The organism is Oceanicaulis alexandrii DSM 11625, from assembly GCF_000420265.1.
In the GTDB taxonomy this organism is placed as follows: Bacteria; Pseudomonadota; Alphaproteobacteria; order Caulobacterales; family Maricaulaceae; genus Oceanicaulis; species Oceanicaulis alexandrii.
In genome coordinates this window covers 395,672-506,836 of sequence record NZ_ATUP01000001.1, presented here as the reverse complement: position 1 = coordinate 506,836, position 111,165 = coordinate 395,672, and the positions used below count along the sequence as shown (strand labels likewise).

General features: G+C 60.6%; 114 protein-coding genes and 2 tRNA genes (2 of these 116 only partly in view). 65 read left to right on the top strand and 51 right to left on the bottom strand.

All coding sequences use genetic code 11. The annotated features are described in order from the left end of the window. A protein-coding gene (gene gor / locus G405_RS0102540) for a glutathione-disulfide reductase (protein WP_022699927.1) crosses the window boundary here: on the top strand, positions 1-1,145 show its 3' portion. Its footprint begins 259 nt before the window's first position; the window shows 1,145 of its 1,404 coding nt (coding positions 260-1,404); its start codon lies beyond the left edge, outside the window; the stop codon is at positions 1,143-1,145. 23 nt (positions 1,146-1,168) lie between these two features. Here the strand turns inward: gor and G405_RS0102535 are convergent, their stop codons facing one another. Further along, positions 1,169-1,354 (bottom strand): hypothetical protein, encoded by a 186-nt coding sequence (locus G405_RS0102535; RefSeq protein WP_022699926.1) that lies wholly within the window; start codon positions 1,352-1,354, stop codon positions 1,169-1,171. A 184-nt stretch (positions 1,355-1,538) separates the two neighbouring features. On the opposite strand from G405_RS0102535, the gene G405_RS0102530 reads away from it, so the two are divergent. Together G405_RS0102530 and G405_RS0102525 are read left to right on the top strand one after the other, a co-directional pair. Further along, a complete protein-coding gene (locus G405_RS0102530) occupies positions 1,539-2,912 on the top strand; it encodes a class II 3-deoxy-7-phosphoheptulonate synthase (protein WP_022699925.1) in 1,374 nt (457 codons plus the stop codon). Positions 2,913-2,934: 22 nt separating this feature from the next. Then, positions 2,935-3,981, top strand: a complete 1,047-nt coding sequence (locus G405_RS0102525) for a flavin monoamine oxidase family protein (protein ID WP_022699924.1) — start codon at positions 2,935-2,937, stop codon at positions 3,979-3,981. Between the two features lie 93 nt (positions 3,982-4,074). Here the strand turns inward: G405_RS0102525 and G405_RS0102520 are convergent, their stop codons facing one another. Next, positions 4,075-4,341: an HU family DNA-binding protein gene (locus G405_RS0102520; protein WP_028284481.1), complete on the bottom strand. Its 267-nt coding sequence runs from the start codon at positions 4,339-4,341 to the stop codon at positions 4,075-4,077. Between the two features lie 208 nt (positions 4,342-4,549). On the opposite strand from G405_RS0102520, the gene G405_RS0102515 reads away from it, so the two are divergent. Continuing rightward, on the top strand, positions 4,550-4,741 hold the full coding sequence (locus G405_RS0102515; protein ID WP_022699922.1) for a hypothetical protein: 192 nt from the start codon (positions 4,550-4,552) through the stop codon (positions 4,739-4,741). On the opposite strand, the gene G405_RS0102510 is transcribed toward G405_RS0102515, so the two are convergent. The 5 genes from G405_RS0102510 to G405_RS0102490 all read right to left on the bottom strand — a co-directional run bounded on the left by G405_RS0102510 (position 4,726) and on the right by G405_RS0102490 (position 7,938). Further along, a complete protein-coding gene (locus G405_RS0102510; RefSeq protein ID WP_022699921.1) occupies positions 4,726-5,037 on the bottom strand; it encodes a hypothetical protein in 312 nt (103 codons plus the stop codon). The two genes, G405_RS0102515 and G405_RS0102510, sit on opposite strands and share 16 nt — an antisense overlap. Positions 5,038-5,081: 44 nt before the next feature. After that, positions 5,082-5,456: a hypothetical protein gene (locus G405_RS0102505; RefSeq protein WP_022699920.1), complete on the bottom strand. Its 375-nt coding sequence runs from the start codon at positions 5,454-5,456 to the stop codon at positions 5,082-5,084. 57 nt (positions 5,457-5,513) lie between these two features. Next, positions 5,514-5,945: a PaaI family thioesterase gene (locus G405_RS0102500; protein WP_022699919.1), complete on the bottom strand. Its 432-nt coding sequence runs from the start codon at positions 5,943-5,945 to the stop codon at positions 5,514-5,516. 203 nt (positions 5,946-6,148) lie between these two features. Then, positions 6,149-7,150, bottom strand: coding sequence for an NADP-dependent oxidoreductase (locus tag G405_RS0102495; RefSeq protein WP_022699918.1), 1,002 nt, complete (start codon positions 7,148-7,150; stop codon positions 6,149-6,151). After that, a complete protein-coding gene (locus G405_RS0102490; protein WP_156861330.1) occupies positions 7,147-7,938 on the bottom strand; it encodes a DUF3667 domain-containing protein in 792 nt (263 codons plus the stop codon). Before G405_RS0102490 ends, G405_RS0102495 begins: the two co-directional genes overlap by 4 nt. A gap of 162 nt (positions 7,939-8,100) precedes the next feature. Here G405_RS0102490 and gltX point away from each other — a divergent pair, with 162 nt between their 5' ends. Further along, positions 8,101-9,453: a glutamate--tRNA ligase gene (gene gltX, locus G405_RS0102485; protein WP_022699916.1), complete on the top strand. Its 1,353-nt coding sequence runs from the start codon at positions 8,101-8,103 to the stop codon at positions 9,451-9,453. A gap of 719 nt (positions 9,454-10,172) precedes the next feature. On the opposite strand, the gene map is transcribed toward gltX, so the two are convergent. The 4 genes from map to sfsA form a co-directional block, all read right to left on the bottom strand. Continuing rightward, positions 10,173-10,997, bottom strand: a complete 825-nt coding sequence (map, locus tag G405_RS0102480; protein WP_022699915.1) for a type I methionyl aminopeptidase — start codon at positions 10,995-10,997, stop codon at positions 10,173-10,175. Between the two features lie 102 nt (positions 10,998-11,099). Beyond that, positions 11,100-12,704, bottom strand: a complete 1,605-nt coding sequence (locus tag G405_RS0102475; RefSeq protein WP_022699914.1) for a M28 family metallopeptidase — start codon at positions 12,702-12,704, stop codon at positions 11,100-11,102. A 93-nt stretch (positions 12,705-12,797) separates the two neighbouring features. Next, positions 12,798-13,292 carry an acyl-CoA thioesterase gene (locus G405_RS0102470; protein ID WP_028284480.1) on the bottom strand — a complete coding sequence of 165 codons (495 nt, stop codon included), beginning with the start codon at positions 13,290-13,292 and terminating at the stop codon, positions 12,798-12,800. A gap of 11 nt (positions 13,293-13,303) precedes the next feature. Then, positions 13,304-14,005 carry a DNA/RNA nuclease SfsA gene (sfsA, locus tag G405_RS0102465; protein WP_022699912.1) on the bottom strand — a complete coding sequence of 234 codons (702 nt, stop codon included), beginning with the start codon at positions 14,003-14,005 and terminating at the stop codon, positions 13,304-13,306. A gap of 71 nt (positions 14,006-14,076) precedes the next feature. Between sfsA and G405_RS0102460 the strand changes: the two genes are divergently transcribed. The 4 genes from G405_RS0102460 (at position 14,077) to G405_RS0102445 (ending at position 18,733) form a co-directional block, all read left to right on the top strand. Then, positions 14,077-14,838 carry a competence/damage-inducible protein A gene (locus G405_RS0102460; RefSeq protein WP_022699911.1) on the top strand — a complete coding sequence of 254 codons (762 nt, stop codon included), beginning with the start codon at positions 14,077-14,079 and terminating at the stop codon, positions 14,836-14,838. Between the two features lie 129 nt (positions 14,839-14,967). Further along, positions 14,968-15,588 (top strand): ATP-dependent Clp protease proteolytic subunit, encoded by a 621-nt coding sequence (locus G405_RS0102455; RefSeq protein ID WP_022699910.1) that lies wholly within the window; start codon positions 14,968-14,970, stop codon positions 15,586-15,588. Positions 15,589-15,870: 282 nt separating this feature from the next. Continuing rightward, positions 15,871-17,058 carry a tyrosine-type recombinase/integrase gene (locus G405_RS0102450; protein ID WP_022699909.1) on the top strand — a complete coding sequence of 396 codons (1,188 nt, stop codon included), beginning with the start codon at positions 15,871-15,873 and terminating at the stop codon, positions 17,056-17,058. Positions 17,059-17,503: 445 nt separating this feature from the next. After that, positions 17,504-18,733 carry a hypothetical protein gene (locus tag G405_RS0102445; RefSeq protein ID WP_156861328.1) on the top strand — a complete coding sequence of 410 codons (1,230 nt, stop codon included), beginning with the start codon at positions 17,504-17,506 and terminating at the stop codon, positions 18,731-18,733. Here G405_RS0102445 and G405_RS14775 read toward each other — a convergent pair. Continuing rightward, positions 18,730-19,932: a DUF3775 domain-containing protein gene (locus G405_RS14775; RefSeq protein ID WP_022699907.1), complete on the bottom strand. Its 1,203-nt coding sequence runs from the start codon at positions 19,930-19,932 to the stop codon at positions 18,730-18,732. The genes G405_RS0102445 and G405_RS14775 overlap by 4 nt on opposite strands. Positions 19,933-20,286: 354 nt before the next feature. Here G405_RS14775 and G405_RS0102435 point away from each other — a divergent pair, with 354 nt between their 5' ends. Together G405_RS0102435 and G405_RS0102430 are read left to right on the top strand one after the other, a co-directional pair. After that, a complete protein-coding gene (locus tag G405_RS0102435) occupies positions 20,287-20,808 on the top strand; it encodes an antirestriction protein ArdA (protein WP_028284479.1) in 522 nt (173 codons plus the stop codon). 1 nt (position 20,809) lies between these two features. Beyond that, entirely contained in the window at positions 20,810-21,115 is a 306-nt protein-coding gene (locus G405_RS0102430) for a hypothetical protein (RefSeq protein ID WP_022699905.1), read from the top strand. Between the two features lie 8 nt (positions 21,116-21,123). On the opposite strand, the gene G405_RS0102425 is transcribed toward G405_RS0102430, so the two are convergent. Beyond that, on the bottom strand, positions 21,124-21,708 hold the full coding sequence (locus tag G405_RS0102425) for a recombinase family protein (protein ID WP_028284478.1): 585 nt from the start codon (positions 21,706-21,708) through the stop codon (positions 21,124-21,126). A 164-nt stretch (positions 21,709-21,872) separates the two neighbouring features. On the opposite strand from G405_RS0102425, the gene G405_RS16885 reads away from it, so the two are divergent. After that, complete coding sequence (locus G405_RS16885; RefSeq protein WP_156861326.1) at positions 21,873-22,445, top strand: hypothetical protein; 573 nt, start codon at positions 21,873-21,875, stop codon at positions 22,443-22,445. Here G405_RS16885 and G405_RS0102415 read toward each other — a convergent pair. The 8 genes from G405_RS0102415 to G405_RS0102380 form a co-directional block, all read right to left on the bottom strand. Continuing rightward, complete coding sequence (locus G405_RS0102415; RefSeq protein ID WP_022699902.1) at positions 22,442-23,455, bottom strand: hypothetical protein; 1,014 nt, start codon at positions 23,453-23,455, stop codon at positions 22,442-22,444. The two genes, G405_RS16885 and G405_RS0102415, sit on opposite strands and share 4 nt — an antisense overlap. A gap of 136 nt (positions 23,456-23,591) precedes the next feature. After that, positions 23,592-24,314, bottom strand: coding sequence for a hypothetical protein (locus G405_RS0102410; protein ID WP_022699901.1), 723 nt, complete (start codon positions 24,312-24,314; stop codon positions 23,592-23,594). A 105-nt stretch (positions 24,315-24,419) separates the two neighbouring features. Next, positions 24,420-25,502: a trypsin-like serine peptidase gene (locus tag G405_RS0102405; RefSeq protein ID WP_022699900.1), complete on the bottom strand. Its 1,083-nt coding sequence runs from the start codon at positions 25,500-25,502 to the stop codon at positions 24,420-24,422. Further along, the gene (locus G405_RS0102400) at positions 25,502-26,863 is read right to left on the bottom strand and encodes a hypothetical protein (protein WP_022699899.1); all 1,362 of its coding nucleotides are present in this window, start codon (positions 26,861-26,863) and stop codon (positions 25,502-25,504) included. Before G405_RS0102400 ends, G405_RS0102405 begins: the two co-directional genes overlap by 1 nt. Before the next feature lie 29 nt (positions 26,864-26,892). Then, positions 26,893-28,557: a type IV secretory system conjugative DNA transfer family protein gene (locus G405_RS0102395; RefSeq protein ID WP_084683388.1), complete on the bottom strand. Its 1,665-nt coding sequence runs from the start codon at positions 28,555-28,557 to the stop codon at positions 26,893-26,895. Then, on the bottom strand, positions 28,554-29,012 hold the full coding sequence (locus G405_RS16315; RefSeq protein ID WP_022699897.1) for a hypothetical protein: 459 nt from the start codon (positions 29,010-29,012) through the stop codon (positions 28,554-28,556). The genes G405_RS0102395 and G405_RS16315 overlap by 4 nt, the downstream gene beginning before the upstream one ends. Positions 29,013-29,202: 190 nt before the next feature. Then, entirely contained in the window at positions 29,203-29,832 is a 630-nt protein-coding gene (locus G405_RS16735) for a ribbon-helix-helix domain-containing protein (protein WP_084683387.1), read from the bottom strand. Further along, positions 29,829-30,506 carry a uracil phosphoribosyltransferase gene (locus tag G405_RS0102380; protein ID WP_022699895.1) on the bottom strand — a complete coding sequence of 226 codons (678 nt, stop codon included), beginning with the start codon at positions 30,504-30,506 and terminating at the stop codon, positions 29,829-29,831. Before G405_RS0102380 ends, G405_RS16735 begins: the two co-directional genes overlap by 4 nt. Before the next feature lie 196 nt (positions 30,507-30,702). On the opposite strand from G405_RS0102380, the gene G405_RS0102375 reads away from it, so the two are divergent. The 4 genes from G405_RS0102375 (at position 30,703) to G405_RS16310 (ending at position 35,386) form a co-directional block, all read left to right on the top strand. Next, on the top strand, positions 30,703-31,041 hold the full coding sequence (locus G405_RS0102375; RefSeq protein ID WP_022699894.1) for a hypothetical protein: 339 nt from the start codon (positions 30,703-30,705) through the stop codon (positions 31,039-31,041). Positions 31,042-31,648: 607 nt separating this feature from the next. Then, entirely contained in the window at positions 31,649-31,909 is a 261-nt protein-coding gene (locus G405_RS0102365) for a hypothetical protein (RefSeq protein WP_022699892.1), read from the top strand. A gap of 374 nt (positions 31,910-32,283) precedes the next feature. Continuing rightward, entirely contained in the window at positions 32,284-33,369 is a 1,086-nt protein-coding gene (locus tag G405_RS0102355) for a DUF4238 domain-containing protein (RefSeq protein ID WP_022699890.1), read from the top strand. 463 nt (positions 33,370-33,832) lie between these two features. Continuing rightward, the gene (locus tag G405_RS16310; protein WP_022699889.1) at positions 33,833-35,386 is read left to right on the top strand and encodes a MobA/MobL family protein; all 1,554 of its coding nucleotides are present in this window, start codon (positions 33,833-33,835) and stop codon (positions 35,384-35,386) included. Between the two features lie 174 nt (positions 35,387-35,560). On the opposite strand, the gene G405_RS0102345 is transcribed toward G405_RS16310, so the two are convergent. From G405_RS0102345 to G405_RS0102330, 4 genes are all read right to left on the bottom strand, one after another. Further along, complete coding sequence (locus G405_RS0102345) at positions 35,561-37,366, bottom strand: DUF2326 domain-containing protein (protein ID WP_169447484.1); 1,806 nt, start codon at positions 37,364-37,366, stop codon at positions 35,561-35,563. Further along, the gene (locus G405_RS17290; RefSeq protein ID WP_407667902.1) at positions 37,356-37,616 is read right to left on the bottom strand and encodes an ABC-three component system middle component 8; all 261 of its coding nucleotides are present in this window, start codon (positions 37,614-37,616) and stop codon (positions 37,356-37,358) included. Before G405_RS17290 ends, G405_RS0102345 begins: the two co-directional genes overlap by 11 nt. After that, positions 37,609-38,535 (bottom strand): ABC-three component system protein, encoded by a 927-nt coding sequence (locus G405_RS0102335; protein WP_156861324.1) that lies wholly within the window; start codon positions 38,533-38,535, stop codon positions 37,609-37,611. The genes G405_RS17290 and G405_RS0102335 overlap by 8 nt, the downstream gene beginning before the upstream one ends. Before the next feature lie 600 nt (positions 38,536-39,135). Beyond that, positions 39,136-40,485, bottom strand: a complete 1,350-nt coding sequence (locus tag G405_RS0102330; RefSeq protein ID WP_022699885.1) for a DUF1330 domain-containing protein — start codon at positions 40,483-40,485, stop codon at positions 39,136-39,138. A gap of 107 nt (positions 40,486-40,592) precedes the next feature. Between G405_RS0102330 and G405_RS0102325 the strand changes: the two genes are divergently transcribed. Both G405_RS0102325 and G405_RS0102320 read left to right on the top strand, forming a co-directional pair. After that, the gene (locus G405_RS0102325) at positions 40,593-41,471 is read left to right on the top strand and encodes a LysR family transcriptional regulator (protein WP_022699884.1); all 879 of its coding nucleotides are present in this window, start codon (positions 40,593-40,595) and stop codon (positions 41,469-41,471) included. Between the two features lie 77 nt (positions 41,472-41,548). After that, positions 41,549-41,977: a hypothetical protein gene (locus tag G405_RS0102320; protein ID WP_022699883.1), complete on the top strand. Its 429-nt coding sequence runs from the start codon at positions 41,549-41,551 to the stop codon at positions 41,975-41,977. Here the strand turns inward: G405_RS0102320 and G405_RS14760 are convergent. From G405_RS14760 to G405_RS14755, 3 genes are read right to left on the bottom strand one after another with little or no spacing between them, the layout of a single operon-like run. Next, the gene (locus G405_RS14760) at positions 41,974-43,506 is read right to left on the bottom strand and encodes a PepSY-associated TM helix domain-containing protein (RefSeq protein WP_022699882.1); all 1,533 of its coding nucleotides are present in this window, start codon (positions 43,504-43,506) and stop codon (positions 41,974-41,976) included. The genes G405_RS0102320 and G405_RS14760 overlap by 4 nt on opposite strands. A gap of 11 nt (positions 43,507-43,517) precedes the next feature. Beyond that, positions 43,518-44,108, bottom strand: a complete 591-nt coding sequence (locus tag G405_RS0102310) for a hypothetical protein (protein ID WP_022699881.1) — start codon at positions 44,106-44,108, stop codon at positions 43,518-43,520. Positions 44,109-44,125: 17 nt separating this feature from the next. Next, positions 44,126-46,189: a TonB-dependent siderophore receptor gene (locus G405_RS14755; RefSeq protein WP_022699880.1), complete on the bottom strand. Its 2,064-nt coding sequence runs from the start codon at positions 46,187-46,189 to the stop codon at positions 44,126-44,128. Between the two features lie 127 nt (positions 46,190-46,316). Between G405_RS14755 and G405_RS0102300 the strand changes: the two genes are divergently transcribed. Then, positions 46,317-46,928, top strand: a complete 612-nt coding sequence (locus G405_RS0102300; protein WP_022699879.1) for a DNA-3-methyladenine glycosylase family protein — start codon at positions 46,317-46,319, stop codon at positions 46,926-46,928. Positions 46,929-47,121: 193 nt separating this feature from the next. Here the strand turns inward: G405_RS0102300 and G405_RS0102295 are convergent, their stop codons facing one another. Next, positions 47,122-48,168, bottom strand: a complete 1,047-nt coding sequence (locus G405_RS0102295; RefSeq protein ID WP_022699878.1) for a serine hydrolase domain-containing protein — start codon at positions 48,166-48,168, stop codon at positions 47,122-47,124. Between the two features lie 108 nt (positions 48,169-48,276). On the opposite strand from G405_RS0102295, the gene G405_RS0102290 reads away from it, so the two are divergent. From G405_RS0102290 to G405_RS0102280, 3 genes are read left to right on the top strand one after another with little or no spacing between them, the layout of a single operon-like run. Beyond that, complete coding sequence (locus G405_RS0102290) at positions 48,277-49,764, top strand: LytTR family DNA-binding domain-containing protein (RefSeq protein WP_022699877.1); 1,488 nt, start codon at positions 48,277-48,279, stop codon at positions 49,762-49,764. A 59-nt stretch (positions 49,765-49,823) separates the two neighbouring features. After that, entirely contained in the window at positions 49,824-50,597 is a 774-nt protein-coding gene (locus G405_RS0102285) for a putative hydro-lyase (protein WP_022699876.1), read from the top strand. A gap of 50 nt (positions 50,598-50,647) precedes the next feature. After that, positions 50,648-51,991 (top strand): hypothetical protein, encoded by a 1,344-nt coding sequence (locus G405_RS0102280; protein WP_022699875.1) that lies wholly within the window; start codon positions 50,648-50,650, stop codon positions 51,989-51,991. Between the two features lie 61 nt (positions 51,992-52,052). Here the strand turns inward: G405_RS0102280 and murD are convergent, their stop codons facing one another. From murD to G405_RS0102260, 4 genes are all read right to left on the bottom strand, one after another. Next, positions 52,053-53,372, bottom strand: coding sequence for a UDP-N-acetylmuramoyl-L-alanine--D-glutamate ligase (gene murD, locus G405_RS0102275; RefSeq protein ID WP_022699874.1), 1,320 nt, complete (start codon positions 53,370-53,372; stop codon positions 52,053-52,055). A 3-nt stretch (positions 53,373-53,375) separates the two neighbouring features. Continuing rightward, on the bottom strand, positions 53,376-54,665 hold the full coding sequence (gene tyrS, locus G405_RS0102270; RefSeq protein ID WP_022699873.1) for a tyrosine--tRNA ligase: 1,290 nt from the start codon (positions 54,663-54,665) through the stop codon (positions 53,376-53,378). Positions 54,666-54,752: 87 nt separating this feature from the next. After that, entirely contained in the window at positions 54,753-55,625 is an 873-nt protein-coding gene (locus G405_RS0102265; protein ID WP_022699872.1) for a crotonase/enoyl-CoA hydratase family protein, read from the bottom strand. Position 55,626: 1 nt separating this feature from the next. Next, on the bottom strand, positions 55,627-56,796 hold the full coding sequence (locus G405_RS0102260) for a CaiB/BaiF CoA transferase family protein (RefSeq protein WP_022699871.1): 1,170 nt from the start codon (positions 56,794-56,796) through the stop codon (positions 55,627-55,629). A gap of 118 nt (positions 56,797-56,914) precedes the next feature. On the opposite strand from G405_RS0102260, the gene G405_RS0102255 reads away from it, so the two are divergent. The 4 genes from G405_RS0102255 (at position 56,915) to G405_RS0102240 (ending at position 59,954) form a co-directional block, all read left to right on the top strand. Further along, positions 56,915-57,748, top strand: coding sequence for a sulfurtransferase (locus G405_RS0102255; RefSeq protein ID WP_022699870.1), 834 nt, complete (start codon positions 56,915-56,917; stop codon positions 57,746-57,748). Continuing rightward, complete coding sequence (locus G405_RS0102250) at positions 57,745-58,290, top strand: GNAT family N-acetyltransferase (RefSeq protein WP_022699869.1); 546 nt, start codon at positions 57,745-57,747, stop codon at positions 58,288-58,290. The genes G405_RS0102255 and G405_RS0102250 overlap by 4 nt, the downstream gene beginning before the upstream one ends. A gap of 78 nt (positions 58,291-58,368) precedes the next feature. Beyond that, positions 58,369-59,334: an NAD(P)H-dependent flavin oxidoreductase gene (locus G405_RS0102245; RefSeq protein ID WP_022699868.1), complete on the top strand. Its 966-nt coding sequence runs from the start codon at positions 58,369-58,371 to the stop codon at positions 59,332-59,334. Between the two features lie 17 nt (positions 59,335-59,351). Next, on the top strand, positions 59,352-59,954 hold the full coding sequence (locus G405_RS0102240) for a hypothetical protein (RefSeq protein WP_022699867.1): 603 nt from the start codon (positions 59,352-59,354) through the stop codon (positions 59,952-59,954). 12 nt (positions 59,955-59,966) lie between these two features. Here the strand turns inward: G405_RS0102240 and G405_RS0102235 are convergent, their stop codons facing one another. Then, a complete protein-coding gene (locus tag G405_RS0102235; protein WP_022699866.1) occupies positions 59,967-60,587 on the bottom strand; it encodes a TetR/AcrR family transcriptional regulator in 621 nt (206 codons plus the stop codon). A 109-nt stretch (positions 60,588-60,696) separates the two neighbouring features. Here G405_RS0102235 and G405_RS14750 point away from each other — a divergent pair, with 109 nt between their 5' ends. Next, positions 60,697-62,232, top strand: a complete 1,536-nt coding sequence (locus G405_RS14750) for an amidohydrolase family protein (protein WP_022699865.1) — start codon at positions 60,697-60,699, stop codon at positions 62,230-62,232. A 76-nt stretch (positions 62,233-62,308) separates the two neighbouring features. Here the strand turns inward: G405_RS14750 and ald are convergent, their stop codons facing one another. After that, complete coding sequence (gene ald, locus G405_RS0102225) at positions 62,309-63,427, bottom strand: alanine dehydrogenase (protein ID WP_022699864.1); 1,119 nt, start codon at positions 63,425-63,427, stop codon at positions 62,309-62,311. A 211-nt stretch (positions 63,428-63,638) separates the two neighbouring features. On the opposite strand from ald, the gene G405_RS0102220 reads away from it, so the two are divergent. The 7 genes from G405_RS0102220 to G405_RS0102190 all read left to right on the top strand — a co-directional run bounded on the left by G405_RS0102220 (position 63,639) and on the right by G405_RS0102190 (position 67,589). After that, entirely contained in the window at positions 63,639-64,100 is a 462-nt protein-coding gene (locus tag G405_RS0102220; protein WP_022699863.1) for an Lrp/AsnC family transcriptional regulator, read from the top strand. A gap of 45 nt (positions 64,101-64,145) precedes the next feature. Then, entirely contained in the window at positions 64,146-64,610 is a 465-nt protein-coding gene (gene queF, locus G405_RS0102215) for a preQ(1) synthase (RefSeq protein WP_022699862.1), read from the top strand. 197 nt (positions 64,611-64,807) lie between these two features. Continuing rightward, entirely contained in the window at positions 64,808-65,713 is a 906-nt protein-coding gene (locus G405_RS0102210; RefSeq protein WP_022699861.1) for an alpha/beta fold hydrolase, read from the top strand. A gap of 2 nt (positions 65,714-65,715) precedes the next feature. Further along, positions 65,716-66,108: a hypothetical protein gene (locus G405_RS0102205; RefSeq protein WP_022699860.1), complete on the top strand. Its 393-nt coding sequence runs from the start codon at positions 65,716-65,718 to the stop codon at positions 66,106-66,108. Next, positions 66,105-66,308, top strand: coding sequence for a helix-turn-helix transcriptional regulator (locus G405_RS0102200; RefSeq protein WP_022699859.1), 204 nt, complete (start codon positions 66,105-66,107; stop codon positions 66,306-66,308). The genes G405_RS0102205 and G405_RS0102200 overlap by 4 nt, the downstream gene beginning before the upstream one ends. Before the next feature lie 253 nt (positions 66,309-66,561). Next, entirely contained in the window at positions 66,562-67,071 is a 510-nt protein-coding gene (locus G405_RS0102195) for a curlin (protein ID WP_022699858.1), read from the top strand. A gap of 77 nt (positions 67,072-67,148) precedes the next feature. Further along, positions 67,149-67,589 (top strand): hypothetical protein, encoded by a 441-nt coding sequence (locus tag G405_RS0102190; RefSeq protein WP_022699857.1) that lies wholly within the window; start codon positions 67,149-67,151, stop codon positions 67,587-67,589. Position 67,590: 1 nt separating this feature from the next. On the opposite strand, the gene G405_RS14745 is transcribed toward G405_RS0102190, so the two are convergent. Further along, positions 67,591-68,163, bottom strand: a complete 573-nt coding sequence (locus G405_RS14745; protein ID WP_040704896.1) for an LOG family protein — start codon at positions 68,161-68,163, stop codon at positions 67,591-67,593. Positions 68,164-68,302: 139 nt separating this feature from the next. Here G405_RS14745 and G405_RS0102180 point away from each other — a divergent pair, with 139 nt between their 5' ends. The 4 genes from G405_RS0102180 to G405_RS0102165 all read left to right on the top strand — a co-directional run bounded on the left by G405_RS0102180 (position 68,303) and on the right by G405_RS0102165 (position 74,922). Beyond that, positions 68,303-69,310 (top strand): LysM peptidoglycan-binding domain-containing protein, encoded by a 1,008-nt coding sequence (locus G405_RS0102180; protein ID WP_022699855.1) that lies wholly within the window; start codon positions 68,303-68,305, stop codon positions 69,308-69,310. 54 nt (positions 69,311-69,364) lie between these two features. Next, positions 69,365-71,197: an ABCB family ABC transporter ATP-binding protein/permease gene (locus G405_RS0102175; protein ID WP_022699854.1), complete on the top strand. Its 1,833-nt coding sequence runs from the start codon at positions 69,365-69,367 to the stop codon at positions 71,195-71,197. Positions 71,198-71,291: 94 nt separating this feature from the next. Continuing rightward, positions 71,292-73,496, top strand: coding sequence for a patatin-like phospholipase family protein (locus G405_RS0102170; RefSeq protein WP_022699853.1), 2,205 nt, complete (start codon positions 71,292-71,294; stop codon positions 73,494-73,496). A 142-nt stretch (positions 73,497-73,638) separates the two neighbouring features. Beyond that, entirely contained in the window at positions 73,639-74,922 is a 1,284-nt protein-coding gene (locus tag G405_RS0102165) for an NAD(P)/FAD-dependent oxidoreductase (protein ID WP_022699852.1), read from the top strand. Between the two features lie 81 nt (positions 74,923-75,003). On the opposite strand, the gene G405_RS0102160 is transcribed toward G405_RS0102165, so the two are convergent. From G405_RS0102160 to G405_RS0102145, 4 genes are all read right to left on the bottom strand, one after another. Beyond that, complete coding sequence (locus tag G405_RS0102160; RefSeq protein WP_022699851.1) at positions 75,004-75,207, bottom strand: YgaP family membrane protein; 204 nt, start codon at positions 75,205-75,207, stop codon at positions 75,004-75,006. 167 nt (positions 75,208-75,374) lie between these two features. Then, a complete protein-coding gene (putP, locus tag G405_RS0102155) occupies positions 75,375-76,910 on the bottom strand; it encodes a sodium/proline symporter PutP (RefSeq protein ID WP_022699850.1) in 1,536 nt (511 codons plus the stop codon). Between the two features lie 52 nt (positions 76,911-76,962). Further along, positions 76,963-78,255, bottom strand: coding sequence for a glutamate-5-semialdehyde dehydrogenase (locus G405_RS0102150; protein WP_022699849.1), 1,293 nt, complete (start codon positions 78,253-78,255; stop codon positions 76,963-76,965). Between the two features lie 53 nt (positions 78,256-78,308). After that, positions 78,309-79,082, bottom strand: coding sequence for a pyrroline-5-carboxylate reductase family protein (locus G405_RS0102145; protein ID WP_040704894.1), 774 nt, complete (start codon positions 79,080-79,082; stop codon positions 78,309-78,311). Positions 79,083-79,353: 271 nt separating this feature from the next. Between G405_RS0102145 and proB the strand changes: the two genes are divergently transcribed. Beyond that, positions 79,354-80,508 (top strand): glutamate 5-kinase, encoded by a 1,155-nt coding sequence (gene proB / locus G405_RS0102140; RefSeq protein WP_022699847.1) that lies wholly within the window; start codon positions 79,354-79,356, stop codon positions 80,506-80,508. A 176-nt stretch (positions 80,509-80,684) separates the two neighbouring features. Here proB and G405_RS0102135 read toward each other — a convergent pair. Then, a tRNA-Asn gene (locus G405_RS0102135) sits at positions 80,685-80,760 on the bottom strand. Between the two features lie 320 nt (positions 80,761-81,080). Between G405_RS0102135 and G405_RS0102130 the strand changes: the two genes are divergently transcribed. After that, positions 81,081-81,437: a DUF962 domain-containing protein gene (locus G405_RS0102130; protein WP_022699846.1), complete on the top strand. Its 357-nt coding sequence runs from the start codon at positions 81,081-81,083 to the stop codon at positions 81,435-81,437. Positions 81,438-81,541: 104 nt separating this feature from the next. Here the strand turns inward: G405_RS0102130 and G405_RS0102125 are convergent. Next, a tRNA-Cys gene (locus G405_RS0102125) sits at positions 81,542-81,615 on the bottom strand. 191 nt (positions 81,616-81,806) lie between these two features. Between G405_RS0102125 and G405_RS0102120 the strand changes: the two genes are divergently transcribed. From G405_RS0102120 to G405_RS0102105, 4 genes are all read left to right on the top strand, one after another. Next, complete coding sequence (locus tag G405_RS0102120; protein ID WP_022699845.1) at positions 81,807-82,463, top strand: protein-L-isoaspartate O-methyltransferase family protein; 657 nt, start codon at positions 81,807-81,809, stop codon at positions 82,461-82,463. Between the two features lie 126 nt (positions 82,464-82,589). Next, on the top strand, positions 82,590-83,939 hold the full coding sequence (locus tag G405_RS0102115) for a TolC family outer membrane protein (protein ID WP_022699844.1): 1,350 nt from the start codon (positions 82,590-82,592) through the stop codon (positions 83,937-83,939). A gap of 95 nt (positions 83,940-84,034) precedes the next feature. After that, positions 84,035-84,661: a DUF2497 domain-containing protein gene (locus tag G405_RS0102110; RefSeq protein ID WP_022699843.1), complete on the top strand. Its 627-nt coding sequence runs from the start codon at positions 84,035-84,037 to the stop codon at positions 84,659-84,661. Positions 84,662-84,754: 93 nt separating this feature from the next. Beyond that, entirely contained in the window at positions 84,755-85,723 is a 969-nt protein-coding gene (locus G405_RS0102105) for a DUF3137 domain-containing protein (protein WP_022699842.1), read from the top strand. On the opposite strand, the gene G405_RS0102100 is transcribed toward G405_RS0102105, so the two are convergent. Both G405_RS0102100 and xth read right to left on the bottom strand, forming a co-directional pair. Continuing rightward, on the bottom strand, positions 85,720-86,112 hold the full coding sequence (locus G405_RS0102100) for a VOC family protein (RefSeq protein ID WP_040704890.1): 393 nt from the start codon (positions 86,110-86,112) through the stop codon (positions 85,720-85,722). The two genes, G405_RS0102105 and G405_RS0102100, sit on opposite strands and share 4 nt — an antisense overlap. A 2-nt stretch (positions 86,113-86,114) precedes the next feature. Next, entirely contained in the window at positions 86,115-86,906 is a 792-nt protein-coding gene (gene xth / locus G405_RS0102095) for an exodeoxyribonuclease III (RefSeq protein WP_022699840.1), read from the bottom strand. Positions 86,907-86,936: 30 nt separating this feature from the next. On the opposite strand from xth, the gene G405_RS0102090 reads away from it, so the two are divergent. Further along, on the top strand, positions 86,937-87,323 hold the full coding sequence (locus tag G405_RS0102090; RefSeq protein ID WP_022699839.1) for a hypothetical protein: 387 nt from the start codon (positions 86,937-86,939) through the stop codon (positions 87,321-87,323). A 134-nt stretch (positions 87,324-87,457) separates the two neighbouring features. Next, entirely contained in the window at positions 87,458-87,808 is a 351-nt protein-coding gene (locus tag G405_RS0102085; RefSeq protein ID WP_022699838.1) for a hypothetical protein, read from the top strand. 73 nt (positions 87,809-87,881) lie between these two features. Here G405_RS0102085 and G405_RS16305 read toward each other — a convergent pair whose 3' ends face one another. From G405_RS16305 to erpA, 4 genes are all read right to left on the bottom strand, one after another. Continuing rightward, positions 87,882-89,594, bottom strand: coding sequence for a serine hydrolase domain-containing protein (locus G405_RS16305; RefSeq protein WP_022699837.1), 1,713 nt, complete (start codon positions 89,592-89,594; stop codon positions 87,882-87,884). Between the two features lie 112 nt (positions 89,595-89,706). Beyond that, complete coding sequence (locus G405_RS0102075) at positions 89,707-90,789, bottom strand: helix-turn-helix domain-containing protein (protein ID WP_022699836.1); 1,083 nt, start codon at positions 90,787-90,789, stop codon at positions 89,707-89,709. Positions 90,790-90,886: 97 nt separating this feature from the next. Continuing rightward, positions 90,887-91,564, bottom strand: a complete 678-nt coding sequence (locus G405_RS0102070) for a nitroreductase (RefSeq protein WP_022699835.1) — start codon at positions 91,562-91,564, stop codon at positions 90,887-90,889. Between the two features lie 73 nt (positions 91,565-91,637). Further along, positions 91,638-91,982 (bottom strand): iron-sulfur cluster insertion protein ErpA, encoded by a 345-nt coding sequence (erpA, locus tag G405_RS0102065; protein ID WP_022699834.1) that lies wholly within the window; start codon positions 91,980-91,982, stop codon positions 91,638-91,640. A gap of 99 nt (positions 91,983-92,081) precedes the next feature. Here erpA and G405_RS0102060 point away from each other — a divergent pair, with 99 nt between their 5' ends. The 18 genes from G405_RS0102060 to G405_RS0101975 all read left to right on the top strand — a co-directional run bounded on the left by G405_RS0102060 (position 92,082) and on the right by G405_RS0101975 (position 106,827). Further along, a complete protein-coding gene (locus G405_RS0102060; RefSeq protein ID WP_028284473.1) occupies positions 92,082-93,257 on the top strand; it encodes a deoxyguanosinetriphosphate triphosphohydrolase in 1,176 nt (391 codons plus the stop codon). A 119-nt stretch (positions 93,258-93,376) separates the two neighbouring features. Continuing rightward, on the top strand, positions 93,377-94,192 hold the full coding sequence (locus tag G405_RS0102055; RefSeq protein WP_156861322.1) for an SPOR domain-containing protein: 816 nt from the start codon (positions 93,377-93,379) through the stop codon (positions 94,190-94,192). Then, the gene (nagZ, locus tag G405_RS0102050; protein ID WP_022699831.1) at positions 94,189-95,217 is read left to right on the top strand and encodes a beta-N-acetylhexosaminidase; all 1,029 of its coding nucleotides are present in this window, start codon (positions 94,189-94,191) and stop codon (positions 95,215-95,217) included. The genes G405_RS0102055 and nagZ overlap by 4 nt, the downstream gene beginning before the upstream one ends. Continuing rightward, positions 95,214-96,062: a segregation and condensation protein A gene (locus tag G405_RS0102045; protein WP_022699830.1), complete on the top strand. Its 849-nt coding sequence runs from the start codon at positions 95,214-95,216 to the stop codon at positions 96,060-96,062. The genes nagZ and G405_RS0102045 overlap by 4 nt, the downstream gene beginning before the upstream one ends. Then, positions 96,055-96,819 carry an SMC-Scp complex subunit ScpB gene (gene scpB, locus G405_RS14735; protein ID WP_022699829.1) on the top strand — a complete coding sequence of 255 codons (765 nt, stop codon included), beginning with the start codon at positions 96,055-96,057 and terminating at the stop codon, positions 96,817-96,819. Before G405_RS0102045 ends, scpB begins: the two co-directional genes overlap by 8 nt. 145 nt (positions 96,820-96,964) lie before the next feature. Beyond that, a complete protein-coding gene (locus G405_RS0102035; protein ID WP_022699828.1) occupies positions 96,965-97,213 on the top strand; it encodes a Sec-independent protein translocase family protein in 249 nt (82 codons plus the stop codon). A 3-nt stretch (positions 97,214-97,216) separates the two neighbouring features. Next, a complete protein-coding gene (gene tatB / locus G405_RS16300) occupies positions 97,217-97,648 on the top strand; it encodes a Sec-independent protein translocase protein TatB (RefSeq protein WP_022699827.1) in 432 nt (143 codons plus the stop codon). After that, on the top strand, positions 97,648-98,451 hold the full coding sequence (gene tatC, locus G405_RS0102025) for a twin-arginine translocase subunit TatC (protein ID WP_022699826.1): 804 nt from the start codon (positions 97,648-97,650) through the stop codon (positions 98,449-98,451). Before tatB ends, tatC begins: the two co-directional genes overlap by 1 nt. Positions 98,452-98,567: 116 nt before the next feature. Beyond that, a complete protein-coding gene (serS, locus tag G405_RS0102020) occupies positions 98,568-99,842 on the top strand; it encodes a serine--tRNA ligase (RefSeq protein ID WP_022699825.1) in 1,275 nt (424 codons plus the stop codon). Beyond that, positions 99,839-100,624: a 5'/3'-nucleotidase SurE gene (gene surE, locus G405_RS0102015; protein ID WP_022699824.1), complete on the top strand. Its 786-nt coding sequence runs from the start codon at positions 99,839-99,841 to the stop codon at positions 100,622-100,624. Before serS ends, surE begins: the two co-directional genes overlap by 4 nt. Continuing rightward, positions 100,621-101,268, top strand: a complete 648-nt coding sequence (locus G405_RS0102010; RefSeq protein ID WP_022699823.1) for a protein-L-isoaspartate(D-aspartate) O-methyltransferase — start codon at positions 100,621-100,623, stop codon at positions 101,266-101,268. Before surE ends, G405_RS0102010 begins: the two co-directional genes overlap by 4 nt. 103 nt (positions 101,269-101,371) lie before the next feature. Then, on the top strand, positions 101,372-101,782 hold the full coding sequence (locus tag G405_RS0102005) for a hypothetical protein (protein WP_156861320.1): 411 nt from the start codon (positions 101,372-101,374) through the stop codon (positions 101,780-101,782). A 75-nt stretch (positions 101,783-101,857) separates the two neighbouring features. Further along, positions 101,858-102,763, top strand: a complete 906-nt coding sequence (locus G405_RS0102000) for a LysM peptidoglycan-binding domain-containing protein (protein WP_169447483.1) — start codon at positions 101,858-101,860, stop codon at positions 102,761-102,763. A 109-nt stretch (positions 102,764-102,872) separates the two neighbouring features. After that, positions 102,873-103,241: a preprotein translocase subunit YajC gene (gene yajC / locus G405_RS0101995; RefSeq protein ID WP_022699820.1), complete on the top strand. Its 369-nt coding sequence runs from the start codon at positions 102,873-102,875 to the stop codon at positions 103,239-103,241. A 62-nt stretch (positions 103,242-103,303) separates the two neighbouring features. Then, a complete protein-coding gene (gene secD / locus G405_RS0101990) occupies positions 103,304-104,938 on the top strand; it encodes a protein translocase subunit SecD (RefSeq protein WP_022699819.1) in 1,635 nt (544 codons plus the stop codon). Positions 104,939-104,950: 12 nt separating this feature from the next. Further along, positions 104,951-105,934, top strand: coding sequence for a protein translocase subunit SecF (gene secF / locus G405_RS0101985; RefSeq protein ID WP_022699818.1), 984 nt, complete (start codon positions 104,951-104,953; stop codon positions 105,932-105,934). Then, positions 105,924-106,292: an Mth938-like domain-containing protein gene (locus tag G405_RS0101980; protein ID WP_028284471.1), complete on the top strand. Its 369-nt coding sequence runs from the start codon at positions 105,924-105,926 to the stop codon at positions 106,290-106,292. The genes secF and G405_RS0101980 overlap by 11 nt, the downstream gene beginning before the upstream one ends. A gap of 88 nt (positions 106,293-106,380) precedes the next feature. Then, on the top strand, positions 106,381-106,827 hold the full coding sequence (locus G405_RS0101975) for a hypothetical protein (protein WP_022699816.1): 447 nt from the start codon (positions 106,381-106,383) through the stop codon (positions 106,825-106,827). Here the strand turns inward: G405_RS0101975 and G405_RS14725 are convergent. Both G405_RS14725 and G405_RS0101965 read right to left on the bottom strand, forming a co-directional pair. Beyond that, positions 106,800-108,143 carry a serine hydrolase domain-containing protein gene (locus G405_RS14725; RefSeq protein ID WP_022699815.1) on the bottom strand — a complete coding sequence of 448 codons (1,344 nt, stop codon included), beginning with the start codon at positions 108,141-108,143 and terminating at the stop codon, positions 106,800-106,802. The genes G405_RS0101975 and G405_RS14725 overlap by 28 nt on opposite strands. A 78-nt stretch (positions 108,144-108,221) precedes the next feature. After that, positions 108,222-108,818 (bottom strand): superoxide dismutase, encoded by a 597-nt coding sequence (locus tag G405_RS0101965; RefSeq protein ID WP_022699814.1) that lies wholly within the window; start codon positions 108,816-108,818, stop codon positions 108,222-108,224. 139 nt (positions 108,819-108,957) lie between these two features. On the opposite strand from G405_RS0101965, the gene G405_RS0101960 reads away from it, so the two are divergent. Next, positions 108,958-109,803, top strand: coding sequence for a squalene/phytoene synthase family protein (locus G405_RS0101960; RefSeq protein ID WP_022699813.1), 846 nt, complete (start codon positions 108,958-108,960; stop codon positions 109,801-109,803). Here G405_RS0101960 and G405_RS16295 read toward each other — a convergent pair. Further along, positions 109,800-111,165, bottom strand: the 3' portion of a protein-coding gene (locus G405_RS16295; protein WP_022699812.1) for an alpha/beta hydrolase family protein. 569 nt of this gene lie beyond the right edge of the window; the window shows 1,366 of its 1,935 coding nt (coding positions 570-1,935); its start codon lies off the right edge, out of view; its stop codon occupies positions 109,800-109,802. The genes G405_RS0101960 and G405_RS16295 overlap by 4 nt on opposite strands.

Here is a 111,165-nt window from a genome sequence, read left to right as displayed (position 1 = left end):
GCGACACCATGAACGCTGAAGTGGATCGCCTGTCAGGCATCTATTCGCGCAATCTCGCAAACGCTGGCGTGGAGCTGATCGAAGACCGGGCCGAGCTTGAAGGCCCCAACACCATCCGCCTGGTCAAACAGGATCGGACCGTGACGGCGAAACACATCCTGATCGCTGTGGGCGGCGCGCCCAACAAGGATGAGAGTCTGCCGGGCGTCGAGCATACGATCACCTCCAACGAGCTGTTCCATCTGCCCAAGCTGCCCAAGCATATCGTCATCGCAGGCGGCGGTTATATCGCGGTGGAGTTCGCCCAGGTGTTTGCAGGTTTGGGCGTCGAGACTTGCCTGGTTTATCGCGGCGAGACTGTGCTGCGCGGGTTTGATGATGATGTGCGCACCGCCGTCCATGAAGGCCTGAAAGAGGCTGGCGTGCGCGTGATCACCCATGCTGTGTTCGAGAAGATCGAACTGACCGACGAGGACACGAAGACCAAACGCATCACGCTCGATAATGGCGATGTGATCGAGGATGTGGATCAGGTCGTCTTCGCCATTGGCCGCGACCCCTACACCAAGGGATTAGGGCTTGAGAGCGCCGGCGTCGAAGTGAACGAGAAGGGCGCGATCAAGGTCGACAAGTTTTCCCAGACCAGCGTCGAGAACATTTACGCCGTGGGTGATGTGACCGACCGGGTGAACCTGACCCCGGTTGCGATCCGCGAAGGCGCGGCGTTTGTGGATACGGTCTATGGCGACACGCCCAACGCCTATGATCACTCAACCATCGCCAGCGCCGTCTTCACCCAGCCGCCCGTTGGCACGGTGGGGCTGACCGAAGCCGAGGCGCGCCACGAATTCGGCGAAGTGGATATCTACAAATCCCAGTTCCGGCCCATGAAGGGCATCATCACCGATCATCCTGACCGGATGATGATGAAGATGATCGTGCGCGCCTCCGATCAGGTGGTCGTCGGCGTGCATCTGGTGGGTGATGACAGCCCTGAAATCATTCAGGCGGTCGGCATTGCGGTGAAGGCGGGACTGACCAAAGCCCAGTTTGACGAAACCTGCGCCGTCCATCCCAGCGTGGCCGAGGAACTGGTCACCATGAAGGAAAAATGGATTCCGCCTGAATTGCGCGCAGCGGAGTAGCCGCGCGCAATTCGAGACACGGTCTAGCCCTGCAAGGCGGAAGTGGCGGCGCTCAAGGCGTCAGCCTGGACGTCTGCAAAGCTCTTGCTGGCGTCCGACTGGAATTCGACCGCCAGGTCTGAATGCGTGATGCTGCTGCCGCTGACCGTGAACTGTGCGGTGAAAATGGCGCCGGATTGATGAGAAATGCCTGTGATGGTGATGGTCATGAGATCGCCTCTTGCCCTGTTGGAAGTTGAATTCCCCAATAGAGGGCGCCCGAGTAAAAAATTCAACTGAGACGATAATTGTGGTGTTTACGATACAGTATGCCCCGCGAGCTTACACTCGGGGCTTACTGCGTTGCACAATCGCCGCTAATATGTCCGGCCAAATTCTAGAAAGGCGAAGGCCATGACTGTGTGGAGCCCTGAGAGCTGGAGATCCAAACCCGGTAAGCAATTACCGACTTATCCCGATATGGATAAGCTTTACTGGGTGGAATCCGAGCTCGCCAAGCGCCCGCCGCTGGTCTTTGCGGGTGAAGTGCGCCGGCTGAAAAGCCAGCTCGCCAATGTGTCCGCAGGGCAGGCCTTTTTGCTGCAGGGCGGCGATTGCGCCGAGAGCTTCAAGGAGTTCTCCGCCGAGACTGTACGCGACACCTTCCGCGTGCTGCTGCAAATGGCGGTGGTGATGACCTTCGCCAGCGCCAAGCCGGTGGTGAAAGTGGGCCGGATCGCAGGCCAGTTCGCCAAGCCCCGCTCGTCGGATAGCGAGACCATCGACGGCGTGACCCTGCCCAGCTATCGCGGCGATTCCATCAATGACATGGCGTTCACCGAAGAGGCGCGTGTGCCCGACCCTGAGCGCCTGATCCGCGCCTATGACCAGTCGGCCGCGACGTTGAACCTGCTGCGTGCGCTGGCGTCGGGCGGTTATGCCGACCTTCACAACGTCCACCAGTGGACGCTCGATTTCCTGGCGGGCAGCCCGGCGGGTGAACGCTATCAGGAATATGCCGACCGCATTGGCGAGGCGCTGGCCTTCATGCGCGCCTGCGGCGTGACGCCCGATGGCGCGCCGTCGCTGGAAGGGGTGGATTTCTTCACCTCTCACGAAGCGCTGCACCTGCCGTTCGAGCAGGCGATGACCCGGATGGAGAGCAATTCCGGCCGCTGGTATGACACCAGCGCCCATTTGCTGTGGATCGGCGACCGGACGCGTCAGCCTGACCATGCCCATGTGGAGTTCATGCGCGGCCTGGAAAACCCGGTCGGACTCAAATGCGGCCCGACGCTTGATCCTGACGAGCTGATCCGCCTGATCGACGTGCTCAACCCGCGCGATGAGGCGGGGCGCCTGATCCTGTATGTGCGCATGGGCGCGGACAAGGTGGCCGACGGCCTGCTTCCGCTGGTGCGCAAGGTGCAGTCTGAAGGGCGCAATGTGATTTGGTCGTGTGATCCGATGCACGGCAACACCCACAAGGCGGCCAATGGCTACAAGACCCGCGATTTCGACAAGGTGCTGTCTGAGCTGCGCACCTTCATCGAAGTCTTGCGCGCTGAGGACGCCGAGCCGGGCGGGGTGCATTTCGAGATGACGGGTCAGGACGTGACCGAATGCGTCGGCGGCGCAGGACATCTGTCCGAAGCGGATCTGTCGAGCCGGTATCACACCCATTGCGATCCGCGCCTGAACGCCGACCAGGCGTTGGAAATGGCGTTCCAGATTTCGGATGCGCTGAAACCCGCTCAAGGTCTCAAGCGCAGCGTCGCGGCGGAGTAGGCGCGCGCCAGAGTTCAACGCCATGCTCGACCTGATTATCGTCGGCGCCGGGATAAGCGGCCTGCGCGCTGCTGCGCGTGCGCAGGCGTGCGAGCTGGATTATGCGGTTCTCGAAGCGCGCGACCGGGTTGGAGGGCGCGCCTATGCGCAAGCGGGTCTCGACCTGGGTCCGTCCTGGGTCTGGCCCGCGCATCAGCCGCGAGTGCGTGCGCTCTTAAACGCGCTAGGCCTTCGTGACTTCCCTCAGCCTGAAAGCGGCGCCCTGCGCTATGAAACGGCGGCCGGGACCCAGACACTGGATTTTCCCAAACGCTACGCTGACGCCGCACGCCTGGAGGGCGGCCCCTTTCACCTGGCCCTCGCCATGGCGGCACAGCTGCCAGCGGCGCGGCTGATCCTGAGTGCTGAAGTCAATGCGCTGTCTATCGATGATGGGGTCGAGCTCGGCCTTGTGACCGGCGACACATACCGCGCCCGCCAGGTGATTATCGCTGTTCCGCCGCCGCTCGTGGCGGGCTGGTCGTTCACGCCGGGGCCGCCTCAGACACTCAGCGCCGCCCTGAAGCGCTGGCCGACCTGGATGGCCGCCCACGCCAAGATTTCTCTGAGCTATGACACCCCCTTCTGGCGCGAGGCGGGCTTGTCCGGCTCGGCGGTGAGTCAGGTCGGGCCGCTCATGGAGGTGGTGGATCATAGCGATGATGAAGCGGGCTGTTTCGCGCTGTTCGGATTTTATGGCTGGCCGGCGGGCGTGCGTCGACGCCGGTCAGAGACGCTTCAGGCTGAGACCCTCGCTCAGCTCGAACGTCTGTTCGGCGCCCAGGCCGCCAAGCCGTCTGAGATTGTTTTCAAGGACTGGTCGGCAGACCGCCTGACCGCGACGCCAGCGGACAGTCCAGGGCCGCGTGAGCATCCGCCTTATGGCGAGCCGGCGTTGTCGCAGGTTTGGTTTGAGGGGCGCCTGGCGTTCGCAGGCGCTGAGGCTGCGCGCAGTCATGGCGGCTTGATCGAAGGGGCGCTGGAGGCGGCTGACGCGGCTGTGGAGCGCCTGCTGGGTCCAGGTTCCTGAACGTCGATGGCGGCCATCAGCTCCCAAAACAAAACCGCCGCCTGTTAGGGCGGCGGTCTCGCTCAGCCTGATCCGCCCGAAGGCGGAAAACACTTAGATGTCTTTCAGAGCCGAAGCCGGACGGAAGGCCAGCTGGGTCTTGGCTTTGGACATCATTTTCTCGCCAGTCCGCGGGTTGCGCACTTCGCGCGCTTCACGGTGTTTGGCGTGGAAGGTGCCGAAGCCCGCCAGTTGCACGGAGTCATCAGACTTCGCAGCGCCGACGATGGCGTCAGCGAACGCGTCGATGGCGTCGCCGGCTTGGGCTTTGGTGATGCCAGCTTTGTCGGCGATGGCTTTGGCGAGTTCAGATTTATTCATCAGGGTTCCCCCCACTGGTTGGATAAGGCGGCAGCGTGAGAATCGTTCGCCGCCAACATTGGACAGCGCCATGAAGCGCGATTCTGAGCCCTGATTGCAAGGCTATACAGGCGTATGAGCTGAATTGGTTTGCAGTCCTAACGCGAAATTGCGCGTTATGGTAAACAAAGGCCTTCGAAAACGGCCCGTTGTTTGCTTTTAGGAAACCATGACCCAAGCACCTGTTTCATGGCTGAACAGAATCAGCGCGACCGGGCTGGCCGTGGCGACGGCCTGCCTGTCCTATGCAGGTTTCCTGCATATGTTCGGAAATGACACGCTGGCGGCCTTTGTGGCGGCGTGTGTTGGCGGCGGCGTTCTGGGACGCCTATACCGCATTGGGCGTCAGGGCCAGACGTAAGCGCCCAGCATAGCCGTGATCTGCATCACGATGCCGCCAGCAAATATCAGGACCATCAGCAAGACCGTCATCAACAGGCTGTAGCCCCAGCGCTTGGCGCCTGTTCCGATGACGCTGTCGGGCATGCCTCTGAAGAACGCCTGGAAATAACCTAGCATGACAAGGCACAGAGAGATCACAAACGGCAGGCCGAACTGTGTTTGAGGGATCATCAACGCCAGGCCGATGGTGCTGCCGGCGTTCAGAATCGCGAACATCAGGTTGAGATTGACGCTGAGTGACCGTTTTTCACCCATTAATCGAAGGGCCAGCACAGAGAACGCTGTGAACAGTCCAACGATCAGGGCTGAAGGAAGCCGGCGATCCGCCCGAATAGCACGTAGAACTCTTCGAGAGGCCGACCGATGAGTGTCTGCAGGTCTTGAAGTTGCTCTTCGGGAAGCTGTGTAAGCGATTGCTCCAGGATGCCGGCATGCCCGCCCCAGATCACGGACAGGGCGATCTGGGCGCCCATCAGCCCGAGAAACAAGCGGATCATAGGGGTGTACTGTTCGCGGTCACGCTCAACGATGGCTTGCATGACCGCGCGAGGCGTCGCGAACAGGGCGTACAGCGTTTTAAGGCTTCTCAAATTGAAGCCCAGAGTATCCTCGATCAGGTCTTCGTGGTCCTTGCGACCCTTGTGATCCTGCCCGCCCGGCTCTGAAACGCTCATCCACGCCCCCTGTTCTCTACGGGCGGCAATGTGGCCTGAAACGGGACCCTGATAAAGCTACTCTTCCTTGGGTTCACCGCGGCGCGGGGGATAGAGCACCATCTGGGTGCAGCGGAACACCGCGATTTCCTTGTTGTCGCTTTCGCGCCAGCAATTGGCCGACCAGATCTGGGTCGTGCTGCCCCGGTGGATGGGGACGGCCTCGCCGATGACGCGGCCTTCGCGGGCGGCGCCGAAGAAGCTGGAGCTGACTTCAATCGTGGTGAAGCCGATCGAGCGATCCGGGATGTTCATACTGGCGCCATAGCCCGCCAACGTATCGAGCATGGCGATGATGGTGGCGGTATGCAGGAAGCCTGTGGGCGCTTGCAGTTCAGGACGAACCGTCAGGGCGCCGCGAATGCGGGTCGAGCTGGCTTCAATGACATCCAGTCCAACCAAGCCGGCGAGACGGCCTTCAGCACGCGCGTTCAATTGTTCTACGTTCATGGGAACCCTCGGACGCCTGAAAGACGACCGTCCTGTCTCAAATAACGGTACAGGAAACCAATAGGGCCAAATTCTTCACAAGACGTATAACAGGCGGACCGGATGGCGAATAAATCGATACTATAAATCTGTAGTTGAGGGCGCGACGATCTTGGGTCGCGCAGAGGGCCGGATGCGCCATCAGCGCATCCGGCCCTTTGAGCTTAGAGTTTGACCAGCATTTTACCGATATTGGCGCCGGTGAAGAGGCCCATGAAGGCGTCGGGCGTCTGTTCGATCCCGTCATAGACCGTGTCGCGGGTTTTCACTTTTCCCGCCATCATCCAATCGGACAGGTCTTTGATGAATTCGCCCTGCAGATCAAAATGGTCTGACAGGATGAAGCCCTGAACCTTCAGCTTTTTGGCGATGATCTGGGTCAGGTTGGTGGGGCCGGGCAGGGGCGTGTCGTCGTTATAGCGGGCGATCATGCCGCACACGGCCATGCGGCCATGGGGCTTGATCACATCCAGCGCCGCCTGGAGATGGTCGCCGCCCACATTTTCGAAATAGGCGTCGACGCCGCCAAAGGGCTCCGCCGCGGCGCGCACGGCGCCCGCCAGATCGTCCGTCGCCTTATAATCCACCACAGCGTCGGCGCCGATCTCAGTGCAGAAATCGGTCTTCTCTTTTCCGCCAGCCGTAGCGATGACGTTCGCGCCCATGGCTTTGGCGAATTGAACGCCGGCCGAGCCCACCGCCCCGGCGGCGGCGCTCATCCACAAGGTTTCGCCCTCTTTCAGCTCGATAATGCGCTTGAGGCCGATATAGGCGGTCATGCCCGTCAGGCCCGCCACGCCCAGATAGGCTTCAGGCGGCAGCACGCTGGCGTCGATCTTGGTCAGGCCGTCGGCGGCGGCCACATAGCCTTCGCGCCAGCCTTTCATGCTCATCACCCAGTCGCCTTCTTTAAAGCCGTCGGCCTTGGACTGGACAACCTGGCCCACGGCGCCGCCTTCCAGAGGCGCGCCGACTTCAAATGGGTCGATATAGGTTTTCACCCCGATCATCCGGCCGCGCATATAGGGGTCGACCGACAGCCAGGCGTTGCGCACAACAACCTCGCCCTCAGCGGGTTCGGGCAGCTCCGTTTCCGCCATCTCGAAATAGTCCGATTTCACCGGCCCGGTGAAATGTTGCGTCAACCGGATTTCGCGTGATTTCATGGCGCTGTGTCTCCCCTTAATTCAATCATGTCCCTGACATTCAGATCAAAGCGATGCTCCATCACCTGATCAAATGCAAGGAATTGCAGAGCAACCGTGATCACTAGTGTGACCGGGGTCAACAGCATGAAGGAAAAGACCTTCAGTATCGTCCCGATCAGGCTGCTCGAATAATGCGCCGAGACGACCCGCGCAGTGACGTAAAAATAGATCACAGTGGAGAGGAAAAGACTCAGCATCATGGTCGTCTGGCTGTCTGAAACCAGAACCAGGCCCAGCATCAAGATGATCAGCGCCGCCGTCATGGTGTTGATCGTGGTCAGATAGACCAGCACCGCGCCGTACAGCGTTCGCTTGGGCGCAAATGCCTTGAACAGCAGCGCGAATGGGAAGGAAGAGATCACCATGATCGGCCAGACGAGGATGTTGAGCCAGAAGCTCCAGACCGCGTTCACCGTCGCGAGATCCGTCCCTTGCTCAACAAGCCAGGCGTCCAGAACTTCAGCGGATGCAGGCGTGACGGTTTCAATGGACTGCAGGTCTCCCCCGACGATGAAGACGGTCAGGGCGGTGTAGATGCCGAACAGAAAGATCAGAAGTCGAAGCGGCGAGGCGTACGTGTCGCGCTCCTGTATCAGAACCGCGTGGGCGACCCGTTCGGGCGCGAGCAAGCCATCAGAGAGAGTCCTCAGAAAGGACCGGTTCCAGCCCATCAGCCCGTCTAGCAATTCATCAAGCTGAGGGCCTTTCGGCCCTTGTTCCATCGGCGGCTTGGATTGTGACGTCATGGCCGTTCCCCACGGTTTAGGCGCCAGCATCGTCCTGTCCGGACAGATCATCAAGTCAGCCTGCGCACTCTGGTGTTTGACGCGCCGTTGGCGGCGGTCTAAAGCCGCGCTTTAGGTCGCGCACCAGTGCGGCGCCTCTTTATAGAAACAGAGCCGATATCCATGACCGTGAAAGTCCGTTTCGCCCCCAGTCCCACAGGCCGCCTGCATGTGGGCAATGTGCGCACCGCCTTGCTGAACGTGTTGTTCGCGCGGAGCCAGGGCGGCACGGTCTTGCTGCGGATCGACGACACGGACCTTGAGCGCTCCACCCAGGATAATGAAGACGCCATCAAGGCGGATCTCACCTGGCTGGGACTGAGCTGGGACGAAACGTTCAAGCAGTCCGAGCGCTTTGACAAATATGAAGCGGCCAAACAGAGCCTGATCGATCAGGGCCTTCTGTATCCGTGCTATGAGACCGAGGATGAGCTGGACCGCAAACGCAAGATCCAGCGCGCCCAGAGCAAGCCGCCGGTCTATGACCGCGCCGCGCTCAGCCTGACCGATGAGGACAAGGCCAAGCTCGACGCCGAAGGCCGCAAGCCGCACTGGCGTTTCAAGCTGTCAGGCGGCCGCATCGAATGGACTGATCTCGTGCGCGGGCCGAGCCATATCGAAACCAGCTCGGTCTCCGATCCTATCCTGATCCGCGCTGACGGCAGCTATCTTTATACGCTGCCGAGCGTTGTGGATGACCTGGACTCAAACGTCACTCACATCATTCGCGGCGAAGACCATGTGACCAACTCGGCCGCGCAGATCGAGATTTTCGAAGCGCTGGGCGGCAAGGGCTCGGCGCCCGCCATGGGCCATACTGCGCTTTTGGTCGGCGCGGACGGCGACAAGCTGTCCAAGCGTCTGGGCTCATTGTCCATTGAAGACCTGCGCGAGATTGACGGCTATGAGCCAATGGCGGTGTGTTCCTTGCTGGCCAAGATCGGCACGTCTGACGCCGTGGATGCGCGCGATGATCTGCAGCAGCTCGCTGACGAGTTCGAGTTCGGAAAGCTGTCGCGCACCCCGGCGCGTTTTGACCCTGAAGAGCTCAAGCGTTTGAACGCCAAGCTGGTGCACGCCATGAGCTATGCCGAGGCGCAGCCCAAGCTAGCGGCGCTGGACGCGGATGGCGGCGAGGCGGTCTGGCTGACCGTGCGCCCGAACCTGACCTTTGTGAAAGACGTTATCGAATGGGTGCGCCTGATCGAAGGCCCGGTCACGCCCGCCATCGCCGATGAGGACGCGGACTTTGTCTCCCAGGCCGGCGACATGCTGCCTGAGGGCGAGTTGACCGGCGAAAGCTGGGGCGTGTGGACCGGAGCGCTGAAAGAGGCGACGGGGCGTAAGGGTAAAGCGCTGTTCAAGCCGCTGCGCATGGCTCTGACCGGTCAGGAGCGCGGCCCGGAAATGGCCGAGATCCTGCCCCTTATCGGCGCCGAGAAAGCCAAGGCGCGCTTGAAAGGCGTCACGGTCTAAGCCTCGTCAGGATCTGACGATTTTAAACCCCGGCCTCGCGCCGGGGTTTTTTGTTTGCGTGAAGCATCTCCCCTGAACCCTCAAGTCGATACCCAGTATCTCTTTCCCGGCGAAGGCCGGGATCCAGAGATCATCAAGTGCCACGCATCCGGCTCTGGATCCCGGCCTTCGCCGGGAAAGAGGAGAAAGGCGAAACACCTTCAGCCCCGCGCTTGGACGCAGGGGAAGAGCTAAATGACGGGTCGCGCGGGAGCGGGCCGTTAGAGGTGAACGATAAGTCTTGGAAGCCATACCCGGCTCCCGCGCTGGAGATGTTTTGTCGGGATCACCGCGCGGAGACTTCTGCGCTGTCGCGCCGCCGGTGCAGTCGCCGCCTCATCAGACGCCGCTGTCCTGGACCGCTCGGTGATGATCCGCCTTTTCGCACAGAGCGTGCGTTAAACGCTCTGTCCTTGGGACATCTCGCCCCTCCCAGCCTGAACGCGCCGGCCGCCCGCCCTGGAAGGAACGGATGAGAGTATGGCTCAGCTATGAGAGGGGGCGGATAAGTTTGCGGCTGTCCCCAAACTGAAACCCCGGCCAAGCGTAGCGCAGAGCCGGGGCCTCCATCAGGATAGGGCGCTTGTCGCGGACAGAGGTCCCGGGTCTTCGCTGACGCTCGCCCGGGTAAACAATCTCTATCGTCACTGACCGGATAAACCCGCGTCGCAGCAGGGCGTCTAGCCGCAGGGCGGCTGATCGAGCCCGGCGGGGGATTTGGTGAACAGCTCGGCCCCGTCCTTGGTCACGCCGATGGAATGCTCGAACTGGGCGGACAGGGATTTGTCGCGGGTCACCGCCGTCCAGCCGTCATTGAGGATTTTGACGCCCGGCTTGCCGATATTGAGCATGGGTTCGATGGTGAAGAACATGCCTTCTTCGATCACCGGGCCTGTGCCGTATTCGCCAAAATGCAGAACATTCGGCGCGTCATGAAACAGTCGACCTAGGCCATGGCCGCAGAAATCGCGCACGACGGAATAGCGCTGGGCTTCGGCGTATTCCTGAATGGCGGCGCCGATATCACCGAAATGATTGCCGGGTTTCACCTGCTCGATGCCGCGCATCATCGCTTCATAGGTCACTTCCACAAGACGGGCCGCCTTGCGCTTGACCTCGCCGACGCCAAACATGCGCGAGGTGTCGCCATGCCAGCCGTCGAGCATGCAGGTGACGTCGATATTGACGATATCGCCGTCGCGCAGCGGTTTGTTATTGGGGATGCCGTGACAGACCACATGATTGATCGAGGTGCAGCTCGATTTGGTGTAACCGCGATAAAAGATCGTCGCGGGGGCCGCGCCATGGTCGAGATAGAACTCGCGCACCAGATCATCGAGTTGCTGCGTGGTGACGCCGGGTTTTACATACTCCACCAGCATGTCCAGCGCCCGGGCCGATAACTGGCCCGCCTTGCGCATGCCCTCAAAGTCCTCGGGCGTGTGGCGTTTGATGTGCCCATCGCGTGTTGGTGCGACGTCGAGGTCCAAGCCGGTGTCAGTCACGTCTTATCCTGTCTTTACCTGACCCCTATATAACCACGCCCGGACCGTGATGGAACATGTCCTTGGGTCCGGGCGCGCATTCAGTCGCAGTTCGTGATCGCCTTACTGGGCGAAGAAGCTGTCTTCGTTCCAGTGCGGGGTCTCATCGCTGTTGGCGATCGCCTCGATGATGGCGAGATTGATGTTGGCGAATTTGGCGCCCTGATCAAACATCACGCCGTTATCGGTCTCATCGCCGGGCGCGTGATAATCACCGCCCAGGAAGTTCAGGAAGCCCTGACCTTCGTCATCATCCGGATTGGGGCTTGAGAAGCCCGTCATCAGGAACAGCGACGGCACGCCCTGGCGGACGAAGTTATAGTGATCCGAACGGACAAAGAGCGCCTGCTGGGGCAGGGGATCTTCGGAAATGCTGGCGCCCACGGTGCGAGCGGCGGCGTCCGCGACCGGACCCAGGCTGGAATGCTCCGCGCCAAAGCCGATCAGGTCGTTGAACTCATACCGGATCACCGGCATGTCCAGATTGATGTTGGCCACCATGCCGTCCATGGCCGGGGTGATGTTGGCGGCGATATGGGCTGAGCCCAGAAGGCCTTTTTCCTCAGCCGTCAGGCCGATGAAGACCACCGGGCGGCGCTGACGCTCGCCTTCGGCCAGAGCGCGGGCGGTCTCGATCATGATCGCCGAGCCCGAAGCGTTGTCGAGCGCGCCGTTACAGATGCGGTCCACATCCTCTTCCAGACGGCAGATGCCGATATGGTCCAGGTGCGCGGTCACGATCACCGGCTCATCCGCCAGCATCGGGTCCGAGCCCGGCAGCACGCCCACCACATTGTCGGAATAGACCATTTCGCGTTCGGTCACAGCGGACAGGCTGAGCGTCTGGTTCATTGCGAAACCGACCGGCGCTTCGCCATTGCCGGCGCTTTCAAGCATGGCGGCGAAGTCCTGGCCGGCCAGCTCGAACAAGCGCGCGGCGACGGCGTCGGAAATCGTTGCGCGGACCTGCAGCTCTGACGCGGCGGACGCCGCTTCCGTGGTCATGCTTTCTCCGGCGGCATAGGGCGCCATGCGGGCAAAGGTCCGTCGGGTGAGGCCCTCAGGCGCGATCTGGACCATGCCGATGGCGCCATTGTCGGCGGCGAAGCGCGCCTTGGTGCGCGACGAGTTCAGGTGTGCGCTGACGTCAGAGGCCAGCTCGCCGGGCGTGCCGGCCAGAACCACGACGATCTTGCCGGTCACATCCAGACCTTCGTAATCGTCATAGCCCAATTGCGGCGTGTCGAGACCAAAGCCGACAAACACCGCTTCCGCTTCAATGGCGGCGTCGTCCAGCACTGCGTGCGGGGAGACGAAGAAGTCTTGGCCGGGGGCAAGCGCTTCGCCATCGAGAATGAAGCTGGCTTCGTCCTGATTGGCGGACATCACCTGCAGCGGCACTTCGGCGCGATAGCCCTCCATGCCGCCTGGCTCCAGACCGATCAGGCGAAACTGGCTTTCCATATAGGCGGCGGCGATGTCATAGCCGCGCTCTCCGGCCTCGCGGCCTTCCAGAAGGTCATCGGCCAGAAACCGGATATGCGCTTCAATCGAAGACGCATTGACAGCGGGCGCCATCGTTTCAGGTTGGGCGGTTTCGGGCGCCGGAACGCTGGCGCAGGCGGTCAGCACCAGGGCGCTGGCCGCAGCAGCGAGTGTCAATCGCATGATAGTCTCCCCTTAATCACATTGGGGCGGACTATAGGCGCGTGTGACGGCTTGAAAAACTTTCCGGTCTGTAATGCGCAGCCGGGAGCCGCCTCAGCTGCGTTTCAGCCGGGCGTCCAGCGCATCTGCGGCGGCGCTGAGATCCGCGGCCGGTTTGGCGTAATGGCGCGCGAAAGACGGGCTCATACGGGCCGGGCGACCGGTTGAAAGCTGAAAGCAGACCAGCCGCGTCACAGCGCGAAACACCGTCTCTCCGTCTGATACGCGGCGATACTGATACCAGCGTTCCGCCCGTAATTTGCCGTCAGATCGGGCGATCCAGACCGCGCAGGCGATGTCGTCGCCCAGCCGGCAATGGCCCAGATAATCGGCTTCGGTGCGCATGATCGCCATGCCGCGATCCTCAGCCCGGCAGTCTTCGGGCTGAAACCCGTCCGACGCCCAGTGCGCCCAGGCGTTCTGATCGGCCCAGCGCAGATAGACCGAGTTGTTGGCGTGATCGAAGGCGTCGATATCCTCCGCCCGGACCGTGACCGGCAGGATGAAGGGGCGGGGCAGGTCCCAGCCTGCGTCTGCTGGGTTCAACACGCTCTGCTCGCTCACAGCTTCACCTCGATTTCACGCACGATTTCGATAGCCTCCAGCGTGATCTCGCACGCCCAGGCGATGACTTCCACGCCCGCAGCCGAGGCGTCACGCAAGGCTTGCGCATAGACCGGATCGAGATCTCCCGCCGGCGCCAACACATCACAATCATTGCGCTGGACGACAAAGAGCTGCACGGCGCGATGGCCCTGACGCACCATCTCGCTCAACTCGCCCAGATGCTTGGCGCCGCGGCTGGTGACGCTGTCTGGAAATTCAGTCAGGCCGGGCGTGCGCCGCAGATGGCAGTTCTTTACTTCCACATAACAGGTCGGTCGGTCTGCACTTTCCAGCAGCAGGTCGATGCGTGAATTGGCGCCGTATTTCACTTCGCGCCGCACAGCGTCATAGCCGGACAGCGCGGGAATGGCGCCCGTGCGGATCGCGTCTTCGGCCAGCCGGTTGGGGCGATTGGTGTTGATGCCGACCAGCGTATTGTCCGCCTCCAGCACTTCCAGCGTGTATTTGAGTTTGCGCTTGGGATCATCGGTATGGCTGAGCCAGCATCGGCTGCCCGGATCCTTCAGGCCCAGCATCGATCCGGGATTGGGGCAGTGCGCGGTCACGGTCTCGCCGGTCACAAGCTCCACATCGGCCAGGAAGCGCTTATAGCGTTTGAGCAGGACGCCGGGATGGAGCGGGGCGGGAAATCGCATCACAAGACCTTGGAGAGCGGGAAGGGCGGGACCATAGTCTCCCCCATCAGCGACGCAAGAGAGGGGCGGTCATGACTGAAGCGAACCCGGACGCCGTCAGCGCCGGTATTGTGGTGATCGGCGATGAAATCCTGTCAGGCCGCACCCGCGACATCAATGTGCAGCAGATCGCCGAGTTTCTGGCGCCGCTCGGCATCGGCTTGAAAGAAGTGCGGATCGTGTCCGATGATCAGGACGCCATCGTGGAGGCGGTGAAGGCTCTGTCTGCACGCTGCACCTATGTCTTCACCACGGGCGGCATCGGCCCGACCCATGACGACATCACTGCAGACGCTGTCGCCGCTGCGTTTGGTCGCTCGATTGATGTGCGCGACGATGCGCGCGAGATCCTCGAGCACTGGTACGCCAAGACGAAAACCGAGATCACGCCCGCGCGCCTTCGCATGGCGCGCATCCCCGAGGGCGCGGTTCTGGTGGAGAACCCTGTCACAGGCGCGCCGGGCTTTCAGATCGAGAATGTCTTTGTGCTGGCCGGCGTGCCGAAAATCGCCCGCGGCATGCTCGAAGACATCGCCCCGCGCCTGACGCGCGGCAAGGTGACCCATTCGGTGACCGTCAGGCTGGAAAACGCTCGCGAAGGCGATCTCGCTGAAGCTTTGGGCCAGATGCAGGCGGACTATCCGTCTGTGTCGCTGGGCTCTTACCCCTGGTTCAAGGAAGCCGAGGACGGCTCTATCACCCGCGGGGTGGCGCTGGTCGCGCGCGGCACGGATGAGGCCGTGCTCAAGACCGTTGAAAGCGCGCTGCAGGCGCTTTGGAAACGCGCCTCTTAAAGCAACCGCGCCTTAACGTGCTGGAGGCCATGCTTGCCGTCCCGCGCAGGCCATCTTACGTTTTGGCCTGAACCCGCCTTACCGGCCCTGAGTGTTCAGGGCCTCAAGCCTTTTTGAGGACCGCCGCCGATGTCTTACGGCTATACCGACCCGATCATCCGCAATGACGACGAAGACGGCGAAGACAAGGACGCGCCGAAAACCCCTGATTATGTGGGCAAGGCGCTTTTTGAAAGCCGCACCATCCTGATCACCGGGGGAATCTCCGACAAGACCGCGCGTGAGGTTTGCGCCCAGCTCTTCGCGCTGGCGGCCAAGTCTGACGACCCGATCCTGATGGTCATCTCCTCGCCGGGCGGCCATGTGGAATCAGGCGACATGATCCACGACACGATGAAATTCATCAAACCGCGCGTGATCGTGCTCGGCTCGGGCTGGGTCGCCAGCGCCGGCGCGCTGATCTTTGTCGGCGCCGCCAAAGAAGACCGGTATGCGCTGCCCAACACCCGCTTCTTGCTGCACCAACCGTCCGGCGGCGCCGGCGGCATGGCGTCCGATATCGAGATCCAGGTCCGCGAGATGCGCTCCATGCGCGAGCGTTTGAACCAGATCTTCGCCGACGCCACGGGACAGTCGCTCGCCCAGATCGAGAAAGACACCGATCGTGATTTCTGGCTGTCGGCCAAGGAAGCGGTGGATTACGGCCTGTGCGGCAAGATCATCACCAGCCAGGACGAGATCAAACGCTAGGGATTTCATCCTTCTGCGCAATGACAGCGGGCCGGACTTGGAAAAGTCCGGCCCGTTTCGTATTCAGAAGACACAGTGTCTGATTAAGGCGCGCATGCGGGCGTGGCGGAATTGGTAGACGCACCGGACTTAAAATCTTTAAAGCCCATCTCCGACTAAATAATAAATCATTATATATCAATTAGTTAAATCATTTTCGGGCGCATCAGGCGCCCGAAAATATCTTACACATACCTTACACACTTCTTGCGCTTTGCGGAAAAGTGTTCTATTATTGTTCTCATGGCAGAACATCACACCCTCTTTGGCGGAAAGCTCCACGTCTATAAGCGGCCTAATAGCCGCTATTGGCAGTGCTCGGCTTATCTGAAGGGGAAAAACCGCCGGATGAGCACGAAGGAAGAGAGCCTTCAGCTGGCCAAGGAGTTCGCCGAAGATTGGTATCTTGATCTCCGCGGGCGGGCACGAGATGGAAATCTGAAAAACGAGAAGACCTTTAAACAGGCCGCCGAGCAATTCCGGCGCGAGTATGAGGTGATCACCGAGGGTCAGCGCTCAGAGCGCTACGTCCAAGGAATGATGAAGAAGTTAGATAACTACCTCATCCCCTTTTTTGGCGAAAAAGGTCTATCGGAAATCACGCCGGGCTTGGTGCAGGAATACCGGATTTATCGCCAGACCAACCACGTACTGAAGCCATTTCATAAGCCCGATCCTAACCAACGCCCCAATCGCAATACAATCCATCAGGAAATCGTCGCACTTCGGCAGACTTTGAAGACGGCCGTGCGTCATGGCTGGCTTGATCGCCTGCCGGATCTTTCGACGCCTTATCGGGCGAGTTCTAAAATCACGCGCAGGGCGTGGTTCTCGCCTGACGAATACAGGCAGCTGTATGAGGCTACGCGCCGCCGAGCGAAGGCGACAAGGCGGGCGCATCACCGCTGGTCATGCGAGCAGTTGCATGACTACGTGCTTCTAATGGCAAACACGGGCCTGCGGCCTGACGAAATCAAACGGCTTGAATACCGGGATGTGGAGGTCGTCGAAGATGAGGCGACCGATGAAACGATCTTGCTGATCTCCGTACGCGGCAAGCGCGGCGTGGGGTATTGCAAAAGCATGCCGGGGGCCGTGCGCCCCTTCGAGCGGCTGGTTGAACGCAATAACCCGGAGCCAGATGATCTGCTTTTCCCGAAAAGTCATGCGGAGCTGCTAAACCGTATCCTTGAGGAAGAAGGCCTCAAATTTGATCGCGAGGGACAGCGCAGGACCGCCTATTCGTTGCGCCATACTTATATCTGTATGCGACTGTCAGAAGGTGCGGACATCTACCAGATCGCCAAAAACTGCCGCACCAGCGTTGAGATGATTCAAAAATACTATGCGGCCCACATTGCCGACAGCATCGATACTGCAGCGGTAAATGTCCGAAAGCCAAAAAGAAAACGTGTAAAAGATACTGACTAGAGCAATTTCCTCTTTAAAAACAACTCGTGTTCCCGCTATACCAGTGTGGCATTCGGTTTGATCTCTCCGTGCGGACGTGGCGGAATTGGTAGACGCACCGGACTTAAGCAATTTGAGTGCGCCGGAGGAAACTCCGGACGTAGAACCGCTCAAATTCGGGGAAGGCTAAAGGGCTCGCGCTCCATGCTAATCCCGAGCCAAGCCATCGGCACCTTTGTGCCGGCGGAAGGTGTAGAGACTAGACGGGCGGCGTCTAAGCTCCGGCTTGCCGGGGTATGATGAAGGGATAGTCCAGACCCCAAACACCCGATTTCCGGGTGGCGTCGAAAGGCGTGGCAGGTAAGAAAATCCGTTGGGCATTGCGCCCGTGGGGGTTCGAGTCCCCCCGTCCGCACCACTAATTTCGAGCATCAGTGTAAATACGTATATTGTACGGAGGTTTATGATGCCCATTTTTGAAAATGAAAGCAAAATGCAAGACTGGCTGCAAGGGCAGTTCGACAACGGTGTAGGGCTAGGCGATCTGATCGACCGCCAGCAAGATATTGAAGATGCGAATTGGAAAACGGAAGACGAACGCGCCATCGGCGAGTCGTTTAATTATGTTCTGGAATACTCTTACTGTACCAGTGTCCTGTCGGCCAATAAGAACATTTCTGACACCAAGGGCGAGATCCTGAAGCCTGATTTTGTTCTGTACGAAGCAGAATCCGAGGGCATTTTAGTTGTTGAACTAAAAAACTTCTCTCAGGCAACGCGTGAGGCTGGGACTGAAATCGGTGCTTACAGCGGCGAAATAAAGTCGCAACTGCCCTTCATGGCAGATGCGGACATCATGGGTGTAGTTATTTCCCCGGATTGGCCGACCCTAATTCGACGCTACGTTATGCAAGAGATCCTGTGGCGAAAGCGGAAAATGCTGTGTTTGGAGCCGGTAGAAACGTGCGATGGTATCCGGCTACGCACGTTAAACGTCAATACTTTGGTGCCGAATGGATCGACTCCAAAAATCTCAGCACACTACTTGGGTGGCCATCATATCTGCCTCTACGATCATGACTTGCAGGCAGGCTCTGATGACCGCGAACGGTTTGTCCCGCTCGAAAATCAAATGAAATCATCCCTTCGGATGCTGGCCGCAGAAGGTGAAAGTCATGGGCTGACTGGCTTCGCTTTTCTTTGGAAAGATGGGTGGGAGCTGTCCCTCGCGCCCTACATGTTGACGCTGGTCAATTTTGCACCATTCCAGCAGCTCGACTCGCTTTTGTTCGAGCTGGGTAGTGTAAAGAAGGCCACCCGCTTTCAAGAAGCGCTATTCCGCATTAATTCCGAGTTCGGCCCTGATGGTAACTCTGCAGCATGCTTCGCGCAGACACGGGTAGCTAGGTCCCTTCTCGAACCGTTCTGTAACCCTCACATCGAGGGGCTCCATGGTTGGAGCGTTTTGCGCGAAGAAATTTCTAAACGAAATCAAAAGCTGATTGGATTCGAAGCTTGGGGCGCATTTGCTGCGAGACACTTAGAAGTGCTCAAGAACTCTTATGCAGCAGGCCAAACGGTTGAGTACAACGATGGCCAGATCGGTTGGAGCTTTGTCGAGAGTCTAGTTGACCTAGAGGCCGACAATTTTGACTGGGATTACTTGTTCTATGATCCTGCTGAAGATCAAGCTTAGGACGGCTCCGCAAATTTCCGAAGGTGCTCAGCGAGATCTGATCTGCCCACACGATCAAGCCCTTTTGCTAACTCATGGGCAAAACTCGTCTTGGACAGAACGTGGCTCAGGCTGACCATGCGATCGTTGGTGATGTCGTGTTCACGCTTATTTGCCTCTAGCATTGCCTCGTAGTGCTCGCCATAGCGAACATCGCGCCCCATGTAGAACAGTGTGTCAATATCTGCGATTTCGTCGTTCGAGAGTGCTTCAAGGAGGTTTGCATAGACCTCCCTTTCTTCTTCGCGTCTGGCCACCATCTCTTCGTGTGAGCGCTGCAGATAGTCGATACCGACTATGTCGCCTTTTGACTCTCGATTTGGGTGGAGGCGGCACCACTGCTTGATGACAAGTTCGGCATGCTCATCGGTGAGGTGGAAAAGTTGACGGGGCTCGCCGATCAGCTGATTGAGTTCACGGGACTCTTGAAGCTTAGTCAGGGCATCCGAGAACTTCCGTCCGCTGAGATCGAAACGGTTCATCATCGCGGCGCGAGCCTCGGTGTATTTATCAGAATTCCAGTTTGCGCGATCCGGCATGGCCTCGGCGATGACCTTGAGATCAAGCCGGGAGCACTCGGCTGTGAATGTTCCGGTCTTGCGTTCTTCCTCGATATCCCAAAGACGATATTTCAACCCTTCAAGGATGTTACGGAGTTCGCGAAGGCTGTCCCTGATCACCTCAACGCTGGCCAGAGAGCGCTCCCCCATGCTCATTTGTCCGTCTCTCGTCTCGGAGTAGCGGAAAGACTGACCATCATCGTCGATATTCGACAGGCTCAGTATAAACGGTTCGAGCGAGGCAAGGAGCTGCCTCAATGTTTCATCCCCGAGCGGTTGTCCCATCAGGAACTGCCAGTGGGCCAGAATGTCGTGATCCACTCTGGGGGCACCCCTTATTACATCGGCATCACTAAGGCGCTTGATCAGGTATTTGAGGGTGAGCTCGATCCCGTGGCGAGCATTGTACAGGATCGGAAAAACGATGGTGTCACGACTTCCGAACATCCCTTCTTTGATCACCGTCTCGGCAAGCAGCAAGGCCGCATCCGTAAAGCCGTCGACATAGTTTTCATCGTAAGCTTGGACTCCAATGCAAGCATTCCAAGTGCTGTCATCGGTTAGCGAGAAAAAGGGATCGTCATCTATCGCTTCTGGCATGTGGTTGATCTCAATACATAATGTTATTCAGCTAGTTGTATCTGAAATGGGTCAGTGATGAAAGGCTTGGCATCCGGGCGGGCTCTATGGCCTCTGGCCACCAAGCCAGCCGCCGGCAGAACCGGCGCCGGGTCTTGGCCCATGCGGGTGACGATCCCTGATGCAAGGGCTTAGGGCTTCGCCCTCAGCGCACTTCGGCAAAAATAGGCAGGGCCGAGGCTCCGCGCCCCAGATCAAAACTGTGGCTTGTGCGCCCGCACCAAGTCCCTGCCGATTTCTCCCTCCGTTTGCACACCCATCCTCGACCGGAAGCAGGGTTGTATGCGCAACCCTTATCCAAAGGAGGACTTCAAAATGGGAGAGCAAAACACCGAAATCCGTATCTATGTGGCATGTCTGGCCGCGTACAATAATGGGCGTTTGCACGGGCGCTGGATCGACGCCGCACAGGACGCTGACGACATCCGCGCCGAGATCTCGGACATGCTGGCCGCCTCACCAATTCCCAAGGCCGAAGAATGGGCCATTCATGACCATGAGGGCTTCGAGGGCGCTCCAATCAGTGAGTGCCACGGCATCGACAGCGTAGCGGACTTGGCGGCGTTTATCGCCGAACATGGCGCGCTGGGCGGCAAGCTGATCGAACACTATGGCGGCGATCTGGACGAGGCTCGCACGGCCATTGAGGACCATTACGCGGGTGAGTACGCGTCGCTGGCGGAGTTCGCCCAAGAGCTCACCGAGCAAAGCACGACCGTCCCGAAATGTCTGGATTTCTATATCGATTACGAGCGAATGGGCCGCGATATGGCGCTATGCGATGTGTTCGCCGTCGAAACCGCCTTCAATGAACTCCACATCTTCTGGAGTCACTAAGATGGCCTATGAGATCTATCGCTTTACATGGCGTGGCATCGAGATCGAGGCTCGCTATAACCCCCATCATTATGACGTGATCGCCCATCTGGAAATCGAGACGCTCTCACCGGAGAAAGAGCCGCTGCCGATCACCGGCACAGGTTATCGCTCGCACTTCCATCCGCGCGGTGTGATCGAGTTGCACGACGCAGAAAATCGCGGAGATACGCTGATCCAGCATGTCATCGATTGGCTGGACGCCGAGGCCGCTAAACCCGCATGGAAGACATTCGTGCAAGAGCGTCAGCAACTCGAATTGTTCTAGCCCCACACCTATCCGGTCACCGCCCGCCACACGGTGGAGGGCGCGACGCCATAGCGCGCTGCGGCAATCGCATAGCTCTCGCCCTTAAGGTGGATCGCGCGGCGGGCTTCGCGCACCTGCTGTGCGCTCAGCCGTTTGGGCCGCCCTGGGCGCTTGCCGCGCTGCGCCGCCGCTTGCAGTCCGGCCAAGGTGTTCTCGCGGATCAAGTCCCGCTGGAACTCCGCCACGGCGCTGAACACATGAAAGACCAGCTTGCCGCCAATGGTCTGGGTGTTGATGCCCTCGCTTAGCGAGCACAGATGTATGCCGCGCGCGTGAAACTCCCGCAGCAAAGCCGCCAGATGCTCCACCGAGCGGCCCAAGCGGTCGAGCTTATAGATCACCAGAACATCACCCGCCCGCAGGCAGTATAGCGCTTGATCAAGGCCAGGGCGGCGCGCCTTTGCGCCAGACACACCGTGATCATCAAAAACCCGCTCGCACCCCGCACGGCGCAGCGCGTCATGCTGAAGGTCCAGCTTCTGCGCCTTGGTCGAAACCCGCGCATAGCCGATCACACGGCCCGTAGGCGAGGGGACAATTCCGATGCTCATAATGTGTTTCCCGAGGGCAACGCGACCCGTTCAAAAACGATGGGTTTTGAAATCCGGCCATTTCCGCCTCCCTCGGCTGAGTGCATTAGCACAATGCGCTGAGAACGCGTGATTTTCAATATTGAAGCAAGCATATGTGATCACTATTTCATAAATGATCGTTTTTGCAAGCTCTAGAATTGCGAACATTGAATCTAGATTGCAATTTTCTTGCGTATTTGCGCAATCAATGCTATGGTTTGCACAAATTAAATTACGTTTTTGCTTTTGACATGAGTGCATTTGGAAGACTAACAGCAGGATTTAGCGGAGCAGTAGCGGCTTTAGGGCTCGCAACTTCGCCTTCGCTTGCCAACGAAGGGCCTTCAGATTCTGCTGACGCTACCGCTAACCTTTGTCAGGCCACGGAAGACACACTATCTCCACCAGACGCGCTGGAGCTTTCGCATAATTGCGACGCAGTGATCTACTTTAATGAAAATGTATCCGCGTTTCAGGCTGAAGCCGAAGCGGATTCTTTGCGTCACGTTAGGGGCTACAACGTGGTCGCAGTCGCTGGATTTCCTGCCGACGATCAAATCGTGGTTTTGAGAAATGGCGCGATTGCTGGCAATGCCCAATCCTTTACACAGTCTCAAATGATGCGCGGTCAGGTCGGCTCGTTGATTATGCGCGAAATGGGCCATCCATCGACCATTCAGACGGCCAGCTTCACGGAAGCTTCACTCAACAATTAGAGATTTGATCCTGGAGTTATTCCGGGACTTTGATCAGGCCGATGATCTTCAATCGGCGCTGTTGGGTCCTGCGCCGGTACAGCGGGTTGAACTTCATTCTGTTCGAACAGGAACGCCGTTTCTTCAGTCGCTTCCAGCTGTTCACGCGCCTCGTCGGACAATCCGTCGATCTGGCCACGCATCGCATCATGCAGCGCGGAACCTTCCAGCATCATTTGCTGATTGTTCGCCAATGCTCGCATGAAGGTCTCAACCTCATCGTCAAGCGAAGGTTGATCTTCGGTTACAGCGCTATCCGCCGCTTCCATCGCGGGCTGCCGATCCTGACGCTCCGCATCCAAATCTTGCCCTCGAGAGACGATTTCGCGTCGAACCTGTAGTTCGTCGGTCGGGTCAACTTCAATATGGATGCCTTCGTTAGCCAAGTCGCTTAGAACGGCATCGGGATCTTCGCCATTTTCAATACGCTCACGCGCGGCCTCCACCAATGGCAACTGACGCTCAATCTCCGCGTGGCGGGCTGCGAGGGCGTCGTATTCCTCACCAGCCTGTGCCGCATCGCGGTCAATCGTATTACGAAGTTCATCGTCGTTATGATCGGGGTCGAGACCTGCGCGATCAATTAGAGCTAGATGTTCAGCGTTGTCTCGATCCAGCGCACCGGTAGCGATCAACTCGCTGATCGTATCGCGCGCCTCGCCACGCTCACGCAGCTCAGCCATGCGGCGCTCGATGCGGCGCTGTTCGTCACGCAGCCTGTCACCATAGTCGCCTAACGCATCATAGACCGCCTGCGCCCGTTCGCTCAGCTGTATGCGTTGGATAGCATCGCGGAAGCGGTCTTCGTTTCGTTTGCGCTCTTGATATTCGGCCTCACGCGCCTGTCCGGCGGCGGTAACACGAATGCCCGCTGTACGGGCGTTGTCTTCCCCACCAAGATTGAGATTGAATGCAGTCGTGGCTTCTCGCTCGGACTGGCTCTTGCCTTCCCAAGCGATATTGCGCTGCATTTCCGAGAGTTGCCCTCGTTCCATTTCCTCACACACCCTGTTTTTATTTGTTTAGGTCTTGCGCCTAATTCTGGGTATATGATACAACACTAAGTCTTTGTTACTGCTTAATTTTAGATAAAACTTTAATAAAAATTTATCTATCTTTATCGGCATCTGGAAGCGCTCTCCATGCAGCAACCGTCCACTCATAGAGCTCTGCTGGAACGGTTTGAGGATCATTGTTGATCCAGGCTGATATCATCCCCGCATTCAGCCCCTTTGGGACTTTGCCTCGGTAAAAGTATTTGAGCATCTCAGACGCCTGAATGCCTGTCCGCTCTCGTTCGACCTCCAAAGCGATGCGCAAGGCGTCATCAAATTCCAACCGCCGTTGAAACTTGTCTCGTCCGATATAGGCGCGTTTCTCTCGCGGGCGTGCATCAGGGGCGACCCGAAGCGCATCCAGCACAGCATCCAGATGATCCTGGCGTGCCGTTTTTGTCGTCCCCTTGACCCAGCGCGTAACCAACTCCGGGCGCAACTTGTCCAGTGGCGGATCAATGCGGGCAATGAGTGCGCGTGGTGTGATGCCCGTTCGCCTCAGTTGAGCCTCGATCTCTTTGATCAGCTCTGGCGTCACAGATACAACGGGCGTTACTTCGCGCCAGCGCTTTAGAACCCATTCCAGTTGATCCCGTCTGGCCGTTTTGACGGTTTGTCGTTTCCAACCGAAAATCGTACCTGAGTTTAAGCCCTTTGGGACGTCCTTCTGACCGCGCAGCAAGGCACCGGGACCAACGCCACTCTCCATCTGTAGGCGTTTAAGCTCTTCTACAATGTCCTTCGTGATTGAAACTCGCTCCATGGAGATGAGCATTGCATCGGCGCTATTATCACTTCAAAATAATGCGGACATTAGTCGCCTAATTTCTGTGAGTATTTTCGAGAAATGTTAGGATTAAATAGTTCGACTTATAGAGCCCTAAGCCCAACTTTCGTAATACCTCTCTAGGTCCGCTGCAAAAGGCCCTTTGATCCGCGGAAAGCAATCGACGCTGCCGCAGCCGAACAGAGTTGCGATCACGCGGTAATTACGTCCGCCGTCGAGGCTGACGAGAAGAGGGCCGCCCGAATTTCCCGGAAATGTGTCGCAGCCTTCCGTGCGGTACAGCACGGCCTCTTGATCGGTCCCCGTGAGGTCATTCCGTACAGCAAAGCGGCAGAACACCCCGAAGCCAGTCAGCCTTTGCCAGCGAAGAAGTGATTGGCGCCGAGCCTGCGGAAACTCCTCGTGTCGAGCTGTCTCATCGAACGAGAAGACGCTCAACGATAGCAATGGATACTGTTGTTGCTGAAGCTGGCGGACCGCGTCATCTGTGAGCGTGATCGCTTGGAATGGCTCGACCATATCGCAGACGGGTTCAGCCAAATCGATAAACGCATAGTCGAAAGCGATCCTGCTTAAGCTATAGCGTGGCGACACGTATATCCGGTCCACCGTATATGAGGCATTGCAAGCCACACTGAAGAAGTGAACCTCCTCCGCTGATACACCCTCTAGGCAGTGGGCAGCGGTGATGACGAAGTCCGAGCGGCCAAGAACTGACCCCGTGCATCGACCGGAAGTGGTGTGAACGCTCCCCAGTGCTGCAAGCCGATGTTCCAGCGTGCCATCATCCAGATTGTACACGCTGGCCAGCGCCGAGAGCGGAACCCGGTCATCGCCCCCCCCAAGACTTTGCAAGCCTTGTTCATAGAGGATCGGCTGGTCACTTTCGACAGTAGGTGGCTGAGCAGGTGGTTGTTCTGCGGCCTGCTCTTCAGCCTCACGAGCCTGCAAGTTGAGCATGGAGAACACCTGCCAAGCGAAAAGCAAAGCGAAAGCAAACGGGCTCCATCGAAAGCCGGTGACCAACGATTTTCGGCCATCTGCGCTGGTAAATAGCCATCTGATGGATCGGAATATCCCTTCCAGCACGAGGCCGGGAATGGCAAGGATGGCCAGCCTTCGGCGTGACGGACGTTTCCGATGGTCATCGTCATTGCGGTTGTAGTATCCTGACATCACCCTGCCTCCCGTTCGCTGTTGTTGTCGTCGTCGCTACGGGCGGTCCGCTGGGCTTCGTTTGACGCAGAAATGAACTTCGAAAGCTGAGGCCCAAGGAGGTCGTAAAGCCGCTTGTCCATTGGGTCGTGGTTTTCCATGAGCGTCTCAATGGTTCGCGCGCTAGCGAAGACTGAGAGAAACGCCCGTTCAACTTCTCTGATGGTGATTGACCCATCCGGAGCGCCGGCATTGGCCAGAGCCATTTCCTGTTCTTTCTTCCTGCGGATTTCGTCCTGAATGGCGAGCATCGCCGGCAACCGGAACAGGAAAATCAGGAAAGGCAGCATGTCGAGACCAATGGCCATTGCGACTAGTTGCTTGTAGTGAGGCGCAGCGGAAAACACTCGGTCTACCGGGCTTCTTACTGCTAGCTCGGGTAACTCGATACCTTCGAAACTGTCTGCCAAGCTGTCGAGTTCTCTGGCAATTGCGGGCAGGCGTTCTTGCGTGGCAGCGACAAGCGGACCACCATAAGCTGGCAGGTCTACAGGAGTCTGAACATTCGTTCTAATGCGCATTGCTGAACTCCGAGCAATAGCGTCAGGCTCAAGAGCGGCCATCCGACGGATGGTACCCCGCAAGTCTTGAACCACTGCGGCATAGGCTGCTTGGTTCGTCGTCTCATCGCGAGTGGTTTCGATGAGACGGTCCACGAGTTCTTCCGCCTCGGCGTCCAACTCGTCAAATTGGCGCCGAGCCTGCTGCACCGACTCGAGCCCCGGGGTGAAAAGCGCCGCTGCTATCCCATAGTGATTTGAAATCGGTCCCTCGTCTCCACCCCGACTATTGGTGCCAGCTACCTCTCGAAGCTGTAAGTCGAGGAAGTAGTCTTGATTTTGCTCAAGCGTTCGGTGGATGGAGTCGAGCTGGCTGCCGATGGCGGCAGATTGCTCCAACAAAAGCATACCGCCTTGGCTTATCTGCTCTCGCTCCATCGTTCTCGATGGCGTGTCGAGCAGGAACACCATGTTCGTGGTGGTGCTGATCGCAAGAGTTATCGCGAGAGTTATTAAAATCGCTATCCCGAGAACGATCTTGCCAAGCCCCGTCAGCGCGAACTCGGCCATGCTCAGGAACGACGTCGCCGCGGTCGACACGATGAGGGCCACAACCCCACCAAGCCCAATGCCCATCAAGATTATGAATGGGGTAAGCTGCTCTTGCATGTAGATGACGCCGACGCCTGAAAAGACACCTGAAATGACTGCCAGTCCGACAATGATGGGTGCCGTCCATTTGAGAAGCTTGTATTGGGCTTTCTCTCCTTTGGAGATCGGGTCTTCTTGCCATGTGGTTCCGCTAATTGCCTTGTCAGTCATCTTGCTCTCCGTCGTTGTGCGATACGCTCCTAGCGCTGCTGCGTTGATTGGATAAGAAGGTCGGTAGCGCGCGCGATAAGGTCGGCCGAAAAGCGGCCCTGAAGCAGCGCAGCGCGGTCATAAACGTCCTGTCGGGTGAACTCAGGGCTCAAGCCAAACATCGCCAGAGCCTCGCTCTGATCCATCAGGAGGCCCGGGTCGAACTGAAAGTGATCATCCCGATACGCGTCTGAAATTTCGACATTGAGGGGGCTGATGTTCCACCACGGCGTCCTGTCGGCCACGATAAGCCCCGGCAGGCCCCTCACTTCGAGGATGGCTTGGTCGGCTGGCATGTTCGACACCACCGCGAACGGCAAGTTACTGACTTGGTGTTCAGGTAATGCGTTCGAGGCGCGCTCTCCGGTTTGCACGCCATGGCCGAGCGCCGTTTTGGTGCCGGACTTACGCTCCAATTCCCCGGCGACTTGATGCTCTGGGTCCATCCAAACGTTGATGCCGGCATTCGCCTCAAGCTCGCTAGCGGCTCCTTCGCCCCATTTCTGATCCAGCGTTTTCCGGGACTGGGCCACGGTCACACACTTCATCCGGCGTTTCCGGTAGACCCGAACCGTCTTCATCACGGTCTCGGTTCGCGGCAATTGCGCGAGTTCATCCAGAACGCACAGAACGGGGCGATCCCCTTCCGCTTCTGCAAGCTCTTCCAATAGCAAGCTGATCATGATGGAGATGATCGGGCCAGCCGCCTCCATTTCCGCGCCGGTCAGGGCAAGGAAGATCGCGACGGGTTGCTTTCCGGATTTCGCCTCAGACGGACGGAAGTCATCGCGCGAGGTAATGGAGGCGAAAACGCTTTCCGGCTCTAGCAGGTTGAGCGCATCTGCAGCAGTTTCGAATTTCCAGAACAACTGCTTGTGGGCTTCGACATTGTACTCGTTCACGAACTTCAGGGCGCGACGCAGCACAATCGGGCGCCGTGCGTTGTCGCCTGCCATTTCCAGCACCTTCTTCGGTGCGGTGGTCAGGAGAATCCAAAGGTTGGACAGCGTGCATTCTTCAGGGTCATTGTCGGCGAGATGAAACAAGCACATGATGATGAGCTCGACGCCACCCAGTCGGATCCACTCATTCCGATCTCCCGGCAAATGCGGAAGAATGATATTTGCGATGCGTCGTGCCAGCCCGAGGGCGCGATCCTCTCGGTTTTCCTGCACAGCTTCGACAAATGGTCTCAGGAGATCCCAACCCATAGCGGGGAAACCATGCTTGCCGCTCGGCGCGATCGAGATGACACGTGTGCCCCGCTTGAGAAGCATGGGAGTCAGCGCGCGAATGGCCTCACACCCGACATCAATCGCAAACAGGGAGTGTGGCCAGCTTGCCATCATGGGAAACAGCAGCGCCATGCCCTTCATGCTTCCCGGCGGAGCAGTGATGTGAATTGGCCAGTCGGTACTGTCCCAGATCGGCTGGTTTTGAAACGCAAGAACAGGCACCGCGTCTCTCGTCCGGGTCAGTAAGCCTGCCTTGAAAAGGTCATCCTCACACGCCAGTCGTCCGTGATCGTGAACGCCTGATGTTTCGACTCGTTTCAGTGCCCGATTGGCCTTCTTCGAGTCTCGGTGGACTCGCGTGGCTGTCCGGTTTGCACCCATCTGGTGCCCGAGCCGACGACTGAAGTTGCGCAAAATCATGCCGCACCTCCGTCCAGATCGTTGTCATCGTCAAACAGCGAGTAGCGGACGTTGTTTCGGCCATGATCGTTTCGCCAGCATTGTGAATTGTGACGACGCCGAAACTGTCGCTTGAGGTAGGGAAAGAGGGTCTCGTTCCAAAAACGCCCGAGGAGGTACAGCGTGTCATCGTGACCGCAGATGGCGGCGAACATGAATGTCAGTGTCCAGCCAATTCCAAAAAACCATGCGACACCAAAGAGCCCCCAGTTTGGCGCAATGGCGGACGCGAGCACGCTTCCGAGCAGCAGCCCGAATACCGGGGCCAGCAGCCAAGCGGAAATTTTCGGAACAATATTAATGTGCTCGTTTGCGGTAATGCTCAGGGCAAACCCGGTGCCTACAAACACCGCGAGCGGGCCAGCGATTGTCAGGCCCCACGAAAAAGCCTGTGCGACGGTGATGGTGGTATCCAATGCCCAGCACTCCCCACGTTGTGGGTTGGGCCTTGAACGCTATCTGCCAACAGTTTGGCTTATCTTCCAAGCGCCAATGCGACCCATTCCCTTCGTCGAACAGGCGCGCAAAATCCGTCAACCTGTATAAGGTTAACATGGAGCATAAACTTACATTTGCAAAGATGCTTTTTGTCTCTTCGCAAAAGGTTCACTTAACTCCGTGAGCTAGGCTGGGGCGGTGATGTATTCCGGAGAGCTCGGCTTCGACTTTCTCGATGGCCCTTTCCATGGCGTGGAAGAAGCACTTGGTTTTCATGGTGCCGGCCTGTTTTGCTGCCTGTTCCAATCGCTCGAGGTCGCTCTTCAAGAGGGCTACGGACTGGCTCCTTTGAGATTTCTTGCCGCTAGAGGCTGGGACGATATCGTCGTTCGCGACAGCGTCGTGCACCGCAACCCTCATAAAGACGGCTCGAGACATTCCGCAGGCCTCTGCGGCACGGTCGATGCGCTCTAGCAGTTCGGGTTTCTTTCTAAAGCCGAATAGCTCTCGGTCTTCATTTGAAAATTCACACGAAACATCAAATATATCTGTTACTCTTAATCCGCTTGCATTCATTGAAAAATAGTTTTCTCTGTAATTAACTCTTCCAAATATAATATTATCTGGAATTGCACGATTAACATAACCTCGTGTACTTAGTCTACTTATTTCTGAGCATTTGTTCTTATCAAAATAATATAAAACGGCTTGGCCATATTGATCGCGGTTCATGTCTTCTTCGCTAAGGCTTCTAACTCCGCGAATTTTGGCCTGCTTTATTGTATTGTCCTTGCTCATAAAATGTACCCTTCGCGATATCTATTTCCGTATAGCCGGGATTGAAAGTCGCCTAGTCCAGCGCTGGGTTTGCCGCCTTCGTAGGTTTCTTTTCGAGTTGTGGCTGTGATTATGGGAAGGTCGGGAGCTTCTTGTGCCAGTAGCTCCAGTGCTTCTTCTTGGGCGCTAAGGGTGATGACTGCCATTTGGTTGTAGTTCCCGTCGTAGCTGCCCTTTAGCAGTCGGGCGACATTCAACGCGGTCTGGCCTGTTGCAAGCGCTGGATCGAAGATGAATGCGAATTTCCCAATCAGCTTGGGGGAGGCCTCGAAGAAAATTGGATTTTCCACGTGTGTGGCATTGTAGCCAACAGTGCCGAGCTCGGCGTCGGGAAGTATTGAGTGTGCAGCCGCAGCCATGGGCATGCCTGACCTGACTACGCCGATAAGGACAAAATCTGACGTGTCGAGAAAAAGGCCTTCATAATCTGTGCCGCGAGTATCCGTGGCGGAAACGAAGTGGGCTGGAATCGTAATTGTGTCCAACGCCTCATAAATCAGGAGGCGCGTGATCTCAGTCGTTAGTTGTCGGAATTGCGCATTCGGACAGCGAGCGTCCTTCATCAGGGTCAGATAGTGCTGAATCAGCACGCTGTCACAAACGAAGACATTGGAACGCAGTTCTTTGACGGCCATCGTGTCGCTATTGCGCCTCACATGATGTTCTTCCGCACACCGCTCGGCCGATTCTTTCAAGCATATACAAAATGCATGTGCCGCGGCGTCTGCACCAGCGTATACACGACGCCGTCGAAGATGCCTAGTGCGTCACCTTGTGCAGTAGAGGGATCTGCGCAAAATGAGGGCCAAAGCGGCTTTCAGAGGTGCGGCCATGTGTGACGATGGAAATGACGGTCTTGATGGCGTGGGGCCCATCACGCCCGAGTTTAATCGGGTGGCCGATGAGCCCGTTCCAAAAGAAGTTCATGAGCGCGACTATCGGCAAGAGCTTGATAGAACCAATCCGCATTTGACCTTGGACTATACTCCGGGCGGCCAGCTTGAGCAGGATGTTCATCGGGAAGTGCGCGAGGAAATCGAGGAAGGATTTGCTGAGCAGCAGCGGCGCGAGCTGCAGCGCTTGAAGGAAGAATGGGACATTCAAAAAGATGCCGGCGGTGAACCCGAAAAAGGTGGCCGCGACAAAGGGGCGGATCGAGATAAGTCCTAAAAATTGAATTGCTTACAAGGGTTGTGGTATCCTTTCCCGATGAAGCAACCGTTTCAGGACCTGCAATTTGGCGATCAGTTCGAGTTATTTGATCGATTGATCGTGCTCGAAGAGGGTGAACGCGTTCGGTTTCGGCAACATGCCTATACATGGGCCAGATTTGACTGGCTCACTCAAAACAGCCCCCTAACTGCAGACAAGTTGATTTCCCTGAGCGCAAAAAATCAGGTTCTGATGCAGTGTGATCTCGACACGAGTTTGCAAAGCGTGGTGCACCTCGCTTTCGATGTTTGGACAAAGTCGACGGCTTGAGTCGGGCACGCTGGGTGAGCCGGTTCGGTGCTCGGTCGGGGCTAGCTAAGGCTGGCTTCTATCGGTGCGCCACTCTGTTATTCGGTATTCGCTACCCTTTCCAAGTCGGAATGCCCGCTTCAACACATCCATCTGTCTAAGTCTGGCGAACCACAGCGGCGCAGACCCTTCGGGCGCGCAATGCCCGGCCCGCTCCATGCCCGTGTGGGGCATGCGCGGCTCCGCTGTGGCTCGCCGGCCGCCTTTCCATCGGATCGCGTGAAGCGGTCCACCAACAACTGGAAAGGAAACGACCATGACTACCGAAACCAAAAAGAACTATCCCGCCTATCGCCTGTGCTTTGCGCCATATACCGGCACTGAGCGAAACGGTCGCCAAGAAATTGGCTTCCCTGTCGAAATCGGAGCCGCTTGGCCCCGAGATGACGAAAGCAAAGGGCTCATCCTGCGGCTCAACCTCGTCCCAGACGACCTGCGGTCCGGCTTGATCTTGCTGAAGCCCGTCGAAGCCGAGATCTCCGAGCAGTCAGGACTGCCTCTTGAAGAGGTGGCGTAATGGCTGTCGATGCAATCGGCGAAAATGCCGAGATTGAGTGGCAGGGCCGGACTATCCGGCTCTGCTACAAGCCCAGATACGCTTACGATTGAAATCAAAGCTTTCGATAAAGAGGCCTTGTCGATCACTGAAACGGGATATCGATCCCACTTCTTGGACTCAGCGACCCGTTCACGACGTTTCACCAAGTGACACAGATGGTGATCTGCTGGCTCGACATAGAAGCTGCCATAAGACATTGGCGAGCTATACAAAAAACCAAGCGTAGCTTTCTTTATTAAAGCTCGACAAAGCGGTTTGCGCGCAAGCGCAAACCGCAAATTTTCGTTTTCAGAAATTGCACTTTCAATCGCACGCTGATCTAAGATTCATCCATGGCGTGCAAACTTCAACACTACATTTCTCAGCATCTTCAACGCGGCTTTACCGACGGTGAGGGCGCTAAGGCCCCGGTCTGGGTCTATCGTGCTGACGGCAAGAACTTCAAAACAGGAACTGCCGGCTACGGCGCATCGAATTACTTCTACTCCGATTTGCCCCAGCATCCGGAGGATGAAACCGTCGATCAGAAAGTCACTCAGTTCGAAGCTATCATCCATCCATGGCTGACGGAGCTCCGCGAAGCGGAAATCGGCTCCTTCGTCGATGGCGAGCGTGCTGGAACGCTCGTGACCCATCTCTCGGTTCGAACAGCATTTGTCCGAGACTCGTTTGGCGGTGCAGCCACTGAAATGTTCGATGCTATGGGCGAAATGGTGGGAAGCGGGCAGCTAACAACCATGCTGGGAATTGGCACCGATAAAGCGACCGAACTCATCATGGACGCGGCACGCGAGCAGGTTGAGAAAATGATCGCCACGACTGAGCTGCGGGATATGCCCCAACCTGTTCAAGACATGGTGAGAGCGCTAGCCCAGCAAATGGCGCTCAAAATGGCGAGCGGAGGCATGAATGCTCAAATCAACGATGAGGGGCGTGAGTTTGCGAAGGCATTCGAGGATATCCCATCCAAGATCAAACCTACTATGCGTGACCGGATAGGTAAGATCTTATCCACCCAACCTGCCCCACCAAAACACGTCGAGCGACTAGCAGAGCTGGATTGGGCGCTAGAGCCGCCTGATGACGATGCAGGTGCAATCCTTCCCGATTGCGTGGCCGTTGCCCGTGAAGCTAGCGGGCGCGTCAGCGCTTATATGGGCACAGACTACAAACAGATGGTATCGGTGGCTCTTCCGGTTTCATCCGACCGAGTTTTGATCGGCCGGGAAACTGGCGCGCCCAGCTTCACGAATGCGGAATTTGCTTCAGCCAGCCATACGGCGTTCATTGCAAGTCGAAGCACGGACGAGCTCAAAGAGCTCATACCGAGCATCGGATCCTCGCCTGCAGTACATCTTGGCGATGAACAGTCCGGCCTTATAGCCGACATGCGTTCTGGACGCCTCTATGGCGCTTAGCGCTATACCTGCAACACACCGCACTCAAAACGGTCCGTCGCGTTTAAAATTCAAGCGGGTCATCTGGCGTTAAAACGGTCCATGCCGTAGCGTTAACCTACTCTTAAAATGTGGAGGGCGCACTTTTGGGTTTGCAAGCAAACCCGTGCGCTAGGCGATCCGTGTACGGATCGCCGTGAACCGGCTCATGGCCGGTGCTCGCAGGCCTCAGCCGTTTCTTTGAAACGAACTCGGCCCTGCAAGCGAACGCCGCTTTATGCGGCGTGCGTGCTGTTACCCTTGTCCTGAGTCTCTGTAGCAGGCCAGCACGCGTAAGTGTTCGACTGACACGGGAGACGCGATGGTGACCGCTTCAATTCTCCATATGTCTGACATCACACATTGGTATGCGCTCGCATTTATTTGTTCACTATATGTTCTTTTTCTCTTAACCTCTTCAGCCCTAAAATTGCTGGAGAGCTGAATGGCCATCTATTCACTCAATATCTCCAGCATCGGGAAAACTACGCACCGCTCCGGAACCGCTGGGGCTTACATCAAATATATTGCGCGAGAGAGCGCCGAGCCCGAGCTATTTGCCGGTGGTGGCATTCCGTACGATCCGACAGATGCGCGGAACTTCGTGGATCGTGGTGAGCGCGCTGATCGCGCAAACGCCCGCGTTGCGGACAAATTGCGCGGCGCGCTGCCCGTGGAATTATCGCATGAGGAGAGGGCGGCTCTGGTGCAGGCCTTTGGCAAGCGTCTCAGCGAAGGTCGCGTGCCGTGGTACGCCGCTATCCACCAGTGCGGGGAAGATGAGCATAACCCTCACTTCCACATGCTCGTGCGTGATCGCGACCGCGAAACTGGCAAGCGCGTTGTCCGGCTTTCGGACTCGGCGCGGGACTGGAAAGCCGCCGGCCGCCCCGGCGATGCGCCCTGTGCCTATGTGCGCGAGCTCTGGGAGGAGATCGCCAATGAAGCCCTTGAGCGGGCTGGGCACGAAGAACGCATCGACCGGCGCTCTTTGGAAGATCAGGGCATCGACCGCACCCCGCAGATCCATCTCGGACCTGCTGGTCAGTATGTCGAAACAAACAAATACCGCCCCCACTCCAAGCCCGTGAAAGAGCGGTCGTGGCGGCGCACGCAGTATCGTGAGGATACGCCCTACGAAGATATTGACCGGGGCCGCACGCGCCGAGAGCGCAATGCTGAAATCATTGATCTCAATCTGGAGCGCGCAGCTCGCTCCAAGGTTGACAAGACCCGTCTCACTGCCCTTCTCGAAAAGGACCAGCGCAAAAAGGATCTGGCGCTTGCCGCCCACTATCAAAACCAGTTCCGGCGCCAGAGCTATGAGCGCGACGAAGCTGCGGCCAAGTTCCGCGCCCGCCGGGAGGATGTGAAATCGCGCCACAGCTCCGAGGCAGACTTCGTGCAGGAAAGTCTGCGGGTCGCTGAGCGCAGGCGAACCGCCGAACTGGCCCAGCGCCATCAGCTAGAGATGAACGCAGCTCGAGCAGAACAAAAGCGCTGGTCGGCGCGGCTCATGCGCTACATCGACCTGACTGGCAAAACGCGCCGCATACAAGAAGCTGAGCTCAAGGCTATCGGTGATCGGCACACCGCAGAGCGACAGGCCAATGACGCCAAGCTGCGAGCGGAGGCACAGCTTCAAACCGAGCTCGTCAATAAGCGGTATGCGGCCGAGCTGCTGGATGTTCGGCGTGAGCGTGCGGATGCCCTTAAGGCTATCGAGTTGCGTCACGCATCTGAAAATGAGCCCTATCAAGCCGCACTACAGGGACGGGAGGCGGAGCGCGAGAAGGCTCGCAATTCACTCACACGCTATCTGCAAGACAACAAAGCGCCCGACAGGCAGCCATCACCGCCCGAGGGCGGGCGTGAACGGCCTGCCGACGATAGCCGGTCTGCGTTGCAGCGCGGTTGGTCAGAAGCGCGAGTACAACTCAATGAGCCCAAGCCAGGGCGAGATCGCCCGCGAGATGATGGGTTTGATCGGGAGCGTTAGTGGGCCGGAGACCTGATACGGAGGGTAATTTCGGCCTTACTTCGGCAATCCTGCCGCCTCTGGCGACATCGCTATGCGATCAAGGGGAGGCCCCTCGCGCTACGGACCGATGCTTCAGTGAGGCTGTGTCGGCTCCGGGGGAGTAGCGGCTTTTCTCTCCATGGGAATGGTTGCCTAGAACGGTGGCATTTTGAAAAGCAGACCGGCGTTGCCGCTGTCATTGAGGCTTAGAATGACTTCGTCATCAGAGAAAGTGATTTTGTGCTCATTCTCATCCCGAGGCAGATCGGAATCGATAACGCTCAAAATGTACTGAATTTTTCCAGACTGAATTAGTTCGCGCGCGAGTTCGAGAACGGCGATTTTTTTCCTATTATCCAGCCCCTCTAGGAGACCATCGTGATAAACAAAATGAAAGAACGGTAGATCTTCCAGAACCTTTAGTACGGCCATATCAAACAAAGCGCAGATGAGCTGACCATATGTCTTCCCGTCGGCTTGGCTTGTGTCCTGCCCCAACCGGTCTAACGTTTGGATATTAAACTCAAAATTACCTTCTTTGTTCTGTCGGATCACAAACTTGCCATTGATATTCAATACTCGGCGAACATACCTATTGAATAATCTGATGACCTCATTCTTGCGTGAATTCTCAGACCGAAGGCTCATCTCCATACGATGGACAAGTTCGTCGCGTTGCTTGCGGAGCTCGCGAATTTCCAAATCAATTTCTTGCAATTCGTCCAGCCGTGAAAGCTGACCTTCCAGAATTGCGATATTGGCGCGTTGTTTCGCCAACTGCTTTTGTAGTTCTTTGTATTTTTTAAAAGAGTCGGCGGTTTTGATTATCGCATGATATTCGCTGCGCTGCGCGCTCAGCTCATCCTGTCGATTTTCTAATTCATCCCTGAGGGACAACAGGTCGCGCTTCCTTGAGCGCAACGAAGTATTTCGGTCGTTTGTGAGTTTCTTGTTGAACTCGACGAGATCCTCGTAGCTTCGAGATAGAGCGTCGGGAAAGTGGACTTCGCTCTCCGAGAAAATACCCTTAATCTTTCCGAGGTCAAACTTCACACCATTCGAAAGCGAGTGGTCGATCTGCTCTATATCAACTTCGACCGTATACAGCTTGCGGGCGATGTCGGCGAGCTCTCGCTCAACCTGATCTACCAAGTCCCGATTAATCCGGCGCTCTTCGTGGGAAAAGTCGAAATCGTCAAGTTGCGTTTCGACATCCGATAGCTCATCGCGCTTGATCTCAATCTCAGAAGCTAGAGAATCTCGATCATTGTATTCTGGCAGGATTTCGGCTTCTTTGCGTTTGCGGCGCCCCGAGGCCTCCTCTATGAGCTGATCTATCTCATACTTTTTTCCAGCAGCCTCATGGTCTAGTTCGAAGATGCTAGCCAGATATGGCTTCCATTCTCGATCTTTGCCCTGCACGAATTTCTGGATCTGAAAAACGTCGCGATAATCATTCTGTGTGCGCAGGAAGTAAGATACACCTTTGCGGTAGCCCCAAGGTTCCACAAGACGCAGATCTAAATATGAGTCTAGCAACGTGACGGCTGTCGCTAGAGGAATTTCATGATGGTCCCATTCATCCTCGTGAAGCGAAGTGAAGTCCTGACCGCACTGATCATGTTTTTTAAGAGACACATTCGTATTGTTTGCGACGGACCTCGATACCGTTACGAACCCACCATCATGGAGCGCGAGTTCAAGGTAGAAGACAAACGATTTAAATCGATCACTACGCTTTTCCAGAAAGTGTTGTGTTCCGGTGATATATTTCAATAGGCAGAATTCAATAAGATGAATTAACGTTGTCTTGCCTAGGTTGTGAGAATCTTTTTTATCATCTTTTGGATTTTTTACTTCTGCGAACACGACATTAAGCGTTCCTGAATTTTCCGCGCAGTGGAAATCAATTGGCGTAAATACGTTCGGTTTATTCGAATAGAGGCGACTAATCTGCATCCGCATTGCCTCCGTTGGATATGTATTCAAATGAGTCTGTCTTCGGGTGATAATCTACCCGACCAATGAGGTATAAGAAGTTGAGCGCTGGCATCAGCACGAAATCGCTATCATCCTTGATACGGTTTGCCACGAGCTTCCTAACAGCATCGAATGATACAACCCGGCGACGTTTCAATTCAGACAGGATTACGCTCGAAACACGCAGTGCCGAGCGGTCTAAATCAAGGTGTTTGGCGGGACTAAGCATGCTGGCCGATATCGCAGTCGTGGTACATGTAATGAAGGAAGACGCGGACGAACCGCTTTCTTGTTCGTAGCTTCGGATTGTTGTTCGTGATCGCGTCATGGATGTAAGTTAGGACCTTATCGAAGGTCGTGAATTGGCTCCTAGTCACCATGATCTTCTGTTTCAGGTCGTCAGCCGCATCGTGGTAAAGGTCTCGAAATTCTGAGTTCCGTGGATCGCTCAGAAAGGCCTTGATGTCCGAAAAGTATGGCATCGACTCGCTTCTAATATAGTCGGCGTACTCATCGGTTAGAATGTTGATTTTGTTCTTTTCCTTGAATTTGACATGAGTGAAGTTTGTTGCGCTGCTGAACGTGTGTTCAGCGTCGTCAACGGCCTCCTTAAAGGCCACAACAACATCGCTCAAGTCTGTAGGGTCAACCCGAAAAGGCTGGCTACTGTCGGCAAAACCGAGGCTCGTCCAGATCGCCGGGTTCATTTCTAGCCAACGGTCGATCTCCTCTGTGCCGAAAAAATCCACAGACGTAAGGCCGATTTCGGCGAATTTTTCCGCAAGAACCAGAGTGGATTTTGCGGGCTTTCTCCTATTTGTGAAAACGATGTAGTGGTCAATCTCACCATTCTCAAAGAGCGCCTGTACCTTGGGGAATTCCTTGTCCATAAGCCGTGCAAAATCGTTATCGGCGCAGGAAGCTGCAGGATTAGAAGTCCATTTGGATTGAATAATGAATTTCCCACTATGAGGCGCGACCGCACTCGGGTAATGCGTTGCCGTGCCTGTGAATTTTCCATCTCGCCCGCCATCCTTGCCGGGCGCAAATGAAATAGTTCCGATGCCAAGGAGCTGTGTGCAAAGACGGTTCGCAAGCTCTTCGAACTCATCGTCGCTTAGGTCTTCATATCGGTATTGCCGGATCATTCAATTATCAAGTGTTGCATAGCTATGTAGTTCTATCTAAGCGTACAGAGCTTGGCGAGGCAACAGTTTATCTTATTGAAAGTTAACATAAAAACTGACCCTTTGCGCTGGCTCGAATCTCGTGGCTCAATAATAGCACGAGCTTTGGTGAAATTCTGTTATGCGCTATCGATCTGATTGATCGTCAAATGACATTTTAACCGACACAGTTTCTTACACATACACACAGAAACCTCTTAAAAAGCGTTTTGTTTTAGAGGCTTGCAATAAGTTAATAAATACTTAAAATCCGTTGGGCGGCAACGCCCGTGCCGGTTCAAGTCCGGCCGCCCGCACCATTTTTTCTGTTCTCCTTCACTCCGTTCGGTCGATCCTCGCTTCGCTGCGGGCGCGCTTTCGCGCTTGCGAGCCTGCGGCTCGGTTTGACTGATGCTCAAGCCCGTTCGGGCTTTCACTCCTCGCCTCGCTTCGGGCGGGCGTTCGCCCTTGCGGACCTGCGGTCCGGTTTTCTTGTTCTCCTTCGCTCCGCTCAGTCGATCCTCGCTTCGCTGCGGGCGGGCGTTCGCCCTTGCGAGCCTGCGGCTCGGGTGTGGGGAGGCGCTAGGGCGCGGTGACGCCTTGTGAGGGCGAGGTGAGGGTGAGGCTGTAGAACTCGAAATATCGCGTTCCGCTGTCGAGATACGGGGCGGCGGCTTGATATTGGGGCAGGCTGCGCAAGGCGCGCAGGCTTTCAATGCTGTCCCATTCGGCCAGGGTGATCTGGTCGGGCGCGTCCAGCGTCTCACCGGTCAGATGGGCGTCGGGATTGTACATCTTGTACACAAACCGCCCGCCGACGGCGGCGAGGTCCCCGGCGACCATATCGAGATAGCGCGCATAATCGGTTGGATTTTCCGGGTCAAACCAGGCCAGCGCCAGCGTGTAAAACTTGTCGGGGTCGAGCGTCAGATCGAGGTCATCTTCCAGAACGGCGCTGTAAATCCGACGCCCCGTCCAGCCTTGAGATGCAAAGCTCTCCAGCAGGGGGCGGCGTTCATAGGTCTCATACGCGTCGGCCGCTTGTTGAGAGGGCCAGACATGCATCTGCACGCTCTCCGGTTCAAAATCCCCCAAAATGGTGCTGCGCACATCAAAGCGCGGCCAGGAAGCCCGCTGTGCGGCGGCCATGGCGTCAAACTGGGCGAAGCCGTTGCGCGCCTGCACGCCTGTTTCTGAAGGCGCGGCGAGCGTGTAGCTGAGCACCGAGCCGGCCTCCAGCCGGGTTTGTGGCGCGCGCGCGTCGGGCGTCAGACCGGCGAAATACACATATGCGTCGAAATGGGCGGCGTTAAACGCATCGGACGCTGTGATGATGTCGTCATTCCCTGTGACGAAGGCGCGGCTTTCGGCATAGTCGCGATAGTAAAACACCTCCACCGTGTCCGGCGTGGGCATGCCCGTCGCCCAGTCCACATCGATCGTCGCCGCAATGGAGAAGGCATGGGGGCGCTCGGCTGCGGTCGCCATGAAGGCGGCATGTTCGGCCTGACGCGCACCCACATCGGTATTGTTGAAGCGGCTGATTTTCAGGACGTAATACCGCTCTGCTGTTTCGGTCATGGAGGCGGGGTGCACCTCCTTGTTCCGATATGCGCCTTCAATAAGAACGGCGCTCTCGGGCAGGCCGAGACTGAAGCGCAGCGCAGCGCGCCCTTCGGCGGTCGTGGTCTGATCGGTCTCACAACTCGTGAGAGCAAAATGGGTGGCGTCGCCAAGCGACAGCTCACCGCGGGATGCGCCCACCCGGCCATGACGCCAGACCGAGCACCCAAGGGCATCCAGGGCCGCCGGGGTCTCAAGGGGTAGGGTGATGGGCTGTGGGCTGAGGATCAGCAGTCCGGTTTCGGCCAGGGCCGGGGGTGTCGCTAGGCCAAGCAGAGCGCTGGAGGTCAAGTGGAGTAAGAAACGCATGGGAGCTCTCAATGGTTGATTTTCGCACCATCTATCACTGACAGGCCGGTCTTCTGTGGATTGTCTCTCGCCCTTTCTGGTGCGTTAATGCACCAGAAGGGGCGAAGATGACGAACTGGGATGATTTCAGGCTGGTGCTGGCTCTGGCGCGTACCGGGGCGATAAGACAGGCCGGCGCGGCGTTGGGCGTGAACCATGCCACTGTGTCGCGGCGTCTGGCGGACCTGACCCGGCGCATGGGCGGAGCGGTCTTTGAACGGATATCCGGTCGCTATCAGGTGACAGCAGTGGGGGCGCCTGTGCTGGAAGCGGCGATCCGGATGGAGGCGGCCTGTCTGGAGGGCGAGCGACGCCTTCGCGCAGTGTCGCCAGACATGGCGGGGCCGGTGACGGTGTCCTTGCCAGACGCCATCGCACGGGTGGTCTTGCTTGAAGAGCTGACCGCGTTTGCACAAGCCAATCCTGATATTTCGCTGACATTGAAATGCTCGTACGCCTATGCGGATCTGGACCGGTCTGATGCGGACATCGTCATTCGCGGCGCATCTGCGCCGGATGAGCATCTGGTGGGGCGACGGTTGTTTCCCTATGCGCTGGCCCATTACTGCGCCCGGGATTATTTCGACCAGGTGGCCCTGCCTGACCGGCGCTGGCTGGTGCGGCGCACGCCGGCGCAATGGATCGAGCGCTCCCCATGCCCAGAAGCGCCGGTCGGCTATGTGATTGATGATATCGATATGCTGCACGAGGCGGCCGCGCGCGGGCAGGGCATGATCCGGGGGGCTTGTTATATCGCAGAGTCAGATGAGCGATTGATCCGCATTCCGGGCTCAAAAGTGGAGCCTTGGGAAGATTTGTGGGTGCTCACACATCCCGATCTTCGCGATGCGCCGCGGATCAAGGCGGTGATGGGGCTTGTCACAGAGGCTCTGATGCGTTCCAGAGCCTTGATCGAGCGAGGGGAAACAGACCGCTGTCGGGGCTGATGGCGGCCCGGCGCCCGTGGATTCAGACGCGCGACACGATCATAAGTTATTAAAATATGCGCCGCAGAATTCTTGGCATGAGCCGTTTGATTTACGCCAGTGAATTGATCTGTGAGCGTCCGAGGATCTGGTATCTGGCGGTTGGCGCCAACATGACGATTGACCAGTCCGTGCCCGGCATACGCCGCTTGGGCGAGCGCTTCCGGGAGATACCTGTTCAGGGCCTGATCGTGGATTATCGCGCCGCGACGATCCGCCAGCATCCGTTTGAGTACAGCGAGCTGGCCTTGAGCGTCAGCTTGCACATCCCGCTCACAACCCAGATCGCCTACATCACCGGTCCGCGTAACTGCAAGAAAGCGGCGCTGATGGTCAAACTTCTCAGGGATCGTGAATTCGCGGCGCGCGGCTTTCAGCGCTGGGGGCAGATGACCGCCTGGCTGAACTGTCCGCCATCTGTGATGGACCCCATCCCCGGTAAAGGGCGCAATGTCGTCTTGGTTTAGGCTTGAACCTGCGGGTCAGCGGGTGCGGGCTTTGGCGCGCGAAGAGGCGTTGAGGCCGTCAAGGCGTTCACGCCTAGCGCCAGGGCGCTGATCATCAAGCCTGCGAATACGCCCCAGGCTGCCGGGCTTTGATAGCCGGACACGCCATAGGCCAGGAAATGCGCACCCGCGCCAATGAGAATCAGCGCCGAGCCCGACAGTTTTAGACCGCGAGACAGCGTCGCGGTTGACGGCGTGAACATGCTGAGCCCCGTGATGATCAGCAAGCCGATCCAGAAGACCGCAGGCATCGCCGCGTCTGCGAGGCCCAGCACCCGGTCGAGCGCCAGCACGAGACCGATCAGGGCCGGCGGTCCCCAGACCAAAGCGATCCAGCTGCGTTCCAGACGCGGCTGCGGGCCTTTTTTGCGGGCGCGCTTGTAAAGCCAGAGCTGCACGCCGCTGACGCAGACCACGCACAGAGCGAGGCCCAGCGCCACATAGATCAGCTTGACGGGCACGCCGCCCCAGTTTCCGAAATGCAGGTTGTAGACGGACGCCGTGGCCTGTTGACCAAATGCGCCGTCATCCAGTCCGGTCTTGCCGATGAACGCGCCGTCCGGGGAGAATTGCAGGTATTCGCCGAAGATCAGCCGCTGATTGGCGGCGGTCAGGATTTGCAGGGTCTGCCCGTCCTGTCCGGGGTTTTCGATCTGCACGATCCAGGGCGTCAGGCCAGCGTCGGTGAAGTCGCTCTCCACCACGCGCAGCGCCTGGGCGATGTCGGGCAGGGGACCGGCTTCTGCGGTCTCCTCTGCGCCGGGGCCGAAAACGGTATCGAACATCGCGTTGACGGTCATGCCCGGCTGGGTCTGCGCCAGGGTCAGCGCCACGAGGGTGGCGAGCCCCAAAGCGGCGCCGGTCAGCGGGATCATGATGTGAAACGGCGCGCCCCAGACCGACAGCCGGTTGTGGCGGTCCGCCAGGCTCAGCTGGCCATTGCCGGGCTTGTGACTGCGAAACGCATCCTTGAACACACGCGGATGGGCCAGGAATCCTGACACGACCAGCGCCAGCATCATCACGCCCAAAAGCCCCACCACGATCAGGCCCAGCGTGGAGGGCAGATGCAGATAGTAATGCAGGTCGATCAGAAATTCGGAAAAGCCGTGGTCGATCGTCTCGCCCAAAGCCGCGCTCTCATCAATGAACCAGTAGGTGTCGCCATACCCGCCAGCGAGCCGCGGGGAATCCGGGGTGGGCAGGAAGACCGAGATGCGGTCCGGCGTCTCGCCGGCCGCGCTCGCATGATCGAGCAGGGTTTGCGCCGAACGGGCGGCCAGCTCTGGCGATGCGGCGCTGACTTCGGTGATGTGAGGCTGCTCCCAGCGGGCGAACTCGGCGTGAAACACCACCAGAACCCCGCTCAGGGAGACGATATAGAGCAAAGCGCCCAGCACCACGCCGATCCCGGCATGGGCGGAGAGCATGCGGGCGACGAGCTTGGCGGAGAGGTCGGGCCAGACAGAGGGGCGAGAGGAAGCGGCCATAAGTCAGGATCTCACGAAACCGGGGGCGAAAGAAAAAGCGCGATGAGCGCGCAGACGAGAGCGAGGCCGACCAGGGCGGCGGTGCGCCAGCGCAGGGGGGCTTCCAGCGCGCAGATCACAGCCAATCCCGCCCAGCCCAGGGGCGCGAACACCAAGGTGGCGAACAGGCTGTCGGGCGTGGCCCAGTTCAAAGTCTGGGTCAGACGGAACAGAGCGATGCTGGCGATCAGAGTCACGCCCAGCGAGACAGGTCCCGCCAGCGCGGCGACGGACAGGGTGCGCAAGCTCGCCATCCAGCGGGAGCGGTCGCCGGTTGAAACCGGGACAGCTTTGAGAGCGGGAGCGGAGACAGGCCGGCTCATCCCTTGTGACATAATGCTCATCGCGCCCAGCATGGGCGCGATGAAAGCCGCGGTGACGCCCAGGTCTGGCCCCAGGGCGAACACGAACGGCCAGGCGGATACGATCATCAGGGCCCATCCCGCCATCATCAGGCGGCTGTGTGAACCCTGACGCCGGATCCAGGACAGCCGAACCAGCGCCAGGCCGAGAAGACCCAGCGCCAGTCCGGCGATCAGTGCTGCAATCGAAGAGGTCGCCACGATCTCAGCACCTGATCCTAGAAGCGTCGAGCGACGCGAAGATTGACGGTGCGTTCCTCGCCGGGGAAGCAATCGCCCCGCGCCAGACAGGTGGCGTAATACTCTTCATCAAACAGGTTGCGCACGTTCAACATCGCGCTCCAGTTTTCAAAGTCATAGCCCACCATCATGTCGGCGACCGTGTAGCCGTCGGTTGTGATCGAGCCGCTTTCATTGTCACCCAGATAACGGACGCCTACGCCCAGTCGCAGGTCTTGCATTGCTGTGGGCGAGAACTCGCCCCAGATCGACGCCTGTTCTTCAGGAATGGAAGAGAAGGGCTGGCCGTTAGGGTCTTCCGCGTCCAGCCAGGACGCTGAAGCATTGAGCTTGAGATCACCAACAGGCAGCTCGACGACAGTGACGCCTTCAATCTCAAACCCGGTGATGCTCGCTTCGCCCTCTTGCTGGGAGGGCGCATTGGGCAGGCCTTGCGGATTGGGCAGGTTGGACTGGGTGATGTCGAAATAGGCCAGGGTCACATAGCTGCGCGAACCGGCCGGCTGGTACTTCACGCCCAGCTCGAACTGTTCGCCCTCTTCCGGCTTCAGCGCAGCGCCGGTGACATTGTCCACACCCAGCTGAGGCTCGAAGGATTCAGCATAGCTGACATAGGGCGACAGACCGTTGTCGAAGGCATATAGCAGTCCTGCAGCAATCGTGGTGGCGTCGACATCCTGAGACACGCCGTTATTGCTGTTGGAGACGTCGTCCACACGCACGCCGAAATTGGCGATCCAGTTGTTCCAGCTGATCTGGTCATGGGCGTAAAAGCCCCAGTATTCGCTTTCGCTCTCGGTCGTGCCGCGCACCGCGTCAAGCTCCGCCATGGACGGGACGCCATTGCCGTACACCGGGTTGAAAGCGTTCAGGACGCCCTGACGCAAGAAGGCGCGCGAGGAGGTCAGCTCCACATCCTGATAGTTCACGCCTGCAAGCACTTCGTGCTCCAAGGCGCCGGTCATGAAATCAGCACGGACGCGCGCATCAAACGCGAGCTGTTCGGACGAGGCCGGATTGTCATACCAGGAGCGCACGCCATTGCCGTCTGCGTTGAGACGCGGCACGCCCGCGCCGGCGAAGGCCAGCCAGCTCTGGGAATACTCGGATGAGGAATCACGCCAGCGCGCCGTGCCTTCCAGCGTGAAAATCTCGTTCAGCTGGTGGCTGGCGATTACGGTGATGGAGGTGGATTCCGTGTCATAACGGTTAAAGCCCGGCTCGCCATGATAGACGGAACTGGACATGTGCTCACCGTTTGGCCCCGGGTATAAAGTCCCGGTCAGGGGCAGGAACTGGTGCGCCGTATCGCCGTCACGCTCGTCATAATTGACCAGCAGATTGATCTCGGTGTTCTCGCCTGGGGTCCAGGTCAGGGACGGCGCCAGCGAGATGGCGTCATCATTCACGTAATCGACCTGGGTGTCGGAATCGCGCGCCACGCCGACAAAACGGGCATAGAGCGTGTCCTCGATCAGCGTGGCGCTGAAATCACCAGCGATTTCCAAGCGATCATGGGTGCCATAGCTCAGCACGACTTCCTGACCGAGATCCGGACCCGCGACCTTTGAGGCGAGGTTCACAATCCCGCCCGGAGAGCCTTGGCCATAGAGAACCGAGGCCGGGCCCTTGAGCACTTCGACCTGATCCACCGTGTAGAGGTGCGGGCGGGTGTTGTTGTAGTTGCCAAACAGGGCCTGCAGGTTGTCGCGATACTCGGGCACGTCCAGACCGCGGACCTGGAAGAAGTCGCCGCGCGTGGAGAAGCCGAATGTGTCGCCGACGACCCCGGCTGTGTAGTTCAGCGAGTCATCAAGCGTCAGCGCGCCCCGCGCCAGAAAGTCCTCAGCGGTGACCACAGACACAGAGCGGGCGGTCTCAAGGATCGGGGCGCTGGATTTCATCGCGCCGAACGCGCCGAGCGAACCAGTGACGACGATCACGTCGTCGGTTTCGCGCTGGTCGGCCTCGGACTGGGCGAGCGCAGCCGGGGTGAGGGCGAGGCAGGCGCATGCGCCAAGCAGAGTAGTACGCAAAGTCATCGGGGATCCCCATTCTCAAATCTGCTTTTTCACTAATGCGAATCATTTTCACTATCAACAGCAGATGAGAATGAATTGCAGGAATAAGTTATTTGACGGGAGAGCGGAGCCGGGGCTGGATGGCGCCATGACGTACGACATCCATGACCATTCCCTGTCAGCGGCGGAAGCGCTGAGCCCCGAGCTTTTTCAGGCGATTGAGCGTCAAGGCGCGCTTGAGCCCTGGACCCCGCCGCAAACCCCGTTCCCGGTTTCGCTCTGTCGTTCTGTGGCGGGCCAGCAATTGAGCGTGAAGGCGGCGGCGTCGATCTGGTCTCGGGTTCAGAGTCTCAGCGAACATCCTGACCAATTGCTCGATGCGTTTCATCCTAACCGGCACGCGGATTTACGCGGCTGTGGCTTGTCGGGGGCGAAGGTGAAGACCCTGATCGCCATCGCGGACGCCCGGCGGGAGGGGTGGCTGGACACAGAGCCCTTGCAGGCCATGAGTCCTCAGGCGCGCTCTGATCGTCTGGTGGAAATCTGGGGCGTGGGGCGCTGGACGGCGGACATGGCCAACATCTTTTATTTCGGCGAACCGGACATCTGGCCCGATGGCGATGTGACCGCCCGCAAGACGCTGGAAAAGCTGACCAGCAAACGCCGCAAGACCGTGCGCACCGCGGCGCGGTTCGCGCCCTACCGGTCTTTTCTGGCGCGGTATATGTGGCGGCATGCGGACGCGCCGCCTGACACCTGAAATCGGGAAAAGTGAGAACCAAACCATTTGTGGCGCGTTCTTGATCTGGTGCTGATCCCTGATCAGCGCCGTGAGACTCGGGTCTGATTGAGGATCGCAGGGACGGCGGACCGGTTATGGTCGGCCTGCAGCGACGTCTTCGGTCCCCGTCTGGATCGGGCGCCCGGAGCAGTCCGGGCGCCCGATGACCTGTCTACTGGCTATACCCCGCATACAGATCCGCCAGCGCCAGCGCCAAGGGATAATGGTTTGCGCCGTCCGCATTCGCCGAAGTGGCGACCACCACTTGCGGCTCCACATACACCATCAGGAAGCTCCGGCCGCCCGGGCTGCCGCCAGAATGCGCGGCGTAGTGCAGGCCGATGCTGGGTTCAAATCCGGCTTCCATGCCATAGACATAGCTGACGGTTTCGCCTGCACTCGTCTGGATGGGCATGAAGGCGGCATGGATCTCTTCAGCGTTCAACAAGGAGCCGTCCGCCAGGGCCGCGCCCATCTGCGCCATGTCCCGGCTGGAGGCGATCAGGCCGCCGCCGCCGAACTTGCACTCCGCCGAGAGCGGCATGGGCGCCAGACCTTCGCCGGCGTCAAAATACGGCGTCGCCTTGTCGGCGCTGTCTGAGTCAGCTTGAGCGGTATAAGTCTCGCCCAGTACGGCGCTCATGGCGGCGTCAAAGCTGTCAGCTCCGGTCAGTTCCACCAGAAGATGGCTCAGCAGCACAAAGCCATAGGTGGTGTATTCATGCTGGGATCCGGGCTCATGGATCAGCGGATCATTGATGAAATGTCCCAGCGCGTCTGACGGCAGAGCGCAGCGGCGATCACTGAAGGCGATCCAGTCGTCATCGCCCGTATAGCCGCGCACGCCGGCCGTGTGGCTGAGCAGCTGGCGCAATGTCACGTCCTGATAGGTGGCGGGCAGGGAGGGGTCGATGGCGCGCACCGACTGGTCCAGGTCCAGACCCTGATGCGCCTCCAGTCGGGCGAAAGCGAGCCCGGTCAGAAGCTTGGCCGTCGAGTAGACATTGTAATCGGTCGTAACGCCGTCCTGCGCGCTGCGCATCATGCCGCCTTCGGCTTCAAAGGCGATCTCGCCCTCGACCATGACAGTCACGTTGAGCGCGGGATACGCTTGCGCGAATTGATCAAAGATGGCCTGCGCGGTTTCGTTTTGGCTTTGCGCCAGGGCGGAGGTTGAAACCAGCGCGGCGGCGCCGAGGGCGGCAATAAAGGTTTGCATTGGAAACGTCCTTGTTGTCGTTTGCGTGGGGAGAGGCGTTGACCGCCAACACCCTTCCTGTGCTGGCGGTTTCGAGTGCAGAAAAGCTCAAAAGGACGAACGGCTCATATGCAGGGTGAACAGCTCAAAGCCGCTCTGGCGCGGGCCGGACAGCTCTTGCGTCCTTGGGAAGCGGGGCTGGCGGCTATGCTCTGCGCGCTGGTTCTGCTGGCGCCCTGGCCGACTTCGAATGCGCCGATCTGGCGGGCGGATCGTGTTGAGACTCTGATCGTCTCCCCTGAAGCCGATGACCCGGCGCTCTGGCGCGAGCAAGCGTTCTGGCAGGCCGACCCTGGCGCCGGCGTCTTGCAAGTGCGCTGGCGTGTGCCGGACGCCGCACTGGCGTCAGATACGCCGATGGCGCTGGCCCTGTCCGGCCCGTTTTCCGCTGAAGCCTATTTCAATGGTCAGCTGATCGGCGCCAAGGGCCGCCCCTTGAGTGAGGCGGCGCCCGAGCGCGCCGGGCCGATCGATAGCCTGATCGCCTTGCCGCGGGATCTGATCCGTCCAAGCGACAATGAAGTCAGGCTGGTCCTCTCCAGCACGCGCGCCGGGTATGCGCCCGCCGTGATCGTGCAAACTTTGGCTGTGACGCCGTTTCGGCCCGACGCCAGACGGTCCTTGCGTGATTACGCGCCGACCTTGGGGCTGGCGGGCGTGCTGGCCGTGCTGGCGATCAGCCTGTTCCGGCTGGGGCTCGACCGTGATGATAGAACGGTGTTCTGGCTGGCAGGCGGATTGGCCGCGCTCGTGATCGCAGCGCTGGCTGAGATGTCGCGCGCTTATGTGAATTACCCCTATGACTGGCATCAGCCGCGACAGGTGGTGATTTTGTTGGGAATGGCGGGCGCATCGGCGGGAATTCTGGGTTTTCTAGTTCAGCGCTGGGCGTTGGGCCGGGTGTGGAGCCGGGCCGCCATCGGCATCACCACAGTTTGCGCTCTGCTCGGCGTGCTTTTGTATGACGGCTATGACGGCAAGATCATCCTGCTCACCATGTGTGTGCTGATCGGGGGTCTGGTCTGGACCCTGATCGCGGGCGTGCGCAAAGACCGGAGCGCCTTGGCCATGACGGGGGTCTTCCTGGCGCTCATGGTCGTTAATCTGGCCGCGCCTGGACGTTTCATCGATCTGGGCGTTTACGCGATCACCGCCATCGCCTTCGGGATCTGGATGATGCGGGCGCCGGACCTGCTATCGCCTGCGGCTGAGTCCCTGGAGACTACAAACCAGACCGCCCTGACTGTGCAGTCGACGGGCAAGATGCACCGTGTGGCGCTCGATGACGTGCTCTATCTGAAGGCGGCGGGCAATTACACTGAGGTGCATCGCTGCTCGGGCGGCTGGCTGCTGGATCAGCGTGGCCTGGCGGCGGTGCTGGACGAGGCGGGTGAGGCCCTGTTGCGGGTTCATCGGTCTTATGCGGTCAATATGAGCAAGGTCGACGCGTTGTTGACCCGTCCGGGAAGCCGGTATGGGCTCAGTCTCTTAGGGGGCGCCGAGGCGCCTGTCGGCCGATCGCGGGTTGACGCGGTGCGCGATGCATTATCGCGTTAATCATGTCTTGCGTGACGCGATGATCTGACGTGAACTGTCGCTAGATCAAGGACTTCGCCATGACCGACCCCTCCCAGCTCCGCCAAGCCCATCTGGACGCCGTGCGTTCGGGCGAATTTGACCAGCCCACGACCGGGCTTTGCGCCGGCTATGCTCAGGCCAATCTGGTGATCCTGCCGGTGAAGCAGGCCTATGACTTTCTGCTCTTCACCCAGCTCAATCCCAAACCCTGCCCGCTTCTGGGCATGAGCGAGCCGGGCGAGCCGTTGATCCCCAAGCTGGATGTGGACGTGCGTACGGACGCGCCGCGTTATGAGGTCTTCCGAGACGGAGAATACGCCGAAGAACGCACGGATCTGACGGAGCTCTGGCGGGAAGACCTGGTGGCGCTTCTGCTGGGGTGTTCATTCACTTTCGAGCACGCCTTGCTGGCCGAAGGCTTGCCGGTGCGCCATATCGCAGCGGGCACGAACGTGCCGATGTACCGCACCAGTCTCGCTTGTACGCCGGTGGGGCCGTTTTCGGGCGGAATGGTCGTCTCCATGCGCGGATATCCGCCAGAGCTGGTGGAGCGGGTAAGCGAGTTGACCGGGCGTTTTCCGGGCAGCCATGGCGGCCCGGTGCATGTGGGCGATCCCGCCGAGATCGGCATCGCCGACATCATGACGCCTGATTTTGGCGACCCTCCTGTGCTGGAAGACGGGGATGTGCCGGTGTTCTGGGCGTGCGGGGTGACGCCGCAGGCTGTTGTGCTGGACGCCAAGCCGGAACTGGCGATCTTTCACAAGCCGGGCCATATGATCATCACCGCGCAGCGCGACGCGGTGGTGTAAGCGCGCAAGGCCCGCTAGGGTCGGCCCAGCTTTGACTGTCGTGAGCCCTGATGTCTTCTTTCCGCCTTTGTTTTCCGCGACGCCTGGACGGGCAGAACGGGTTCGCCTTCGAATATGACGTTCCCGGCCTTGGCGCCTTTACTGAAACGGTGATTTTCCCCGACGAGGCCCGGTTTGACCGGCTGGATCGCTCAGTCCTTGCCGGGCTTGTGCGGATGGCCGCCATTTTGATCGGGACCAGCTATTACAAGGCGGCGCCGGCCAAGTTGATCGAGCCCGATTTCGCGCTGAGCGACGCTGAGCGGCGCTTGGTCGAGCTGGCCTATTGGCCGGGGTTGGGCGAGTTCTATGTGCGCAATGATCTGCCCTATCCGCCTGATTTTACGATCAAGGCCGAGCCGCGCATGGCGCAGCTTCGAACCCCTGTGATCAAGACCGAAGATGTGCGCGCCGCGGTGGCGTTTGGTGGCGGCAAGGACAGCCATGTGGCCGCCAGCCTGATCAAGGCGTCCGGTGCAGACGTCGAGCGGGTGTCGCTCATTCTGTCTGAAAGCGTAGGTGAACGCCTTGTGGCGATGAGTGAGGCGCCGGTCACGCTGATCCGGCGCCGGATCGATCCGCGCCTGATCGAGCTGGGCCGTTCGGGCCGGGCGCTGAACGGGCATATCCCCATCACCGGCGTTAATTCATGCCTGATGGCGCTCTATGCGGCGGCCAAAGGGCTTGATTGGGTGGTGTTCGCCAATGAACGCGCCGCCAGCGAACCGACCATGGAAAGCAACGGCCACCCGGTGAATCACCAATTCTCCAAATCGCTTGAATTTGAAGACGCGCTGCGGGCCGCCTTCACCGCGATCAATGCGCCGGTGACCTATTTCTCGATCCTGCGGCCGGTCAGCGAATTGTGGACGGCGCATTATCTGGCGACGGCGGGAGAGGCGGCGCTGGACATTTTCGCCAGCTGTAATCGCAACTTTGTGTTTGCCGGTCCGAACGCCCTGCCCAAGGGCAAGCGCTGGTGCGGGGCGTGCGCGAAATGCGTTTACACGGCCGTCTTGCTCGCGCCGTTCCTGTCGGTTGAACGCCATGAGCGGGTGTTCCAGTCCAAGCCTTTGCACAACCCCGAGAACCTCGACTTCCTGCGTGAGATCGCCGGTTTGACCGACGCCAAGCCGTGGGAGTGCGTCGGGGAGCGACGCGAGGTGGCGGCGGCTTTGGCCCATCTTCTGACCGATGCGGACTGGGCGAAAGCGCCGTTAATACAAGCGATTGAGCCTGAACTCTTCAGTCACTGGGCGCGTGAAGACCTGCAGCAGGCCTGGGCAGAGGCGCTGGACGCCCGCTCCGAGCATCGCATGCCGGCGCCGGTCGCCGAACTTATGCACGCAAGCTGATCTTCTGCATGAAGCTGGCGTCGCGGAAGCCGAAACCTTGAATTGAATCAGTGAGCGGGTTTTATCCTAGCTTCTTCGCGGCTTGCGCGAAGGCGTCGCCGCGAGCGCCGAAATAGGTAAAGGCTGCGCCTCTGGGCGCCGCAGGGCTCATCATCACGATCCCGCCTTCGGGCAAGGCCTCGTAGGCGCGCTTCACCGCCAACTCAAAGTCTGGCTCGTAAGCTGTTATATTTGCGTGCGGACCGGATTTCAGGGCGTCGACGATGCTTGGCCCGTTCTCAGGGATGGTGATGATGGCCTTGATCCGGGTCTCGTTTTTGAGCCCCTCGGCCAGCGGCGCATAATCCTGTTCGCGATCTTCGCCCCCCAGAATGAGGCTGACCGGGCGGTCCGGGAACGCCTCCAGAGCCAGCAGACAGGACTGGGGCGTCGTACACAGCGTGTCGTCGATGAAGTCGACGCCATTGAGGGTGTGTACGGTTTCAAGCCGGTGGGGCAGGCCCTTGAAGCTCGCAAGGCTGCCGAACGCGTCATAGGCGTCGAGCCCCAAGCCCTCGATCACCGCCAGCGCAGCGCAGGCGTTCGCCGCGTTATGGGCGCCGGGAAGCGCGGGGATGCGGCCCCAAGCCTCCGCTCCGTGATGGATCACGCCGCCGGGGGCGTGAAAGCCTTCGGACTGGTCATACCAGAGGGTGTTCGGACGATGCACGAACAGCGAGGTCAGGCGCGCATCCTTGGCGCTCATGACGCCGCGCGCATTGGGGTCCAGCATGGCGAGCCGGGCCTTGTCGCGGCGGTATTGCTCCACCCCGCGATGCCAGGGCGCGTGATCATTGAGAAGGTTCAAGAACACAAACCAGTCCGGCGCATGAACCAGGTCGGCGATCTGATAGCTCGACAGCTCGACCACCACGATCTCGGCGTCGTCTGGCGTGTTGATCACCGGCTCGCCGATATTGCCCGCGAGCACCACGTTCACGCCGAGGCTCTTGAGCATATGATGCAGCAGGCTCGCGGTCGTGGATTTGCCCTTGGTGCCCGTCACCCCGATCACGGTCTGATGCTCAGGCTTGGACGCGAACCACAGATTGGTCTGGCTGGTCAGCTCGGCGCCCAGGTCCATCGCCTCTGCCAGGCGCGCATCATACAGCGACACCCCCGGTGATTTCACGATCAGCGATTGCCCCGCCAGGGTGATGGCGCGGGCCAGATCATCCTGACCGACGTACTCGACGCCTTCGGGCAAGTCTTCGGGCTCATGTGAGTCAATCACATACAGCGCGGCGTCAGGCGCGCGTTCGCGCACATGGTCGAGCGCGGCGCGCCCTTCCTTGCCGAAGCCCCAGATGAAAATGGCGTCGAACTCAGACAGCGCGGTCATGGATTATCCGGAAAAACGAATGAGGAAGCGTTTGGCCTTGCCCACGCTCATCACCACGGCGCCAGCGCCGGTGCGATGCTCGCGCAGATCTGAGTTTTCGTCCTGAACTTTTACGCCGTTCAGCGACACTGAGTTCTGCTTGAGAAGGCGCCGCGCTTCGCTCTTGGACGCGGCGGCGCCCAGGTCTTCAGCGACGAGCGCGTCAATGAGCGGCAGCGCGTCGCCGCCGCTGGCGTCCAGCGTCGGCACGGCGCGGGCGATCATGTCGATCAGCTCGGCGCTGAGATTGTCGGACTTGCCCTTGAAGATCACGGTGGAGGCTTCAATCGCCAGATCGGCGGCCTTCTGACCATGCACGCGCGCTGTCAGAAGCTCGGCGAGGGCTTTCTGAGGCAGGCGCAGATGTGGCTCGGCCTCACTCAGCTCTGCAAGCTGGCTGAGATCAATGTCGGTCAGCCAGCTGAGGAATTTCGGGGCGTCCGCGTCGGCGCTGTTCAGCCAGAACTGGTAGAACTCGTAAGGGCTCGTCAGCTCCGGATCGATCCAGACCGCGCCTTTTTCCGACTTGCCGTATTTCTTGCCTTCCGAATTGGTCAGCAGCGGATAGGTGACGGCATGGGCGTGCTGGCCCTCGATGCGCCGCACCAGATCCACGCCGCCCACGATATTGCCCCATTGGTCCGAGCCGCCCATCTGGATCTGGACGTTATGGGCGCGGTGCAGGTGCACGAAGTCATAGCCCTGCAGGAGCTGGTAGGAAAACTCGGTGAAGGAGATGCCCTGATCGCGGTTTTCGATGCGGTTGCGCACCGAATCCTTGGTCAGCATGGCGTTGACCGAGAAATGCTTGCCCACATCACGCAGAAAGCTGATCACGTCCATCTTCCGCCACCAGTCGGCGTTGTTGACGTAAATCGGCTCCGGCCCGTCAGTCAGCGCGAACAGGCGTTCAAACTGTTTGCGCTGGCCTTCGATATTGGCCTGCACGATGTCTTCGGTCTGAAGGTTGCGCTCGGCGTCCTTGCCCGACGGATCGCCGATCAGCCCCGTGGCGCCGCCCAGCAGCACCACGACCTGTCCGCCGCGCTGGCGATAGCGGTCCATGCCCAGAAGCGGCATCAGATTGCCCGCATGCAGGCTCGGCGCGCTCGGGTCAAAGCCCACATACATTGCCGGTTTGTGCTCGGCGATATAAGCGTCAGTCAGCTCGGGCGTCTTCTGGTTGAGAAGGCCGCGGGCTTCCATATCGGCGAGGAAGGGCGTGGCTTTGGGATCGGCGAGGCGAACGCTCATGAGGCTCTCTTGGCGGTAGGAACAGTCAAGCCTTCGGCTTAGCCGTCCCCACCCCGTCTTGCAACGCCGTGATGGCGCACAGCTGTGTCACTCCATCCGGTCATAGGGAGTCTTCTCCACGTCCGCTGCGATGGGATCGCCGCTGTCGCGCTCGGCCACAGCCTGTTTGAAGCCGACCTCCTGGGCGCGTTGACGGAACCACATGCCTTCAGGCGAATGGCGCGAGACGCCGTCAAACACGGTCGCCAGCATCTGGGTGTTGGACAGCCCCATGGTCTCATAGGCCTGATTGACCACCATTTTGGTCATCATCAGCTGGTTCTTGGGTACGCCCTGAAGTCGGCCGGCCAGACGCTCCACCGCTGCATCAAGATCGGCTTCCGGCACGCATTCCAGCGCCAGCCCGATGCGCTCTGCTTCCTTCCCGTCAATCAGCTCGCCGGTCATCATCATGCGCTTGGCCTGCTGGGGCCCCAGGCGATACACCCACATGGACGGCGTGGGCACGCCCCAGACGCGGGCGGGCGGATAGCCGATGCGGGCGTCTTCGGCCATGATCACGAAATCACAGCACAAGGCGATGTCGGACCCGCCCGCCGCCGCGGCGCCGTGCACGCGGGCGATGGTGGGCTTGTGACAGCGCCACAGGCTCATGAAGTCGAGCGTGTTCTGATGCATGAAGGCATAGTCGATCATCGGGTCCCAGGGCATGTCCTGACTGCCCGGCAGCTCGCCCTCGCGCTCGGCATAGTCCTTCAGGTCATAGCCGCCGCAAAAGCCCTTGCCCGCGCCCTGCACCACGATCACGTGGACGGCCGGGTCGCGTTCCGCTTTCTTCACCGCGCCCGCGATATCGCCCGGCATGGCGTCATTGATGGCGTTCAAACGATCAGGCCGGTTCAGGGTGATCGTGCAGACCCGACCCTCGACCTCGTAAAGCAGGGTGGAAAATTCGCTCATCTCAGTCTCCGCAAAGTCGGGTGATCAAGGCGCCGTCGACGCCTGCTTTTTCAAGGATCATGCGTGTGTCCGCTCCTAGCTGGCCTGAACAGGTCGTGCCCTGGCCGGGACGCTCGCCGTCAAAGCGCGCCGCGGCGCCGGGCAGGCGCACCGGCCCCGGACCGTCCGCGTCGCCTTCATAGATGAAGCCGCTGGCGTCGAGCTGGGGATGGGTCAGGATATCGTCTGAGGTGTTCACCTTGCCGGCGGGTACGCCCGCCGCGCGCAAACGCTCCAGCAAGGCGTCCACGGGCTGGTCTTCGGCCAGCGGCGCGCAGGTCTCGCGGATGAAGTCCCAGTTTGCAAAGCGGCTCGCCATATCGGCGCAGCGTGGATCGTCGAGCAATTGCGGCGCCCCGACGGCATCGCACCAGCCGCCGAACTCTTTTTCTGAGAGCATCACGACGACGAACCAGCCATCGGCCGCCTTCCAGGGGCGGTAAACCTTGGCGATGTTGGGGCCAGGCTGAAGCGGGTCCTTCAGCGTCAGCGGCATGTGCACATCCATCCAGGAGAAGGCGAGGGCGGCTTCCAGCATGGACACCGCCACATGGCGGCCCTGGCCGTCGCGTTCCCGCCCCACAAGGGCGCTGGTGATCGCCTGGCACAGATAGAGCCCCGCCACCTTGTCGCAGATATATTGCGGGTAAAGCTCAGGTTCTGGCTTGTCGGGGCGGGCGGCCAGCCCGCTTTCCGCCTGGATGACCGGGTCATAGGCGCGCACATCGCTCAAGGGGTCCCAGGGGCCGAAGCCCGTGACTTCCGCCACGATCAGATCGGGGTGCGTGCGCCGCAGGGTGGGAGCGTCGAGCTTGAGCTTTTGCGCTGCAGCCGGGCGGTAATTGTGCATCACCACATCGGCCTGCCGGATCAGGGTTTGCAGCGCCGCCTGCGCGTCTTCGTCGGTCAGGTCGAGGCTGATCAGGGATTTGCCGCGGTTCAGCGTCTGAAACGTCGAGCTGGAGCCATCCTTAGCGATAAAGCCCAGACGGCGGACCAGGTCGCCGCCTGGCGGCTCGACCTTGATCACATGGGCGCCTTGCTGGGCCAGCGTCAGGCTGGCGATAGGGCCGGCGACGACCGTTGTCAGGTCAAGCACCGTCAGCCCGGCCAGGGGTGTGGCTAGGGTCATGGTTTCCTCCCGTGAGCGCGCGATTTTTCGCGTCGTTTGTTCGAGACTGGCGCAGCCCGCTTCCCCGGACAAGCCAAGCTGGTACGGTGAATACGATTAGTTCTGGAGAATCGCCTTGATGCGGGAAGCGGTGACAATCAGCGCGATACAGGCGCTGGCGGAAGCAGATCCGGTGTTTGTGGACGCCAGCTGGTTCCTGCCCGGGGCGGGCATGACCGGTGAAGAGGTCTTTGAAGAGCGCCGCCTGCCGCGCGCGGTGTTTTTTGATCTCGACGGCGTCTGCGATGTCAGTTCGCCCTTGCCGCACATGGCGCCGGGGGCGGCGGCCTTCGCCCGCTGGCTTAGCTGGCAGGGCTTGAGCGGGGGCGAGAAATTCATCATCTATGACCAGACCTCGCTGGTCGGCGCGGCGCGCGTCTGGTGGACCTTCCGCCGCTTTGGCTGCGATGTGCGCATTCTCGATGGCGGCCTGAACGCCTGGCGCAAAAGCGGCGGCTCGATTGAAACTGGCGAGATTATCCGCAGGCCCCCCGCCATCGAGCGCGCGCCGCGGATGATCTGGGACGATACGGCCAATTGGGAGGATGTCTCCTTCGCCTCGCGATCCGGCGCCGCGCTGGTGGTGGACGCCCGTTCGCAAGGCCGGTTTGAGGGATCAGAGCCGGAACCGCGCAAAGGGCTTAAACAAGGCCATATCCCGGGCTCCATCAATCTGCCTTTCCCCAAGCTTCTGACCGCTGACGGCAAGCTGAAATCCGAAGATGCGCTGGAGGCGGCCCTGCCGCGGGTCAGCCGCGAAACCCGGATCATCACCACATGCGGATCGGGCGTGACGGCGGCGATCCTGAGCGCGGCCTTCCTGAGCGCCGGCTTCCGCGATGTGCGCCTTTATGACGGCAGCTGGGCGGAGTGGGGCGCGCGTGATCTGCCCGTGGAGACCGGCCCGGCATGAGTGTGACGCTGACCGTGTATGACACTCTGGCGCAGGCGCAAGACATGGTGCGTGATCAGGTGTACGCCCTGATCTGTGAAGCCGATGACGCCTTCTGGCCGCCATTGCGCGCCCGTACGCCCGAGCAGGGCTTGTCAGTGGGCGAGGGCGCGGTGCTGGACGCCGCGCCGACGGCCTACTGGGCATCGATCCAGCCGCACGCCCTGATCACCGCCAGCGATGCGGCGGGCCGGGTGCTCGGTATGATGAGCGTGGCGCGCGACAAGCGGCTCGACGCGCTGGACATGACCGCCAGCGCGTATCTTTCGACCCTGATCGTGGCGAAATCGGCGCAAGGGCGCGGGCTGGCGCGGACGCTGTATGAGGGCCTGTTTGATCTGGCGCGCAGCTGGTCAGAGGCGCCGTGTGTGGCGACCCGCACCTGGAGCACCAACGGCGCCCATTTGCCCCTGATCGCCAAGCTGGGCTTTGAAGAAAGATTACGCCTTAAGGATGATCGTGGCGCGGGGATCGACACCGTGTATTTTCTTAAACCGCTCTGAGCGCTTTTCTTGTGCGAAAACCGCGCTAGCCTTGGCTCAAACACTGTTCACAAAATTCCTCCGGGGAGGGTCTCTCGCGTGTCTGAACTCAAATGCCTGAAAGGCAAGCTGCGTCTGCCGGTGATCGGTTCGCCGTTGTTCATCATCTCCAATCCCAAGATGGTCATCGCCCAGTGCAAGGCGGGCATTGTCGGCTCGTTTCCGGCGCTAAACGCGCGTCCGCAAAGCCAGCTTGATGAATGGCTTGATGAGATCAGCTCCGAACTCGACAGCTATAACAAGGCCAACCCGGACGCCCCCGCGGCGCCGTTCGCGGTGAACCAGATCGTGCACCGCTCCAATGACCGGCTCGAGGCTGATCTGGCGAGCTGCGAGAAATACAAGGTGCCGCTGGTGATCACCTCGCTGGGCGCGCGTGAAGAGCTGAACCAGGCTGTTCACAGCTGGGGCGGCGAGACGATGCACGACATCATCAACATCAAATTCGCCCACAAGGCGCTGGAAAAAGGCGCAGACGGCCTGATCCCGGTGTGCGCAGGCGCGGGCGGCCATGCCGGCACCCTGTCGCCGTTCGGTCTGGTCAGCGAGATCCGCGAATTCTTTGACGGTCCGGTCGCGCTGTCGGGCTCCATCTCCACCGGCGCCGGCGTTCTGGGCGCGCAGGCCATGGGCGCGGATTACGCCTATATCGGCTCGGCCTTCATCGCCACTGAAGAGGCGCGCGCCAGCGAAGCCTACAAGCAGTCCATCGTGGACAGCACGGCGGAAGACATCATTTATTCCAACCTCTTCACCGGCGTGCACGGCAATTATCTGCGCAAGTCTATCGAGGACGCCGGGCTCGACCCCGCCAATCTGCCCGAGAGCGATCCGTCCGCGATGAATTTCGGGTCTGGCGGCAATACCGACGCCAAGGCCTGGAAAGACATCTGGGGCTCCGGCCAGGGCGTGGGCTCGGTCAAGAAAGTGCAAAGCGCGGGCGGCTATGTGTCCGAACTGCAAGCCCAGTACGAAGCCGCCAAACAGCGCATCTGCGGCGGTTAGACCGGAAAGTCGGGGCGATGGGGGAGATCGGCGCACTTCTTGGCAGGATCATCAACAACCTGCCCGACAGCCTGTTGCTGGAGTCGCTCATACTGGGCGCTTTGGCGACGGTGCTGACCGCCGTGATCCGGGTGGTCTGGGCGGGGTCGGGAGCGCTGATCGAACGGGCGGTGTTCCTGCTGTCGCGCTCCCTGACCCATCACGTCATCTATCTGGGGCCGGTGGAGGCGTTCCCGCCGGGCATTCGATTCAATGTGCTGATCATCCGCTTCGGCACCGATCAGTACATCTCCACCATGGCCAGTGACCGCGAGCGCATGGTGGGGCGCTTGCAGCTGAAGATCTATCCCGCTGAAGTGCGCGGCAAGGACGATGGCGCATATCTGTCCTTCAAGGTGCCGGTGCACAAGCGCCTGGGCACGCAGTTCAAGATATTTGCGGATGTGGAGCCGGGCGTCGATCTTGATGAGATCATGCAGGTCTTCAACGACAATCAGGAAATCCACGAAGTCAGCGTGTCGGACAGCAAATTCGACCGACGCATTTATTTCCTGCTCAAGGACTATGCCCAGACGCAGACCGTGGACGGGCCGGTGAACAATTTCATCTTCCCGGTCTGAGTGGGCTCCACCTTAGCTTTTCACCTCATGCACACGCAGTAAGATTGCGCGGATCATGGCGTCGCGTTCATCGGGCGTGCGCGATGAGAGCTGGAGCGGGCCTTCGACGCGGCCCGAGATGATCAGCTCGGCCAGTCCATGCACCACCGACCAGGACGTCATCAGCAGGATCGTGCGCCGGTCGGCGGCCACATCGCCGGGATAGAGCGCGGCGACTTCCCGTTCGAGTTTCCCATACGCGTCTAGCGAGGCGGCCGCAAAATCGGGATGGCTGCGGTCTGGTTTTTCCGACGCGAACATCAACTGGAACAGGGCGGGGTGAGCTTCGGCGAAGTCCACATAGCCAAGCCCTGACGCCACGAACTGATCCACCGGGCCGGAACCGACGTGTGCCTGACGCTTGGTCTGAGCCTTCACCAGTCTGCGATAGCCGTCGGCGGCCAGCGCGCTGAGAAGTCCCGTCATGTCCTTGAAATGATGCGCGGGGGCGGCGTGGCTGACATTGGCGCGCTTCGCGGCGGCGCGCAGCGAAAAGCGCTCCAGCCCGTTCTCCGCCAGTTCCTGTTCCGCGGCTTGCAGCAGCAAGGCTGGCAAATCGCCTTTGTGGTAAGGCTGCTTTGCGGTCATCGCCATTTCATCACCCGTAGCCGATTTCAAACTTGACACTGGCAAGATAGCCCGGCTAGCGTATCTTGACAATGTAAAGATACAGGGCGTGGTCAGGCGCCTCAAGGAGAATGAGATGTTGAAATGGGGCCTTCGGATTCTGGGCGTCTTCGTGCTCTTGAACGTGCTGGGCGCGATCGGGACCTATGTGGTCATTGACCGGTCGATCGTGGAGATGTTTGGCGGGCGCACGCCGGTGATCGCGCTTGAGCCGTCAGATGAGACGCCTGAACGCTATGTGCTCGCCAATGTGCGCGTGCTGGAGCCGGGCTCGGAGCGGTTCTCAGAGCCGATGGACGTGGTCGTCGAGGCCGGATTGATCGCCGCTATGGGGCCCAACATGGCGCAGCGGGCCGGCGCGCCAGTCATGGATGGCGAGGGACGCTATCTGATGCCGGGCCTGACGGATTCTCACGTGCATTTGTGGAACAGCCAGAACGATCTGGCGCTTTATCTCGCCCATGGCGTCACCCAGATTCGTGAAATGCACGGCCAGCCCCATCATCTGGACTGGCGCGATCAGATTTCCGCCGGCGAGCTGCTCGGCCCGGACCTCTATGTGGTCGCCGCTCAGATCGCGACCTATGATTTCGCTGAAGGGCTGTGGCAGTCCTGGACCTCCAAGCGCAATGTGGCCCGCACGGACGAGGCGGCGGACCAGATAGTGCGCGATCTGGCGGCGGAGGGCTATGACGCGGTCAAGGCCAGCAGCTATCTCAGCCTGAGCGGTTATCAGGCGGTCAGCGCCGCCAGTGAAGCGGTGGGCATTCCGCTGGTGGGCCATGTGCCGGTGGCGGCGCGGCTCGATGATCTGTGGGCGTCCAATCAGAGCGAAGTCGCCCATGTGGAGGAGCTGATCAAAGGCCTCGACCGGGATTTCGGCGGCTATGGCGTCAGCAATGCGGGTGAGTATCTCGACTATGTGATGGAGCGTCGCGAAGAGATCGCCCAGTCCATGATCGACAATGAGATCGTTCTGGCGTCGACGTTGGCGCTGGTCTCGAGCTTCGCCCAGCAAAAGACCGACACTGAAGATGCGCTCGCGACGGCGCCGGTGGGGCTGGTCAATCCCGGCGTCGCGGAAGGCCGAGCCATGGGCTGGCTGCCGGATGTGAACATCTACTCCGTGCCGCAGCAATATCGCAGCGAAGGCTGGCGCGACCGCTATCAGACCTATTGGACCACCTATGCCGAGGCGCAACAGCTGATGTTTGAGGCGGTGCTGGCGGCGGGCGTACCGATGGTGGCGGGGACTGACGCCAATGTGCCGGTCATGGCGCCGGGGTATTCCATGCATCAGGAGCTGGAAGCGCTGGTGTATGCGGGCATGACGCCCGCACAGGCGCTGGAATCAGCGACGGTGACGCCGGCGCGCTTCATGGACTGGAATACCGGACGCGTCCTGCCGGGCTTTCGCGCCAATCTGGTGCTGCTGAACGCCAATCCGCTTGAGGACATCCGCAATACGCGGGCCGTCGAGGCGGTGGTGATGCATGGCGAAGTCCTGATGCGCGAGGAGCTGGACGCCATGCTGGATGCGGTCGAGGCGGCCAATGACGCCGCGCGAAACACGCCGCTCGATCCAGCCTGGACACAGACTGCCGCGCAATAAGAACGCGCCCGGCCTGATCAAAGAAAACCCCGGCTCAGATTGAGCCGGGGTTTTGAGTGTCACGCTGTAAGAGGAGTTACAGCACGGTCAACCAATCGGGTTTGTTGAACGGCACGCCCAGATCCTCGGCGGCGTCCTTGTAGGTGACTTCGCCTTCCGCCACGTTCAGGCCGCGCGCCAGATGGATGTCGTCATTGAGCGCCTGCTTCGTACCCTTATCGGCCAGCGCCAGGGTGAAGGGCAGGGTGGCGTTGGTCAGCGCCAGGGTGGAGGTGCGCGCCACAGCGCCCGGCATGTTCGCCACGCAATAGTGCACGATGCCGTCCACGATATAGGTCGGGTCCTGGTGCGTGGTGGCTTTGGAGGTTTCAAAGCAGCCGCCCTGGTCGATGGCGATGTCCACGAGAACCGCGCCCTCTTTCATGGTGGAGAGCATGTCGCGGGTGACAAGCTTGGGCGCAGCGGCGCCCGGCACCAGAACCGCGCCGATCACCAGATCGGCTTCGGCGATCTCCTCGGCGATGGCGCCTTGGGTGGAATAACGCGTCTTCACCTGACCGCGGAAGAACTGGTCGGTTTCCGCCAGCTTCGGCAAGGAGCGGTCGAGCACGGTCACATCCGCACGCAGGCCCAGCGCCATCTCGGCGGCATGGCTGCCGGACACGCCGGCGCCCAGGATCACGACTTTCGCCGGGGTCACGCCCGGCACGCCGCCCATCAGCACGCCGCGGCCGCCGGCGGCCTTGTGCAGGGCGTTCGCGCCCACATGCACGCTCATCCGGCCCGCCACTTCCGACATCGGGCGCAGAAGCGGCAAACGACCATTGATGTCGGTCACGGTTTCATAGGCGATGGCGATGCAGCCCGATTTGCGCAGGCCTTCGGTCTGAACGGGATCGGGCGCCAGGTGCAGATAGGTGAACAGGGTGTGGCGCGCGGTCAGCATCGCGGTTTCAGAAGGCTGGGGCTCTTTCACCTTCACGATCAGCTCGCCGGCTTCAAACACCGCCGGAGCGTCGGCCAGGATTTCCGCGCCCGCCTCGACATATTCTTCGTTGGAGAAGCCTGCGCCATTGCCGGCGCCGTCCTGCACGAACACCTCATGGCCGTGCGCGACCAGTTCGCGGGCGCCGTTCGGCGTCAGGCCCACCCGGTATTCATGGTTCTTGATCTCGGTCGGAACGCCAATGCGCATAATTCTGCCTCCCGGCTGGCCAGCTCTCGAAGCGAGATCTGGACGGTGTGATTTTGCGCGGAAAATAGGGATTGTGTGCAGCATCCTGCAAGTAAATTTATGATGTTCGAATTATTTTGCGTTTAAGTGTGAAATTGCGCCATGATGCGCTGCGACATTGTGGGTGCGGCGCGCGCCAGCGCGAGAAGTTTCGACGGTTTGGGAGCAGGGTATGAAACTGGATGAGATCGACGCCGCCATTCTGGGCGCGCTTCAGCACGATGGGCGGCTGACCAACGCCGATCTTGCGGACCGGGTCAGGCTCTCACCCTCGGCCTGTCACCGCCGCGTGAAGGCGCTGGAGGCGGAAGGCGTGATCGCGGGCTATACAGCTTTGCTCAATGCCGACCGGGTGGGACGGGGGCTGACCGTGATCGTGCTGGTGACGCTCGAAAACCAGAAGCGCGAAACCATGGAAGCCTTTGAAACCGCCGTGGCCGGGATCGAGCATGTCAGCGATTGCTACCTGACCACGGGGGCGGAGGATTATTTCCTGCAGCTGCAAGTGCGTGACGCCAGTGATTATGAGCGCGTGCACCGCGAGCGCCTGTCGGGCTTGCCGGGCGTGGCGCGGCTGGTTTCCAACATCGCCATGCGCACCGTCTTTTCGCGTCGCGCGATGAGCGTGCAATAGCGCGCCCCATTGCCGTGTCCGCATAACAGCGCTAAATGCGCGCCCATGACCGATGAACGCTATTCCAAGCTGGACATGCTGGGCGCCGACGCGAGAGCGGCGGACCGTCCCGAAGACGCGCGTCTTGAGCGGGTGGAGAACCCGTCGCAAGACGCCGACTACATGATCCGGTTCGCCTGTCCGGAATTCACCTCGATCTGCCCGGTGACCGGCCAGCCTGACTTCGCCCATCTGGTGATCGACTATGCGCCCGCGCAATGGATCGTCGAGAGCAAATCGCTCAAGCTCTATCTGCAGAGCTTCCGCAATCATGGCGCCTTCCACGAAGCGTGCACCATGATGATCGGTCAGCGCCTGGTCGATGAGATCCAGCCCAAATGGCTACGCATTGGCGGCTATTGGTATCCGCGCGGCGGCATCCCCATCGACGTGTTCGGGCAATGGGGCGAGGCGCCGAAAGGCTTGTGGATTCCCGATCAGGGCGTGCCGTCTTATCGCGGTCGCGGCTGAAGAAACATTAACATATTGAACTTTAAGCCCTTCCGGCGAGCCCCGGGAGGGCTTTTTTACGCCTGAAGGTGAGCGATGTGTGCGTGTGAACACGACATTTAGACAGGTAGGCATGAAAAAGTGTCAGGTTATATTGACATGTGGAGAGTGTGTCAGGTAAGCATGACTCAAAGTCAATTTAACCTGATGGTGTGAACATGAAACCTGTCACTGCCTACCGCTTCGCCGCCTTCGTTCTGGGCGTTTTCTCAATCTTCCTGTCGCTTCAGGCCTTTGGAGTTTTTCGCGCTGAGGGCGCCGAGCCCTGGCGTTCGGATCGTATCATCGTCTCGCAGGCCGGGGACGCGAACGGTCAGACGGTTGTCTACGTCCCCGGGCTGGCGTCTCCGTCTGAAGTCTTCGAGCCCTTCGCCCGGTCTGACTGGGACAATCACCTTGTGACTCTGGCCGGTTTTGGCGGGGTCGAACCGCCTGCGGAGCTCGAGCCTTTCGTGGGGCCGGCCAGTCAGGCGATTGCTGAGTATCTCGTGGCGCAGTCTTTGGAAGACGTGGTGCTGGTCGGCCATTCCATGGGCGCGCAAGTGGCGCTTCTGGTCGCCGGGCAGGCGCCGGACCGGATCTCTGACGTGATCGTTGTGGATTCAGCGCCCTTTTTTGCGGGCCTCATGCAGCCGGGCGTGACGCCGGAGATGATGGCGCCCCAGGCCGCCGCAATCCGCCAGCAGATGAGCGCCATGCCGCGCGACGCCTATCTGGGCATGATGGCTCAGGGGCTGCGGGTTCAGTCGATGACCGAGCAAGGCCAGTCCCAGGTCATGGCCTGGATCGAGCAAGCCGATCAGCGGGCTGTCGCCGCCGCAACGGCGGAGATCATGGAGACGGACTTTGCTCCGCGTCTTGAGGTGGTCCAGGCGCCGGTGACCTTGCTCTACGCCGAATTTCCTGAGATGGCGCCGAGCGTCATTCGCCAGATGTTCGTCAGCCAGTATGAAGGTCGGGTCGATCTTGAGGCGCGCGGCGTCGCCGACTCGCGTCACTTTATCATGCTGGACCAGCCAGAGCGCTTCGCAGACGAAATCGCCCGTGTGGTTGAAGGAGAGTAATCATGGCCGTGACCCCAGCCGCCAAGACCTATATGCGACGGATGCTGGTGATTTTCACCCTCTATACGGTTCTGCTGTTCGGCGCCGTCTGGACGGATAATCAGTTCGACCTGGCTCAGCCGGTTCGCATCATCCTCAGCCTGTTGCCTGTCCTGCCGGTGATCGCCTGCATCGGAACCATCATGGCCTTCGTGCGCGCCATGGACGAAGTGCAGGCCCGCATCGTGTTGGAATCCGCTCTGATCGGCGCGATTCTGGTAGCGGTGGCCAGCTTCACCTACGGCATGTTGCGTGGCGTGACGGACTGGCCGGGCATTCTCGAAGTCTGGTATCTGCCCGCCTTTATCGGGGTCAGCGGCTTCGCCCAGATCTTTGTGAAGAGGCGCTACCAGTGAAGAACCGGATCCGAGTGCTGCGCGCGGAACGGCGTTGGTCGCAAGCCGAGCTGGGGGACCGGGTCGGCGTGTCGCGCCAGGCGATCAATGCGGTGGAGACGTCCAAGCACGACCCGTCCCTGTCGCTAGCCTTCAAGATCGCCGAAGCCTTCGACGCCCGGATTGAAGAGGTCTTCGACCCTCATGGCGAACCGGATTGAGGGCGCACCTTTTTTGTTCTCCTTCGCTCAGTCGGTCCTCGCTGACGCTGCGGACGGCCTTTGGCCTTGCGAACCTTGCAGGCTCGGCGTCAAACTTTCAGACCGCGCCATGAAACCGCCTTGGTGATGAAAAGTGTGTTCAGCTTAATCAATTGAAGCTGAATACGCTTTTCCGCATCGGTTCATACGAGATGCGCCAGTGTTGTTGTCGACGCGGACGATGATGTCCGTGGATGCACACTGGAGACTGCACATGATTACTCGCACCCTTCTGGCCGCCGGTCTCAGCCTGGCCTGCCTCACCTTCGTGCCGAGCGCTGAAGCGCAATCGCGCAACTCCATCGAGATCACCCAGTCCGGCCATGCCAATGAGCTGGCGGCCCGTGTGAACGGCTATCGCAACCGGGTGAATCTGGAGCAGCGCGGCGTGCGCCAGTTCATCTCGACCCTGCAAGAGGGCGCGCGCAATGGCGCGCAAGTGTCCCAATATGGCGCAGGCAATGAGGCGGGCCTCAACCAGCAAGGACGCCGCAATCGCATCGTGATGGGGCAGGAAGGCCGGTTCAACGAGGCGTTCAGTTCGCAATCGGGCATCGGCAATGTGGTGGGCGTCGCCCAGATCGGGTCAGACCATCAGGCGATCACCCATCAGGAGGGCTCCAACAATGCGCTCGGCGTGATCCAGATCGGCCGCGGCCAGTTCACCGACATCCATCAAACCGGTTCGGGCAATGTGACCCTTGTCATCCAGGGCGGCTTCTAGGTCGGCATGCACCGGGCTCACAGGGCGGTCGGCGTCAGTCGCCGACCGCTTATCCCAGACACAAGGAGATTACAGTCATGCGTATACGAGCTTTCCTGTCAGGTCTGGCCGCCTGCACCGGTCTTGCGGCCGCCTGTGCGCAGGCGCAATCGCAACATTCAGACGCCGATCTGGTTACTCAGCCGGCGGCGCTGTGCGCCCTGACCGAGCTGCAGTCCCCGGACGGACGCACACTTGTCGCCGAGGCCGCGTCAGGGCTGAGCGGTCACTGGCGTTTGCGCTTGGGCGGTCCCGGCCTCTCAATGGAGCAATCTGGCGCTCTGGCCGCCGGGCAGGGCGGGTCTGAAACTCTGGCCCGTATCGAGCTTGACGCATCCCCGGCAGGACGCGTCTCTCTCGATGATCTTCAGCCGGGCCAGACTGTCATGAGCGGCGGCTCCGGTCCGCACTTCGGCGCCCTGACCGTGACAAACGATGAAGGGCGAATCCTGTGCGCGACCGACTGGGAGGGCGCGTGAGTCAGAGCGTTTGAGGTGCGGTCTTCGCGTCTTCACGCGCACACAAATCGCGCAGACGCTCAATCGCAGCCTCGGGCGTGGGGTGAAAGCTGATCGTCTTGATCACATCATCTTGAGCGAAGCCGGCGTCGACCACGCGCAGGAGCAAGGTTTCCAAAGGCCCCCAGAATTCCGCGTCCAGAAAGGCGGCGGGTTTGTCGTGTCGACCTAGTTGACGCAGCATGATCATGTCGAAGATTTCTTCGAGCGTGCCCGCGCCGCCGGGCAGCACCAGGAAGGCGTCCGCCTCTTCGACCATGATGGCCTTGCGCGCGGCGAGGGTGGCCGTGATGCGAGGCTCCACGCCCTCTTGCAAGCCTTCCGTCGGGATCAGAAATTCAGGGATGACGCCCAGGACCTCGCCGCCTTCCGCCATTGCGGCCCGCGCCAGACGGCCCATCAGACCGGCTTCGGCGCCGCCATAAACCAGACGCAGTCCCGCGCGCGCAACTGCGCGTCCGGTCGCTTCAGCCAGGTCTGCAAAGTGCGGATCCGCACCGTCGCTCGACCCGCAAAATACGCAGATGCTCCGCATTTTCGCCTCACATAGAATCCATATTGTCTGTAAACGCGGATTGAAACGTTCAGACGAGACGTCCAGCATTACCAACATGGCGCATCCGGCGCGAGGCTTGCATAACAGTCTCTGACGTCAGAACGCGAGGAGTAGGCACATGGCCGCAACGCGGTCCTTTCTGATTGCTACAGCTCTGCTGATCGTTGCGGTTGCGGCGGCGGCGGTCTTCATCGTGATGCGTCCCGGTCCCGGCGCCATCAGTGCGCCAGAAACGCCGACTGTCTCCGAACAGGAAGAAGCGCTGGCGCAATCCAGTCAGGAATCGGCTGCGCTCATTCCGCCGACCTTTGACATCGTGCGCGTGGATCCACGCGGCACCGCCGTGGTCGCGGGGCGCGGCGCCCCCGGCGCCAGCGTCGTGCTGATGGTGGGTGAGGAAGAAATCTCCCGCGTTGAAATCGACAGCGCCGGTGAATGGGTGATGATCGTCGATCGTCCTCTGCCCGCAGGCTCTGTTGAGCTCTCGCTTGTGATGGAAACGCCGGCGGGTCAGGAAATTCGCTCTGACCAGGTGGTGGTCGTGTCTGTGCCTGAAGGCCGGGACGAAACCCCGCTGGTGGTTCTGGGCCGCCCCGGTGAAGCCAGCCGCGTCTTGCAGGGGCCGTTTGACGGCGTGTCCGTGGGGCCGCTTTCGCTCTCGACCGTGGATTATGATGACAGCGGCGCCGTGATTTTCTCTGGCCGTGCAGTGCCGGGCACGGATGTACGGGTGCTGGCTGATGGCGAGGAAGTGGGCCGTGTCACCACTGATGACGCTGGTCGCTGGGTGATCCGCGCCGGAACCGCTTTCGAGCCAGGCGTCTATGATCTGCAGGTGGATCAGCTGGATGAAGACGGTCGGGTCACAGCCGTGATCGTGCTGCCGTTTGAACGCGCTGCGCCTGAAGCGGCGCGCGCCGCCCAGCAAGCGGGCCGGGTGATCGTTCAGCCGGGCAACTCGCTGTGGCGGATCGCAAGACGGCTTTACGGCGAGGGGCTGCAATACACGGTCATCTATGAAGCCAATCGCGACCAGATCCGTGATCCCAATCTGATCTATCCAGGCCAGGTGTTCTCGGCGCCTGAAGACGAGACAGAGGCCGGCAGCGGGAACGGACCCGAATAATTCGGCGCCGCTCCGGCATGGCGCCGGGACGGGCTTCGCCCTAAATAGGGCGTCATGCATCATCATGACCCTGCCAATCCCACAGAAGGCCCCGTACCCGAAGGCCGTCTGGGCGAGGCGATTTCCCGACTTCTCACCATTCTGGCGTCCGACGACATGCGGCGCTGGCGCCCGCGCATGGCATTCGCCTTTCTGATCACGCTGATCGCCAAGGGATTCGCGGTCGCGTCTCCCATTGCGTTCGGTGAAGGCGTGAACGTGTTGACCCGCGGCGCCGCGGACGGCGCGCTGGCGACGGGATTGTTCGGCGCGGCGGCCGTGATGTTCGTCGCCTATGGCCTGTTGCGCTTCGCGGCCAGCGGAACCCCGCAATTACGCGACGCGATCTTTGCGCCAGTCAGCCAGGACGCGCAGCGCCTGACTGCGGTGCAGGGGTTTGCGCATGTGCAGACGCTGTCCTTGAGCTTTCACCAGACCAAGCGCACCGGCGCCATGAACCGCATCATTGATCGCGGCGCCAACGCCGTGGATTTCCTGTTGCGCTTTCTGGTCTTCAACATCCTGCCCGCGCTGGCCGAACTGCTGCTCGCCGCCATTGTGGCGGCGGTGCTGTATGGCTGGATCTTCTCGGTGATCATCGTCATCGCCGTGATCGCCTATGCGGTGACCACCGGGCTGATGACGGAATGGCGGGTCAAGCTGCGCCGCCAGATGAACGAGGCGGACACCGAGGTGAACGCCCGCGCCGTGGACACGCTCACAAACTTTGAAACCGTGAAGGCCTTCGCCGCTGAACAGCGCGAGGCGGACCGCTATGACGACGCCAAGAAACGCTATGCCGATGCCGCGTCAAAATCCCAGCAAAGCCTCGCCGGCCTGAATGCGGCGCAGGCCGCGATCATGAATGGCGGCTTGCTCGCCGTGGCGCTGACCGGCGGCTGGATGGCGCTCAATGGCGAGCTGGAACCCGGCGATGTGGCGGCTTTGACCCTGATGCTGATGAACGTCTATCAGCCGCTGAACATTCTGGGCTGGGCGTATCGCGAGATCAAACAGGCGAGCGTGGATCTTGAACGCCTGTTCCAGACCCTGCGGCTCAAGCCCGAAGTGGCGGACAAGCCGGGCGCGGCGAAACTGGCGCTGAAGGGCGGCGGCGTGCGCTTTGACCATGTCAGCTTTGCTCATGACGGACGCGACCGGTCTGTATCTGATGTCAGCTTTGAGATTGCGCCGGGCAGCTTTATCGGGCTCGCCGGGCCATCGGGTGCGGGCAAGTCCACGCTCTTGCGTCTTCTGTTCCGCTTCTATGACCCGGATGAAGGCCGGGTTCTGATTGATGGTCAGGATATCGCCGGTCTCAGCCAGTCCAGCCTGCGCAATGCGCTGGGATTGGTGCCGCAGGACGTGGTCCTGTTTAACGACACCCTGCGCGAGAACATTCTGTATGGCGACCCGCAGGCGGATGAAGACGCGCTGTGGGATGCGGTTGAGCGCGCGCGTCTGAAAGACTTCGTCCTGTCTTTGCCCAAAGGGCTGGAGACGCGGGTGGGCGAGCGCGGGCTGAAGCTCTCGGGCGGAGAAAAACAGCGCGTCGGCGTCGCCCGCGCGATCTTGCGAAACCCGCCCATCCTTATTCTGGACGAGGCTACTTCGGCGCTGGATTCAGAAACCGAGAGCGAGGTTCAGGCCGCTTTGGCCGAGGCGGCGCGCGGGCGCACGACGATTGCGGTGGCGCACCGTCTGTCCACCATCGCCAAGGCTGACCAGATCATTGTTCTGGAAGACGGGCATGTGACCGAACAGGGCGATCACGCCGCTCTGCTAGAGGCGGACGGCCGTTACGCCGCCATGTGGCGCCGTCAGGCAGAAGCCGGCGAGCTGGCGTGATGTGCGGCTTTTTCGGCAGGCCGTGTTTTCGCCGAAATCATGCATAAGAACCCCTCTGCCTGTCGGGACGCAGGCTGGATCGGGGACGCACAGTATGAACACCACCGCAGTTTTGAGCGCGGCGATCACCGCGCTGACGCTCGCGTTCACCGCAATGCCTGCCGCCCGAGCTTGTGATCACTCAGATGCGGACGGCCCCGATGTAGCGCTTGTGTTGAGCGGGGGCGGGGCGCTCGCCAGCACTCAAATCGGGGCGTTGAAAGTCATCGAGGAGATGGGGGTTCCCGTCCATTGCGTTGTCGGTACGTCCATGGGCGCGGTGGTGGGCGGTTTGTACGCCGCCGGCTATTCCGCCGAAGAGCTGGAAGACATCTTTGTCTATACTGACTGGCCGGAGGTGTTCAGCGGCCGCCCCCCGCGCGAAGACCAGTCCTATTTGCAGTCCGAGCGCGCATCCGAATATCTGACCGGCGCCTTGGTCGGCTTGGGAGAAAACGGGGCGAGGTTGCCAGGCGGCATGCGCTCCATGCGCGGCCTGCGCCAGCATTTTCGCAGCCTGACCTTTCATGTGCCTCTGGACGCGGACTTTGACGCGCTCAGCACGCCCTATCGTGCGGTTGTCACGGATTTCTCCTCCGGCGATGCGGTCGCCTTGTCATCCGGCGATCTGGTGCAATCCATGCTGGCCAGCATGGCGGTGCCGGGCGCGTTTCGCCCCCGCGAGATTGACGGCGTCTTGTATGTGGATGGCGGCATGGCCGCGCAATTACCGGTGCGTCAGGCGCGCCAGATGGGCGCGGACATCATTATCGCCATCGACACCAGCGTCGAACCGCCTACGCCCGGCGAGGCGCCGTCCATGTCCGAGACCCTGCAGCAATTGATCCGGGTGACGGTCTGGCGCAACCGACAAGCGGACGTGGCCCGGTTGAAAGAGCGTGATGTCCTGATCACCCCGTCTCTGGAGGGCTTGTCGACCACGGCGTTTGATCAGGCCGCCCATGGCGTCTCCAATGGCGCACGCGCAGCACAGGACCATCTGGACGCGCTGCGCGAGATTGCGCAGATCGCCGCGCCGTCGAGGCGACAGGCGATGCCGCGTCCGCATGTGTCCCAGTATGCGGAGGCCGACATCCGGGTGATCAACAACACCACAATTGATGACGGGGTGCTCAGCGCTCGCGCCAATCTGGAGCGCGCGCTGCAAGGGGATGAGGATCTGTTGCCGCGACGGCTGAACGCGCTGACGGCGTTTGGCGCGCTGGGTGAAGCGGATCTGGCCCACGATGAGAGCGGTCTGGTGCTGATGGTGGATGAGCGCGATATCGGGCGCAGCCAGCTTCAGGGCGGCGTGCGTCTGTCCAACACCTTTGCAGGGGATTCCACCTTCTCGGTGCTGGCGCGGTATTCGCGTCGGCCGTTTTCTCATCGCGGCGGGGATTTCAGTCTGTCTGTGGAGCTGGGCACCACGAACGGTCTGGAAGCGGTGCTCCAGCAGCCCTTCGGAGAGGCGGGGCGGTATTTTTATGAGCCGAGCCTGTTCTATGAAGGCGAGGAAACGCCCTTGAGAATTGGCGATCTGCGTCTGGGCGAGTTCTGGGACCAGAAAGCCGGCGCCCGCTTGCGGCTGGGACGTGAGCTCGGTGATTGGGGTATGGCCTATATGGGCGGTGAAGTGCGTCGCGGGCGAACCGAAGCCAAGGTGACGCTGCTGCCTGACCTGCAGCCTCTTGTTTATACGCTGGCGGGTGTCGGCGGTGGCGTCCGCATGGATACACTGGATCACTTGAGTTGGCCGACACGCGGCATGGCGCTGAGCGCGGAGGCGTATCAGCTGTTCAGCCTGGGCGATGACGCGTCAGATACGGTCCAGCTGTCTGTATCGGGGATGCGTGCGTTCGAGCTTGGGGATCTGGGCCTGCTGGCCAGCGTGAGAGGCGGGCAGGTGCGCAATGAAAACGATGACCCGATTGACCTGATCTCGCTGGGCGGGTTTCGTTCCATCTCCGCCTATGCGCAGAACGCCGTTCCGACCAATGCCTATGTTTACGGTTCACTGGAAGCGTATCAGCGACTGGACCGGACCGGCGCCGTTTTCAATGTGCCGGTCTATGCAGGCGTGCTGCTGGAAGCGGCGCATGTGGAGTTGGACTTTCTGGCTCCGGGCGAGGCGGGCGCCACCTATTCCGGCGCGCTTTATCTGGGTGTCGACACCGTTCTGGGTCCGGTCATTCTGGGCGGGGCGATCGGGGAAGAGGGCGCGGGCGGGCTTTTCTTGCATCTGGGCGGTTCGTTTTAACGCCCGTTAACGTCTAACATTTTCGATAATTGATATGCGACGATCTGCCTAATGGGATGCTCGGCCTCAGGGCGCGACACTCTTGCGAGAAGATAAGGCCCGTCACGATTTCGCGTGACAGGGTGACAGCGGGAGGTTTGATATGGCTGACATCGTCATTCTTGGTGCAGGTCTGGGCGGATTGCCCATGGCGTTCGAAGCGCGCGAGCAGATGCGAAAGACTGACACCATCACGGTGATCAGCGATTCCCCGACATTTCACTTCACCCCCTCCAACCCGTGGGTGGCGGTGGGCTGGCGGGAGGCCGAGCAGATCAAGATCGAGCTTGCGCCGCTTTTGAAAAAGCGCGGCATTGAGTTCATCCATGCCGCCGCCACCAAGGTTCATCCAGATCGCGATCAGGTGGAGCTGAGCAATGGCGAGACGATTCGCTATGATTATCTGGTCATCGCCACGGGGCCCAAGCTCGACTTTGACGCCATTGAAGGGCTGGGCCCCCATGGCGGTCACACCCAGTCGGTCTGTCATGTGAACCATGCCGAACTTGCTGGTGAGGACTGGGAGAAGCTGGTCGCGGATCCCGGCCCGGTGATTGTCGGCGCAGTGCAGGGCGCATCCTGTTTCGGTCCGGCCTATGAGCATGTCTTCACGCTGGAAACCGATCTTCGGCGCAAGAAGATTCGCGACCAGGTGCCGATGACCTTCGTGACTTCAGAGCCTTATATCGGTCATCTGGGCCTGGACGGCGTGGGGGACACCAAGGGCCTGCTTGAGCATGAGCTGCGTCAGCGCTCGATCAAATTCATCACCTCCGCCCGCATCACGAAAGTTGAAGCGGGCCTGATGCATGTGGAGGAGGTGGGGCGCCAGGGCGAAGTGGTGGAAACCCATGAACTGCCCTTCAAGCACTCCATGGTGCTGCCGGCCTTCAAGGGCGTGGACGCAGTGTTTGGCGTGGACGGTCTCGTCAACGAAAAGGGCTTCGTGCTGGTGGATCGCCATCAGCAAAACCCCAACTGGCCGAAAATCTTCTCCGTCGGCGTGTGCGTCGCCATTCCGCCCGTGGCCTCCTATCCGGTGCCGGTGGGCGTGCCGAAAACCGGTTTCATGATCGAATCCATGGTGCGCGCCGCCGCCAAGAATATCCGCGCCCTGATTGAAGGGCGGGAGATGAAGCACGAATCCACCTGGAACGCGGTCTGCATCGCGGACTTTGGCGATGGCGGGGTGGCGTTCGTCGCCATGCCCCAAATCCCGCCGCGCAATGTGAACTGGGCGGTGGAGGGCGGCTGGGTCCATATGGCGAAGGCGGCGTTTGAAGGCTATTTCATGGGCAAGATGCGCCGCGGGGTCAGCGAGCCCTTCTATGAGCGCATGATGCTGGACCTTCTGGGCATCACCAAGGTGCGTGACAGCAAGGGCTGACCCAGCGTCTGAAATCCAGACGCAAAAAACCCCGGCGTGGGGGACGCCGGGGTTTCTCGCCTGACGACGGGGGCGAACCTTCTAGGAAAAGGCGCCGCCAGGCTTCACCCCCAGGACCTTGAAGATCATGGCGGCGGGACAAAATCCGGTGAAGCTGGATTGTACAAGGTTCAATCCCACAAAAGCGGTCAGCCACAGCCAGTAAGGGCTGTGAAGCTGTGACAGAAGCAGCGAAACCAGAACCATGGTTCCTGCCAGCAAGGTGACTGCGCGTCCGATTGTCATGGCGTCCTCAACTATTATCAGTTTTGATAATTGATAAGAGATATGGTGTCTACTGACCGGTTACACCATGTGGCGGACTGACGCGGCGGCGGTCGTGACAGGGGCCGGACAGCAAAACGCCGGCCACGATGAGGCCGGCGTTTGACCGATCAGGCTGAGCGCGGAGCTTAGCCGTGTTCTTCAATATGCGCTTCCATAGCGTCATATTGGTCTTTCACCTTGCCGCGCGGGGCTTTGGTGACGGCGTCCGTGATCAGAATAGCGAGCGTTGACGCCAGGAAGCCCGGGATCATCTCGTACATGAAGGCGGACAGCGATCCGCCATTGATCGAGATGGGCGCGTACAGCCAGAACAGCACCACGACCGCGCCCGTCACCATGCCGGCGATGGCGGCCGAACGGCTCATATTCCTGCGATACAGGCTGAACAGGATCAGCGGACCGAAGGCGGCGCCGAAACCGGCCCAGGCGTTGGACACCAGATCCAGGATCGAGCTCGACCGGTCAAAGGCGAGGAAGATCGCCACCAGCGACACGACCAGAACCGACAGGCGTCCGATCAACACCAGCTCTTTCTGGCTGGCGCCGCGACGCAGGAAGGTCTTGTAGAAGTCCTCGGTCAAGGAGCTTGAGGACACCAGAAGCTGGCTGGAGATGGTGGACATGATCGCCGCCAGGATCGCCGCCAGCAAGAAGCCGCCCACCAGCGGATGGAACAGGATCTGGCTCATCAGGATGAAGATGGTCTCGGAATCCGTGAACTCGATGCCGCTCTGTTCGATCATCGCGCCGTTCTGGGTGACGAAGGCGAGGCCGAAAATACCCGTCAGCACGGCGCCGATGACCGTGACGATCATCCAGCTCATGCCGATCAGTCGGGCGGTCGCCACTTCCCTGAGCGTCCGGATCGCCATGAAGCGCACGATGATGTGCGGTTGTCCGAAATAGCCCAGACCCCAGCTCATCGCTGAAATGATGCCGATAATGCTCATGGAAGTGAGCGGGTCGGGGATCATGGACATGTAGTGGGGCACGTCGGCGGCGGCGCGGGTGGTGTCGACGATTTCGCCCAGGCCTCCCAGCTGCGTGAAGGCCACGATGGGCACCATGATCAGGGCCACGAACATGATCACGCCCTGCACGAAGTCCGTCAGACTGACCGCGAGGAAACCGCCGAACAGGGTATAGGCGATAACCACGCCCGCTGTCAGGAACAGCCCTAGTCGGTAGTCGAGGCCGAAGCTGGCTTCAAACAGCTTGCCGCCCGCCACAACGCCTGACGAGGTGTACAGGGTGAAGAAGATCACGATCACCACTGACGACAGGATCCGCAGGATGCGGGTGTCATCGCTGAAGCGCTTCTCGAAATAGTCGGGGATGGTGATCGCGTCGTCTGCGATCTCGGTGTAAACGCGCAGCCGCGGGGCCACCAGCAGGTAGTTAAAATACGCCCCGATCACGAGGCCCACCGCGATCCACGCCGCGCCCAGACCCGAGACATAGACGGCCCCGGGAAGGCCCATCAGCATCCAGCCTGACATGTCGGACGCGCCCGCAGAGAGCGCGCCGACGGCGGGGTGAAGTTTGCGACCGCCCAGCATGTAGCCGGACACGTCGTCAGTGGATTTTTTGTAGGCGTATAGCCCGATGCCGAGCATCAGGACGAAGTACGCCCCGAGCGACACAAGCGCTTCAACTTGCATGATGGCCCCCGAATGAACGCGTAAAGAGTTCGATTAAGCTATGGTTTTGGGCTTACGGCCGGGTCTGGCCATTGCCGCGGACACGGTATTTGAAGCTGGTCAGCTGCTCCAGCCCCACCGGACCGCGCGCGTGCATTTTACCCGTTGCGATGCCGATTTCCGCGCCCATGCCGAATTCGCCGCCATCAGAGAATTGAGTGGAGGCGTTGTGCATCACCACCGCTGAATCGATCTCGTTGAGGAAACGCTCGGCGATCGCCGCGTCCTCGGTGACGACGGCGTCCGTATGCGCTGACGAATGCTCGGAGATGAAGGGAATGGCCTCGTCCGGGCCATCCACCAGCTTCACTGACAAAATGGTGTCGAGATACTCGGTGTAGAAGTCCTCGTCGGTCGCCGGCTTGATCCGCGCATCGATCTCGCGGGCATCCGCTTCACCGCGCACTTCGCACTCGCCCAGCGCGTCGAGCGCCATGGGCAGGAAGTCTTTGGCGATAGAGCGGTCCACAACAAGGCTTTCCGTCGCGCCGCAAACGCCGGTCCGGCGCAGCTTGGCGTTTTTCACGATCGCCGCCGCCTTTGTCAGGTCCGCCGCGGCGTTCACATAGGTGTGGCAATTGCCGTCCAGGTGCAAAAGCGTCGGTACGCGCGCCTGGTCGCGCACCAGCGACACCAGGCCTTTGCCGCCGCGCGGGATCACCAGATCCACGTACTCGGCGCAGGTCAGAAGCGCCTGCACCGCGTTGCGGTCGGTGGTGTCGATCATCTGGATGCATTCAAGCGGCAGGTCCGCCGCTTTCAGGCCCTCGGCCAGGCATTCCACAATGACGCGTGTGGAGTTCAGGCTTTCAGACCCGCCGCGCAGGATCACCGCGTTGCCGGACTTCAGGCAAAGCGCACCGGCGTCCGCGCCCACATTCGGGCGGCTTTCGTAGATCATGCCGATCACGCCAAGCGGCGTGGCGACACGCTCGATGGTCAAACCGTTCGGGCGTTCGGTGGTGTGCAGCACCCGGCCCACCGGGTCCGGCAGCGTCGCGATCTGGTCCAGCGCATCCGCAATCGCGTTCACCCGGCCTTCGTCCAGGATCAGCCGGTCGATGAAGGCGGCGGGCTTGCCCGCGGCCTTGACGCTGTCGACATCCTTGGCGTTCGCCTCCAGCAGCCGTGCGCGGTTGTCGCGCAGGGCTTGGGCGGCGGCGGTCAGCGCCTTGTTCTTGCGTTCGGTTGAAGCGGACGCAAGCGAACGGGCGGCGGTCGCAGCGCGACGCCCCAACTCGTTTACATAGGCGGTGACATCAGAAGTGTCTGGCATGTCGTTCATCCGGCTGAGAACAGCGGTCATACGGTGGCTGGCTCCTTTATAGCGTCCGTTATCGGGGGCGGTGAGTGAAAGTCTTAGTCGCGCAGCTCGACGGCGCGCGTATAGGCGGCGGTGAGAGCGGCGTTCAGCCGTTCATCCAGCACGCCGTCATGGTTGAGGGCGTTGACCCCGGCGGCGGTTGTGCCGCCCTTGCTCATGATGGAATTGCGCAGGTCTTCAAACCCAGCTTCATCTTCGAGCGCCAAGGCCATGCAGCCCGCCATGGTTTCAATCACCAGGCGACGCGCATCCTTGGGGCCGAAGCCTTGCGCCTCGACGGCCTTTTGATAGGTGCGGGCGAATTCGAAAACATAGCCAGGGCCGCTGCCGGCGGCTGCGGTGATGCGATCGATCTGATCTTCGTCATCGAGCCAAATCGCTTCGCCAACAGCTTCGCCCAGAATGGTTCCAAGCTCGCGATGATCCTTGGTGGCGGTGTCGTCGGCATACAGGCCGCTGACGCCGCGACCCACACGGGCAGGCATGTTAGGCATGAGACGCAGGGCGCTGACGCCGCCTGCGGCGGCAGACACCTTGGCGGCTGACGCGCCAGCGGCGATCGAAACCACGCAACCGCTGTCCCTGACGAATTTGGCGGCGGGCGGAATGGCGACATCGATCAGCTGGGGTTTGACGGCCAGGATCAGGGCGTCAAACCGTTCGGAGGGGTCCAGATCGTCAACGGACTTCACCCATTTCACGCCCACAGGCAGTTTGGGTTCGCCCGGATCGACCACGGTCACACCGACGCCGCCAAGTTTGATCCATCGCGAAAGCAGGGCGCCGCCCATGTTTCCGCATCCAACCATAATCAAATTCCAGCGCACGAAGCCTCCGTCACAGCTTATTGTCCAAGTCGCGCCAATCCAGTCTGACGCGCCGCCGCACTATTTAGGTGACGAAGTAAGATTTTTCAACTCGATGCGGAGTTCAGATGCTGCAACCGTTCGTAAACTACGCTGTCATAGGATTTTGAGCGCTGAGGAAACATTGGGGGGCTCCCCTTGAATTGTTTCGAACAAAAAGTATCTTTCGCGCATCTTTGCGGCATGCTGCGCCGCGTCACCGGAGAGTATTGTTTTGTCTGATCGCCAACGCGTCGTTGTGAAAATTGGCTCATCCCTCCTCGCCAATGAGGAGCACCTCACTCTGCGCTACGCCTTCATGCACGGGGTGATGGAGGACGTCGCCCGTCTGCGCGACGAGGGCATTGACGTGGTTCTGACTTCGTCTGGAGCCGTGGCGATCGGTCTGTCCACTATCGGCGTCGCGCCGGAAGAGGCCGGGCTTCTGGACAAACAGGCCGCCGCCGCTTGCGGCCAGCCGCTCCTGATGAATGCTTACAAGCAGATCGCTCTGGAATACGGGTTTGATATTGCGCAGGTGCTGGTGACGCTGGACGATCTGGAAGATCGCCGCCGCTTCCTGAACACCAAGAACACCATCACGCGTCTGATCGAGCGCGGCGTGATGCCGATCGTCAATGAAAACGACTCTGTGACCACGGCCGAGCTGAAGGTGGGCGATAATGACCGCCTCGCCGCCAAGGTCGCGCAGATGGTTCAAGCCGACAAGCTGGTGATCCTCACCAGTGTTGACGGTCTGTATGACCGCAACCCCGAGGACGAGGGCGCCCAGCACGTGCCGGTAGTCGAGGATGTGTCTGAATATCTGGAAGTGACCAGCTCGGTCAGCGCTCTGGGTACGGGCGGCATGCTGACCAAGATGCGGGCCGCGAACATGGCCCAGAACGCCGGCGTGGAGACGCTGATCGGCCAAGGCGAAGTGGACCGTCCGGTCTCGGCGCTTTTGAAAGACGAGCGCCGCCATACCAAATGCGTCGCTCTGGGCGACCCCGACAGCTCATGGGCGATCTGGCTCACAGACCGGCTGCAGCAAGCGGGCGGACTGGTTGTTGATGAAGCCATGGCTGAAAAGCTGCGCAAGGACCGGGCGGACATCGGCCGCTGTGACATCGTCTCCGTTCAGGGCGATTTCAACAAAGGCGATGTGCTGCACATCTATGACGAAGGCGGCGAGGAGCTGGCCCGCGGCATGTCCAATTTCACATCGGCTGAAATCCTGCTGCTGGCCCGGAACACGGATTCCACTCCGTCTGAGCTGCTGGGATACGAATCAAAGCCGAGAATCATCGCCGCCGACAATATGGCCCTGATTCAGGACCACCACCTGACATGGGAACCTCCGACGGATTCCGTTACGCTGGTCGGCTGACCTTAGCGATTTCTTGCAAATGTGGAACGAGGAGAGGGGCGCTTATGGCGCCCCTTTTCTTTGGCCGGAGGGACAGCGACTCGCCAGTGTGCGGCAGGGCCCAGATGCGAGCAGCCCCGCCTTGCGGGGCAAGGCGGGGCTGGTGCTCACACAGTGATGGGCGTCATCGCCGCTGATGGCTCCTCGGGACGGGCTCGAACCGCCGACCCAGCGATTAACAGTCGCTTGCTCTACCAACTGAGCTACCGAGGAACACTCATCAGCGATGAGGTGGTGTGTATATCCAGAGCGTTGGACGCGATCAAGCGGCTGTGTGCAGCCCGATGCAGTTTCGTTTCAGTCCAGACATCCAGACATAAAAAAATCGGGAGCCCGAGAGCTCCCGAAAAGGCATTGGGTGGATGGTGGGGTGTCTTCGAAGGAAGACGTGTAAACAAATACTGAGTCGGGAGTTAACAACCGCCTAACGTTAATGAAAATTCTCCACATTCCGTCGGGACTTCGCTGATGGTCGCAGACCGGACCGGACTGTGCTACTTTACCTGTTAAACAAAGCAGACGGGGAGGTTTGCATGGCTGAACGCAGCGCGACTTATCAACAATTCTGGCCCTTTTACCTTCGTGAACACGCCGAGGCGGGAACGCGATACATGCACTATGCGGGCACGCTTATCGGCACCACGATTCTGCTGGCTGCGCTACTGACGCAAACCTGGTGGGCGGTGCTGCTGTGGCCGTTGACCGGATATGGCTTCGCCTGGGTCAGCCACGCCTTCATCGAGCGCAACAAGCCGGCGACCTTCATTCATCCGTTCTGGTCTTTTATCAGCGATTACCGGATGACGGCGCTGGCCTTCACCGGCCGCCTCAAGCCCGAGCTGGTCAAGGCGGGTGTGCTCGATCATCCGCACGCGCACGCCGCCGAGTAATCCGCCCGGTTGCGGATGGTCCGTCAGGATCGTCCGCAACAGCGTATCCGAATCAGATCGGACGGTCTGTGAGGACCGTCCGCAAAACGCTTGTCAGGAAAAGGTGGAGGCGCCACCCGGAATCGAACCGGGGTACACGGATTTGCAATCCGCTGCGTCACCACTCCGCCATAGCGCCGTCCTGTGGTGGGTCGCCCTCTATACAAAAGCCAGACGCCGCCCGCAACGCGCTTTGAGCGGGCTTTAACAGCTCTATATGTGGAAATATGCAGTGGCTTGGGGTCGCAGGGACGCGCCTTGGCCTTGCGGGTCAGAAAGCGAGCGCGATATAAGCGCCGCGAACACTCATTACAGGGACGCCGTCGCGCCATGTCCGAATTCGAGACCGCCCGCCTCGCCATGGTCAACAGCCAGATCCGTCCGAACGACGTGACGGATCATCGTATCCAGGATGCGATGGCTGACATTCCGCGTGAGCGGTTCTTGCCCAAATCCCAGGCCGCCAAGGCTTACGCAGACACCGAAGCGCGTGTGGCCGAAGGCCGCTTCATGCTGACGCCGCGTGATCTGGCCAAGCTGATTCAAGCTGCTGACATTCGCCCCACCGACGTGGTGCTGGATGTGGCGTGCGGCCGGGGATACTCCACCGCTGTGCTGGCCCGCCTCGCCGAGACGGTGGTCGGACTGGAGCAAAAAGATCTGGGCCTCGCCGAGAAAGCCACGGACGCGCTCAACGCCATCGAGACCGATAACGCCGCTGTCGTTGAAGGCGAGCTGTCAAAAGGCGTGCCGGGGCAAGGTCCGTTTGATGTGATCATCGTCAACGGCGCTGTGGCCGAGCCGGCCCAGGCCTGGATTGATCAGCTCAGCGTCGGCGGCCGTCTGGCTGTCATCGTCCGCGACGGAACTGTCGGCCGGGCGCGTATCTACACCAAGGCGCAGAATACGGTGGGCGATCGTGATATCTTCGACACGACCGCGCCCTATCTGCCGGGCTTTGAACCGGAGGCGAAATTCGCTTTCTAGGCAGGCTGTCATCAGATTGTCTGTCGAGGGTGACATTTTGCACCGTACACCGTGTCTTACCCGTCCTATACAAAGACGGGTAGGTTTTGCGCGACTTGCGCAAGGGATGGTCAAGAGGGACGCCCCATGAAACGTTTGCTGTGCGCCGCCGCACTGTCGGTTTTCTCGTTTAGTCTTGCGCCCATGGGGATGGCGCAGGCGCAGTCTCTTCAGGAGACGCTGGTCGCCGCCTATGAATCCAACCCCACGCTGGGCGCTCAGCGCGCCAGTCTGCGACAGTCCGAAGAAGGCTATTTCCAGGCCCGCGCCAACGTCTTGCCCAGCCTGTCCGCGAACGGCTCGGTCGGAGAGACGCTGGACACCTGGGGCGGTGCGCAAGAGAGCGACTCGTCCAGCTATGGCCTGACGCTGAACCAGTCCATTTATCGGGGTGGTCGCACGCGCGGCTCTATTGACGCCGCCCTCTCGCGAATCGAGGCGGCTCGCCAACAGCTGCGGTCCACCGAGCAGTCCGTGCTTCTGGATGCTGTCAGCGCGCATATGAATGTGGTCCGCGATCAGCAGATCATCGCCATCCGCAGCAATAACGTCGAGGTTCTGGCCGAACAGCTGCGCGCAGCGCGCGACCGGTTTGAAGTGGGTGAGATCACCCGCACCGACGTCGCCCAGGCTGAAGCGCGCCTGTCCGGGGCGCGGGCTCAGCTGTCTGCGGCGCAAGCGGCGCTGGCCGCTTCTCGCGCCGGGTACGCCCGGGTGACGGGCGTCGACCCGATCCAGCCTGTCAGCGCCGGGCCGGCCGAACAGGCGCCGGATGAATTCGCCGACGCTGCGGAAGTCGCGATCAGCCGCAATCCTGATCTGTTGGCCGCCCAGTTTGCAGAAATGGCCGCTGAACATGGCGTTCGAGTGGCGCGCGGCGCCCAATTGCCAGAAGTGGGGCTGCGGGCGTCCATATCTGAAGGCCGCGAGAGCGATTTCTCCGGCCAGGGTCGCGGGTCCGCCTCGGTCACGGCTTCAGTGACGATGCCGATTTTCACCGGCGGCCTGAACCGCTCGAACGTGCGTCAGGCGCGTGCTTCCGCTGATCAGGCGCGCTTGTCGGCTCTGACTGTGCGCCGTCAGGTGATCGAGGGCGCGACCAATGCGTGGAACAATTACCTCGCCGCGCTCGCCGTGATCGAATCAAGCCGTCAGGCGGTCCGGGCGAACGAAATCGCCTTTGAAGGCGTCGAGCAGGAGGCTCTTGTGGGGCTTCGGACCACGCTGGACGTGCTTAACGCCGAGCAGGAATTGCTGAACTCCCGGCTCGAGCTGGTGCGCGCGGAACGTGACCTGACTGTGGCCAGCTATGCGCTTCTGCAAGCCATGGGACAACTGGACGCCGCCAGCCTGGCTCTGCCGGTTGACGCTGTGGACGTCGAGTCGCGATTTGAAGAATCTCGAGGGGCTAACTTCGACTTAACGCCCTGGAATTAGACCTTGGAAATCAAGGAAGGGTGCTGGACAGCCAAGGCTTGCCGCGCCTAACCTGTGCGCCGCCGTTTACCCCTCGACGGACGAAGGACGTCTCTATGGCTCAGGATAGTGCTGAACAAGAACCGACGATGGAGGAAATTCTCGCCTCCATTCGCCGTATCATTAACGAAGACGAAGAAGAGCCGAAGGCTGAAGAAGCCGAGGCTGAGGCCGAACCCGCCCCTGAGCCGGAACCCGAGCTTGAGGCGGAGCCTGAGCCGGAACCCGAGCCTGAGCCCGAGCCGGAGCCTGAATTCGAGGCTGAACCGGAACCTGAGCCTGAGCCGGAACCCGAGCCGGACATGGATATGGACGACGCGCTTGAGCTGACCGAGCGTGTCGAAGACGACGAGCCGGTCGATCTCGCCGATGATCTCATGATCATGGATCGCGAGCCGGAGCCTGAGCCGGAACCCGAGCCTGAGTTTGAGGCGGAACCGGAGCCGGAGCCTGTTGACGAAGAGTCTCTGGTCGACGCTGCGCCGGCTTCTGCCGCGGCTGGCATGTTCGCCGCTTTGTCTGAAAACCTGCGGGTTTCTTACCAGCAGGGACAGACGCTTGAATCCATCGTGCGTGAAATGATGCGCCCGATGCTCAAGCAGTGGCTGGATGAAAACCTGCCCTCAATCGTTGAGGAAAAAGTGCAGGCTGAAATCGAGCGTATTGCACGCCGGGGCCGTTAATCGGGTCTGGACTTATGACGATCAAACGGGCGCCGCAGGACGGCGCCCGTTTTGTTTCAGCCTCCTGTTTCATAACCATCCCCGAGACTGGCCATGCGTGACCTGACCCAAGCCATTGAAGAGCTGACCCCCTGGCTTGAGAGCCTTGAGACAGAGCGCAAAGCCGCCGTCTCCCAATGCTATAAAGGTGTCGGAATCGCCTTTGGCGGCGTGGCCGTGTTCTTGATCGTATCGGGGCTCGCAGGCTTTCCCGCGCCGGTCATGCTGGTCGGCTCCGGACTGATCGTTCTGGGGGCCATGATCTGGGGCAACAGCGCCCTCAACACGCTGCGAAAGACCGTGAAGTCCGGCCTCAATGACCGGTTCGCCTCCGCCTTCGGCATGCGTTACAGCGCCGAAGTGCATAACCCGGTGCGGTTTGACGCCTTTCGCGAGCATGGCTTGCTGCCGGGCTCTGACCGGAAGAGCTTCGAGGACATGTTCTCAGGCGAATCTTACGGGGCGGATTTCGATATTTACGAAGCCCATCTTGAGGAACGCCGCCGCACAAAGAACCGCACCTATTACGTCACGGTGTTTCGCGGGGTGCTGATCCGCATCAACTTCCCGCGCACGGTCGAAGGCGTCACCCTGGTGACCCGCGACAAGGGTATCTTCAACGGGCTTGAAGGCTGGGGGAAGAAGCTGTTCAGCGGCCGCAAGCTTGAGCGGGTCGGCCTGGTGGATCCGACGTTCGAGAAAGCGTTTGAAGTCTACGGCACCGATCAGGTGATGGCGCGCTACCTTCTGACGCCCTCCTTCATGGAGCGCTTGCTGAAGCTCGAGACCGAGCTCAAGGGCAAGAATGTGCGCTGCGTGTTCGATGATGCGCTGGGCGATGGGGATGGCCGCGGGGAATTGCTGATCGTTGCGGAGACCGGCAACAAGTTTGAAGCGGGCTCCATGTTCAAACCGCTCACCGATCATGACCGCGTTGAGACCCTGCACGGCGAGTTCTCGATGATCGACGACATCATCAACACCGTGCTGGAGCCTGCGCGTGAAGGCGGCGGGGTCAGCTAGGCCTTCGGCTCCAGCAGATCCCAGCGATTGCCGTAAAGATCGCGAAACACCGCCACCTTGCCATAGGGCTCGGTCCGCGTGTCTTCTTCAAACGGCACGCCGTTAATTTCCATGGCCTGGCGCTTGGCGTCAAAGTTGTTCGTGTGCAGGAAAAAGCCCACCCGGTCACCAGCGAAGGCGCCGATGGCGGCGACTTGCTCGACGCCCTTGGCCTTGGCGAGCAAAAGCTTCACCCCGCCATCGCCTGCGCCGATCTCGACCCAGCGCTTGCCGTCTCCAAGATCGTCATCGCTCAGAACTTCAAAGCCGAGCGCGGTCTTGAACCAGGCGATGGCCTCGTCATAGTCCGCGACCAGATAGGTCACCGCGGCGAGGGTTTGAGACGGCATGCTCACAGCTCGAACACTCCGATGAAGGGCACGTGGTCAGAGGCTTTTTCCTTGCCGCGCACATCCTTGGCGATCTCCACGGATTTGAGCGTATCGGCGGACTGGGGGCTCAGAAGGAGGTGGTCGATGCGGATGCCGTTACTCCTCTGCCAGGCGCCGGCCTGATAATCCCAGAAGGTGTATTGGTGGGCGCGCCCGTCGGCCTGCATAAACGCCTCTGAATACCCAAGCCACAGGATCTCCGCGAAGGCGTCCCGGCTCTCAGGCCGGATCAGCGCGTCGCCCTCCCAAGCGGCGGCGTCATGCACATCGCTGTCGCGCGGGATGAGATTGTAATCGCCCGCCAGAATGACAGGCTCTTCCAGAGCCAGCAGCGATTTGGCGTGCGCCTTCAGGCGCTTCATCCAGTTGAGCTTGTACTCGTATTTGGGGCCGGGCGCGGGATTGCCGTTGGGCAGATAGATCGACGCGACCCGCACCGGGCCATGGTCTGCGCTGATGACGGCCTCGATGTACCGCGCCTGCTCGTCTTCCTCATCGCCGGGCAGAGCGCGCTGGCTGATCTCCTCGATCGGGCGCTTTGAAAGCAGGGCGACGCCGTTATAGGTCTTCTGGCCTACGGTCTCGACGTTATAGCCGAGCTCTTCGATCTCGAGCCGGGGGAAGCCCTCGTCCACCGTCTTGATCTCCTGGAGGCACGCCACGTCCGGTTTGGCTTCTTTCAGCCAGTCCAGCACATTGGGCAGGCGCGCCTTGATCGAGTTGACGTTCCATGTGGCGACGGACAAGGTCATGAGGCTGATCCCGGCTGAGGACGAACGAAAATGCGTGATATGGCGGATGACGCCTTTGATGCGGAAGCGCCGCCGCGCAAGGTGACGTTTCTAGCAGTGTTCGGCTTGCTTGTGGCCAGTGTGGTTGCAGCCTGGATCGGGTTTTTCGGCTACGGACTGTGGATTCCGCGCAGCGTGACCTTCGGTGACCGGGCGGGGGAACCGCTGGCCGAATGGATCTATTACGCCATGAGCGCTGGCCCGGCGCTGGCCTGCGGGGCGCTCATCATGGGTTGGCTGGTGTTCTGGATCGGGCGGCGTCCTGGTCTCGGGATCCGGCTGGTGTTCTTCATTCCCGTGACGTGGCTTTGCCTGCTGCTCGCGTATTCCGCCATTGTGGCGACAGCGTGCGGCGGCGATTTCCTGTGCCAGCCTTAGACGGTATGTGAAACCGGCAGCTCAGGGATGAGATTTTCCTTAAGCTTTACAATTGTCTGTTATGACAGCCCGAGGCAAAGATCGATGGGCGTCGCGTGAGCCATGCGCGGACACAGCACCCGGAGTAGGGCGATATGCAAAAGTCTGTAAGACAGGGCGCCTCGCAGGGCATGAACTCCGGGATGCGACTGGGGTTGGTGGGGCTCACCCTTCTCGTGAGCCTCATTGGTCTTGTGAGTCTGGGCGTATCCGAGCTGGTCACCCAACCTTACCGGGAGCCATCAGACACCCCGTCAGCTTATCCCCTTTTCGTCTATTGGGTCTGGGCGGGGCCGGTGTTGTCGTTTGGCGGACTCGCCCTGGGCTGGGGTGCAATACTGGGCCTGAAGCGCCCAGTGCTGGGTATGAAGTTGATCGGTTTCCCCGTTCTGGCCTGGGTGCTGGGGATGGTGGCTCTCGGTCTTCTGGCCATGCTTGCGCAATAAGCACCGTATAAGAAGACTTGAGTGTTTCAGGCCCGCCCTTACGCGGAGGGCGAGCCTGAGCGCAGATTTTTGTCTAGCGATCGCGACGGGTAAACGCGACGCGATCAACAAGGGGCGCGGAGCCATAAAACCCGGTGATTTCCCCCTGCTGATTGCGGATGAATGCCAGTTTCCGCATGGCGCCGCTGAAGGAGGAGAAGGTATCGTGCTGATACGCAGCAGCCTGAAAACTCCCGGTCCGGGGGTGAGTGATCATCAGGCCGTCATCTGACGCTGTGACCGTGTAGGCGGTGGCGAGCTCCTCGCTTTCATAAACGCCTGCAAACTCGGTCAGAGTGACGCTCGCGGCGTCAAACGGGGCCAGTTCAACACGTGGCGCTTTCAATGATCCGTGAAGCCCGATCGTGTAGTCGAAATAAGGCGAGGCGCCGTCTTCAGGTTCGGCGAACACCAGTGAGATGTCTGCCGCAGGATTCAGCATGAAGGCGCGCTCGGCGATTTGCGGGAGGGGCTGCAGCTCGTCCGCGGATGCGCCGAGTGGGCCGAACAGCAACGCGTCTTCACCAGCAGCAATTGTAAAGATCATGCCAGGCTGGATCTCATAATCCCCGGCATAGGCCGCCAGTTGCGCCGTCGTGGCGGGAGACCAGTCCGGCTCTGGATCAGCGGTGAAATTGGCGCTGTCGCCGAGAAAGGTGTCAGCAAGCGCGAACGCCAGCCCGGCGCTGTCGAAATCGGTCCGGTTGCTCATCACGCTGAGCTCGAAATCTTCGCTCGGAATGCGCAACAGGAAGGCGCGGAAGCCCGCATCCGTTCCGCCATGCGACCAGGTCTCAAGACCATTATAGACGCGCAATTCCTGTCCCTTCGCGAAGACGGACGCGTCGCCATTTTCAGCGGAGGCGCGCTCGGCCATCAGCTCGAAGACACGGTCGTCCCCCACTGTGCGGGTCTCGAAATTCTCCGCCCATTTCAGAAGGTCCGGCGCCGTCGTGAACAGCCCGGTCGATCCCGCGGTTTCATTGGCGGCGACCACGTTCGCGAAGCCGTCGCGGGTCGGATAGTAGGACGCTGCGCGTGAAGCGATGAGCGCATTTCGGCTTTCCGGAAAGCGGGTGCCCGTCATGCCCAGCGGTTCAAAGATTCGCTCCCGGGTGAAGTCGTGGAAAGACTGGCCTGAAACGCGCGCCACGATATGGCTGAGCAGGGTATATCCGGTATTGCTGTATTCGACTTCGGCGCCGGCGGGGAAGTTCACGCCCGTTTGACGGCTCAGCAGTTCCAGCTCCCGGTCGCGCTGGCGGATATCATCCGCCATCCAGCCCGCCATAACGCTCAGCGAGGTCAGCTCGCGAAGCCCGCCCATGTGATCGAGCAGATGCCGCACGGTGACGGTCCGCGGATGAGCGGAGAGCTCGGGCAGATAGGTGCGGATGTCGGCGTCCAGATCGATCTGCCCCTCCGAGACGAGCATCAGCGTGCTGAAGGCCGTGAATTGTTTTGAGATCGAAGCCACCTGGAAGGCGGTGTCTGGTGTGATGGCGATGCCATGTTCGAGATTGGCGAGGCCAGCGCCCCGCGCAAAGACAATCTCGTCATTGACCGATATGGCGATCGACAGGCCCGGAGCGTCATCAGTCTCCCAGGGCGCGATCAGCGCTTCCGCCTGGACGATTTCAGGCGGGATGGTTTCGACTGTGGCGGTTTCAGATGATGCGTTGCAGGCGCTTGTGAGCAGTGTCAGCGCAGCGCCGAGCAGGCAGAATTGAGCGTTTTGAATGACCATGGATGAACCCCCGTATTGTCACGAGGTTCAAATGGCCCGGTCTGCTCGCCGCTAGCGACCGAGATCATGAAATCGAACGTTTTCGGGAAAACCGGACCTGTGCGGGTTTCAGCTAAGCAGTTTGAAGAGTTGGAAAATTCTTTCTGTAAGCGCTGGGCGTCAGACCTGTGTGTTTCTTGAAGGCGGTGTTGAAAGACGATTTGGAATTGAAGCCGGACGCGTGCAGAATCTGTAGGACGCCCTGTCCGTCCTGCGCTTCCAGCAGCGCTTGTGCATGGCGCACCCGGTAGCGATTGATGAAGTCAAAGAAGTGAACCCCGTGTGACTGGTTCAACAGTTCAGACACTTCGCGCGGCGTCATCGCCAGCTGATCTGACAGCCGCGCCAGATTGAGGTCGGGATCCAGATAGGGTGTCTGGGTTTCCATATAGGCCAGCACCCGTTGCAAATCCGGTGACTGGGGCTCTTTTGAGCGCGGGCTGAGGCTCAGCAGGCGTCGGTCCACATCACGAAACAGCTCAGGATGGAGCAAGGACTTCAGGGCGATCCATGTAGTGATGCCCAGTGCGAGCACGGCGCCGAGAAGCTGGAGCGGCAGCACCACGGCATGGGCCGGTGAGAGGTTCAGCACATCGCGCAGCAGGATCAGCGTATGGGCGAAGAGCGAGGCGCCGGCCAACTGGGTCAGCCAGAGCAAAGTCTGGGACCGCCCGGCAGCATGCTGATTGCGATACAGGGCCCAGAAGCGCACCAGAACCCAGATCACCATGGCCATATAGCCGTAATAGAGCAGGTGAGAGCCGACGGTGAAGGCTGTCTGCTCGGCGGGGCTGAGATTGGCGCTCGAAGTCTCACCGGTGCTAAGATGCAGTTGATCACCGGGCAGCGCCAGCCAGAGAGCGATCGCCATGGGAATGAGATGCAGGGCGTCACGCGCTCTCAGCCGGAAGTCGGCATAGCAGGACGCCAGAAAGAAGCCGAGGAACACCGGCATTTGCAGCTTGCCCAGAGCCAGGCGCAGGGCGTTCGCCCAATGCGCCTGATTGCTGGCGTCCACCCATAGCCAGCCGCTCAGCTCAATCGCGGTGAGAATCAGGAAAGCCGCCAGAAAGCGGTTCGGCAAGGTTCTCGGATTGGGCGCCAGCACCAGAAAGCAAGCCAGCAATACGCACATGAATCCGGTCAGGATGGACATGACCGCAAAGAAATTGGTCAGCGTGATCTCTATGACCCGTCTCCTAGGCTATGGGGGTCAGCGTTCGCGCTGAGGCGCGCGGCATGCAAACGGCCGCTCAAAACCCCTCAAACCGGGCGATTTCGTCCACAGAGGCGCGTTTGGCGCGCAGCTTGTTGACCGGCGCGTCAGGGTCGGCATGGCCCAGCGCCATGCCGCAATAGACCTGGTCGGGGCTTTCAACGCCCAGCGCCTCGCCGACGGTTTTGCAATGGGGCGTCCAGGCTTCCTGAAAACAGGTGGCGAGGCCGCGTTCCTGCGCGGCGAGGGCGAGGCTCATCATGAACATGCCCAGATGCGCCCATTGATTGGGGTTCATCCGTTCGTCGATCACAAAGAACAAACCCACCGGCGCGCCGAAGAACTGATAATTCTGCATCAGCCAGTTCAGTCGCGCGGCCTTGTCCTCGCGCGGCACGCCCATGAGCGCGTACATGTCCTCGCCCAGCTCGTAGCGGCGGCTGCGATAGGGCTCCCACAGTTTTTCAGGATAGACGGGGAAGTCGGCTTCATCGTCGAACGGGTTTTCAGCCAGTTTCTTGGACACGGCGTCGATGACGCGCTGACGCGCTTCGCCGGCCACGACAACCACTTTCCACGGCTGCAGATTGCCGCCTGATGCAGCAAAGCGCGCATCGTCCAGCACAGCGCGCAATTCATCCTCTGACACGGGCGTGTCGAGAAAGGCGCGCGTGGAAATGCGCTTATGCAGCGCGTCTTTGACCGAAAGGCTCATGAACTCTCCCCTGAGTATTTTTTACAAGGGAGCGCGAAACCTGTCGGCCTGTCCAGTCAGATTGATAGATGCATCAGATCGAGAAGCTGGTTCCGCAGCCGCAGGCGGCGGTGGCGTTGGGGTTCTTGATCTGGAAGCTCGCGCCGATCAGCTCGTCCACATAGTCAATGATCGAGCCGTCCAGGAACTCAACGCTCATCGGGTCTATCAATACCGTGGCGCCGTTGCGTTCGATGCGCATGTCGTCGTCATTCGCGGTGTCGGTCAGATCGTATTTGTACGAAAAGCCCGAACAGCCTCCGCCCTCCACGGACAGGCGCAGATAGCGGGCGTCCGATTGCGCCTTGATGATCTGGTTGATCTGGGCGGCTGCGGAGTCCGACAGCGAGATATCGGCGATGTTGGCGGCTGTGGTCATGATCGGTCTGACTTTCAACGTCTGGCGTTAAGGCCTCGCATCAGTATATGGACGTTCCTGACGCCTGAAAAAAGACCTCAACCGACAATGGAGCAGGAGATGGCCCAGATGCGCGCTTCTTATGCCTGCGATCCGGCGAAAAGCCGCGGCCGCCATCACCCCCAGCCTGAAAGCGCCATGCGAAGCGCGTTCCAGCGTGATCGCGACCGGATCATCCATTCCAGCGCCTTTCGCCGGCTCAAGGAAAAGACGCAAGTTTTCGTCGCTCATGAAGGCGACGCCTATCGCACGCGCCTGACCCATTCGCTGGAAGTGGCCCAGATCGCCCGGACCTTGGCGCGGGCGTTGAACGTGGATGAGGATCTGGCCGAAGCCAGCGCCCTGGCCCACGATCTGGGACATCCGCCCTTTGGCCATTCTGGCGAGGACGCCTTGTCGGAATCCATGACGGATTTCGGCGGCTTTGATCATAACGCCCAGACCCTGCGCGTGGTGACCAAGCTTGAAACCCGCTACCCCGAGTTTGAAGGCCTGAACCTCGCTTGGGAGACGCTGGAAGGCGTCGTGAAGCATAACGGCCCGCTGATGCGTGCGGGCGATGACCCCAAAGTGCTGCCCTGGGGGTTCCGCGCCTATCCGGGCTGGAAAGCGCTGGAGCTTCACACCCATGCCGGGGTGGAGGGCCAGATCGCGGCGCTGTCAGACGACATCGCCTATAATAATCACGATATTGATGACGGCCTGCGCTCAGGGATTCTCAAGATCGAGCAGTTGATGGATCTGCCGCTGGTGGGGCAGGTCTTCCGCCGTTGCCGGGAGCGCTATCCTGATATTTCAGAGAACATCCTGATCCATGAAGCCGTGCGCGAGATGATCGGGCTGATGGTGGCGGACGTTCTGGAAGAGAGCCGTCGGCGCCTTGAAGAGAGCGGCGCGGACAGCCCGGACGCCGTTCGCGCGCTTGATCAGCCCGTGGTGGCGTTTTCAGACGGCATGACGGAAAGCCTCGCCGCGGTGCGGCGGTTCCTGTATGCGAACATGTATCTGCATTACAAAGTCAAGCGGATGAAAGAGAAGGGGAAAATGGTCGTCCGAGACCTGTTTTCCGCCTTCCTGTCTGACCCCATGTTGTTGCCGACCGAACTGCAGCGAGAGGCCAGCGGAGCGGGTGCGGAAGCGACAGCGCGTGTGGTGTGCGATTACATCGCCGGCATGACGGATCGCTACGCCATTGAGGAGCATCGCAAGCTCTTCCACGTGGAGGGGTGGGGCTAAGCCCGCCAGACTGTGGAAAATCTCTGCGCACAGGGCGACTCTGCGTCAAAGCTGTTGCTATGGTTTACGCTGCTGTTCGCCGCCGAATCACGGTGGCGCTGACCGGTGTGGAACGTGAGATGACCGACGACGACACCCGTTACGGGGCCTATGCCCCGCCGCCTGATGACTATGACACCTATGATGCGCGTGAAGACGAGCAGGACCGCCGCGGTTGGCTGTTCCTGGGCGCCTCGGCGGTGGTGTTCATCCTCTTTGTGGCGGTGGTGTACAACACCTTCCAGCTGGGCGTGCGCGAGCGCGGCGAGAACCCGGTGATCACCGCCGACGCCGAGCCCTATCGCGTGGCGCCTGAAGATCCCGGCGGCTATGAAGCGCCGGATCAGGACCTCTCGGCCTATGAACTCCGCGAAGGCGAAAGCGATCCGGCTGAAACCGAAACGCCGCCTGCGCGCACGGTGTCCGAAGAGCCTGTGACCCAACAACCCGCACCTGAAGTCGAGATGCCCGCCCTTCAGGTGGAGACCGCCAGCGCGGACGCGCTGGATGAACCCGCCGAGCGAGCGCCAGACCCTGAGCCTGAACCTGAACCGGCCCGCACCGAACCTGCACGCCCGGACCCGGCGCCGGCTCAACCCGCCCCGGCCCGGACCGAGCCCCGGACCCAAACCGCTGCGCAGACCGAAGGCGCCTATGTGGCCCAGATCGGCGCGTTCCGCTCTCGCGAAGACGCGGAAGCAGGGTGGGTGGCGTTCACCAGCCGGTTCTCTGATCTGGCCATCGGGCATGCGCCTGACATACAGCGCGCGGATCTGGGCGATCGCGGCGTGTTCCATCGCCTGCGGGTCGCCGCCTTCACCAGCCGTGAGGAGGCTGCGCAATTCTGCGCCTCGCTGGACGCCCGCGGCCAGGCCTGCCTGGTGGCGCGCCGATGAGCGTGAGCGCAGCGCTGTACGGTCTGGAGGGGGAGACCCTGACGCCGGACGAGAAAGCCTTTTTCCGCGATAGCGATCCGTGGGGCTTTATCCTGTTCGCGCGCAATGTGGACACGCCCAAACAGGTGCGACGCCTGACCGGCGCGCTTCGCGACTGTGTGGGCCGTGAGGCGCCGGTTTTCATCGATCAGGAAGGCGGCCGGGTGCAGCGTCTGCGTCCACCGCATTGGCGCGCTGCGCCGCCCGCGCGCATCTTCGGTGAGCTTTACGATCGTGAGCCCGAGCTGGCGCTTGAGGCGGTTCGGCTGAATCATCAGCTTCTGGGCGCCGAGTTGATTGCGCTCGGGATCGATGTGGATTTTGCGCCGTGCGCGGACCTCTCCGTGCCGGGCGCCCATGACGTGATCGGTGATCGCGCCTTTCACACCGAGCCCGAGCCTATCGCCCAGATGAGCACAGCGGCGCTGGACGGCTTGCTCGATCAGGGCGTTCTGGGGGTGATCAAGCATTTGCCCGGTCATGGCCGCGCGGTGGCGGACAGCCATCTGGAATTGCCGGTGGTGACGACCGACGCTGAAACGCTGGCCACGCGCGATTTCGCCGCCTTCATGGGCATTGAAGGCGCGCTGATGGCGATGACCGCCCATGTGGTTTACGCGTCCATCGATAGCGAACATACCGCCACCCAATCGCGCGATGTGGTGGACGGCGTCATTCGCGGCGCCATCGGCTTTGACGGGCTGCTCATGACGGATGATCTGTCCATGCAAGCGCTTGAGGGCTCTTTGCAGCAACGTGGCGAGCGGGCGCTCGCGGCGGGCTGTGAACTGTTGATGCATTGCAACGGCAAGATGTCGGAGATGGTTGAGGTGGCGCATGCCGCCCCGGCGCTGGGCGGTCACGCCGCCGAGCGCGCCGGACGCGCCCTGGATGCGCGCCACAGCCCGAATGTCTTTGACGCCGAGGATGGCGTGAAACGCCTCAAGGCTCTGTTTGACCAAGGGGGCGTGCCGCTGGCGTCATGACCGACCTGTTTGACGGTTTCGAGGAGGATGAAGATTTCTCCGCCGCCAAGGAGGCCGGCGCGACCGAAGCGCTGATTCTCGATATCGGGGGCTGGGAAGGCCCGCTGCATCTGCTGCTGGCGCTGGCGCGCAAGAACAAGGTCGATCTCGCCGTCATCTCCATGGTCGAGCTGGCTGATCAGTATCTGGTCTTCATCAACAAGGCGCGCACGCACAGGCTCGACATCGCGGCGGAATACCTCGTGATGGCGGCCTGGCTGACCTATCTCAAATCCCGGCTTTTGTTGCCGAAACCACGCCCGGCCGATGACGAGCCCGAACCTGAGGTGATGGCGGCCGCGCTGGCCTTTCGCCTCAGCCGGCTGGAGGCCATGCGCGCGGCGGGCGATGCCTTGTTTGTGCGCTCGCTCAAGGGACGGGACGTCTTCACGCGGGGCGCGCCTGAGGGCGTCCGCTCGATCCGCACGCCGCTTTACGAGGCGGAGCTCTACGATCTTCTGAAGGCCTACGCCACGCGGCGCGAGCGCGAGGCCTTCGCCACCTATCAGCCCAAGTCGCCGAATGTTTACGGGCTGGAGCAGGCGCGCAAACGCCTCACCCATGTGACGCGGGGGCTGACGGGCTGGGCGCGGCTGGATGAGCTGCTGCCGGATGAAGACGAGCTTGGGTATGACGCGCCCAGTTCAGATTCTGTCTTGGCCTCGTCGCTTCTGGCGGCGCTTGAGATCACCAAGCATGGCGAGCTGCGGCTGAGGCAGGACGAGACCTATGCCCCGATCTGGATGCGGCATGTGGCGGAAGCGGCCGGGCTGTCCTTGAGCGAGGAGGGCGGTGAGCATGGCTGAAGACGATAACGACCCGATCGCCGAAGCGATCAAGGCGCTGCGCGCCCAGGCCCAGGCGATTCCCGCCGGAGACGCCGGACCGCCTGGCGTCCGGCTGGCGATTGATAACGAGCCGGAATTGCTGCGCATCGTGGAAGCGCTGCTGTTCGCCGCCTCCGAGCCGCTTGATCTCGACACCTTGCGCGCGCGTCTGCCGGACGACACTGACGTGCGCGGCCTGATCAATGCGCTGCAGGCCAAATACGCCGATGCGGGGGTGAACCTTGTGGAAGTGGGCGGGCGCTGGCGGTTTCAGACCGCTGAAGACTTGGGATGGCTTTTGCGCACTGAGCGCGAAGAGCCGCGCAAGCTGTCGCAGGCTGCGCTCGAAACCCTCGCCATCATCGCCTATCACCAGCCGGTCACCCGCGCTGAGATCGAAGAGATTCGCGGCGTGGCGGTGTCACGCGGCACGCTCGACCAATTGCTGGAAATGAAGTGGATTCGCCTGCGCGGGCGTCGGCGTACGCCGGGGCGCCCTGTCACCTATGGCGTGACGGACGCGTTCATGGATTATTTCGGGCTGGCGAACCTGTCGGATCTGCCCGGCGTCTCGGATCTCAAAGCGGCGGGGCTGCTCTCCAGCCGCCTGCCGCCGGACTTCTCCATTCCGTCCGCAGGCCATGTGTTGCCTGATGCGGACGAGGATCTGTTCAGCGAGGATGAAGCCGCCCAGTTCCATATGGATTTTCTGGAAGGCGACGAGCCTGAGGACTGACGGCGCGTGTCACTGAAATGTCGAGCCGTAGCTGACGGGGTGATTGGACCCCGGCGCTTATATCCTCTAGTGAAGTGAGAACTGAGCGCCCCGCGCGGCCTGCCGCGTTCAGCGTATCAGACAGTGTTTGCAAGGAGAGCGTCTCATGGGTGCGCATTGGACCGGCATTCTGATCGTTGTCGTTCTGCTGGTGCTGCTGTTTGGCGGCCGGGGCAAGATTTCGGGCCTGATGGGCGATCTGGCCAAGGGCGTCACCGAGTTCCGCAAGGGCTTGCGCGATGATGGCGACAAGGACGATGAAAAATCCTCGTCGAACTCCGCCTCCGCAGCCCTTGAGGAGGGTGGCGCGCAGGATGGCCAATCCACCCGCGAGGACGAGCGCACCGGAGGCTAGGCCATGAACCCGGCCTTTGGTTTTCAGGAGCTGATCGTCATCGTCATTCTGGCGCTGGTGGTGGTGGGTCCCAAGGACTTGCCCCTCATGGTGCGCCGGGTCGGCAAGATGATCGGCCAGATCCGCGCTACGGCGCGCGAGTTCCAACGCAGTTTTGACGAGCTGGGCCGCGAGGCGGAGCTCGCCGAATTGCGCAAGGAAATCAGCTCGCTCAAATCCAACAATCCGATCAAGGATATCGAGCGCGAATTCCTGGAAACCGATACGGAGATGATGCGCGATATGGAGGACCGCCCCCATCCGCGCACGGCCCGCCCGATGGCGGACCCGAAGCCTCAGCCGGGTGAAGCCCTGGCTCCGGATCCTGAGGCTCCTGACGCTTCTGATATTCCTGAGCCGTCTGACGCCAAATCCACCAAGACCGGAGAGGGGTGATGGATTCGCCCCAGCTTGAGCATGACGACGAGGTGGAGTCCTCGCGCGCGCCGCTCATGGCGCATCTCGAGGAATTGCGCGACCGGCTGATCTGGTCCTTGGCCGCTGTGGTCGTGGGCTTTGCCATCTGTTTCGTGTTCGCCGAATGGATCTACAATGTGCTTCTGGTGCCGTTTGAAGATGCGGCGCGTCAGGTGCGCGGCGACGCGCTGGACCTGCAGCTGATATTCACCGCGCCGCTCGAGTTTTTCTTCGTCAAACTCAAGCTCGCCCTGTTCGGCGCGATCGTGCTGGCCTTCCCGGTGCTCGCCTATCAGGTCTGGGCGTTTGTGCGGCCGGGCCTCTATAAGAATGAACGCCTCGCTTTTGCGCCGTTTCTGCTGGCTTCGCCGCTGCTGTTCGCGGCGGGGATGGCGTTTGTTTATTATGTCATCCTGCCCTTCGTGATGAGCTTTGCTCTGGGACAGGAGCAGATCGGGCAGGAGGGACGCGCCAGCATCCAGCTTCTGACCCGGGTGTCTGAATACCTCAATCTGGTCACCACGCTGGCGCTGGCCTTCGGGATCAGTTTCCAGCTTCCGGTCTTGTTGTCGCTTCTGGGCAAGGCCGGGATCATCACCTCGGGTGATCTGATCCGGTTCTGGAAATTCGCCCTGGTGGGCATCGCCGCCTTCGCCGCTTTCGTGACGCCGCCCGACCCGATCAGCCAGCTCTTCCTGGCGGGGGCCATGTTCGGGCTGTACGGCCTGTCGATCCTGGCGGTGAAGCTGGTCGAGCGCAAACCGGACGAAGACGACGCCTGACGGCGGCTTGCTCGCGGTGTAAACTGCGCACGCACATCCATTTGAAGTGTGGACGATGGAAGCCTGCGCGAGTATCACGCGGGTTCCATTTCACCGTTCGACCTTTGAGTTTTATCATGCATGACATCCGTCTGATCCGCGACGAGCCGGCGGCTTTTGACGCCGCCATGGCCCTGCGCGGCGTGGAGCCGCAAGCCCAGCGCCTGATTGATCTGGACGCGCGCCGCCGTGAAGCGACCTCGCGCCTTCAGGAGATCGAGACCGAGCGCAACTCAAAGTCCAAGGAGATCGGCAAGGCGAAAGCCCAGGGCGATGAAGACCGCTTCAATGCATTGCGCTCTGAGGTCGAGAGCCTCAAAGCGGAAATGGAGCGCCTGTCTGAAGAGGCCCGCACCGCAGAAGAAGTGCTCAACCAGCATCTTGCGGCTTTGCCCAACCGTCCCGCAGACGATGTGCCCGAGGGCAAGGATGAGAGCGAGAACGAGGAAGTGCGCGGCTGGGGCGAGCCTCGCGACTTTGATTTTGACGTCGCCGACCATGTGACCGTGGGCGAACGTCTGGGCCTTGATTTCGAGCGCGCCGCCGCGATGTCCGGCGCGCGCTTTGCGGTGCTGCAAGGCCCGCTGGCGCGGCTGGAGCGGGCGCTGGGTCAGTTCATGCTCGACCTTCAGACGACCGAAAACGACTATCGCGAAACGTCCGTGCCTTACATGGTGCGCGATGACGCCCTGTTCGGCACGGGCCAGTTGCCCAAATTCGCCGAAGACCTGTTCCGCACCACGGATGACCGTTGGCTTATCCCGACTGCGGAAGTGCCGCTGACCAATCTGGTGCGCGATTCCATCCACGCGGAAGCCAGCTTCCCGATCCGCATGACGGCGCTGACGCCGTGCTTCCGGTCCGAAGCGGGCTCGGCGGGGCGCGACACGCGCGGCCTGATCCGCATGCACCAGTTCCTGAAGGTGGAGCTGGTGTCGATCACCACGCCCGAGCAGTCCGAAGACGAGCTTGAGCGCATGACCCAGTGCGCCGAGATGGTGCTGCGCCGTCTGGAATTGCCCTACCGGGTGATGAAGCTTTGCACCGGCGATATGGGCTTCTCCGCGCGCCGCACCTACGATCTTGAAGTCTGGATGCCCAGCCAGAACACCTATCGCGAGATCAGCTCGTGCTCGACTTGCGGTGATTTCCAGGCGCGCCGGATGAATGCGCGCTACCGCAAGGACGGCGAGAAGAAGCCTGACTTCCTGCATACGCTCAATGGTTCGGGCTTGGCCGTGGGCCGGGCATTGGTCGCGATCCTTGAAAACCACCAGCAGGCCGATGGCTCGGTGCGCATCCCTGAAGCTCTGCAGCCTTATATGGGCGGCATGAAGGTCATCGAGCCATGAGCGGACCCCGCATCCTGCTCGTCAATGATGACGGCATCCACGCGCCGGGCCTGAAAGTGCTGGAAGAGATCGCGCGCACCGTCTCCGACGATGTGTGGGTTGTGGCGCCGGCTGACGAGCAATCGGGCATGGGGCGCGCCTTGACGCTGAACGCGCCTTTGCGGGTCGAGCAATTTGACGATCAGCGCTTTTCCGTGTCCGGCACGCCGACAGATTGCGTGCATATGGCGATGGACATCCTGATGAAGGATGGGCGTCCTGACTTGTTGTTGTCGGGCGTGAATTCGGGCCAGAACATCGCCGATGACGTGACCATGTCCGGCACGGTCGCGGCCGCCATGCATGGCGTTCAGATGGGCGTGCGCTCCATCGCCCTGTCGCAAGCTTATGGCTTTGAAGGGCGGGACAAGATCCGCTGGGAAACCGCGAGCGCGCATGGCCCGCGTGTCCTCAAGGCCCTGCTGGACACGCCCTGGAGCCAGAACACGCTGCTCAATGTGAACTTCCCCGACCGGGCGCCCGATCAGGTCGCTGGCTCTGAAGTCACTGTCCAGGGCAAGCGAGACCAGGTCGTGCTGCGCGCTGATGAGCGTATGGATCTGCGCGGGCGGGCCTATTACTGGCTCGGCTTTAACGGCAAGCTGTCCGATCCGGCTGTAGGAACGGATTTGCGCGCGGTGTATGAAGGGCGGATCTCGATCACGCCGTTGCATCTGGACCTGACCAATTATGACGCCCGCACCCGTCTGAAAGACGCGCTCGGAGAGACGTTGAACCCATGACCGGCACGCCCGACACACGCATGATCCAGCTCGTGATGGCGCTGCGTCGGGCGGGCGTCTCCGACAAGCAGGTGCTGATGGCGATCGAGCGCACGCCGCGTGAGATCTTCGTGCCTGAGGGGTTCGCGGATCAGGCGTTCGAAAACCGGCCTTTGCCGATTGATTGCGGTCAGACCATCTCCCAACCCTTCGTGGTGGCGGCGATGACCGAAGCGCTGAAGCTCGATGACCGCTGCAAGGTGCTCGAAATCGGCACAGGGTCTGGATATCAGGCGGCTGTGCTGGCGCGTCTGGCGCGCCGCGTCTACACGGTCGAGCGCTATCGCACCCTGGCCAAGGAAGCCGAAGCGCGATTCAACGCCTTGCGCCTCTCCAATATCGTGACACGCATCGGGGATGGCTCGCTGGGCTGGCCCGAACAGGCGCCGTTTGACCGCATCATCGTCACCGCCGCCGCGGCGGCCCGACCCGATACCTTGCTCGATCAGCTCAAGCCCGGCGGGATCTGCGTCGCGCCGGTGCAGAACGGAAGTGTTCAGACCCTCATGCGCTATGACAAGTCTGAAGACGGTGAAGTGACGGAAACCGCCCTGTTTGACGTGCGCTTCGTGCCGCTGGTGCCGGGCGAGGCCAGGGCGCTTTAAGAGTTTCCAGAGAACGAACTCCGATTTCTCCATTGCATGTGTTAAGATCGCCTCACTGGGGAAAGCTGTCGGGTTTATCCCGCGGTCACACAAGGAGCTCACTATGAAACTTTCCGCTGCATTGACGGCATTGAGCGCTTCGCTTGTCATGACTGGCGCCGCGCTGTCTCAATCTGACACGATGGATGAAACGCCTTTCGTGCCTGAAGGCTACGAGCTGACCGGCGAGAGCCGCTCCTGCCTCTCCCTGACGCGTATCGACACAATCGACACGATCAATGAGAGCGCTTGGCTCGTGACCACAAAAAACCGCGACACCTATCTGACCCGTGTTGGTCGCGGCTGTCGCTCGGCGACACGGCCGTTCACCTATATCAGCTATAGCGTGCCGGGCGCTCAGCTCTGCCAGGGCGAGATTGTGCGTGTGATGGACCAGGGTTCGAACACGGTCGTGGGCAGCTGCAGCATCGGTGAATTCGAGGAATTGGCTCAGCTGCCGGAAGACGCCAGCTAAAGTCAACACACGGTTAACGCTCATCCGCCATTCTGCCGGAACAGAGTTCATGGCAGGACGGGGTGAATGCGCCCTATGATGCGCACACGTGTATTGGGACTGGGCGTAGCGGTTATGTTGTCCGCTTGCGCAGCGCCTTTGCGCGCGCCTGCACCTATTGAACATGGGGCGGGCGCATCGGCGCGCGCGACGGCCAGCTGCGGCCGCAGCGTCACCGTGCGCCCTGGCGATACGCTGTTCGCCATAGCTCAGCGCTGCGGCGCGTCAGTGACGGACCTGGCGGCTGAGAACAATCTGCGCGAACCGTACCCTCTGCGCACCGGGCAGAGCCTGCGTTTGCCAGGACCGTCCGTCTATACCGTGCGTCGGGGGGACAATCTGTACCGGATTGCCCTGGCGCACGGCATGAGCACGGACGAGCTGGCGCAGATGAACGGTCTGCGCCGTCCCTACACGATCTATCCGGGGCAGGACCTCTCTGTCAGAGGGCCGGCTCGGTCTGTGGCGCAGGCCCGGCCGCCGGTCGCAAACAGCGGTTCCACTGCGCGGTCCGATCCGCCGCCGCGCCGCGCCAGTGCGCCGCCTCAGGCCTCCACCGCCAATGCGCCCAGCTTCCAATGGCCGCTGCAAGGCCAGATCATCACCCCTTATGGCGGCGCAGAGGGCAGCCGGATCGATGGCATCCGCATCGCGGCGCGCCTGGGTGACCCGGTTCGCGCCGCTGCGGACGGCGAGGTTGTTTACGCCGGCAATGAGCTGCAGGGCTATGGCGAGCTTGTGCTTGTCCGTCACGCCAATAACTGGGTGACGGCCTATGGCCTCAATTCGATTTTGCGTGTCAGCGTGGGCGATCAGGTCACGGCCGGTCAGCACATCGCTGATGCAGGCGCGTCGGGCTCTGAGACCCGCACGGCGCTTCATTTCGAGGTGCGGCGCGGCGTCAGTCCGGTCGATCCAATGCAGGTTTTGCCCGCAAGATAGCGCCTGACTGAGTAAATCAGGTGACGACATACCGTCGGGTCTTGTTGCATGCGGCGCGGACACCGATATATTCCGGCAACCTTAATCGCTCGTTTTTACCGGAGCCGCCATGTTTTCCGCGACTGACTCTGTCTTCCTCGCCACCGCCGCCGCTTCTGGCGCACAGGGCGGGCTCGTGCCCATGCTCATGCAGTTCGCCCCGTTCATCCTGATCTTCGTGGTCTTCTACTTCCTGCTGATCCGTCCACAGCAGCAGAAAGCCAAAGCGCATCGTGAGATGGTCGAAGGTCTGCGCAAAGGCGATGAAGTCGTCACCTCCGGCGGCATGATCGGCAAGGTGACGCGTGTCGCTGACGCTGAAGCCACGGTCGAACTGGCTGAGGGCGTCCGGGTCAAAGTGCTCAAGCACACGATCATGGAAGTGCGCACGCGCACCGAGCCGGCCAATGACGCCGCCGACGCCAAGTCTTCCGACTAAGGCCTGACTGACATTCCGGCGTCGGGCTCTCGGCCCGGCGTCGCCGGACGCTTGAGAGCCCCATGCTGTATTTCGCTCCCTGGAAGACGACGGTCGTCACCCTCGTCATCCTGATCGGCCTTCTGTTCACCTTGCCCAATTTCGTGCCTGAGAGCGTCCGTCTGGACGCCAACGGCGAACCCAAGGGCGTCTTTACGGTTCTGCCGCACAAGACGATCAATCTGGGTCTCGATTTGCGCGGGGGCTCGCATCTGGTTTTCCAGGTGGATATGGAGGAAGTCCGGCAGGAGCGGCTGGAGAACCTGCAAGACGATGCACGCAGCGCGCTGCGTGAAGATCCGCCCATCCTGATCGCCGGCTCGCCGGCGGTCGTGGAAGGCCAGGTCATCGTTCGCTTGTCTCGCCCGGAAGACATGGACCGCGCTCTGGAGCGTCTGGAAGAGCTCAACGAGCCGATCACCACCGCCACGGGCGGGCAGGGCATGACCCAGACCCTGACCATCAACCAGGGCGATGACGACCGCACGATCCGTCTGGGCATCACCGAAGCCGCGCTGGACGCCGTGCGTCAGCGCACCGTCACCCAGTCCATCGAGGTCATCCGTCGCCGGGTGGACTCCACCGGCACCACCGAGCCCAATATCGCCCGTCAGGGCGAGGACCGGGTTCTCGTTCAGGTGCCGGGCGAAAGCGATCCGCAACGCATTATCGACCTGGTGGGCACCACGGCGCGTCTGACCTTCCACATGGTGGAGGAGGGGATCACCATCAATCCTGACGGAACGGGCCGCACGCCCCCCGGCGTCATGATCCTGCCGTCCGAACGTTCGGGCGAGCCCTATCTGGCCGTTCAGCGCCGCGCGCTGGTCACTGGCGAGCAGCTGGTGAACGCCGGTCAGGCGTTCGATCAGAACGGCCAGCCTGCCGTGAGCTTCCGCTTCAACACCTCCGGCGCCCGCTCTTTCGCGGAAGCGACGACCCAGAACCGGGGCCGCCGCTTCGCCATCGTGCTCGATGACACCATCATCTCCGCTCCGGTGATCCGCAGCGCCATCACCGGCGGCTCGGGCATCATCGAGGGCGGCTTCACGCTGCAATCGGCCACTGACCTGTCCAACATGCTCAACGCCGGCGCCCTGCCGGCGCGCCTGACCCCGGTGGAGCAACGCACCGTCACCGCGAGCCTGGGCGCTGACTCCGTCGCGCGCGGCGAGACGGCGGTACTGATCGGCTTCGGACTGGTGATCGTGTTCATGGCGCTCGCCTACGGCTTCTTCGGCATTGTTTCGACCATGGCGCTGCTGGCGAACATCTTGTTGCTGCTGGGCGCGCTGTCCGGGCTTCAGGCGACGCTGACCTTGCCGGGCATCGCCGGGATCGTGCTGACCATCGGCATGGCGGTGGACGCCAATGTGCTGATCTTTGAACGGGTCAGGGAGGAGTACCGATTGGGACGAACAGTGACCACGGCCTTCGAAGCCGGGTATTCGCGCGCCCTGTCGGCCATTCTGGACGCCAACATCACCACCCTGATCGCAGCGTCGGTTCTGTACATGCTGGGTGCGGGTCCTGTGCGCGGCTTCGCCGTGACGCTGGGCATCGGCATCCTGACCTCGGTCTTCACCGCTTTTGTGTTCTCACGTCTTCTGATTTCGACCTGGCTGCGTATGGCCCGGCCGAAATCTCTGGCCATGTAAGGGGAGGCGATCATGTCGCTTGCACTCGTCCGCCTCATTCCCACAGACACCGCAGTGCCTTTCATCAAGGCGCGCCTGGTCGCGTTTTTTATCTCGGTGGCGCTGATCCTGGGGTCTATTACAGCTTTCGCGACGCTGGGACTCAATTTCGGCATTGATTTTCGAGGCGGCACCGCCATCGAAGTGAAAACCCAAGGCCCTGCCGACACTGGCGCGCTGCGCGAAGTCCTGTCGGGTCTGGATCTGGGTGATGTCCAGGTTCAGGGCTTTGGCGCTGAAGACGAGGCTCTGGTGCGCGTGGGGCTGGTTTCCTCCGAGCGTGTGAACGAGATCGAGGGCTATACCGTCGCCAATGACGCTGAAGCGCAACAGGCGGTTCGCCAGATGGTGTCCCTCGCGCTTGAAGAGGCGTTTCCGGGCATCGTCTTTCAGAAAACCGAATCCCTGAGCCCGCAAGTCTCGGGTGAACTGGTGGTCGCCGGCGCCACGTCTATCGGCGTCGCCCTGTTCTTGATGCTGATCTACATCTGGTTCCGGTTCGAATGGCAGTATTCGGTGGGCGCCGTGCTGGCGCTGATCCATGACGTGATCGCGACCATTGGTTTCTTCGCCATCACCCAGCTTGAATTCAACCTGTCCACCATCGCCGCGATCCTGACGATTGTGGGCTATTCGATGAACGACACCGTGATCGTCTATGACCGGATCCGCGAGGACTTCCGAAAGTTCAAGACGCGTCCCACCGTGGACGTGCTCAATGGCGCCATCAACTCCACCCTGTCGCGCACCATCCTGACCTCGGGCACCACCCTGATCGCCATCGTCGCCATGGCGGTGATTGGCGGCCCTGCACTCGAAGGCTTCGCGCTGGCGTTGATCTGGGGCGTGGGCGTGGGCACCTATTCGTCAATCTTCGTGGCGGCGCCGCTTCTGACCCTGACCGGGGTGAAGCGTGAGGCCAATGAAGACGGTAATGGGGGCGCCCTTGCCCCGTAACGCATCCGGGGCCGGCTTGCCGCCAATCGACGCGTTTGGGGATGGCGGTTTTCGCATTGCCGGGGTGCGCAAGGACGGCGCGACCTTGATCGTGGACGGCGCTGCGCGCGCCTGGTCAATGACCGGCGACACGCTGGAGCTTGCAGACCTGCAGATCTTTCTCAACGCTGCGACCCGTCCGGACATGCTGATCCTGGGCGTGGGGGAGCGCCTGGTGCATCCCCCCGCCAGCATTCGCAAAGCGTTTCGCGAGGCCGGTGTTGGGCTGGAAGTCATGGATACGGCGACCGCCTGCCGGACCTATAACCTTCTGGCGGGCGAGGGACGCAATGTAGCGGCGGCCCTAATACCGGTTTAAGCAACCTTAAGCATATGTGCTGCTTCATTTGCCATGCTTATGCCGAAGGCGATTGTCGCCTTTTAAGGCTTTAAGAAGACCGGTTGAAATGAAGCCAGCTGTTCCTGAATTTCGAATAATTGAAAAAACAATCAATAATAAAATCAGTTACACAGGGCTTGTAGGCGCGAGCCTGCAGCCTCTGCTCGGCAAGGCCATCGCTGACTACAAGCGCAAGATCAATGAACATTCCATCTTGATTGTCGATTACCGCAAGGGCGACCCGGTCGTAAAACCTCAAGATCTCACTGATCTGCTTGATGAAGTCGGTGACGCCTGGTCAATCCCCGAACGCATTGTGTATCTGTACAACGAGAGCAATCGCATGCGGACAGCGCATTTCAGCAAGCTGGTCCTCAATCGCGGCGGCAATGTCGTTGCTGTTTCAAGTTGGCGGGAAGCGGCTGAGACTCTGGGCGTGGAGCTGGGCAATGACCCGCTCGATGCGCTCGACTTCGCACCCGCCCCTCAGGATTCCGATGGCACGGCGCCATAAACCAGCTGATCGAAAACGGCGCGTGCGCCGATCGTATCAGGCGTGGTCGGGCCCGGTTGCTCCTGGCTCATAATAACGGCGACGACGCCGGTGCTTGGGCTGACGAAGAATTCCGTGTCGAAATAGCCTGACCAGCCAAAATCACCCTGCGCTCGAACCGGGTGCGCGCCGGGACCGTCATAGATGACGCCCACGCCATAGCCATATCCCAGATCCATGGAATCCATACGATCCGGCATGCGGTCCGCCTGGACGTGAGCGGTGCGCATGGCGGCGACGGTGTCCGCCGAAAGCAATCGGGCGCCTTCCAGCGTCCCGCCATTGGCCAGCATTTGTGCAAACCGGATATAATCATTGGCGGTGGAGAACAGCCCGGCGCCGCCCGCTTCAAAGGCCGCCACGCTGACCGCGTCATCCGCGCTTGAAACCCGCGTCAGCATGCCGTCCTCGCCATGGGTGTACACAGCAGCCAGACGATCATGCTGATCCTCGCGCAGGAAAAACGTGGTGTCCTCCATGCCCAGAGGCTGGAAGATGCGCGCTTGCGTGAAGTCTTCAAGGCTTTCCCCGGAGGCCACAGCCACGAGATGGCCCAGAACATCGCTGGCGTATGAGTAGAACCAGGCCGAGCCGGGCTGGAAATAGAGCGGCAATCCCGCCAGCGTCTCCATCCGGCTGTCCATGTCGCCTTCGGCGGCGTAAATGTCGTTACCGATGTAGAGCGCGCCCAGGTTGGACTGATAATCAAACAGATAGCCCAGCCCCGACGTGTGGGTGAGCAGGTCTTCAACGGTGATCGGGCGGTCGGCCTCAGTCGTGGGGATTTCGTAGCTCTCATCTCTTTGTACAGAGGTGGCGACGCGCACATTTGCAAAGGCGGGGATATAGTCGCTGACCGGATCGTCGAGCGCGATCACGCCGTCTTCAATGAGCATCAGGGCCGCGACGGCCGTCACCGGTTTGGTCATGGAGGCGATGCGCACAAGCGTATCCGCCGTCATGGGGCGCTGCGCTTCCAGATCGGCGTATCCGGCGCTGGCGGTGTGCAAGATCTCGCCATTGCGAGCGAGCACCGCCACATAGCCGGCGCGCTGTCGGGCGCTGGCGAGCTCGGCCAGACGGCTGTCGAGCTGAGTGAGACCGGCCTGAGTAAAGCCGGGCGTCGGCAGCGAGGCCGGGGCCGTTTGTGACGTGGAGCCCGCTGCGGGGCCTGGGGTGGGCGAACTGGCGGGGCCGTCACAAGCGCCGAGGGCGAGCAAGAGCGAGAGAGCGCCAAGCGATGCGCCTATCCGGCAATGTGACAGTCTGATCCGCATGAAAGGCCCCCTGAAATCCAAAAAAACGGCTGCGGTGAAACTCACCGCAGCCGTCTTGTTCGTCAACGCATAATCAGATCAGGCGTTGGCCAGATTCTGGTTTGCGAAGTCCCAGTTCACCAGCTTGTCCAGGAAGTCGCCGATATAGTCCGGGCGGCGGTTCTGGTAGTCGAGATAATACGCGTGCTCCCACACATCCATGGTCAGCAGCGGGGTGACGCCGTCGGTGATCGGGTTTTCAGCGTTCAGCGTCTTGCGCACTTCGAGCTTGTCGCCGTTTTTCACGAGCCAGGCCCAGCCCGAGCCGAACTGGCCGGCGCCAGCAGCTTTGAACTCTTCGGCAAACTTGTCATAGGAGCCGAAGGATTTGTCGATGGCGTCCGCGATGGCGCCCGTCGGCTTGCCGCCGCCATTGGGCTTCATGGAGTGCCAGTAAAAGGTGTGGTTCCAGATCTGGGCGGCGTTGTTGAACACGCCCATATTCTTGTCAGCCCAGCTTTTCTTGATCAGCTCTTCCAGGCTCAGGCTTTCCAGATCGGTGCCTTTGACAGCGTCATTGGCCTTGTCGACATAGGCTTTATGGTGCTTGCCATGGTGGAAGCTCAGGGTTTCCGCAGAGATATGCGGCGCCAGAGCGTCTTGGGCATAGGGCAGGTCGGGAAGAGTGAACGCCATGTCGGCCTCCTTTGGGAGTTTGAGCGAGAGGGTGCTCATAGGGTGCGGCGGCCGGTTGGAAGACCGCCATACTCAGGTATTACGCACGAGCTAGATATGGGTTCCAACCTGTATGTGTCTACCGGCCAGAGAGAATAGCGTGACTGATTTCGACAGCTTGTTAGCCGCAAATGACCCTGAACGCCGTGCTGCGGCGCTATTTGCGCCCGCTGCGCTGCGCGCGCGCTTGTATGCGCTCTACGCATTTTATCATGAGATCGCGCAGATTCCCGACAAGGTGTCTGAGCCGGTGATCGGCGAGATGCGTCTCGCCTGGGCGCGCGAGGCGGTCAGCGATCTGTTCACCGATCCGCCGAAAGTGCGTCGCCACGATATCTATGAAGCGCTGTCTGAATTGCGTGAAGCGCCCGGCGCTCCGGATCAGGCGGCTCTGGCCGGATTGGTGGAGGCGCGCGCCGCGGATTTGGGCGAGGGGCCGTTTCCCACCCGCGAGGACCGCCGCGACTATGTGGACCGTACCTCGGGCGCGTTGATGCAGATCGCAGCCCGCATGCTCAAACCCGATCTTGATCTGGGCGGAGAGCCGGGCGTCGCGATCACCGCAGCAGGACGGCTGTGGGGCTTTGTCGGTCTGTTGCGCGCCTTTGCGCCGCTGGTGCAGGCGGGGCGTCCCCCGTTCAGCGCCGACGAGCTGGCCGGCGCCGATCTGAGCGAAGCGGATCTGGCGGCCGGGCGCAAGCAGGATGCGGCGAAGGCCGCCTTGTCAGGCCTGCTGACAGAGGCGCGGGACGCCGCCGGCATGTTGACCCGCACCCGCAGCGCCTTGCCCGCTGACGTGTTCCCGGCGCTGGGCTATGTCAGCCTGGCGCGCGGCTATCTGAAAAGCGCTCAGGGGCTTGAAGACCCGTATCGAGAGCAAATCGAGCGCGCGCCCTTCGGGCAGAACGCGCGCCTGACCTGGGCGTCGCTTACGGGGCGGGTCTAGTCGCCAACCTGTTCATCCAGAAACGCTCCTATCGCAGAATAGGCTTCCAGCCGCGTTTCATATTCGAGCAGCCAATGGTCACCGCTCTCCAGAGGAATGAAGGTAACCGGAACGCCTGCGCGTTGCAGGGCGCGATGCATGGCGCGGCTCTGGCGAAAGGGGACGACACTGTCATCTTCGCCATGCAGCAGCAGGACCGGAATGCGGGCCTGGGCCGCGTAATTGACCGGTGAAATCGAACGCAAGAGATCGCCCGAGATGCGGTCCTGGACCTCGCCGCTGAAAGACCGGTTCCAATACCTCACGGTTTCTGAGTCGCGGCCATAGCGCTCTCCCGCATAGCGCAGGAAGTCTTCAGCGTCGGTGACAGGATTGAAGGCTATGGCGCAGTCAAAAACATCCGGCGTGAAGACGGTTGCAGCCAGAGCCGCGTACCCGCCATAGCTGCCGCCCGCGATGCAGATCTGCTCGGTCAGGCCAGCTTGCTGCAGATAGGCGGCGGCGTCTGTCACGTCCTGTTGCATGACGCCCGTTCCCCACTGCCCCCAGCCTTGCGCCTCCCATTGGGCGCCGTAACCGCCCGAGCCGCGAAATTGCGGCTGCAGGACGCCATAGCCTTGACTGGCCAACAGGTGAGCCAGGGTGTCAAAACCGCCATAATCACGGGAGGCCGGACCACCGTGCACCAGGACCACGAAGGGGTGCGGCCCGTCCGTGTTCGGCACGGTGAGGTAGGCCGGTATCGAAGCGCCGTCTCGCGCCGGATAGCGAATCGATTGCCGCCGCGGCAGTTCCGCTCGGAAAAGCTCAGGGTAGGTCAGACGCACCGGATCAGCCGATCGGGCCGTCAGGTCCACCAGCATATAGACCGGCGCCTGATCCTCGCTGCCGACCCAGACGATGAAGCGGGTGCGATCAGGCGTCCAGTCGATCAGGGAGACGCTCTTTCCGGCGAATGAGGCTTCGAGGCTGGCCTGAATCTGAGCCAGTTCGGCGTCAAACCAGATGCGTTCGCGTTGCTCACGCTCGATGACGACTCCAGCGACATAACCGCGATAGGGGTCTATGCGGACGCTGTCAAAATCGTAGCGGGGATCAGAAAAGATGATCTCGCCCAAGGCGCCGTCGGATAACTCGACACGCTGAAGAATGTTGGCGTAGGGAGGTTCATCTGCGGTGCGCGAAATGATGACCGCCTCGCCATCCTGAGAGAAACCGACAACGCCCAGGTCGATAATGTCCTGCCGCTCCTCGATCAGGGTGCGCCATTGATCATTTTCTTCGATGGCGACACGCAAACGCTCCGTGTCTTCAGAATAGCTGACGCGGACATGGCGTTCTCCCTGGGCGTCAGAAACCCAA

Coding starts and splice junctions, on each gene's coding strand:
- G405_RS0102035 (WP_022699828.1), top strand. CDS start 96,965: ATGGGTGCGCATTGGACCGGCATTCTGATCGTTGTCGTTCTGCTGGTG.
- G405_RS0102285 (WP_022699876.1), top strand. CDS start 49,824: ATGACCGACCCCTCCCAGCTCCGCCAAGCCCATCTGGACGCCGTGCGT.
- G405_RS0102160 (WP_022699851.1), bottom strand. CDS start 75,207: ATGACAATCGGACGCGCAGTCACCTTGCTGGCAGGAACCATGGTTCTG.
- G405_RS0102010 (WP_022699823.1), top strand. CDS start 100,621: ATGACCGGCACGCCCGACACACGCATGATCCAGCTCGTGATGGCGCTG.
- G405_RS0102395 (WP_084683388.1), bottom strand. CDS start 28,557: ATGATTTTGCGCAACTTCAGTCGTCGGCTCGGGCACCAGATGGGTGCA.
- ald (WP_022699864.1), bottom strand. CDS start 63,427: ATGCGCATTGGCGTTCCGACCGAGATCAAGAACCATGAATACCGGGTG.
- G405_RS0102405 (WP_022699900.1), bottom strand. CDS start 25,502: ATGTCAGGATACTACAACCGCAATGACGATGACCATCGGAAACGTCCG.
- G405_RS0102325 (WP_022699884.1), top strand. CDS start 40,593: ATGACGAACTGGGATGATTTCAGGCTGGTGCTGGCTCTGGCGCGTACC.
- G405_RS0102195 (WP_022699858.1), top strand. CDS start 66,562: ATGATTACTCGCACCCTTCTGGCCGCCGGTCTCAGCCTGGCCTGCCTC.
- G405_RS0102105 (WP_022699842.1), top strand. CDS start 84,755: ATGCGTGACCTGACCCAAGCCATTGAAGAGCTGACCCCCTGGCTTGAG.
- G405_RS0102090 (WP_022699839.1), top strand. CDS start 86,937: ATGCGTGATATGGCGGATGACGCCTTTGATGCGGAAGCGCCGCCGCGC.
- G405_RS0102355 (WP_022699890.1), top strand. CDS start 32,284: ATGGCGTGCAAACTTCAACACTACATTTCTCAGCATCTTCAACGCGGC.
- G405_RS14775 (WP_022699907.1), bottom strand. CDS start 19,932: ATGCCAGAAGCGATAGATGACGATCCCTTTTTCTCGCTAACCGATGAC.
- G405_RS0102450 (WP_022699909.1), top strand. CDS start 15,871: ATGGCAGAACATCACACCCTCTTTGGCGGAAAGCTCCACGTCTATAAG.
- G405_RS0102235 (WP_022699866.1), bottom strand. CDS start 60,587: ATGGCGATGACCGCAAAGCAGCCTTACCACAAAGGCGATTTGCCAGCC.
- G405_RS0102535 (WP_022699926.1), bottom strand. CDS start 1,354: ATGACCATCACCATCACAGGCATTTCTCATCAATCCGGCGCCATTTTC.
- G405_RS0102400 (WP_022699899.1), bottom strand. CDS start 26,863: ATGACTGACAAGGCAATTAGCGGAACCACATGGCAAGAAGACCCGATC.
- murD (WP_022699874.1), bottom strand. CDS start 53,372: ATGACCGCGCTGTCTGAGTTCGACGCCATTTTCATCTGGGGCTTCGGC.
- G405_RS0102455 (WP_022699910.1), top strand. CDS start 14,968: ATGTCTTACGGCTATACCGACCCGATCATCCGCAATGACGACGAAGAC.
- yajC (WP_022699820.1), top strand. CDS start 102,873: ATGTTTTCCGCGACTGACTCTGTCTTCCTCGCCACCGCCGCCGCTTCT.
- G405_RS0102115 (WP_022699844.1), top strand. CDS start 82,590: ATGAAACGTTTGCTGTGCGCCGCCGCACTGTCGGTTTTCTCGTTTAGT.
- G405_RS0102190 (WP_022699857.1), top strand. CDS start 67,149: ATGCGTATACGAGCTTTCCTGTCAGGTCTGGCCGCCTGCACCGGTCTT.
- G405_RS0102435 (WP_028284479.1), top strand. CDS start 20,287: ATGGGAGAGCAAAACACCGAAATCCGTATCTATGTGGCATGTCTGGCC.
- G405_RS0102100 (WP_040704890.1), bottom strand. CDS start 86,112: ATGCCGTCTCAAACCCTCGCCGCGGTGACCTATCTGGTCGCGGACTAT.
- G405_RS16305 (WP_022699837.1), bottom strand. CDS start 89,594: ATGGTCATTCAAAACGCTCAATTCTGCCTGCTCGGCGCTGCGCTGACA.
- putP (WP_022699850.1), bottom strand. CDS start 76,910: ATGCAAGTTGAAGCGCTTGTGTCGCTCGGGGCGTACTTCGTCCTGATG.
- G405_RS0102170 (WP_022699853.1), top strand. CDS start 71,292: ATGAACACCACCGCAGTTTTGAGCGCGGCGATCACCGCGCTGACGCTC.
- G405_RS0102280 (WP_022699875.1), top strand. CDS start 50,648: ATGTCTTCTTTCCGCCTTTGTTTTCCGCGACGCCTGGACGGGCAGAAC.
- G405_RS0102475 (WP_022699914.1), bottom strand. CDS start 12,704: ATGCGATTGACACTCGCTGCTGCGGCCAGCGCCCTGGTGCTGACCGCC.
- nagZ (WP_022699831.1), top strand. CDS start 94,189: ATGAGCGTGAGCGCAGCGCTGTACGGTCTGGAGGGGGAGACCCTGACG.
- G405_RS16310 (WP_022699889.1), top strand. CDS start 33,833: ATGGCCATCTATTCACTCAATATCTCCAGCATCGGGAAAACTACGCAC.
- G405_RS0102175 (WP_022699854.1), top strand. CDS start 69,365: ATGCATCATCATGACCCTGCCAATCCCACAGAAGGCCCCGTACCCGAA.
- G405_RS0102530 (WP_022699925.1), top strand. CDS start 1,539: ATGACTGTGTGGAGCCCTGAGAGCTGGAGATCCAAACCCGGTAAGCAA.
- tatC (WP_022699826.1), top strand. CDS start 97,648: ATGGATTCGCCCCAGCTTGAGCATGACGACGAGGTGGAGTCCTCGCGC.
- G405_RS0102250 (WP_022699869.1), top strand. CDS start 57,745: ATGAGTGTGACGCTGACCGTGTATGACACTCTGGCGCAGGCGCAAGAC.
- G405_RS0102365 (WP_022699892.1), top strand. CDS start 31,649: ATGACTACCGAAACCAAAAAGAACTATCCCGCCTATCGCCTGTGCTTT.
- G405_RS0102345 (WP_169447484.1), bottom strand. CDS start 37,366: ATGCAGATTAGTCGCCTCTATTCGAATAAACCGAACGTATTTACGCCA.
- G405_RS0102375 (WP_022699894.1), top strand. CDS start 30,703: ATGTGTGACGATGGAAATGACGGTCTTGATGGCGTGGGGCCCATCACG.
- G405_RS0102510 (WP_022699921.1), bottom strand. CDS start 5,037: ATGGGTGAAAAACGGTCACTCAGCGTCAATCTCAACCTGATGTTCGCG.
- G405_RS0102000 (WP_169447483.1), top strand. CDS start 101,858: ATGATGCGCACACGTGTATTGGGACTGGGCGTAGCGGTTATGTTGTCC.
- G405_RS0102145 (WP_040704894.1), bottom strand. CDS start 79,082: ATGGTTGGATGCGGAAACATGGGCGGCGCCCTGCTTTCGCGATGGATC.
- G405_RS14755 (WP_022699880.1), bottom strand. CDS start 46,189: ATGACTTTGCGTACTACTCTGCTTGGCGCATGCGCCTGCCTCGCCCTC.
- G405_RS0102290 (WP_022699877.1), top strand. CDS start 48,277: ATGCAGGGTGAACAGCTCAAAGCCGCTCTGGCGCGGGCCGGACAGCTC.
- secF (WP_022699818.1), top strand. CDS start 104,951: ATGTCGCTTGCACTCGTCCGCCTCATTCCCACAGACACCGCAGTGCCT.
- G405_RS0102505 (WP_022699920.1), bottom strand. CDS start 5,456: ATGAGCGTTTCAGAGCCGGGCGGGCAGGATCACAAGGGTCGCAAGGAC.
- G405_RS14745 (WP_040704896.1), bottom strand. CDS start 68,163: ATGCGGAGCATCTGCGTATTTTGCGGGTCGAGCGACGGTGCGGATCCG.
- G405_RS0102130 (WP_022699846.1), top strand. CDS start 81,081: ATGGCTGAACGCAGCGCGACTTATCAACAATTCTGGCCCTTTTACCTT.
- G405_RS0102495 (WP_022699918.1), bottom strand. CDS start 7,150: ATGAAATCACGCGAAATCCGGTTGACGCAACATTTCACCGGGCCGGTG.
- tatB (WP_022699827.1), top strand. CDS start 97,217: ATGAACCCGGCCTTTGGTTTTCAGGAGCTGATCGTCATCGTCATTCTG.
- G405_RS0102085 (WP_022699838.1), top strand. CDS start 87,458: ATGCAAAAGTCTGTAAGACAGGGCGCCTCGCAGGGCATGAACTCCGGG.
- G405_RS0102330 (WP_022699885.1), bottom strand. CDS start 40,485: ATGCGTTTCTTACTCCACTTGACCTCCAGCGCTCTGCTTGGCCTAGCG.
- G405_RS0102520 (WP_028284481.1), bottom strand. CDS start 4,341: ATGAATAAATCTGAACTCGCCAAAGCCATCGCCGACAAAGCTGGCATC.
- G405_RS0102165 (WP_022699852.1), top strand. CDS start 73,639: ATGGCTGACATCGTCATTCTTGGTGCAGGTCTGGGCGGATTGCCCATG.
- G405_RS0102380 (WP_022699895.1), bottom strand. CDS start 30,506: ATGGCCGTCAAAGAACTGCGTTCCAATGTCTTCGTTTGTGACAGCGTG.
- gltX (WP_022699916.1), top strand. CDS start 8,101: ATGACCGTGAAAGTCCGTTTCGCCCCCAGTCCCACAGGCCGCCTGCAT.
- sfsA (WP_022699912.1), bottom strand. CDS start 14,005: ATGCGATTTCCCGCCCCGCTCCATCCCGGCGTCCTGCTCAAACGCTAT.
- G405_RS0102515 (WP_022699922.1), top strand. CDS start 4,550: ATGACCCAAGCACCTGTTTCATGGCTGAACAGAATCAGCGCGACCGGG.
- serS (WP_022699825.1), top strand. CDS start 98,568: ATGCATGACATCCGTCTGATCCGCGACGAGCCGGCGGCTTTTGACGCC.
- G405_RS0102500 (WP_022699919.1), bottom strand. CDS start 5,945: ATGAACGTAGAACAATTGAACGCGCGTGCTGAAGGCCGTCTCGCCGGC.
- tyrS (WP_022699873.1), bottom strand. CDS start 54,665: ATGAGCGTTCGCCTCGCCGATCCCAAAGCCACGCCCTTCCTCGCCGAT.
- G405_RS0102260 (WP_022699871.1), bottom strand. CDS start 56,796: ATGACCCTAGCCACACCCCTGGCCGGGCTGACGGTGCTTGACCTGACA.
- queF (WP_022699862.1), top strand. CDS start 64,146: ATGACCGATGAACGCTATTCCAAGCTGGACATGCTGGGCGCCGACGCG.
- G405_RS0102430 (WP_022699905.1), top strand. CDS start 20,810: ATGGCCTATGAGATCTATCGCTTTACATGGCGTGGCATCGAGATCGAG.
- G405_RS0102045 (WP_022699830.1), top strand. CDS start 95,214: ATGACCGACCTGTTTGACGGTTTCGAGGAGGATGAAGATTTCTCCGCC.
- G405_RS0102060 (WP_028284473.1), top strand. CDS start 92,082: ATGGCCCAGATGCGCGCTTCTTATGCCTGCGATCCGGCGAAAAGCCGC.
- G405_RS0102295 (WP_022699878.1), bottom strand. CDS start 48,168: ATGCAAACCTTTATTGCCGCCCTCGGCGCCGCCGCGCTGGTTTCAACC.
- erpA (WP_022699834.1), bottom strand. CDS start 91,982: ATGACCACAGCCGCCAACATCGCCGATATCTCGCTGTCGGACTCCGCA.
- secD (WP_022699819.1), top strand. CDS start 103,304: ATGCTGTATTTCGCTCCCTGGAAGACGACGGTCGTCACCCTCGTCATC.
- G405_RS0102265 (WP_022699872.1), bottom strand. CDS start 55,625: ATGAGCGAATTTTCCACCCTGCTTTACGAGGTCGAGGGTCGGGTCTGC.
- G405_RS16735 (WP_084683387.1), bottom strand. CDS start 29,832: ATGAGCAAGGACAATACAATAAAGCAGGCCAAAATTCGCGGAGTTAGA.
- G405_RS0102120 (WP_022699845.1), top strand. CDS start 81,807: ATGTCCGAATTCGAGACCGCCCGCCTCGCCATGGTCAACAGCCAGATC.
- G405_RS0102210 (WP_022699861.1), top strand. CDS start 64,808: ATGAAACCTGTCACTGCCTACCGCTTCGCCGCCTTCGTTCTGGGCGTT.
- G405_RS0102320 (WP_022699883.1), top strand. CDS start 41,549: ATGAGCCGTTTGATTTACGCCAGTGAATTGATCTGTGAGCGTCCGAGG.
- G405_RS0102460 (WP_022699911.1), top strand. CDS start 14,077: ATGACTGAAGCGAACCCGGACGCCGTCAGCGCCGGTATTGTGGTGATC.
- G405_RS14760 (WP_022699882.1), bottom strand. CDS start 43,506: ATGGCCGCTTCCTCTCGCCCCTCTGTCTGGCCCGACCTCTCCGCCAAG.
- G405_RS0102490 (WP_156861330.1), bottom strand. CDS start 7,938: ATGACGTCACAATCCAAGCCGCCGATGGAACAAGGGCCGAAAGGCCCT.
- G405_RS0102055 (WP_156861322.1), top strand. CDS start 93,377: ATGACCGACGACGACACCCGTTACGGGGCCTATGCCCCGCCGCCTGAT.
- scpB (WP_022699829.1), top strand. CDS start 96,055: ATGGCTGAAGACGATAACGACCCGATCGCCGAAGCGATCAAGGCGCTG.
- G405_RS0102255 (WP_022699870.1), top strand. CDS start 56,915: ATGCGGGAAGCGGTGACAATCAGCGCGATACAGGCGCTGGCGGAAGCA.
- G405_RS0102220 (WP_022699863.1), top strand. CDS start 63,639: ATGAAACTGGATGAGATCGACGCCGCCATTCTGGGCGCGCTTCAGCAC.
- G405_RS0102445 (WP_156861328.1), top strand. CDS start 17,504: ATGCCCATTTTTGAAAATGAAAGCAAAATGCAAGACTGGCTGCAAGGG.
- G405_RS0102240 (WP_022699867.1), top strand. CDS start 59,352: ATGGGGGAGATCGGCGCACTTCTTGGCAGGATCATCAACAACCTGCCC.
- G405_RS17290 (WP_407667902.1), bottom strand. CDS start 37,616: ATGCTTAGTCCCGCCAAACACCTTGATTTAGACCGCTCGGCACTGCGT.
- G405_RS0102075 (WP_022699836.1), bottom strand. CDS start 90,789: ATGTCCATCCTGACCGGATTCATGTGCGTATTGCTGGCTTGCTTTCTG.
- G405_RS0102205 (WP_022699860.1), top strand. CDS start 65,716: ATGGCCGTGACCCCAGCCGCCAAGACCTATATGCGACGGATGCTGGTG.
- G405_RS0102110 (WP_022699843.1), top strand. CDS start 84,035: ATGGCTCAGGATAGTGCTGAACAAGAACCGACGATGGAGGAAATTCTC.
- G405_RS0102335 (WP_156861324.1), bottom strand. CDS start 38,535: ATGATCCGGCAATACCGATATGAAGACCTAAGCGACGATGAGTTCGAA.
- G405_RS0102150 (WP_022699849.1), bottom strand. CDS start 78,255: ATGACCGCTGTTCTCAGCCGGATGAACGACATGCCAGACACTTCTGAT.
- G405_RS14725 (WP_022699815.1), bottom strand. CDS start 108,143: ATGCGGATCAGACTGTCACATTGCCGGATAGGCGCATCGCTTGGCGCT.
- G405_RS14750 (WP_022699865.1), top strand. CDS start 60,697: ATGTTGAAATGGGGCCTTCGGATTCTGGGCGTCTTCGTGCTCTTGAAC.
- G405_RS0101965 (WP_022699814.1), bottom strand. CDS start 108,818: ATGGCGTTCACTCTTCCCGACCTGCCCTATGCCCAAGACGCTCTGGCG.
- G405_RS0102525 (WP_022699924.1), top strand. CDS start 2,935: ATGCTCGACCTGATTATCGTCGGCGCCGGGATAAGCGGCCTGCGCGCT.
- G405_RS0102070 (WP_022699835.1), bottom strand. CDS start 91,564: ATGAGCCTTTCGGTCAAAGACGCGCTGCATAAGCGCATTTCCACGCGC.
- G405_RS0102425 (WP_028284478.1), bottom strand. CDS start 21,708: ATGAGCATCGGAATTGTCCCCTCGCCTACGGGCCGTGTGATCGGCTAT.
- G405_RS0102410 (WP_022699901.1), bottom strand. CDS start 24,314: ATGCTCATCTCCATGGAGCGAGTTTCAATCACGAAGGACATTGTAGAA.
- xth (WP_022699840.1), bottom strand. CDS start 86,906: ATGACCTTGTCCGTCGCCACATGGAACGTCAACTCGATCAAGGCGCGC.
- surE (WP_022699824.1), top strand. CDS start 99,839: ATGAGCGGACCCCGCATCCTGCTCGTCAATGATGACGGCATCCACGCG.
- G405_RS0102415 (WP_022699902.1), bottom strand. CDS start 23,455: ATGCAGCGCAATATCGCTTGGGAAGGCAAGAGCCAGTCCGAGCGAGAA.
- G405_RS0102005 (WP_156861320.1), top strand. CDS start 101,372: ATGAAACTTTCCGCTGCATTGACGGCATTGAGCGCTTCGCTTGTCATG.
- G405_RS0102300 (WP_022699879.1), top strand. CDS start 46,317: ATGACGTACGACATCCATGACCATTCCCTGTCAGCGGCGGAAGCGCTG.
- G405_RS0102180 (WP_022699855.1), top strand. CDS start 68,303: ATGGCCGCAACGCGGTCCTTTCTGATTGCTACAGCTCTGCTGATCGTT.
- G405_RS0101975 (WP_022699816.1), top strand. CDS start 106,381: ATGAAGCCAGCTGTTCCTGAATTTCGAATAATTGAAAAAACAATCAAT.